This window comes from Shewanella sp. NFH-SH190041, assembly GCF_024363255.1.
Lineage (GTDB): Bacteria > Pseudomonadota > Gammaproteobacteria > Enterobacterales > Shewanellaceae > Shewanella.
Window position 1 is genome coordinate 3,572,406 of sequence record NZ_AP026070.1, and the last position, 115,343, is coordinate 3,687,748.

Annotated in this window: 93 protein-coding genes, 17 tRNA genes and 3 rRNA genes (2 of these 113 cut by a window edge); 61 read left to right on the forward strand and 52 right to left on the reverse strand. The window is 48.6% G+C overall.

What is annotated here, in order from left to right; translation table 11 throughout:
• The 8 genes from NFHSH190041_RS15895 to NFHSH190041_RS15930 form a co-directional block, all read right to left on the reverse strand.
• Positions 1–792, reverse strand: partial view of a transcriptional regulator gene (locus NFHSH190041_RS15895; RefSeq protein WP_261922721.1) — the 5' portion only. 489 nt of this gene lie to the left of the window's left edge; 792 of the gene's 1,281 nt are visible here — the first part of the coding sequence; its start codon is at positions 790–792; its stop codon lies off the left edge, out of view.
• Between the two features lie 266 nt (positions 793–1,058).
• Entirely contained in the window at positions 1,059–1,547 is a 489-nt protein-coding gene (locus tag NFHSH190041_RS15900) for a nitrous oxide reductase accessory protein NosL (RefSeq protein WP_261922722.1), read from the reverse strand.
• A 125-nt stretch (positions 1,548–1,672) separates the two neighbouring features.
• Positions 1,673–2,620, reverse strand: a complete 948-nt coding sequence (gene nrfD, locus NFHSH190041_RS15905; RefSeq protein WP_261922723.1) for an NrfD/PsrC family molybdoenzyme membrane anchor subunit — start codon at positions 2,618–2,620, stop codon at positions 1,673–1,675.
• 3 nt (positions 2,621–2,623) lie between these two features.
• Positions 2,624–3,331: a 4Fe-4S dicluster domain-containing protein gene (locus NFHSH190041_RS15910; protein WP_261922724.1), complete on the reverse strand. Its 708-nt coding sequence runs from the start codon at positions 3,329–3,331 to the stop codon at positions 2,624–2,626.
• Between the two features lie 110 nt (positions 3,332–3,441).
• On the reverse strand, positions 3,442–4,128 hold the full coding sequence (locus NFHSH190041_RS15915; RefSeq protein WP_261922725.1) for a tetratricopeptide repeat protein: 687 nt from the start codon (positions 4,126–4,128) through the stop codon (positions 3,442–3,444).
• Positions 4,129–4,151: 23 nt separating this feature from the next.
• Positions 4,152–4,913 carry an FKBP-type peptidyl-prolyl cis-trans isomerase gene (locus NFHSH190041_RS15920; RefSeq protein WP_410010882.1) on the reverse strand — a complete coding sequence of 254 codons (762 nt, stop codon included), beginning with the start codon at positions 4,911–4,913 and terminating at the stop codon, positions 4,152–4,154.
• Positions 4,914–4,995: 82 nt separating this feature from the next.
• Positions 4,996–5,427 (reverse strand): rhodanese-like domain-containing protein, encoded by a 432-nt coding sequence (locus NFHSH190041_RS15925; RefSeq protein WP_410010883.1) that lies wholly within the window; start codon positions 5,425–5,427, stop codon positions 4,996–4,998.
• A gap of 81 nt (positions 5,428–5,508) precedes the next feature.
• Entirely contained in the window at positions 5,509–7,551 is a 2,043-nt protein-coding gene (locus NFHSH190041_RS15930; protein ID WP_261925158.1) for a multiheme c-type cytochrome, read from the reverse strand.
• A 905-nt stretch (positions 7,552–8,456) separates the two neighbouring features.
• Between NFHSH190041_RS15930 and kch the strand changes: the two genes are divergently transcribed.
• Entirely contained in the window at positions 8,457–9,668 is a 1,212-nt protein-coding gene (gene kch, locus NFHSH190041_RS15935) for a voltage-gated potassium channel protein (protein ID WP_261922728.1), read from the forward strand.
• 30 nt (positions 9,669–9,698) lie between these two features.
• Here kch and NFHSH190041_RS15940 read toward each other — a convergent pair whose 3' ends face one another.
• Complete coding sequence (locus tag NFHSH190041_RS15940; protein ID WP_261922729.1) at positions 9,699–10,694, reverse strand: SGNH/GDSL hydrolase family protein; 996 nt, start codon at positions 10,692–10,694, stop codon at positions 9,699–9,701.
• Between the two features lie 512 nt (positions 10,695–11,206).
• On the opposite strand from NFHSH190041_RS15940, the gene NFHSH190041_RS15945 reads away from it, so the two are divergent.
• The 3 genes from NFHSH190041_RS15945 (at position 11,207) to NFHSH190041_RS15955 (ending at position 16,316) form a co-directional block, all read left to right on the forward strand.
• A complete protein-coding gene (locus tag NFHSH190041_RS15945; protein WP_261922730.1) occupies positions 11,207–13,078 on the forward strand; it encodes a methyl-accepting chemotaxis protein in 1,872 nt (623 codons plus the stop codon).
• A 304-nt stretch (positions 13,079–13,382) separates the two neighbouring features.
• On the forward strand, positions 13,383–15,257 hold the full coding sequence (locus NFHSH190041_RS15950; protein WP_261922731.1) for a methyl-accepting chemotaxis protein: 1,875 nt from the start codon (positions 13,383–13,385) through the stop codon (positions 15,255–15,257).
• A 147-nt stretch (positions 15,258–15,404) separates the two neighbouring features.
• A complete protein-coding gene (locus NFHSH190041_RS15955) occupies positions 15,405–16,316 on the forward strand; it encodes a lysine exporter LysO family protein (protein WP_261922732.1) in 912 nt (303 codons plus the stop codon).
• Between the two features lie 50 nt (positions 16,317–16,366).
• On the opposite strand, the gene NFHSH190041_RS15960 is transcribed toward NFHSH190041_RS15955, so the two are convergent.
• Positions 16,367–19,381: a TonB-dependent receptor domain-containing protein gene (locus tag NFHSH190041_RS15960; RefSeq protein ID WP_261922733.1), complete on the reverse strand. Its 3,015-nt coding sequence runs from the start codon at positions 19,379–19,381 to the stop codon at positions 16,367–16,369.
• A gap of 392 nt (positions 19,382–19,773) precedes the next feature.
• On the opposite strand from NFHSH190041_RS15960, the gene NFHSH190041_RS15965 reads away from it, so the two are divergent.
• From NFHSH190041_RS15965 to NFHSH190041_RS15980, 4 genes are all read left to right on the forward strand, one after another.
• Entirely contained in the window at positions 19,774–20,229 is a 456-nt protein-coding gene (locus NFHSH190041_RS15965; RefSeq protein WP_261922734.1) for a hypothetical protein, read from the forward strand.
• 66 nt (positions 20,230–20,295) lie between these two features.
• Positions 20,296–21,228, forward strand: a complete 933-nt coding sequence (locus tag NFHSH190041_RS15970; protein WP_261922735.1) for a DUF692 domain-containing protein — start codon at positions 20,296–20,298, stop codon at positions 21,226–21,228.
• The gene (locus tag NFHSH190041_RS15975) at positions 21,225–22,019 is read left to right on the forward strand and encodes a DNA-binding domain-containing protein (protein ID WP_261922736.1); all 795 of its coding nucleotides are present in this window, start codon (positions 21,225–21,227) and stop codon (positions 22,017–22,019) included. Before NFHSH190041_RS15970 ends, NFHSH190041_RS15975 begins: the two co-directional genes overlap by 4 nt.
• Positions 22,020–22,174: 155 nt before the next feature.
• Positions 22,175–22,426: a hypothetical protein gene (locus tag NFHSH190041_RS15980; protein ID WP_261922737.1), complete on the forward strand. Its 252-nt coding sequence runs from the start codon at positions 22,175–22,177 to the stop codon at positions 22,424–22,426.
• Positions 22,427–22,525: 99 nt separating this feature from the next.
• Here the strand turns inward: NFHSH190041_RS15980 and lysS are convergent, their stop codons facing one another.
• Together lysS and prfB are read right to left on the reverse strand one after the other, a co-directional pair.
• A complete protein-coding gene (lysS, locus tag NFHSH190041_RS15985) occupies positions 22,526–24,034 on the reverse strand; it encodes a lysine--tRNA ligase (RefSeq protein WP_261922738.1) in 1,509 nt (502 codons plus the stop codon).
• Between the two features lie 16 nt (positions 24,035–24,050).
• Positions 24,051–25,149, reverse strand: a protein-coding gene (gene prfB / locus NFHSH190041_RS15990) for a peptide chain release factor 2 (RefSeq protein WP_261922739.1) whose coding sequence is annotated in 2 segments (ribosomal slippage) — positions 24,051–25,073 and positions 25,075–25,149 — 1,098 coding nt in all. Because the reading frame shifts where the segments join, the coding sequence is not laid out codon by codon here.
• Positions 25,150–25,473: 324 nt separating this feature from the next.
• Between prfB and NFHSH190041_RS15995 the strand changes: the two genes are divergently transcribed.
• The 3 genes from NFHSH190041_RS15995 (at position 25,474) to fdhF (ending at position 32,056) form a co-directional block, all read left to right on the forward strand.
• The gene (locus NFHSH190041_RS15995) at positions 25,474–26,457 is read left to right on the forward strand and encodes an ion channel (protein ID WP_261922740.1); all 984 of its coding nucleotides are present in this window, start codon (positions 25,474–25,476) and stop codon (positions 26,455–26,457) included.
• 242 nt (positions 26,458–26,699) lie between these two features.
• Complete coding sequence (locus NFHSH190041_RS16000; protein ID WP_261922741.1) at positions 26,700–27,500, forward strand: hypothetical protein; 801 nt, start codon at positions 26,700–26,702, stop codon at positions 27,498–27,500.
• Between the two features lie 266 nt (positions 27,501–27,766).
• Positions 27,767–32,056: a formate dehydrogenase subunit alpha gene (fdhF, locus tag NFHSH190041_RS16005; protein ID WP_261922742.1), complete on the forward strand. Its 4,290-nt coding sequence runs from the start codon at positions 27,767–27,769 to the stop codon at positions 32,054–32,056.
• 149 nt (positions 32,057–32,205) lie between these two features.
• On the opposite strand, the gene NFHSH190041_RS16010 is transcribed toward fdhF, so the two are convergent.
• Complete coding sequence (locus NFHSH190041_RS16010) at positions 32,206–33,957, reverse strand: chloride channel protein (protein ID WP_261922743.1); 1,752 nt, start codon at positions 33,955–33,957, stop codon at positions 32,206–32,208.
• A 214-nt stretch (positions 33,958–34,171) separates the two neighbouring features.
• Entirely contained in the window at positions 34,172–35,386 is a 1,215-nt protein-coding gene (gene chrA, locus NFHSH190041_RS16015) for a chromate efflux transporter (RefSeq protein WP_261922744.1), read from the reverse strand.
• 339 nt (positions 35,387–35,725) lie between these two features.
• Between chrA and katG the strand changes: the two genes are divergently transcribed.
• From katG to NFHSH190041_RS19695, 4 genes are all read left to right on the forward strand, one after another.
• Positions 35,726–37,909 (forward strand): catalase/peroxidase HPI, encoded by a 2,184-nt coding sequence (gene katG / locus NFHSH190041_RS16020; RefSeq protein ID WP_261922745.1) that lies wholly within the window; start codon positions 35,726–35,728, stop codon positions 37,907–37,909.
• 520 nt (positions 37,910–38,429) lie between these two features.
• The gene (locus tag NFHSH190041_RS19685; RefSeq protein ID WP_315972949.1) at positions 38,430–39,017 is read left to right on the forward strand and encodes a prepilin-type N-terminal cleavage/methylation domain-containing protein; all 588 of its coding nucleotides are present in this window, start codon (positions 38,430–38,432) and stop codon (positions 39,015–39,017) included.
• A gap of 55 nt (positions 39,018–39,072) precedes the next feature.
• Entirely contained in the window at positions 39,073–39,645 is a 573-nt protein-coding gene (locus NFHSH190041_RS19690) for a prepilin-type N-terminal cleavage/methylation domain-containing protein (protein ID WP_315972950.1), read from the forward strand.
• An 82-nt stretch (positions 39,646–39,727) separates the two neighbouring features.
• Positions 39,728–40,309, forward strand: a complete 582-nt coding sequence (locus tag NFHSH190041_RS19695) for a type II secretion system protein (RefSeq protein WP_315972952.1) — start codon at positions 39,728–39,730, stop codon at positions 40,307–40,309.
• A 63-nt stretch (positions 40,310–40,372) separates the two neighbouring features.
• Here the strand turns inward: NFHSH190041_RS19695 and kdsA are convergent, their stop codons facing one another.
• The 7 genes from kdsA to hemA form a co-directional block, all read right to left on the reverse strand.
• On the reverse strand, positions 40,373–41,221 hold the full coding sequence (gene kdsA / locus NFHSH190041_RS16040) for a 3-deoxy-8-phosphooctulonate synthase (protein ID WP_261925159.1): 849 nt from the start codon (positions 41,219–41,221) through the stop codon (positions 40,373–40,375).
• A 91-nt stretch (positions 41,222–41,312) separates the two neighbouring features.
• On the reverse strand, positions 41,313–42,365 hold the full coding sequence (locus NFHSH190041_RS16045) for a DUF1176 domain-containing protein (protein WP_261922746.1): 1,053 nt from the start codon (positions 42,363–42,365) through the stop codon (positions 41,313–41,315).
• A 167-nt stretch (positions 42,366–42,532) separates the two neighbouring features.
• Complete coding sequence (locus NFHSH190041_RS16050; RefSeq protein ID WP_261922747.1) at positions 42,533–43,345, reverse strand: SirB1 family protein; 813 nt, start codon at positions 43,343–43,345, stop codon at positions 42,533–42,535.
• Entirely contained in the window at positions 43,345–43,740 is a 396-nt protein-coding gene (locus tag NFHSH190041_RS16055) for a SirB2 family protein (protein ID WP_261922748.1), read from the reverse strand. Before NFHSH190041_RS16055 ends, NFHSH190041_RS16050 begins: the two co-directional genes overlap by 1 nt.
• 350 nt (positions 43,741–44,090) lie before the next feature.
• On the reverse strand, positions 44,091–44,960 hold the full coding sequence (gene prmC, locus NFHSH190041_RS16060) for a peptide chain release factor N(5)-glutamine methyltransferase (RefSeq protein WP_261922749.1): 870 nt from the start codon (positions 44,958–44,960) through the stop codon (positions 44,091–44,093).
• Positions 44,960–46,051 carry a peptide chain release factor 1 gene (gene prfA, locus NFHSH190041_RS16065; protein ID WP_261922750.1) on the reverse strand — a complete coding sequence of 364 codons (1,092 nt, stop codon included), beginning with the start codon at positions 46,049–46,051 and terminating at the stop codon, positions 44,960–44,962. The genes prmC and prfA overlap by 1 nt, the downstream gene beginning before the upstream one ends.
• 15 nt (positions 46,052–46,066) lie before the next feature.
• Positions 46,067–47,317 (reverse strand): glutamyl-tRNA reductase, encoded by a 1,251-nt coding sequence (hemA, locus tag NFHSH190041_RS16070; RefSeq protein WP_261922751.1) that lies wholly within the window; start codon positions 47,315–47,317, stop codon positions 46,067–46,069.
• Between the two features lie 235 nt (positions 47,318–47,552).
• Between hemA and lolB the strand changes: the two genes are divergently transcribed.
• The 4 genes from lolB to gpt all read left to right on the forward strand — a co-directional run bounded on the left by lolB (position 47,553) and on the right by gpt (position 50,815).
• Positions 47,553–48,158: a lipoprotein insertase outer membrane protein LolB gene (gene lolB, locus NFHSH190041_RS16075; protein WP_261922752.1), complete on the forward strand. Its 606-nt coding sequence runs from the start codon at positions 47,553–47,555 to the stop codon at positions 48,156–48,158.
• 132 nt (positions 48,159–48,290) lie between these two features.
• Positions 48,291–49,145: a 4-(cytidine 5'-diphospho)-2-C-methyl-D-erythritol kinase gene (gene ispE / locus NFHSH190041_RS16080; protein ID WP_261922753.1), complete on the forward strand. Its 855-nt coding sequence runs from the start codon at positions 48,291–48,293 to the stop codon at positions 49,143–49,145.
• A gap of 81 nt (positions 49,146–49,226) precedes the next feature.
• Positions 49,227–50,174 carry a ribose-phosphate pyrophosphokinase gene (locus tag NFHSH190041_RS16085; RefSeq protein WP_261922754.1) on the forward strand — a complete coding sequence of 316 codons (948 nt, stop codon included), beginning with the start codon at positions 49,227–49,229 and terminating at the stop codon, positions 50,172–50,174.
• A 185-nt stretch (positions 50,175–50,359) separates the two neighbouring features.
• The gene (gene gpt, locus NFHSH190041_RS16090) at positions 50,360–50,815 is read left to right on the forward strand and encodes a xanthine phosphoribosyltransferase (protein WP_261922755.1); all 456 of its coding nucleotides are present in this window, start codon (positions 50,360–50,362) and stop codon (positions 50,813–50,815) included.
• A 95-nt stretch (positions 50,816–50,910) separates the two neighbouring features.
• Here gpt and pdxY read toward each other — a convergent pair whose 3' ends face one another.
• From pdxY to NFHSH190041_RS16140, 10 genes are all read right to left on the reverse strand, one after another.
• A complete protein-coding gene (gene pdxY, locus NFHSH190041_RS16095; protein ID WP_261922756.1) occupies positions 50,911–51,774 on the reverse strand; it encodes a pyridoxal kinase PdxY in 864 nt (287 codons plus the stop codon).
• A gap of 406 nt (positions 51,775–52,180) precedes the next feature.
• Positions 52,181–52,255, reverse strand: a tRNA-Gln gene (locus NFHSH190041_RS16100).
• 44 nt (positions 52,256–52,299) lie between these two features.
• Positions 52,300–52,376, reverse strand: a tRNA-Met gene (locus NFHSH190041_RS16105).
• Positions 52,377–52,378: 2 nt separating this feature from the next.
• Positions 52,379–52,453 (reverse strand) — tRNA-Gln (locus NFHSH190041_RS16110).
• Between the two features lie 31 nt (positions 52,454–52,484).
• Positions 52,485–52,559: transfer RNA gene (locus NFHSH190041_RS16115), tRNA-Gln, on the reverse strand.
• Positions 52,560–52,596: 37 nt separating this feature from the next.
• Positions 52,597–52,681, reverse strand: a tRNA-Leu gene (locus NFHSH190041_RS16120).
• A 29-nt stretch (positions 52,682–52,710) separates the two neighbouring features.
• Positions 52,711–52,787, reverse strand: a tRNA-Met gene (locus NFHSH190041_RS16125).
• Positions 52,788–53,340: 553 nt separating this feature from the next.
• Complete coding sequence (ychF, locus tag NFHSH190041_RS16130; RefSeq protein ID WP_261922757.1) at positions 53,341–54,432, reverse strand: redox-regulated ATPase YchF; 1,092 nt, start codon at positions 54,430–54,432, stop codon at positions 53,341–53,343.
• Positions 54,433–54,516: 84 nt separating this feature from the next.
• Positions 54,517–55,104 (reverse strand): aminoacyl-tRNA hydrolase, encoded by a 588-nt coding sequence (gene pth / locus NFHSH190041_RS16135; RefSeq protein WP_261922758.1) that lies wholly within the window; start codon positions 55,102–55,104, stop codon positions 54,517–54,519.
• Positions 55,105–55,363: 259 nt separating this feature from the next.
• Entirely contained in the window at positions 55,364–56,593 is a 1,230-nt protein-coding gene (locus NFHSH190041_RS16140; protein ID WP_261922759.1) for an FAD-dependent monooxygenase, read from the reverse strand.
• Between the two features lie 344 nt (positions 56,594–56,937).
• On the opposite strand from NFHSH190041_RS16140, the gene miaB reads away from it, so the two are divergent.
• From miaB to NFHSH190041_RS16170, 6 genes are all read left to right on the forward strand, one after another.
• Positions 56,938–58,365 (forward strand): tRNA (N6-isopentenyl adenosine(37)-C2)-methylthiotransferase MiaB, encoded by a 1,428-nt coding sequence (miaB, locus tag NFHSH190041_RS16145; protein WP_261922760.1) that lies wholly within the window; start codon positions 56,938–56,940, stop codon positions 58,363–58,365.
• Between the two features lie 113 nt (positions 58,366–58,478).
• A complete protein-coding gene (locus NFHSH190041_RS16150) occupies positions 58,479–59,519 on the forward strand; it encodes a PhoH family protein (RefSeq protein ID WP_261922761.1) in 1,041 nt (346 codons plus the stop codon).
• A complete protein-coding gene (gene ybeY / locus NFHSH190041_RS16155; RefSeq protein WP_261922762.1) occupies positions 59,509–59,970 on the forward strand; it encodes an rRNA maturation RNase YbeY in 462 nt (153 codons plus the stop codon). Before NFHSH190041_RS16150 ends, ybeY begins: the two co-directional genes overlap by 11 nt.
• A gap of 30 nt (positions 59,971–60,000) precedes the next feature.
• Complete coding sequence (gene corC, locus NFHSH190041_RS16160) at positions 60,001–60,879, forward strand: CNNM family magnesium/cobalt transport protein CorC (RefSeq protein ID WP_261925160.1); 879 nt, start codon at positions 60,001–60,003, stop codon at positions 60,877–60,879.
• A 17-nt stretch (positions 60,880–60,896) separates the two neighbouring features.
• Positions 60,897–62,444, forward strand: coding sequence for an apolipoprotein N-acyltransferase (lnt, locus tag NFHSH190041_RS16165; protein WP_261922763.1), 1,548 nt, complete (start codon positions 60,897–60,899; stop codon positions 62,442–62,444).
• 451 nt (positions 62,445–62,895) lie between these two features.
• Entirely contained in the window at positions 62,896–63,243 is a 348-nt protein-coding gene (locus tag NFHSH190041_RS16170; protein WP_261922764.1) for a DUF6482 family protein, read from the forward strand.
• Between the two features lie 33 nt (positions 63,244–63,276).
• On the opposite strand, the gene NFHSH190041_RS16175 is transcribed toward NFHSH190041_RS16170, so the two are convergent.
• Together NFHSH190041_RS16175 and NFHSH190041_RS16180 are read right to left on the reverse strand one after the other, a co-directional pair.
• Complete coding sequence (locus NFHSH190041_RS16175; protein ID WP_261922765.1) at positions 63,277–63,414, reverse strand: hypothetical protein; 138 nt, start codon at positions 63,412–63,414, stop codon at positions 63,277–63,279.
• A gap of 232 nt (positions 63,415–63,646) precedes the next feature.
• The gene (locus NFHSH190041_RS16180) at positions 63,647–64,147 is read right to left on the reverse strand and encodes a zinc ribbon-containing protein (protein WP_261922766.1); all 501 of its coding nucleotides are present in this window, start codon (positions 64,145–64,147) and stop codon (positions 63,647–63,649) included.
• A 288-nt stretch (positions 64,148–64,435) separates the two neighbouring features.
• Between NFHSH190041_RS16180 and leuS the strand changes: the two genes are divergently transcribed.
• The 12 genes from leuS (at position 64,436) to ybeD (ending at position 76,776) form a co-directional block, all read left to right on the forward strand.
• Positions 64,436–67,015, forward strand: a complete 2,580-nt coding sequence (gene leuS / locus NFHSH190041_RS16185; protein WP_261922767.1) for a leucine--tRNA ligase — start codon at positions 64,436–64,438, stop codon at positions 67,013–67,015.
• 31 nt (positions 67,016–67,046) lie between these two features.
• Positions 67,047–67,571, forward strand: coding sequence for an LPS assembly lipoprotein LptE (gene lptE, locus NFHSH190041_RS16190; RefSeq protein WP_261922768.1), 525 nt, complete (start codon positions 67,047–67,049; stop codon positions 67,569–67,571).
• Positions 67,571–68,608, forward strand: coding sequence for a DNA polymerase III subunit delta (gene holA, locus NFHSH190041_RS16195; protein WP_261922769.1), 1,038 nt, complete (start codon positions 67,571–67,573; stop codon positions 68,606–68,608). Before lptE ends, holA begins: the two co-directional genes overlap by 1 nt.
• The gene (gene nadD / locus NFHSH190041_RS16200) at positions 68,609–69,277 is read left to right on the forward strand and encodes a nicotinate (nicotinamide) nucleotide adenylyltransferase (protein WP_261922770.1); all 669 of its coding nucleotides are present in this window, start codon (positions 68,609–68,611) and stop codon (positions 69,275–69,277) included.
• Positions 69,278–69,378: 101 nt separating this feature from the next.
• Positions 69,379–69,705, forward strand: coding sequence for a ribosome silencing factor (rsfS, locus tag NFHSH190041_RS16205; RefSeq protein WP_261922771.1), 327 nt, complete (start codon positions 69,379–69,381; stop codon positions 69,703–69,705).
• Positions 69,705–70,175: a 23S rRNA (pseudouridine(1915)-N(3))-methyltransferase RlmH gene (rlmH, locus tag NFHSH190041_RS16210; RefSeq protein ID WP_261922772.1), complete on the forward strand. Its 471-nt coding sequence runs from the start codon at positions 69,705–69,707 to the stop codon at positions 70,173–70,175. The genes rsfS and rlmH overlap by 1 nt, the downstream gene beginning before the upstream one ends.
• A gap of 54 nt (positions 70,176–70,229) precedes the next feature.
• Entirely contained in the window at positions 70,230–72,089 is a 1,860-nt protein-coding gene (mrdA, locus tag NFHSH190041_RS16215) for a penicillin-binding protein 2 (protein WP_261922773.1), read from the forward strand.
• The gene (gene rodA, locus NFHSH190041_RS16220; RefSeq protein ID WP_261922774.1) at positions 72,086–73,192 is read left to right on the forward strand and encodes a rod shape-determining protein RodA; all 1,107 of its coding nucleotides are present in this window, start codon (positions 72,086–72,088) and stop codon (positions 73,190–73,192) included. Before mrdA ends, rodA begins: the two co-directional genes overlap by 4 nt.
• Before the next feature lie 99 nt (positions 73,193–73,291).
• The gene (gene mltB, locus NFHSH190041_RS16225) at positions 73,292–74,251 is read left to right on the forward strand and encodes a lytic murein transglycosylase B (RefSeq protein WP_261925161.1); all 960 of its coding nucleotides are present in this window, start codon (positions 73,292–73,294) and stop codon (positions 74,249–74,251) included.
• Complete coding sequence (locus NFHSH190041_RS16230; protein ID WP_261922775.1) at positions 74,241–75,032, forward strand: septal ring lytic transglycosylase RlpA family protein; 792 nt, start codon at positions 74,241–74,243, stop codon at positions 75,030–75,032. Before mltB ends, NFHSH190041_RS16230 begins: the two co-directional genes overlap by 11 nt.
• A 162-nt stretch (positions 75,033–75,194) precedes the next feature.
• Positions 75,195–76,373: a serine hydrolase gene (locus NFHSH190041_RS16235; protein WP_261922776.1), complete on the forward strand. Its 1,179-nt coding sequence runs from the start codon at positions 75,195–75,197 to the stop codon at positions 76,371–76,373.
• A gap of 124 nt (positions 76,374–76,497) precedes the next feature.
• Positions 76,498–76,776: a DUF493 family protein YbeD gene (ybeD, locus tag NFHSH190041_RS16240; RefSeq protein WP_261922777.1), complete on the forward strand. Its 279-nt coding sequence runs from the start codon at positions 76,498–76,500 to the stop codon at positions 76,774–76,776.
• Between the two features lie 63 nt (positions 76,777–76,839).
• On the opposite strand, the gene poxB is transcribed toward ybeD, so the two are convergent.
• Complete coding sequence (gene poxB, locus NFHSH190041_RS16245; RefSeq protein ID WP_261922778.1) at positions 76,840–78,564, reverse strand: ubiquinone-dependent pyruvate dehydrogenase; 1,725 nt, start codon at positions 78,562–78,564, stop codon at positions 76,840–76,842.
• Positions 78,565–78,856: 292 nt separating this feature from the next.
• Here poxB and lipB point away from each other — a divergent pair, with 292 nt between their 5' ends.
• Together lipB and lipA are read left to right on the forward strand one after the other, a co-directional pair.
• Complete coding sequence (gene lipB, locus NFHSH190041_RS16250; RefSeq protein WP_261922779.1) at positions 78,857–79,516, forward strand: lipoyl(octanoyl) transferase LipB; 660 nt, start codon at positions 78,857–78,859, stop codon at positions 79,514–79,516.
• The gene (gene lipA / locus NFHSH190041_RS16255; protein WP_261922780.1) at positions 79,509–80,474 is read left to right on the forward strand and encodes a lipoyl synthase; all 966 of its coding nucleotides are present in this window, start codon (positions 79,509–79,511) and stop codon (positions 80,472–80,474) included. Before lipB ends, lipA begins: the two co-directional genes overlap by 8 nt.
• 67 nt (positions 80,475–80,541) lie before the next feature.
• Here the strand turns inward: lipA and rimI are convergent, their stop codons facing one another.
• Both rimI and NFHSH190041_RS16265 read right to left on the reverse strand, forming a co-directional pair.
• The gene (rimI, locus tag NFHSH190041_RS16260; RefSeq protein WP_261922781.1) at positions 80,542–81,027 is read right to left on the reverse strand and encodes a ribosomal protein S18-alanine N-acetyltransferase; all 486 of its coding nucleotides are present in this window, start codon (positions 81,025–81,027) and stop codon (positions 80,542–80,544) included.
• Positions 80,994–81,326: a DNA polymerase III subunit psi gene (locus NFHSH190041_RS16265; protein ID WP_261922782.1), complete on the reverse strand. Its 333-nt coding sequence runs from the start codon at positions 81,324–81,326 to the stop codon at positions 80,994–80,996. The genes rimI and NFHSH190041_RS16265 overlap by 34 nt, the downstream gene beginning before the upstream one ends.
• Before the next feature lie 176 nt (positions 81,327–81,502).
• Here NFHSH190041_RS16265 and dpsA point away from each other — a divergent pair, with 176 nt between their 5' ends.
• Complete coding sequence (gene dpsA / locus NFHSH190041_RS16270; RefSeq protein ID WP_261922783.1) at positions 81,503–81,976, forward strand: DNA starvation/stationary phase protection protein DpsA; 474 nt, start codon at positions 81,503–81,505, stop codon at positions 81,974–81,976.
• A gap of 101 nt (positions 81,977–82,077) precedes the next feature.
• Here the strand turns inward: dpsA and NFHSH190041_RS16275 are convergent, their stop codons facing one another.
• Complete coding sequence (locus tag NFHSH190041_RS16275) at positions 82,078–82,971, reverse strand: LysR family transcriptional regulator (RefSeq protein WP_261922784.1); 894 nt, start codon at positions 82,969–82,971, stop codon at positions 82,078–82,080.
• Positions 82,972–83,106: 135 nt separating this feature from the next.
• Between NFHSH190041_RS16275 and NFHSH190041_RS16280 the strand changes: the two genes are divergently transcribed.
• Together NFHSH190041_RS16280 and NFHSH190041_RS16285 are read left to right on the forward strand one after the other, a co-directional pair.
• Positions 83,107–84,363, forward strand: a complete 1,257-nt coding sequence (locus NFHSH190041_RS16280; protein ID WP_261922785.1) for an adenylosuccinate synthetase — start codon at positions 83,107–83,109, stop codon at positions 84,361–84,363.
• A gap of 232 nt (positions 84,364–84,595) precedes the next feature.
• Positions 84,596–85,671, forward strand: a protein-coding gene (locus tag NFHSH190041_RS16285) for an IS3 family transposase (RefSeq protein ID WP_261921927.1) whose coding sequence is annotated in 2 segments (ribosomal slippage) — positions 84,596–84,848 and positions 84,848–85,671 — 1,077 coding nt in all. Because the reading frame shifts where the segments join, the coding sequence is not laid out codon by codon here.
• A 374-nt stretch (positions 85,672–86,045) separates the two neighbouring features.
• Here the strand turns inward: NFHSH190041_RS16285 and NFHSH190041_RS16290 are convergent.
• The 7 genes from NFHSH190041_RS16290 to NFHSH190041_RS16320 form a co-directional block, all read right to left on the reverse strand.
• Positions 86,046–86,122, reverse strand: a tRNA-Trp gene (locus NFHSH190041_RS16290).
• A 291-nt stretch (positions 86,123–86,413) separates the two neighbouring features.
• Positions 86,414–86,953, reverse strand: a complete 540-nt coding sequence (locus NFHSH190041_RS16295; RefSeq protein WP_261922786.1) for a hypothetical protein — start codon at positions 86,951–86,953, stop codon at positions 86,414–86,416.
• Between the two features lie 524 nt (positions 86,954–87,477).
• Positions 87,478–87,554, reverse strand: a tRNA-Asp gene (locus tag NFHSH190041_RS16300).
• A 12-nt stretch (positions 87,555–87,566) separates the two neighbouring features.
• Positions 87,567–87,682, reverse strand: a 5S ribosomal RNA gene (rrf, locus tag NFHSH190041_RS16305).
• 35 nt (positions 87,683–87,717) lie between these two features.
• Positions 87,718–87,793: transfer RNA gene (locus NFHSH190041_RS16310), tRNA-Val, on the reverse strand.
• A gap of 85 nt (positions 87,794–87,878) precedes the next feature.
• Positions 87,879–90,771, reverse strand: a 23S ribosomal RNA gene (locus NFHSH190041_RS16315).
• A 281-nt stretch (positions 90,772–91,052) separates the two neighbouring features.
• A 16S ribosomal RNA gene (locus tag NFHSH190041_RS16320) occupies positions 91,053–92,595 on the reverse strand.
• Together the 16S, 23S and 5S rRNA genes with 2 tRNA genes alongside form the textbook arrangement of a ribosomal RNA operon.
• 714 nt (positions 92,596–93,309) lie before the next feature.
• On the opposite strand from NFHSH190041_RS16320, the gene NFHSH190041_RS16325 reads away from it, so the two are divergent.
• On the forward strand, positions 93,310–93,801 hold the full coding sequence (locus tag NFHSH190041_RS16325) for a DUF4124 domain-containing protein (protein ID WP_261922787.1): 492 nt from the start codon (positions 93,310–93,312) through the stop codon (positions 93,799–93,801).
• Between the two features lie 45 nt (positions 93,802–93,846).
• Here the strand turns inward: NFHSH190041_RS16325 and clpB are convergent, their stop codons facing one another.
• From clpB to rluD, 3 genes are all read right to left on the reverse strand, one after another.
• On the reverse strand, positions 93,847–96,420 hold the full coding sequence (gene clpB / locus NFHSH190041_RS16330) for an ATP-dependent chaperone ClpB (protein ID WP_261922788.1): 2,574 nt from the start codon (positions 96,418–96,420) through the stop codon (positions 93,847–93,849).
• A gap of 269 nt (positions 96,421–96,689) precedes the next feature.
• Entirely contained in the window at positions 96,690–97,406 is a 717-nt protein-coding gene (gene pgeF, locus NFHSH190041_RS16335; RefSeq protein ID WP_261922789.1) for a peptidoglycan editing factor PgeF, read from the reverse strand.
• Between the two features lie 2 nt (positions 97,407–97,408).
• A complete protein-coding gene (gene rluD / locus NFHSH190041_RS16340; RefSeq protein ID WP_261922790.1) occupies positions 97,409–98,383 on the reverse strand; it encodes a 23S rRNA pseudouridine(1911/1915/1917) synthase RluD in 975 nt (324 codons plus the stop codon).
• Positions 98,384–98,508: 125 nt separating this feature from the next.
• Between rluD and NFHSH190041_RS16345 the strand changes: the two genes are divergently transcribed.
• The gene (locus NFHSH190041_RS16345; RefSeq protein WP_261922791.1) at positions 98,509–99,270 is read left to right on the forward strand and encodes an outer membrane protein assembly factor BamD; all 762 of its coding nucleotides are present in this window, start codon (positions 98,509–98,511) and stop codon (positions 99,268–99,270) included.
• 277 nt (positions 99,271–99,547) lie between these two features.
• On the opposite strand, the gene NFHSH190041_RS16350 is transcribed toward NFHSH190041_RS16345, so the two are convergent.
• Positions 99,548–101,920: an efflux RND transporter permease subunit gene (locus NFHSH190041_RS16350; RefSeq protein ID WP_261925162.1), complete on the reverse strand. Its 2,373-nt coding sequence runs from the start codon at positions 101,918–101,920 to the stop codon at positions 99,548–99,550.
• Positions 101,921–102,141: 221 nt separating this feature from the next.
• Between NFHSH190041_RS16350 and NFHSH190041_RS16355 the strand changes: the two genes are divergently transcribed.
• From NFHSH190041_RS16355 to NFHSH190041_RS16395, 9 genes are all read left to right on the forward strand, one after another.
• A tRNA-Phe gene (locus NFHSH190041_RS16355) sits at positions 102,142–102,217 on the forward strand.
• A gap of 55 nt (positions 102,218–102,272) precedes the next feature.
• Positions 102,273–102,359, forward strand: a tRNA-Leu gene (locus NFHSH190041_RS16360).
• A 37-nt stretch (positions 102,360–102,396) separates the two neighbouring features.
• Positions 102,397–102,483, forward strand: a tRNA-Leu gene (locus tag NFHSH190041_RS16365).
• A gap of 34 nt (positions 102,484–102,517) precedes the next feature.
• Positions 102,518–102,604, forward strand: a tRNA-Leu gene (locus tag NFHSH190041_RS16370).
• A 59-nt stretch (positions 102,605–102,663) separates the two neighbouring features.
• Positions 102,664–102,739 (forward strand) — tRNA-Phe (locus NFHSH190041_RS16375).
• Positions 102,740–102,798: 59 nt separating this feature from the next.
• Positions 102,799–102,885: transfer RNA gene (locus tag NFHSH190041_RS16380), tRNA-Leu, on the forward strand.
• 83 nt (positions 102,886–102,968) lie between these two features.
• Positions 102,969–103,044, forward strand: a tRNA-Phe gene (locus tag NFHSH190041_RS16385).
• 59 nt (positions 103,045–103,103) lie between these two features.
• Positions 103,104–103,190, forward strand: a tRNA-Leu gene (locus tag NFHSH190041_RS16390).
• A gap of 86 nt (positions 103,191–103,276) precedes the next feature.
• Complete coding sequence (locus NFHSH190041_RS16395) at positions 103,277–103,723, forward strand: hypothetical protein (RefSeq protein ID WP_261922792.1); 447 nt, start codon at positions 103,277–103,279, stop codon at positions 103,721–103,723.
• Between the two features lie 113 nt (positions 103,724–103,836).
• Here NFHSH190041_RS16395 and rsuA read toward each other — a convergent pair whose 3' ends face one another.
• On the reverse strand, positions 103,837–104,547 hold the full coding sequence (gene rsuA / locus NFHSH190041_RS16400) for a 16S rRNA pseudouridine(516) synthase RsuA (RefSeq protein WP_261922793.1): 711 nt from the start codon (positions 104,545–104,547) through the stop codon (positions 103,837–103,839).
• Between the two features lie 320 nt (positions 104,548–104,867).
• Here rsuA and NFHSH190041_RS16405 point away from each other — a divergent pair, with 320 nt between their 5' ends.
• The 7 genes from NFHSH190041_RS16405 to NFHSH190041_RS16435 all read left to right on the forward strand — a co-directional run bounded on the left by NFHSH190041_RS16405 (position 104,868) and on the right by NFHSH190041_RS16435 (position 112,249).
• Positions 104,868–106,955 carry a M13 family metallopeptidase gene (locus NFHSH190041_RS16405; protein ID WP_261922794.1) on the forward strand — a complete coding sequence of 696 codons (2,088 nt, stop codon included), beginning with the start codon at positions 104,868–104,870 and terminating at the stop codon, positions 106,953–106,955.
• Between the two features lie 127 nt (positions 106,956–107,082).
• The gene (locus NFHSH190041_RS16410) at positions 107,083–107,868 is read left to right on the forward strand and encodes a RelA/SpoT domain-containing protein (protein ID WP_261922795.1); all 786 of its coding nucleotides are present in this window, start codon (positions 107,083–107,085) and stop codon (positions 107,866–107,868) included.
• A gap of 122 nt (positions 107,869–107,990) precedes the next feature.
• Entirely contained in the window at positions 107,991–108,392 is a 402-nt protein-coding gene (locus tag NFHSH190041_RS16415; RefSeq protein ID WP_261922796.1) for an SMI1/KNR4 family protein, read from the forward strand.
• A gap of 10 nt (positions 108,393–108,402) precedes the next feature.
• Positions 108,403–108,903 (forward strand): DUF4447 family protein, encoded by a 501-nt coding sequence (locus NFHSH190041_RS16420; protein ID WP_261922797.1) that lies wholly within the window; start codon positions 108,403–108,405, stop codon positions 108,901–108,903.
• 102 nt (positions 108,904–109,005) lie between these two features.
• The gene (locus NFHSH190041_RS16425) at positions 109,006–109,638 is read left to right on the forward strand and encodes a glutathione S-transferase family protein (RefSeq protein WP_261922798.1); all 633 of its coding nucleotides are present in this window, start codon (positions 109,006–109,008) and stop codon (positions 109,636–109,638) included.
• Between the two features lie 204 nt (positions 109,639–109,842).
• Positions 109,843–110,304, forward strand: a complete 462-nt coding sequence (locus NFHSH190041_RS16430; RefSeq protein WP_261922799.1) for a DUF1456 family protein — start codon at positions 109,843–109,845, stop codon at positions 110,302–110,304.
• A gap of 250 nt (positions 110,305–110,554) precedes the next feature.
• Positions 110,555–112,249 carry an NAD-dependent malic enzyme gene (locus NFHSH190041_RS16435; RefSeq protein WP_261922800.1) on the forward strand — a complete coding sequence of 565 codons (1,695 nt, stop codon included), beginning with the start codon at positions 110,555–110,557 and terminating at the stop codon, positions 112,247–112,249.
• Positions 112,250–112,608: 359 nt separating this feature from the next.
• Here NFHSH190041_RS16435 and NFHSH190041_RS16445 read toward each other — a convergent pair whose 3' ends face one another.
• Positions 112,609–113,034, reverse strand: a complete 426-nt coding sequence (locus tag NFHSH190041_RS16445) for a DUF3069 domain-containing protein (protein ID WP_261922801.1) — start codon at positions 113,032–113,034, stop codon at positions 112,609–112,611.
• A gap of 36 nt (positions 113,035–113,070) precedes the next feature.
• The gene (locus tag NFHSH190041_RS16450; RefSeq protein WP_261925163.1) at positions 113,071–113,598 is read right to left on the reverse strand and encodes a phosphatase PAP2 family protein; all 528 of its coding nucleotides are present in this window, start codon (positions 113,596–113,598) and stop codon (positions 113,071–113,073) included.
• A gap of 211 nt (positions 113,599–113,809) precedes the next feature.
• Here NFHSH190041_RS16450 and queG point away from each other — a divergent pair, with 211 nt between their 5' ends.
• Complete coding sequence (gene queG, locus NFHSH190041_RS16455) at positions 113,810–115,039, forward strand: tRNA epoxyqueuosine(34) reductase QueG (RefSeq protein WP_261922802.1); 1,230 nt, start codon at positions 113,810–113,812, stop codon at positions 115,037–115,039.
• Positions 115,040–115,315: 276 nt separating this feature from the next.
• Here queG and NFHSH190041_RS16460 read toward each other — a convergent pair whose 3' ends face one another.
• Positions 115,316–115,343 carry the 3' end of a TonB-dependent receptor gene (locus NFHSH190041_RS16460; RefSeq protein ID WP_261922803.1) on the reverse strand. Its footprint extends 1,925 nt past the window's final position, so 28 of the gene's 1,953 nt are visible here — the last part of the coding sequence; its start codon lies off the right edge, out of view; it ends in the stop codon at positions 115,316–115,318.

The window sequence follows — 115,343 nt, forward strand, 5'->3', positions numbered from 1 at the left end:
GACCCGGTTTTCCATCGCCTGCATTAGCGGAAGAAACTTGGTCATATCCAGTCCGGCGGGTTTGTCATCTACCGCAACAATATTCATCAATCCCTTGCCACTGCAGTTACGGTAATCCCCCCCTGGGCACAGTGCCAAAGAATAAATGCCGTTATCAGCCATGGCATAAGCACTGAAATTGCCAAACCCTGCTATGTGATTACTTTCTGGCGCAATATGTTTCTGCCAACGCCAAGGCGCAGGCCTGTCAGTACCCAGCCGATAGATCAGTTGCGCTTGGCCTTTTTGGCCACCAATATTTAAGGGAATACTGGTTTCATGCTGCCAGCGATCAGCACTATTTAGCCAGTAATAGCCCGCTGCGATAGCCAGTAGCACTAACAACACAACGCAGGCCAGCAATATCGGTAAACGTTTCGATGAGGGCGCTTCCTCACTGGCATCCGTTTGCAGCGAAGAGGCTGTCGATGTGACCTCAAGTTCCTCTTGAGGTTCATTGATTTGCAGTTGATACCCCTGACGCGCCAAAGTATTTAATTGAATATCGTCATAGGGCTGCAACTTTTTACGCAACGTACTGACGCATTGGGTCAAGGACGTAGGGGCAACCACCCGATCCGGCCAGCCGGCAGCCAGCAAGACTTCTTTACCTAAGACTTTATCGCACTGCTGCAACAAGGCAGCCAGCACTGCCGCTTCAGAAAAGGTTAAAGGCGTTTCAGTGCCGGTTTGTAAATCAACCAGCAGATTTAAATCTTCATCAAGTTGAAGATATGACGTTAATTTTAACAATTGACTGGCCCGTAATATTATTCTGATTGAACAAATAAGGGTTATTTAACAAATCAACACCATGGTTATCTGTAATTGTAATTCTACAGATAATTAGCTGTGATTCAAATAACCCCAGAAATAAAGCCAGAATAAAAACTAAATAATTTTTAGTTTTAAAGCCATGTTCACTTAATCAATATCAATAGAGTAAAATTAATCCATTTTATTTTAAAATGTTGATATATACATAATAACTGTATTAATTAGTATCAGCACTACATCAATTAGTTTTTCTGAGATAATAAGGATAAGGTTATATCATCAAACTTCATCACCCGACCACCATACTCTGCAGCAAACTTTTCAGCAGCTTCCAGCGATGAGAAAGGGGCGACAGCAGGTCCCATTACCGCTTTTTTCTGAGGTGCATACACATAATAAGCGGTTTTAGCGTCAATAAAGGCACTGTCATCTGGCTTAGCCCAATCTGTTTTACCCGCATCATGCACATAGTAAGCCTGAATTTGCCGTTGGTTTTCTGCCTGCAAAGCAAAATTGAACATATCCCGGCTGGAACAAAACTTAGGCACTGATTCAGTATTTTTCAGGATCAGTTCACCTTTAGGCCCCGGGTATTTAGTGATCATCATGCCGCAGATATGACAACGATCATGTGCATCTATCGCCACAGGCGCATGGGACTTTTCATCAGCACTACTTTCACCACAGGCCCAGATAAACGGCAACAGCATCAGAGGCAGAAGTTTTTTCATTGTGTTTCCCTTATCTCCCGTTGGGTTCCGGCCTAGCCGGTAAGCATATAAAGGAAGACTGTATGGGCCGGTAACGGGGACAATCCAGCCCATACAGGAGTTAGCAGTTAGACTGCATATGACACTTAAATGGCGTAATGCTGCCCCGCGTACAGGATAAACAAACGCAGACACATCATGCCGCTGACAGCACAAATACCTGACAGATAGAACGCCTTGGCTGAGTGGCTGAAGGTTTTGCCGGTAGCAAAGTTCAATAGCAGCGGACCGGCAAAACCGATACCGACGACACCAACCCAGAACAAGGTGGCCCATGTGCCTTCATGGAACGCAGCAAATGCCAGTTGCCCACCAGCGTTACCCGTCATCAAGGAAACCGCAATCATAAAGATGAATAGGGCTTCAAAGAACATGATTGGCCATTCGGCGCCGTGTAGCAGCTTCATTTCTGCGCTGTGCAGATTTTCCCGGAATAACCCCACCGCCAACATCTTTGCTGCTGCACCACCGGCAGACAAACCAGAAGCCACAAACAGCGCTGGCAACACTGAAGTGTTAATCAGCGGGAAGCGGATCAGGGCGGAAATCAGGAAGCCGGTATAAGCACACACTGACAGTGCCAGTACCAGGGTTAACTGCTCAGCTGGGCGACGGAAACGGCGCAGGGCGTCGATAACCGGTACCAAGAAAGCCAGTTGCTTGATACTGCGGACTTCTTCTTCCAGCGCAAACAGGGTCACCAATGCCACCAGCGGAATGTACAGTGACAGGGCAATAACCCCGATGCTCATCACGGAATTCAGGTTGTAGAACACCAAAATTCGCCAGAAGAACAGCGGATTTGTCAGGTCAAATACCAGACAAATCATCCCCAGAGCGATGGTCACCAAAGACACCAAAGAGGCTGCCTTTAAAAATGGGGTATTTTCTGTCTGGCCCTTGAAGAAACGCAGGCACAACGCCAGGGTCAGCGCACCGCCAGAGATACCGGCGAAAAACAGATATACTGCGATAGGCCAAGGCCAGGCGACCCCTTCAGACAGGCCCATAGTGAACTCAATAGTACCGTCCATAGCTTAAACCCCCAGTTTCACGATTGGGATATAACGCAGGCTGGGTTCTGTGCCCATATGCGCTTTAATACGCACCGAGTCCTTCACGGCCAACAGGCGGCTAACAAAGGAGTTCGGGTCATTGGCATCACCAAATACCAGCGCATCATAGCGGCAGGCCTGCACACAAGCTGGCAACTCGCCTTTAGCCAATTTACCTTCCAGACAGAAATCACAGTTGTCGGCAACATCTGTCTTCGCATTGATAAAGCGCGCATTGTACGGACAAGCGCCGATGCAATATTTACATCCCGCACACTTGGAATCATCCATAGTGACAATGCCAGTTTTGGGATCTTTATGGGCCGCACCAGTTGGGCACACCGCCACACAAGGGGCGTTTTTACACTGCTGGCAAGACACACGCACGAACTTACGTTCACAGTCACACTGCATTTTGCCACAGTGCGGACAAGGCTGACCTTCCACCCGACCTGACTGCTGCTCTAACAGCACTTTAGAAACGCCTTCCGGCAAATCATTGGCCTGATTACAGGCCAGCTTACACTCGCCACAGCCCACACATTTGTTCTGATCGAACACCATTACGTAATGAGGTTTGTAACCCGCCTCACTGTCCTCTTTCACTGATGTGCAACCCAGAGGTGCCATCAGTAGAGAACAGGCGCCAACCCCTTTAAGAAACCGCCGTCTCTCTAGATTTTCACTCACAAACATCCTCCATCTATCGGCTTGGCCGATGTCTATTCTTTTTCTTGTCGCTTCAGTGTTGTCGGATAACGCCGGGGCTCTGTCGGGAAGTCCCGGGGTTCAAGCAGGCGTCAGCCCTGCGGGTTCAGTTTGTTCTGCGCTTTTAAAATCGCATTATTGATAGCCGTTCTATTTACTGGCTGCTGGCGGTTTTCTAGCAGAATTTGCCAGTGTTCAATTGCTTTGGCGTACTCTCCTTTCAGATAAGCATCTGTGGCCAGCAGCAAACGGGTCTGTAACTCTTCCCGATGCAACGCTAAGGCACGGCCAATGATGATGCCTGTCTGTGGCGCAATGGTGCGCTCATCCCGGTAATACATGGCTGTTGCCTGCATCCCCAGCAGTTCAGCATCTTCACCAGTCAACTGCAGCAGTTGCTCCAGCGTTGTCACCGCATCGGCATACATGCCACCTGCGGCATAAGATTGGGCTAAATTCAGTAATGCAATCTCATCATCTGGCGTTTGTTCTAACGCCTGACGTCCCTTGGTGATATCCGCAGCCAACAGATAATCGATATTTTCATCAACCCGGCCACTGTTCCAGTCGCTGAAACGGCCAGTCGTGCTGTATATCACCACACTCAGTACCACCACGAAGGCACTGAGCAACACAGGGATAAATTGCGGGGTGGAAGCCCTGACGGTCTGAGCGGCAGCCGTGGCCAGGCTGCGGCGCTGAAAACAACAGTGATGCCCCCACAGCAGCAGCACCACACTGCCCAACACACATGCCATTACTCCGGCCAGTTCCATCATTTCAGCTCCCACCCTGCATTCGGTTAATGTGCGGACATCATGCCGCCCATACTGCCCATGGTGGGCACTTTGTCTTTCTGCACTTCCACTTTGACCAGCTCGATATCAAACACCAAGGTAGACTCTGGTGGTACAGCGCCTGCGCCCTCTTTGCCATAGGCCAGCGCGGCAGGCACGGTAAAGCGGAATGTTGAGCCAGCCGGCATCAGCTGCAGACCTTCTTGCCAACCTTCAATCAGGGTCATCAGTGCAACACGGGCAGGCTTGTTCTGGCTGTAAGTGGATTCAAACTCAGTGCCGTCAATCAACTTACCGACGAAGTTCACTGTCACCACATCTTCCGCTTTTGGCTTGTTGCCGCTGCCCATGGTCAGTACTTCGTATTGCAAGCCAGACTCAGTTACAGTCACGCCATCTTTTAGCTTGTTTTCAATCAGGAAAGCTTCGCCAGCGACTTTATTTTCCGCTTGTTGCTTGGCCACCAACATATCGCGCTTGCCGTTCAAAAACTCCAATCGTTGATTCAGCAGGGTCACCACATCTTCTTCACTGATTTCTGACTTGTTTTTCAGCGCATCAACAAAGCCGGCCACCACATTGTCCATATTGATCTCTGCGCCCAGTTCCAGCTGGTTATAGATTTGGTTGGACATATACTTGCCCACGGACGATCCCAGGGCATAGGACTCACGGTCTTGATCCGATTTGAGTTCAACCGCCCCAACAGTGGTGCTCATCAGCAGGGCAATACCGGTAGCGAGGAAGGTTTTTTTGAACATTTTCATCAGCAAATTCTCTTTATTACAGTGGGCATAGGGTTGGCCGACGCCGCCAGGTGCAGGGAAAGGCGCGCCGACCGGGTAAAGGTTAAGGTCTTTCAAAGGGTCTGCCAGACATACGCCAGCCATAGATACCATCAGGCATCTGCATCACATGGGTGTATCCCAGCTTCATTACTTCCCGGGCGGCCACCGCACTGGCAGTACACAGACGGTTGGCACAATAGAACACCATTTCGGCGTCTTTATTCTTTGGAAGTAACTCTCTCCAATTCTGTACATTGAAAAAAACCGCTCCCGGGATATATCCCTCAGCCCAGATCTCGAGCGTATTTACGTCAAAAAAATAAACATCACCGCGCTTATAAAGCATCTCTCCTTCTGTCAAGCTGACATATTTAGGGTTGATATCGTGGCGCACTGCCGGTGACATCTCTTCACCCCCACCCGCTAATGCCGCGCCTGAACCGCTTAATAGCGCTAATGAAATTACAAACTGTGTGATTAACTTCTTCATCATCTTTCCCATGTAGCCCCGGGCAAGGCCCCGGGGCTGATGTTGAAGGACTTACCGGGATCATCCCGGCAAGTGCCTTGCGACTTACTTCTTGGCGGTCAAAGAGCCATCAATGATGGACTGAGCCTGGGTAACATAAGTCAGTGCAGCATCCAGACGCTTCTTGGTGTAGCGCGGACCATGAACACCCCAAGAGCCGTCAGCCTTCACCAGATCCAGTGCTTCCTGAGCTTTTTCAGTCAGCATGTAGACTTCGGTCTTCTGCTCAGTGGTCAGCTTGGTCACTTCCAGCAGCTGATCGATACGCTCAATCGCCTGTTCAACTTGAACGAAGGTATCTTTCACTGGCTTCTGCCACTTCTGTACTTCACCGTAGATTTCCAGCTGATCTTCATAGTGCAGACCTTTCTCCAGTTCAGACTGGAATGGGCTGTGACAGCCTTTGTTCTCTACTACGTCAGCATCAGATGGTGAGGTACGCGCACAGGTCCACATCAGGTCGAGGTAGTGGTGACCGTCTTCATCCTTCGCCACAGTCCAGCCTTTAACCGCTGCATCACGCGGCTTGCCTTCTGGTGGGTTCAGCATCTTGCGCTCTGGGTGAACATCAATCTTCCACACGTGGCTCCGGCGTACGGCATCGAAACCAGCCATATCAGGGAACTGCATACCAGTGAAGTTTTCACAAGAACCGGTGTTTGGCATGTGACAGGACTGACAAGTTTGGTCGCTGTGCGTCTTGCTATTTTCAGCAATGATTCGCTGTGGCTCGTGACAATCCTGACAGTCTTTCTTCATCGCAGGCTTGGTGAAGTTTGACTGCCAATCGTTACCGGTCACTTCGTGTGGGTCGTGACAGGTAGAACAACGCATCCCCTTGTCATAGTGTGCAGATGAGAACATCTGAGAACCTTCAGTACCGCATGATGGGCAAGAAGACTTCATCTTCACATTAAAGGCATATTCCAACTTCTGCTTACCCTGCTCGGTATCAGCTAGCTCTTCAATAAAGTTAAAGCGCTGGTGACAACGTTCACAGTTAGATGGCATGCCGCCACCGATACCGCCGTCCAAGTGACCACCGGCGCCGTGACACTCTTCGCAGGTAATACCTTTTGAGATAGTGTGCTTACGCAATTCTTCTGGGTTACCCAGTGCGGCGAAGAACTCATCTTTGGTCTTAAAGTCAAACTTGAAGGTATGGCACACCTCACAGTAAGAAGACGCAGGCTGGAACAGGAATTCTTTCTCGTATTTAGCACCGTAAGAGCTCATCCCCCACTGGTGAGAACCGGACAGACCAATCTCTTCCAAAGTCGTTGGGAAACTTGGGATCACCTTCTGAATTTCTTTAGCTTTTTCAGGGGTCAACCACTCAGCCCAACCACGGGAGAACTGGTTAGCACCCGCGACCAGAGTACCGGTACCGTCTTTGAGCAAACCATCACGTACGTGGTAAGAACCCCGTACCAGCCAGCTATCCATATAACCGTACTTGGTCCGTGGGGTACCAATGGTGGCGAAAATCGCATCAGGGGTGATACCGTCAGGTAAGATTGAGGTATCTTTGGTGTTGTACATGGTCTTTTCCAGATCATTGTCTACCTCAGGATGTTCACCTGGGAAACGGACTGTCTGGGCGTGACGGCTACGGCGCCATTTTTCATACTGAGCAGCGTGACACTCACCACATTTTTCAGGACCAACAAACTTATTAGGGAAATCCAGAATGGATTTTTCACCTAAACGGTACTGAATGGCCATTGGGCGACCGTGGTGCTTAGAGTATTTACCACTGTTACCTTCATCCAGATATTCAGCAGCACGGTCAGAGATGAGATAAGTACCCAACAGACGATTTTGCTCTTCATATTTGAAAACAGGGTGATTCTGGAACAGGAAATCGAATAGTTCTTTTTCCTGTACGATATAGTCCTGCAGCGTTTTAATACCTTTGCTTTCTTCAGTCAGATCTGGATTGGCAATCACAGCTTGAGCTGATTTGCCCATCTGATGGTTACCATAGCCTGGATCGCCAGCTTTCGGTGCCGCCCAGGAAGTTGCACTGGCTACCGTGCCAAGACAAAACAACACGCCCAGCGCCGTTTTGTTTTTCCAATGTTTCATCATTCACTCCTACATTATCTTTTCGTTGTTATGTCACTAAACCCGACAGTTCACTGAACGACATATACACTTGAGCAAGGCGTATTCTTCATATCGGGAGCAAGAAAAACGGGGAGTGCGGCGCATTCGGACTATGTTTCAAACACCTAAAAAGCTGAAAACAAAAAAACCTTTAAAATCATAATTTTGATATTTGTAAAAGCGGTTTTTTTAGTTCTATTTAAGAATTTTTTCGATCCCTAAAAAGCCGTAAGAGAGGATAAACAGGGGAAATTGCGGTAAATCTGCCATTAAGGCCGCTAAATGCAGGTTTTCACTTTTCTCTGAAACAGGAAATAATCATGGTTTCAGCGCTAGGGTCATTGACCTTTCAAGTTTGTTTTTTCAGCGATTTGAGGATCCTTTATTCCAGACAGAGGCTTTGATATGCCGTTACGCTGCCTGATGAGCCAATAACCCAGTAGGAAGGCGCCCAAAACACTGCGCCAAGGAAAAAGACAGTAAAAATTGCCCAACATCACTGCTGACTGATAAATCATGGCCATCAATGTGACGGTGTTAATGTGCTTCATCCGCCTGTGAGTTCATCTTCTATTTATCAAACTAGCCACATGTAAGCGCCCACACACTCGTTAACGTGATATTGCGCTGTAATCATGGATTAAATGAAAAAGAAAGTTATCTGTAGCAGAAGAAATCATCACAAGTTGAGGGGGACTTCTTGGATTCTCCCAACAGCAAGCCAGCTGTTATTAGTGAAGCAATAACAAGGTTAGTTATCACGCAGGTAATGAGCCGCGATTCCATCATTCCCCTGAAGAAAATCACCCAAGGACAGTACTGATTGGTGTTTCACTGGTGTTTTTCCCTATACTGTGTATCTGTTTTATTGGTGGATGCCTGTTTTGTTTTTAACATCCCGTCTCTGGCAAAAAAGCCTCAGCCTCTGGTTGGAGCTGCGCCACTGCCTAGCCGCACTAGCGGTTTTTCTTAATGGTCTGGTGATTTTTAAGACTGTCTGGGGCATGTCGGTCAACCTGCTCAGCTTATTTCATATTGACAGCTTTACCGATATGAACTGGGCCAGTATGGCCAATGGGCCTTGGTTTTTGCTTGGCCTGTTTTTGATGCTCAATGCCTTCGGGCTACTATTCCGGGCTCGTATCGCTTGGGCGGTCAGTATTGTGCTGTTGCTGATCACCTTGGTCTTTACCTGGCATTTTTACCCGCAAATGACCCACAGTATTACGCTATGTCTAACGACATTGCTGATTCTGCTACTACTGAGCAAAGACTTTAACCGCTCCAGTGCCACCGCAGGTGGTATTTTTGCCTTTATCAGTTTTACCGTATTACTGATTTATTCCACCTATGGCGCGCTGTATTTCGGCAGTGGATTTCATCCGGCCATCAATGATTTGATGACGGCATTTTATTTTTCTATCGTCACGATGACCACTGTCGGTTATGGCGACATTATTCCCATGACTGAACCTGCCAGACTATTTACTGTTTCGGTCATTGTTGCAGGCATTACTGTGTTTGCGACTTCTTTGACCACTGTCTTTGGTCCGCTTATCAGTGGTGGATTAAACAAACTTCTTAAAGGAAATCAGCAGAAGATGAACCGAAAAGATCATTTTATTATCTGCGGCACGTCTGTCATGGCATTGGGTACCATCTCCCAACTGCTGAATCGTGGCTTTCATGTCACTATTTTAACCAGCGAGCCTGAAGATAATTTTGCTCAGATCGAACAACGTGCCGGAACCACTCTGGATATCCTTTCTGGGGACTGTACTGATAATGCTTTGTTGGAGCAGGCCGGGATCAATCAATGCCGAGCCTTACTCGCGCTAACTGATGATGATGCCACCAATGCCTTTATTGTGCTGTCTGCCAAAGATCTTAGCCCCAGCACTCAAACCGTGCTCACGGTCAATGATGCAAAAAATATGAATAAGATCAGGCAGGTTAAGGCTGATGTTGTACTGTCACCCCAACTGTTTGGTAGTGAAATCCTCGCCAGTATTATGGCCGGAGAGCCGCTGGATAATGACAAACTGGTTTCCATGCTGCTGACATCCGGCCATGGCCTATTTGATAAAAACAACTAAAATTTCACCGCTTTTATCTGAATATGCTAATTATTGCTGCAGATATTGCTGATTGATAAAACCAGCCATCCGCGCAGCAATAATGCGATGCACATCAAAAGTGGGGTGCACTTTATCCCAGAATAAGTGTCCCTGACAGGTTACTGGTGAAAATGAGCTGGCAAAGTTAGCAGCAGTATCAACAGAGGCTTGGGCCAATAGCGGGTTGTTATTAATCGCATCCCGCTTAATCTGTTCCGCATTCTCAAGTACGGCGCCATAACTGGAAAATGGTTTCCACCAGTAACCACCGTCATAACAAGGTGTCGTCACATCTTGTAAACCATAATCCTGAGGCGACAGCATAATGTCATTAAATTGTGAGGCAATATCAAATACCTTCACTTTTTCAGGATTATACAAGGTAGCCACTACCTCACTGAGCCGACGATTATGATACTGCGCAATATGACTTTCCTCACGAACAATACCCGCTTCAACGGCTTGAGGCGATGTCCCTAGATCGGGGAGGTTCACTAACATAATATGGTTAACACCCTGTACTGATAATCTGGCAATCTGAGTAAATAGTGATGACATAACCTGTTCAGCATCTTTTTCACTATTCCAGCGATAGGCCAAATAGTCATTCGCTCCCATCCAAATAACGACTAGATCACTACCTGTAAAATGATTATGTTTTTCAAACTGATCAATTTCAAAACCCAAATGATTAATCACTTTATATTGAGGATGAGAACTCAGAGCATGATAATTAACAGCCGTCGCGCCCCCCTCAGCTTCATTGATCAATGGAATATTTTTTTCTAGGTTACTGCCGATTAAATCTGTCCAAACTGGACCGTTAGAAAATCGACCTTCAAAATATGGCGGGCTGGATGGTAGATAGCCCTTCATTTTATGATACATCTTGCCAGTATCAGAGAGACTATCACCAAAAACAATTATTCGATTAATTTCGGCAGCCTGTAGAGGTAAACACAAGGTCAATGCGACCCAGGCCGTCAATCTGAAAAACCATGTCATACTGCAAAACTCCAATGTTATCGGCTATTAAGCTTTATTCATGAAAAACAATATGATGTAGATGAGCAAAATAAATTTGGGAATAAATCTCATAAATGGGACTTAGACTACAACAAATGTAACGGTATGGTTTGCAAAGAAACACTATTAGATTGAAATGCTAATTAAATTAATTGCATGTAGCACAAATAATCAATGTCACTTGCTGATTTTTCTCGCAACTAAAATTCATAAAGCACAAAAAACAAGCAATGCAACCCAAGGATATGTAATTAAATATCACTTTAACAATCAGAATGTTGCCAAAAATAAATCGCTAAATATTCAATTTGTATGCATTATCCATACATATTCTATTTTCTGTTTTCAATTGAATATGCGATTATCTCGCAGGAGATACTCGACTGGGCATCAGGGAGGAAGATTGTTATTAATGGGGAAAGATTTTATCCCTGCAAACAATCCTCAGCAGTATTTTTATTTTCCTTTGAACCGAAAATGAAACACATAATATGAACTCCCTTTCGTTAAAACAAAAAATTATTGCATCAGTGCTATTGGCGCTATTTCTCGTGATTGCATTGTTATCCTGGCGTAGCTATCAGAGCCAGAAACAACAATTAATGCAAACCAGTCTGAATCAGGTACAGCGTCTGGGTAAATTGCAGGCGGAAGAAATTAGTAGTTGGCTCCATTCCCGTCGCGATGCCGTCAATGGTCTAGCAGGTGCTGTAAATACGAGCCTTCTCAATAGTCTACAACAAGCTAAAGTCTCAGGACGCTTCCAGATGGCCTTCTTCGGGGAAAATAATGGTCAAATGACCAGCTCGAACCGAGAAGTAGATTATACCGGTTATGATCCTCGTACCCGTATCTGGTACAAAGATGCGGAAAAAGCCCAAAAACAAATTATTACCAAGCCTTATATTGATATGGCTTATGGTAAGACAGTGATTACCATCGCCCAACCTATTGCTAATGGCGTGGTAGGGGCTGATTTGGCCATTGATAAGATTGTCAAAAATGTTGTTGATATGGAATTACCGGCCAATGGCTTTGCCATTCTGATCCAAAGCGATGGCACCGTAATTGCCTACCGAGATGCGAATAAAACGATGTCGCCGGTTAATGAGATCGATAATAACTTATCAAACCACCTAGTACAGGCCAGTTTAAAACGACAGACATTTTTACCATTGCATTTAGACAGTGAGCGTGCAGATAAACTCGTATGGGCCGAAGCCATTCCCGGAGAAGATTGGCAATTACTCATGGTATTGGACAAATCTACACTGGAAGCACCATTACAGCATATGCTGTTCAGCCAATTACTGATCGCGTTCCTAGCTTTATTGGTAAGTATTCCAGCGATATATTTTCTGATCAGCAAACTGTTAAAACCTCTTATTCACGTTAGCCTAGCGCTAGAAAATATCGCTGATGGCAGCGGTGATTTAACCCGTCGAATTGAAGTGGATACTCAAGATGAGGTGGGACATTTAGCTGATAGCTTTAACCGTTTTGTCAGTAGCCAACATGAATTAATCGGTCATATCCGCCAGATGGCTGGTGAACTCGATGCGGAAGCAGACCTAAGTCTGAATCGTAACCAAACATCGAGTGATGAACTGCAACGGCAACAACAGGAAGTCAATATGGTGGCAACGGCAGTTACGGAAATGACGTCAGCCACACAGGAAATTGCCCAAAATGCTGAGCAAGCAGCCACTGCAGCGGAAGAATCTTCCTTAAACAGCCAGCAAGGTAAAGCTTTAGTGGAAAAAAGCCGTCAGTCAATTACCTCTCTCGCTGATGAAGTGGAGCAAGCAACTAGTGTTATTGCCGAACTACATCAGCATGCTCAGGATATCAGTGGTGTATTAACTACCATTCAGGGCATTGCAGAACAAACCAATTTGTTAGCTCTAAATGCAGCAATTGAAGCAGCTCGAGCCGGAGAGCAAGGGCGTGGTTTTGCCGTAGTTGCAGATGAAGTACGGGTATTGTCTTATCGTACGCAGGAATCTACTAAGGAAATCCATAGCACGATTGAGACTCTGCAAAGCACTACCGCCGGAGCTGTCGAGATGATGCAAGCGAGTCAGTCGCTGGCCAAACTAAGCGTAACGGATGCTACCGCCGCAGTGGAAGCCTTGGAGGAGATCACCTCTGCCATTGCGCTAATCTCAGATATGGCTGGACAAATTGCTACTGCTGCAGAGGAGCAAACCCAAGTTACGGGTGAAATCACCCAAAATACTGTGGCCATCAAAGATGTAACTGATGAGATTTCCACGACTGCAATACAAGGACTTGAACAAGCCCGAAATCTGAAACAACGGGCTGAATTACTATCTACCCAGGTTGCGACTTTTAAACTGTAGTTTTAAATTAAGCATTTTCCCTGTAAATAAAGGTGCCTATTGGCGCCTTTATTTTTGCTGTATTTATATTGCTAAAAATAAAATAGCTTTGTTTAACAAACAATTTAATTACACTCTATTCAACAATTATTAAATATTATTTTTAATGCGCTAAAAACAAATAAAAGGGCTATGACTTTTCCACTATACCCCATTCAACCACTAGATGTTTTGTGAGACTATCTAATTGATATAAATGAATTTTCACTTAACCAATAAGAACACCATTATCAATCCCTTGTATATCTAAAAGTTGAAATAAAATATGTCCACTCTATCCCTTAAACAAAAAATATTACTCCCTGTGACATTAGCTCTATGCTTAATCATTTTATTATTGTCATGGAATGGCTATCACAGTCAAAAACAGCAATTAATTAAAAACAGCTTTAATCAAATTCAACGATTGGGAAATCTTCAAGCTCAACAGATCACTTCTTGGTTGCTCTCTCACCGAAATGTTGTCTCGGGGTTAGCAGAATCAATCTCTAATCAAAACCTACTCTCCAGCCTGAGACAAGCCAAAATCTCCGGTCAATTTCAAATGACTTATTACGGACAAAAAGATGGTCAAATAACTAACTCAAATCCAAGTGTTAAATATGCCAATTATGATCCCCGCAATCGCCCCTGGTATCAGCAAGCCGAACAACAACAAAAACAAATTGTGACCAACCCCTATATGGGAAAAAGTAACCATTGTTTGGTGATAACCATTGCTCAACCTATTACCCATGGTGTTGTCGGGGCCGATGTCGCGATTGATAGTATTATTCAAAATATTGTGAATATGAAATTACCCGCCGCAGGTTTTGCTATTTTAATGCAAAATGATGGTACCGTAATTGCGTATAAAGATGCCGCTAAAACCATGCTGCCAGTTAGTGAAATTGATAACAATTTATCTCATCACTTACTGGAAGCCAGTCGACAGCAACAGACCTTTTTATCACTGCACTTAGACAGTGAAAACGCTGACAAATTGATATGGGCAGAAGCTATTCCCGGTGAAGACTGGCAACTATTATTTGTATTGGACAAATCCGCACTAGAAATGCCACTACAGCATATGCTAGTAACAGAATTACTCATTGCTCTATCTGTACTACTATTCAGCGTTGCTGTGATTTATGTTCTGATCAGCCGCCAGTTAAAACCCCTTACCCATGTCGGCCTAGCATTGGAAAACATTGCTGATGGTAATGGCGATCTCACTCGTCGAATTGAAATTAATAATGACGATGAAGTGGGTAAACTGGCAAGTAGCTTCAATCGTTTTGTCGGCAGCCAGCACAAGCTAATCAGTCATATTCGTCAATTGTCCATTCAATTAGGTAGTGATGCAGATACCAGTTTGGAGAACAATCGTCGAACCGCTGAAGAACTGAGCAGACAGCAACAGGAAGTCAATATGGTAGCCACTGCCGTGACAGAAATGACATCCGCTACACAGGAAATCGCTCAAAATGCCGAGCAAACGGCCACTGCGGCTCAGCAGTCTTCCATCAGTAGTCAACAAGGTAAAGCACTGGTAGAACAAACCCGCAGTTCAATTACCTCGCTTGCCAATGAAGTCGAAGAAGCCACCAGCGTTATCGGTGAACTAAGTTGCCATGCTAAGGCTATCAGCGGCGTACTATCAACCATTCAGGGCATTGCCGAGCAAACCAACCTGCTTGCCCTCAACGCTGCCATTGAAGCGGCTCGGGCGGGTGAACAAGGCCGTGGTTTTGCCGTGGTTGCCGATGAAGTACGGGAACTGTCACACCGCACTCAAGAATCCACCAAAAAGATCCACGCGACTATCGAAACGTTGCAAAACACAACAGCGAATGCCGTTGAGTTAATGCAGGCCAGCCAACTGTTAGCCAAACACAGTGTCAGTGATGCTGATGCAGCCGCAGGAGCATTAGAAGAAATATCTACAGCCGTCGCGCTAATTTCTGATATGGCGGGACAAATAGCGACCGCAGCAGAAGAGCAAACTCAGGTCACTGCCGAAATTACCCAAAATACCGTAGTAATTAAAGATGTCACCGATGAAATATTTGCTGGTGCCAGCCAAGGATACGAGCAAGCCAAATTGCTGAAAAATCGCGCTGAAGAACTGGCTAATCACGTCTCAACTTTCCGACTGTAATCCCTGCAAGGGAAACACAGCTCACCATAGCGCCTATCAGGCGCTGTTTTATTTTCTGTATTGTGATTATCGCCTAATCGGGAGGATTTACTTTCATCGCCCGGCTAGCTAGAGTGGCGCCAATTGTTGTTATAGGGAAATAAATTTGTGCTAAGTGGGTTACTGTTTGTCATTGTGCCACTACTGCTGGGCTACTGCGTCAAATTACAGCAAGTAGAGAAACTACGGCTCATCGATCTCAGTTGCAGCCGTCTGGTGGTTGTGATTCTATTTCTCATGGGGCTCAGTCTGGCCAAGATGGATCAACTGGGCCATAACCTAGGCCAAATTCTTCATATTGCTGGCGTGCTGTTTATCTGCATCAGTGCCTGTAATCTTCTCGTCCTTCCCATATTGGATCGCTGCTGGCAGACAGAGGTCAACGCCCAAAAAACAGCACTGCCAATTAAAGCCATGCTGCTAGGGTCAGGTAAATTGATTTTGGCCGTGGTGCTGGGACTACTGAGTGGCCTTACGGCCAGAAGCTTTTTTCCGGGTTGTCTATTCTGGGTCGACAGTGCCAGTGAAGGTATTTTGCTGTTGCTACTGCTGTTAATCGGTATCAGTCTACGTAACAGTGCCATGCCGCTAAAACAGATCCTGCTGAATACCAAAGGTATTGTCTTAGCACTCCTTGTTGCATTGTCATCCCTGCCCGGGGGTATGTTGGCCGCTATTTGGCTTGAGATTCCACTTACCCAAGGGTTGGCAATGGCCTCAGGCTTTGGCTGGTACTCGCTCACCGGTATTTTGGTAACCGATCATTTGGGGCCTGTATTGGGAGGGGGTGCCTTTTTAAATGAACTGCTACGAGAAATGGTTGCCATTTTAATTATCCCGGCATTGATAGCTCGATTTCCTGCCACATCAGTAGGCTATGCCGGAGCCACTGCCATGGACTTTACCTTACCGGTGATCCAACAAAGTGGTGGCAACAAATTTGTTCCCATCGCCATTGTCAGTGGCTTTATTCTCAGCCTACTGGTTCCGGTACTGATCACCTTTTTCTTGACGCTATAGCGCAAAAAAGCCAGCGCAAGGCCGGCTAACTGGCAATATAGCTAATGGTGTTAAAACTGCATTCTGGCACCAAGGAACATAAAGCGTCCCATACCGCCGCCATAGGCACTGTCAAAATTTCCCTTACCGCCAAGGATAAAGGGGCCGGTCTCATCAAACAGATTATTGATACCGCCATAAATGCGTACATCAGTCTCGTCAAAGTTCATATCATATGACACTGACAAATTATGGGTTGTCACTGATGGCAATTCACTGCCCCATAGTGATTCCGGATTGGCGACACAGCTAGCCTCACCGGCAGCACAACGCTCAGTATTGGCTGCCATGGCTTTTTCCCAACTATCATGGGTTGACTGACTACGACGTACAGGACCTTTGTAACGGCTACTCCAGCGTATCCGCCAATCATCCTTGTACCAAGTCAAAGACGCTGCCCCCTTATCCTTAAAAATATCGGTAGATAGCAGCCCAGCATAACTCTCACTATATTGACCATCCGGGCCTGTCGCGGTGATGGTGTAATCAATCACATGGGTCCAGTCCAGTTTCAGCTTCAACCTACCCCACTGATTTAAGTCGTATTTATACAACATGGCAATGTCATACCCACTGGTGCGTAGCTCATCGGCATTAATTACCCGCTGCAAGACCTCCACCAGCTGTCCATCAGAGTCACGTTTAATGTCCCGGCAAAACTCATTATCAGCCCCATAAGGCATTGAAGAGTTGTAACAAAAACCAATAATGTCTTCGTTACTATAAGAGCTCATCGCATCATCTGTTGTAATGTCATAATAATCCAATGCTAGCTTCAACCCATCAATAAACTCCGGCGCCATAGATAGCCCAAGCGTAAAGGTTTTTGCTGATTCTTCTTTCAACTCCGCATTTCCGGCATTTGGTGAGTAACCATTGTTGTCGTCTTCAAATACACCATCAGCAGCAATGGTCGCCGCAATGCCAGGATCCTGACGACAGTTACTGTGCCCCGCCCCCGTGGACGTTACCGTCACACCATCACAAAGATCATTGAAAGAGTCATAATCTCCTCGCGGTGGCGAAAGCAGTTCAGTAATACTTGGCGCCCGCTGCGCAGTCGCCCAGTTCGCCCGCAGCATATACCCCGATAGCGGTTCATAAATAAAACCAGCTTTATAACTGGTCACCAGATCCGTGTTAGACCAGCTGTAATCAGCTAAACGCAGTGACATATCCAATGACAGATTTTCCACTGCGGGCAAATCCCGCAGGAGCGGCACTGATGCTTCTGCGAAAACCTCATAAACATCAACATCACCCTTAAAGGCAGGCACATAGTTAAAGGTCACCCCACCATTCGGCACATTCGTGGCAACACTTTGGCTATCCCGGCGATATTCAAAACCAAACGCGGATGCAACAGGGCCGGCAGGCAGAGTAAACAAATCCCCCGTCATATAACCCAGCACATTTACCATAGAAATATCTGTGGTGATTGAAGGGTTGGCACGAATATAGTCGGCAGCCTCTGGCGTAATAGAACCCGCCCCAAATAGGTTTAACGGCACGCAGCCATTGGCTCTGGCAGTTTCATCCCGACATTGAATGGTGCCATCGGCCAGTTGCTCAGCATCAAGCGCTTCACGAACTCTGGCGACATACAGTTCATTATGACGCTGTTGCTCTTGACGGAACTTGCCATATCCGAGGGAAATATCCCACTGCCAGTCATCCCAGATATCCCCGCGCAAACCGGCCCAAGAGCGATATGTCGTCCGGGTATTTTCATTAATAATATTGCCCACTTCAGCAAAATTACGATCCCATTTCACCCCTTTAGAGCTAGCTTTATTCCGAATTGCATCCGGCATGTAAGGATTATCTTTGGGAATTCGACCAATACAGTCAGACCCAAACTCACCTGTGCTGGGGTTACGCACAATGATGGCATCACATTCATCTTCACTTTCTGGTGATTTAGTATTAACCGACTTATTGCGGCTAAACTGCAGCTGGAAATAAGCTTGAGGCCCGGCAGCAAATTCATAATCTGTCTTCACGGCCAGCGCTAGGGTTTCATCTGGCACTTTCAACATGGTGAATTGGTTGAAATTGATACCATATCGTTCTTCATGCCAATCCGTTCTCAGAGTTTGTCCGTCATACCAGAAACCTGAGTCAGGCTTAGTACTGCTTTTTTCATCAAAGACACCACCATATAGAGAATCACTTAAACTGCGCCAGTCAGCTTGAGTGATATCACGCATACACTGATAACCTGATTCCGTCAGCATGGTGTTACACATCTGCTTAGTGTCGTATTTCCAGCTGTCCTGCTGCTGTGCTCGTTTTCTGTCATGAAAATCCAAGCCATATTCTTTTTCAAAGGAGGCAGCCATAAACAGATAACCGGCCCCCCCGGCATAACTGCCACCATAATCAGCATCAATACTAAACTCTTCGCCACCACCATCTAGCGCACCGCCACCCCGGGTATTGATGCTAAAACCATGTTGATCTTTTTTAGTAATGATATTCACCACCCCTGCGACAGCATCAGAGCCGTACGCAGCAGATGCTCCTCCGGTAATAATTTCGACTTTATCGACAAAACTCGATGGTATTGTGCTGAGGCTGACATAGTTACCAGAATAACTATTGGAAACCACACGTCGACCATCGATCAGTGTCAAAGTACGATTCACCCCGAGTTCTCGCAGATCTATGGTGGATAAGCCGGTATTTTGCACACTGGATTGGGAATTACTGTTGCTGGTACCTTCAGAAAGCTGTGGCATTTCCTCGACTAAAATTGATGCCAAAGAGCCGATACCGGCATCCTCAATGGCATCCTTATCCAAAGTTGCCAACGGCGTGGTAACCGAAAAACTATCTCGGCGGATACGTGAACCGGTGACGGTAATTTTCTCAACGTTATGCTCTGCCACCTGCTTTGGCGTTTTGGCTGTGTTCTGTGAATGACTTTTATCCGTGACTTCAATGGGATCTGCCGCCATTGCCAGACAAGGTGCACTGCCGAAGATTGCCACCTGAACCAGCTTGGTCAGTTTTTTCTTATTCATTTTATTGCCCTTTTTCTGTCCACCTGAGGTCTATTACTGCCATTAACTGCAATATGGGTACACCGCCGCACGTCTGGCCAACCCGTTTCGAGTGATGCCATTCATTTGTATTTCGTCCACAAGGGTAGAAACAAGCCTGAACAGGTCTTTTTTTTGCCTTTTACAGCTCTATTTAAAATCTATTTCTAGTAAAAACAATCACTTAAAAATTAGACTGCTGATAAAAACTTTTATGTAAGCCATTGAAAAAAATAGCAATAAGCGCTGAATCATCGACTCAATAGCCGCCATTACAGGCCGATTTGTTGGGTAGCACAAATGTAGCAATACTGTTAAGTTGAACTAACCTGATACAGGTCGTTACCGACAACACTGAGTATGAGGAGTCACAAATGAAGAAAACCCAAACAGCACTGTCCGGTGCAGCACTGGCACTGGCCATGGCTGGTATGTCCGGCTGTCAGAGCACTCAGGATGCCCCTACAGCATCATCTGCCGGACGGGCGGATTTGGTGCACTGCTATGGTGTCAATGTCTGTAAAGGACACAATGACTGCAAAGGCGCAAACAATGCTTGTGGTGGCCACGGCAGCTGTAAAGGCACAGGTTTTGTTGCCATGCCATCCAAGGCCTGCGGTGATATTGGCGGAAAAGTTAAAGATGATTGGGTCGGGCAAATTTCTCAATCAGAATTAGTTCACTGTTACGGCATTAATGTCTGCAAAGGCCATAACGACTGTAAGTCTGCCAACAATGCTTGTGCTGGCCATGGTAGTTGTAAAGGCCATGGTTTTGTCGCTGTGCCAGCCAAAGCTTGTAGTGATGCAGGCGGTAAAGTGGGATCCTAATTTAGCACGTATCAGGCCCGGCAAAATGACGGGCCTGCCATCGACTCACAACATTATGGAGCCCCTTTGCAGAGCACACTGACCCACCCTTTTCTCGGCTTTGGCCTTGGGCTTCGCACGCCACATTTTGAGCATATCTTGCAGCAACGACCAGCTATCGATTGGTTCGAAATTTTGTCAGAAAATTATATGGTTGCTGGCGGGAAACCCAGATATTACCTCGATGCAATCGCTGAGCAATACCCCTTAGTTATGCATGGCGTTTCCATGTCTATCGGCAGTACAGATCCGCTGGATATGGCTTATCTTCGCTCACTCAAACAACTGGTTAATACAGTCAATCCAGCTTGGATATCCGATCATATCTGCTGGACTGGTGTACATGGCGTTAATAGTCATGATCTATTGCCACTGCCTTACACCGAGGAAACCGTTGCCCATGTCAGCGATAGGATCCGTCAGGTACAAGATTTCCTTGGGCGGCGCATCTTACTGGAAAATGTCTCCAGCTATCTCACCTACAAAGATTCGGTAATGACTGAGTGGGAATTTATCAATCAGGTTGCTGAGCACTCAGACAGTCTAATTCTGCTGGATATCAACAATATTTATGTCAGTGCCCGCAACCATGGTTTTCAGGCAAAGCACTTTATTGATCAGATTAACCCTAAACGAGTACAGCAGTTCCACCTCGCCGGACACAGTGATTATGGCGACTATGTAATTGATACGCACGACCATGATGTCTGCGAATCTGTATGGCAATTATATCGCTATGCACTGCAACGCTTTGGCGCGGTTAGCACCATGATTGAACGAGATGCCAATATCCCCGAATTTACGGCTCTGACAGCGGAACTGGATATTGCTAGAGATATTGCCCAAGAGGTCATCGGCAACCATTATGCTCACACGCGACCAAGCGAGAACGACATAACGAATAGAATAGAAAGCAAAACGACAAATCCATCAATACCACGTTCAGGGAAAGTATCATGAGTAAGCTGGCACAAACCCAAGACATTATGATGGATTATTTGTTGACACAATCGCCGCAGCAACAACAGGCAGCAGAACAGTTGCTGCAACAGGGCGGCGCAATTGCTCCAGCGATACGACTACAAATCTACGCCAATGCTTATCGGATCCGGTTGCAGGAAACCATTGAGACAGATCATGAACAATTATGCCTTTACCTTGGTGATGAATTGTTTGCTCAAATGCTCGATGGCTACCTAAGTGCTTATCCATCTCGGCATCGCTCATTACGACAGTTTTGTGATAATTTGCCACAATTTCTACGACAAGATGCTTTTTTTAGCCAATACCCATTACTTGCTGAATTGGCACAGTTTGAACGCCTGCTACTCACAGCTTACGATGCCGCAGATGCACCTAGAGAAGCATTTACCACACTGCAACAACTCCCTGCCGCGCTGTGGCCAGCGACCAGCCTGAGATTACACCCCAGTGTGCAATTATTTACGTGCCAAACCCCAGCAGTGGAGTGCTGGCAGGCGCTAAAACAACAACAATCGCCACCAAACCCTGACAGTATTTATCCACGCTGCTGGCTTTTATGGCGGGGTAATAGCCGGGTAACCGAGTTTATCTCACTGCAACCTTACCAGCAGGCGTTGCTTGAAGGGGTACTAAATGGGCAAGACTTTGCAGCCCTCTGTGAAAATATGCTGATATTTAGTGAGCCGCAACAAGCACCTGCATTGGTGCTGCAATCTTTTCAAGCGTGGTTTGATATGGGGCTTATCCGTCAGGTGGTAAGCCCATAAGACTGGCTCATCCCTCACCGCAATGACACAAATCCCCCGACATCACTGAACCAAACAAAAACAAAGTTAACTGGCTACTCTATTAAGCATCCCCTTGATGACGCGCATCCTGTTAGAATGCCCTTAAATTGAGACGTTATAAGAGGAACAGGATCATGAAAACCTGTTGTTTCAGCCTGATCACCGATACACCACTGGTTGAGATGGAAGATTTTGAGCAAATCTGTGTACAGTTAGAAGAAGCTGAATGCGATGATGCCAGAATCCATTCTGTTAATGACAAATTAGTACTGGATTTTGAACGCCAAGCTGAATCTATGGCGGCAGCAATTGTAGCTGTGCGCCAAGCTCTGGCCCAAACACCGGGGATCCAGATTGTCGATACAGTGATGGTTAGCGAAGCATAACAGCAAGAATTATATTACGCGCACTATGGGTGTAACCTAATAACTGTCAGAAAACAAAAAGCCGGCTAATGCCGGCTTTTTTACACTTTTCTTAAATGATTATGCTTCTGGGCGCAGAGCCGGGAACAGAATCACGTCACGAATAGTGTGAGTGTTGGTAAACAGCATTACCAGACGGTCGATACCAATACCTTGACCGGCAGTTGGTGGCAGACCGTGTTCCAGAGCACGTACATAGTCGGCATCATAGAACATGGCTTCATCGTCACCAGCATCTTTTGCTGCAACCTGAGCCTTGAAGCGAGCATCTTGGTCTTCAGCATCGTTCAACTCACTGAAGCCGTTAGCCACTTCACGACCACCGATGAAGAATTCAAAACGGTCAGTCAGGAAGTCATTGTCATCGCTACGGCGAGCCAGTGGAGAAATATCCGCTGGGTAACCAGTGATGAAGGTAGGTTGCATCAGTTTAGGCTCAGCAGTTTCACCGAAGATCTCTTCCAGCAGCTGACCACAGGTCCAGAAAGTTTCTACTTCCATGCCCAGGCTCTTAGCCAGATTACGCATGAATTCCAGATCTTTCACCTGATCATAAGTCATCGCCTGAATGGTGGCATTGTCTGGGTTATGGTGCTGAATTGCTTCCAGCATGCTCATACGGCAGAACTTACCACCAAAGTTTACAGTGTGCTCACCGTAAGGCAGCAATGGGCTGCCCAGCAGATCAGTGGCAACAGAGCACAGCAGCTCTTCAGTCAGATCCATCAGGTCATGGTAATCAGCATACGCCATATAGAATTCCATCATGGTGAATTCTGGGTTATGACGAGGAGAAATACCTTCATTACGGAAGTTACGGTTGATTTCGAATACGCGCTCAAAACCACCGACAACCAGACGCTTCAGATACAGCTCAGGGGCAATACGCAGGTACATATCGATGTCCAGCGCATTGTGGTGAGTGATAAATGGACGAGCAGACGCACCACCTGGGATGACGTGCATCATTGGTGTTTCAACTTCCATGAACTCTTTTTTGATCATGAAGCTACGGATTGCGGCAACAACCTTAGAACGCATGATGAAAGCATTGCGAGATTCTTCGTTAACAATCAGGTCAACATAACGCTGACGATAACGGGTTTCTTGGTCAGCCAGACCGTAGAAGTCAGATGGCAGAGGGCGCAGTGCTTTGGTCAGCAGCTGGTATTCTTCCATGTTGACATACAGATCGCCTTTACCTGACAGATGCAAAGTACCTGTAATACCGATGATGTCACCGATATCCAAACCTTGGTATTTGTCTTTCAGAACAGCTTGAACATCTTTATCTGCATAAGCCTGGATACGGCCAGATACATCCTGGATCACTAAAAATGGGCCACGCTTAGCCATAATACGGCCGGCGATGCTGGTGCGGAAATTTTCGGCTTCCAATTCTTCTTTGGATTTACCGGCAAATTTGGCCAGCAGCTCAGCTGCCTTATGGGTACGACGGAAGGTGTTTGGATGGCCATTTGCTGGGCTGTCTTTGCGGATGTGAGCCAGTTTGGCACGACGCTCTGCAATCAACTTGTTTTCATCTTGAATTTGAACTTGTTCAGTCATTTTCCGCTCTTCTCACTTATAGCCCGGATTTTAGGCTTGCTTCAATAAACTTATCCAGATCGCCGTCCAGTACGGCCTGGGTATTGCGGTTTTCAACGCCGGTGCGCAAATCTTTAATACGAGCATCATCCAACACGTAAGAACGGATCTGACTACCCCAGCCAATATCAGACTTAGCATCCTCTGCGGCCTGCTTTTCAGCGTTATGCTTGAGCATCTCCAGCTCGTACAGTTTCGCCTTCAACTGCTTCATGGCTGTATCCCGGTTTTTATGCTGGGAACGGTCATTCTGACACTGTACTACTGTATTTGTCGGTAAGTGCGTGATACGGATCGCAGATTCGGTCCGGTTTACGTGCTGACCACCCGCTCCTGATGCCCGATAGGTATCAACTCGCAAATCTGCCGGGTTAATATCGATTTCAATCGAGTCATCAATTTCTGGATAGACAAATACAGAACAAAACGATGTATGGCGACGACCACTGGAGTCAAAGGGTGATTTACGCACCAGACGGTGAACGCCAGTTTCAGTGCGCAACCAACCATAAGCATATTCGCCGCCGAAACGGATGGTGGCACTCTTGATACCAGCAACATCCCCATCTGAGACTTCCATCAGCTCAGGTTTAAAACCGTGATCTTCACCCCAGCGCAGATACATGCGCAGCACCATATTGGCCCAGTCTTGCGCCTCAGTACCACCTGAGCCGGATTGAATATCCAGATAGCAGTTGAGCTGATCGTTATCCCCGGAGAACATACGGCGGAATTCCAATTCAGCCAAGCGGGTTTCCAGATCATCAAGCTCAGCTTTCACATCATTGAAAGTGTCTTCATCATCTTCTTCAACCGCCAGCTCCAGCAGGCCTTCCACATCTTCCAGGCCAGAGTCCATGGTATCAATGGTTTCCACCACGGCTTCCAGGCTTGACCGCTCTTTTCCCAGTGCTTGGGCACGGTCAGGTTCATTCCACACATCGGAGCTTTCCAGCTCCCGGGTGACTTCTTCTAGACGCTCTTTTTTGGCGTCATAGTCAAAGATACCCCCTAAGGAGCATAGTGCGGTCAGCAAGCTCCTTAATCTTAAATTTCACCGGATTTACTTCAAACATGGACTTTTCAACTATCGGTTAGGTAATACACAAATGAACAGATACAAATAAACCCTGTATTTTACCTTAACGGCGCGTTAATACCAATCACCTATACAAGCGTGCACCCTTGTCTATAATCAGACAAAATCATTAACACATCCTGACAAACTGTAACCAAGCTTCCCCTAACCAACTGATTTAAATAGCCATATATATATTTGTAGTAATTTTCGCCGTTAACCTCACCATACTAAGTTATGCATGAAGCTGATTTCGTTGCTAGATTAACAAATAATTAGTTTTGTCACCGTGAGGTTATAAAGGAAGCCTATACTCATTGCCATGGATGAAACTCGTACTGCCTGCTGCTATCAAGAAATCGAAGGTCATTGCTGTAATGAGCCTGCCGGTCCCTCCGGATTATGCTATTGGCATGATCCTGCGATAATTAAGAATCACCCAGACGACAGGGAAAAATTTGAACAATTTGCCCGCAATGGCGGCATGCTGCGGGGTGTCAGCCTGCGCCGGGCCAATTTCGAAGGTATCGATCTGGTCAAACACCACAGCAAAACCAGTTTTGATATGAGCCATGCCGATCTTTATCGCGCCAATCTTTCCGGTGCCCATATGTTTAACCTGCGTCTAGCCCAAGCCAATCTGATGAAAGCGGATTTGCGCGATGCCAATCTTCATCGCGCCGGTTTACACAGTGCCAATCTGTTAGGGATTAAATGGAATGGCGCAAAAATTGAAAATATCCAGGTCGGCCATGAACTGAAACAGGAACAAATGGCCCATGAAGCTGAGCGGTTAGGTGAAACCGAAATTGCCCGAGATTACTTTGAACAAGCAGAAGAGATTTACCGAGATTTAAGAAAAGCCGCCGAGCGGGAAGGATTATTCGGTATGTCTGGCCAGTATATCCGCCATGAACTCACCATGCGCCGCCGCCAAATGCCAAGATTTTCTATCGCCAGAGGCGTCTCAAAACTGATCGATCTGTTCTGTGGCTATGGTGAAGCGCCACTGCGTGTAATTGGCTTTTCCGGCGTCCTTATTCTTATTTGCGCCGTGTGTTACTGCTTTACTGGGCTCAATTACGATGGCCAATTACTGGTATTTGAACCGACTAATTCTCCGGCCGAGAATCTTTCATTATTTTTTAATTGCTTGTACTACTCAGTGGTCACTTTCACCACATTAGGATATGGCGATTTCACGCCAGTGGGGATTTCCAGAGCCATCGCCGCACTTGAAGCCTTTAGCGGTAGCTTCACTATCGCTTTATTTGTGGTGGTTTTTGTCAAAAAAATGACCCGTTAGCCACAATCAAGGTCGCGATTAAACACAAACTTATCCGTATAAAATAGCAAGCTGAGTAAACTACAACCCTCATTACAACAGGTTATCTGGTTTATCCATTGAAATATTATCTCTGTCTGGCTGGACTATTAATCAGCCAACAACTTCTGGCTGCGTCGTCGCCTTACCAATATTCCAACAACCACATTATATTCACAGATGATGAAATCCATCATTCATTCAAGTTCTCACCAGAGAACGGAATGAACAACACCTTGGCATTCACAGACTATCTAGACCAACCAGCAATCTACTACAGTAGCGATTCAATGCGAGTTATCGAATATTACGCCACCTTTACTTACCAAGCTGATGGTTTTTATCTCGATTGTCTACACCTTACATTTGACAGCCAACTAAATGGCCTTGGTAGTCGCCTTTCTCTGTGTGGGTTACATCACCCTATGGCATCAGATTTTGCCAAGACCCAGACATGGATAGACGCGCAACTGGAGCCCATCATGGCTCTTACCGAGCAAGATAACAGTCGCGAACTACTTGAGGGGAGTGCGGCTTATCTCACTTTCACCCTATGGCGGGATCGACATACAAGCTACCACCAAATCTACCGAAGTAAATCAGCATTGTTAGCGCAACAATTCAGCATGATGACTCTTAATGATAAACAGCAGTGTTATCTCTACAGCGGCAATCCACGCTTACTTCAGCAGCAAACCAGTAACCATATTACGCTGGTAGCAGAAAATAATGCTCAATTACCTTTAACCGGCATTCCTATCGACTGCAGCCGTTATCCGTCTTACTCAATCAATCGTCCGCGGGCATACTTTTATCGTCAAGATATGCCGCACAAAGTCAGACGACAGCAAAAAGCATATTTAATAAAAGGTGATAACGTGAATTTTAATTATGTAAATAACGACCATCAGTTCTGTAATGTCACCTTTTTCAACCCCCGTGGTGGTAGATATAACGGGGATATTGATTGCAACGCTCTCAATCCAGCCCCCACCATTACAGATAACAACAAAACATCTAACTAAACCGCCAACCAATACTGCACAGTTCGGCGACAAAATAATAAAATATCAGCTAAAACGTGATCTCAATCACCATTTTGCGACAAATTTTATCTGGCCAGACCGTTGCCGGGAAGCGGCTTGAGTATACTTGCCCCGCTTGCCGGCTACATGCGCTTTGACTTCCCCCAAGCCGCTGGCACAAATAATGTCAGCCGCCTGTCAGCGCCACCGGTAAACCGGTTACTCCAACTTTATTTACATAAGTGAAATCACGTAAGGTCAAGTCCATGATAGAACTGATGATCGACGGTCAATCTGTTGTCGCCCAAGATGGAGACACTATTCTCAGCTGTGCCACCCGGGCCGGTATTGATATCCCCCACCTGTGTCATCAGTTCGACGCTGACCCAGCCAGTCAGGCATTTGACAGCCAAAAACAGCACTGCAACCTGTGTATGGTGGAAGTTGCTGGCAATGACAACTGTCAACGGGCCTGTGAAATGAAAGCCGATAGTGGCATGGTGATTACTACTCAATCCGCCCAGCTAAGTACCCTGCGCCAACAGGCACTGCAAAGTATTTTGTCTGATCACTTTGCCGACTGCGAAGCGCCTTGCCAACGAGCCTGCCCTGCTGGGGTGGACGTGCAGCAATATCTTTATCATATTGCCCAAGGCAACCATACCGAAGCGGTTAAAGTCATAAAACAGACCTTGCCACTGCCGCTGAGTATTGGCCGGGTTTGCCCAGCATTTTGTGAAGCCGAATGCCGCCGCGGCCTGATTGATGAGCCACTGGCTATCCGCCAACTTAAGCGCCACGCCGCCGATCTGGATTTACATGATGAGCAGCCTTGGATGCCAGAGCGCGCCCCAGACAGTGGCAAAAAAGTGGCTATTGTCGGTGCCGGCCCGGCCGGTTTGGCTGCCGGTTATTTCCTCTCTAATCAAGGCCATACTGTTACTGTGTTTGATGCCATGCCTAAAGCTGGCGGCTGGCTGAGATACGGTATCCCGGAATATCGCTTGCCTAAAGCCATATTGGATAAAGAAATTGCCCTATTGTGCCGCAATGGCATGGATATTCAGACCGACACCAAACTGGGGCAAGATATCCAGCTTAATCAACTGGTCAGCAATTATGACGCCGTCTGCTTAGCCATCGGCGCCCAAAAAGCCGTCCCGATGAATTATCCCGGCAGTGATTTAGCGGGCTGTTATCTCGGGGTCGATTATCTAAAAGATTACTGCACTGACAAAACCCTGAGCACAGGCAAAAAAGTGGCAGTAATTGGTGGTGGAAATACCGCGATTGACTGTGCCCGTACCGCGCTGCGGGATGGGGCGGATGTCACCCTGATTTACCGCCGCACCCGGGAAGAAATGCCCGCCGAGCCCTATGAAATCCATGAAGCGGAAACCGAAGGGGTTAAATTCCATTTTCTGACCAATCCGCTGGAAAACCACAGTGATGACAAGGGTCGAGTCAACGCCGTGACCTTTGACAAAATGGCGCTGGGTGAGCCCGATGCCTCGGGTCGCCGCGCCCCGGTTGCCACAGGTGAAACCTTTACTGAAGCCTTTGATACCGTGATTGCGGCGGTATCTCAAAAGCCAGATATGGCCTTTCTAGACTTGCCCGGCAGTCAGTTGGCCAACGGCACTATTGCCCTGAGCCGATGGAATACTTTTATTGGCTGTGATCACACCATGTCCGCTGGGGTGGAAAAACTCTTTGTTGTGGGTGACTCCCGTCGTGGCCCAGCAACGGCTGTTGCCGCGATTGGGGATGGCCGCCGCGCCGCTGAAGCGATCCATAAGCAACTGTCTACCGGTTTAGTATGTGAACTGGTGCCTGAGCCTTTTAATGCTGCAAAAGCCCGTAAAACGAAACAGCTCGATGCCAGTCTTTATCCTCAGGTGCAAGTTCAGGGGCGGGCAAAAATGCCTGAGCTAAGCCCATCTGAGCGGGAGCACAATTTTGCTGAAGTAGAACTCGGCTTTGGTGATGATGCTGCGCTCAGTGAGGCGGCCCGCTGTCTGGAATGCGCTTGTCAGGCCAATAAACAGTGCGATTTGCGCGACTACGCTACCCAATACCGGGTTGATGCCAACGCCATCGCCGCCAGTGCACCGGAACAAGCCCGCCGCTTTGCCCTTGATACCAGCACGCCTTTTATCACCTTTGATGCCAACCGCTGTATCAGCTGCGGCGCCTGTGTTGATATGTGTCAGCAGCAAGCTGGTCATCAGGCTATCTGCTTTGAACAAGGCAGTTTTTCCGCCCTGCCAACAGGCAGTAATCCAGCGTTAAATCAAGACGCACAAAGGCGTGCTCCTAGAGCCGGATTTAGTGTTTCCATGGCCGATTCCAACTGCGTGCAGTGCGGTAACTGTGTGCAGGTTTGTCCTACCGGCGCACTGGTTGATTCCCGGGATAAATCCCAAGCCAGAGCGGCAGATACGCTGGAAAAAGTCTCCACTATTTGTACTTACTGTGGTGTGGGCTGCCGGGTCGAGATGCATGTGGATCGCAGTCAAAACCGTATTATGCGCGTCACTGGGGATGTAGAGTCCGAAGTGAATCAGGGCATGCTGTGTGTCAAAGGCCGCTTCGGGTTTGATTTTGTCGGCAGCAAAGAGCGCCTGACGCAACCTATGATCCGTAAAAATGGCCAACTGGAGCCGGTTAGCTGGTCTGAAGCAGTTACTTATGTGGCCGAGCGCCTGACGGATATCAAAGCCCGTCATGGCAGTGATGCGATTGCCACTCTGGCATCAGCCAAAGCCACTAATGAAGAAAACTTCCTGTTACAGAAATTTACCCGCGCCATACTGGGTACCAATAATATCGACCACTGCGCCCGCCTGTGTCACGCCTCTACCGTAAGTGCCTTGTATGACACCTTAGGTAGTGGCGCGATGACTAATGATATCCCAGGCATTGCTAACTCAGATCTGATCTTTATTCTCGGCTCAGATACCACCTGTGCTCACCCGATTATCGCCTCTCGCATTCAACAGGTTGTGCGCAGTGGCAAAGCGCGTCTGGTGGTGGCCGATCCTAAACGGGTTGGCATTGCCGATAGCGCTGAATTTTATCTGGCCCATCGGCCCGGCACCGATGTGATGTTGCTTAATGCTGTGATGCAGCAAATTCTGCTCAATGATTGGCAGGATGATGCTTATATCGCCAGTCGCACAGAGGATTTTACAGCCCTGCGCGATGAAGTGATGAAGAGTGATTACAGCTTGGACAATGCCGCGATTATCACAGGTGTACCGGCTAAAGATATTGCCAAGCTGGCCCGCATGCTGGGAAGTGCGGAAAAAACCGCCGTGTATTACGCCATGGGGATTACCCAACACACCTCGGGCCATGACAATGTTACCGCGATTTCCAACCTGCAATTAATGCTGGGGAACTTGGGGATCAGCGGCGCGGGGATCAACCCGCTGCGTGGTCAGAGTAACGTACAGGGCAGTTGTGATATGGGGGCATTACCTAACTATCTGCCCGGCTACTTGCCCGTCACTGAAGCGCAATACCGCCAAACATTGGAACAGGCATGGCAGTGCGCACCATTACCCGCCAGCATTGGCATTGCCGCAACCCATATGATGAAAGAAATGGCCCATGGCAAACTTAAGGCCATGTATATCATGGGGGAAAACCCGGTACTGAGCGATCCAGATCAAGCCCACGTGCTCAAGGGGCTGGCCGCGGCGGAATTTTTGGTGGTGCAGGATATTTTCCTGACCGAAACTGCCGAGCTGGCTGATGTGGTATTACCCGCTGCGGCCTTTGCGGAAAAACGCGGTCACTTCACCAATACCGAGCGCCGGGTACAGCAACTGCAAGCCGCTGTTACACCACCGGGCCAAGCCCTTGCGGACTGGCAAATTGTCCAGCAAGTTGCCAATGCCATGGGAGCTGACTGGCATTATCACAGTGAAGAGCAGATTTGGGCAGAAGTGAATCAACTGACACCTCAATATCGCGGCATCAGTTGGCAGCGGGTTGCCCCAACCTCAATCAAAGGCAAGCAAGGGCTGCAATGGCCTTGTGCAGATGAAACAGCGCCTGGTACTGTGGTGATGCACAGTAAACAATTTACCCGAGGCAAGGGGCGCTTTATTCCGGTGCATTACCGCCTGCCGGCAGAAATGCCTTGTGAAGAATATCCGCTGATCCTCTCGACCGGGCGTTTGCTGGAGCAGTTCCATACCGGTACCTTGACCCGCAAAACCAAAGGGCTGGATGTACTGGCCAGTCCCAAGGTGATGATTTCCGTCTATGATGCGGACAAGCTTGGTGTGAGTAATGGCGATATGCTGAAACTGACCACCCGCCGCGGTGAAATTGAAATTCGCGCTTTTGTCACCCGCAGAGCGCAGGCTGGAGTACTCTTCCTGCCATTCCATTTTGTTGAGGCGGCAGCCAATAAGCTGACCATCAATGCGCTGGACCCGGTCGCCCTGATCCCAGAATATAAATTCTGTGCTGTGCGAGCAGATAACCTCGGCGCCATGCCAGATGCCCATGGCACGCTGGAAACAACTGAGGTGACGGCGTAAACAGCACGCGTTTTTAAGCCGGTTAGATTTATACCGTCATTGATAAAAAAAGCCCTGCATAGCTGATATGCGGGGCTTTTTTATTGTATTGATTAAGAGGCTGTAGACCTTTCAAACTTGTTTTGGCGGCAATGTGAGTAGCACGAGCTTTATAGCCGGCAAAGATGAATCTCCTCTTCTAATTGCTGCCAACTGATAACGCCCAAAATATTGTCTTCATCTTCATGGTAGATATATACCTGCCCCCGATGCTGTAATTTCAACACTTGGTATGCATCATTCAAACTGGCGGTATCGCATAACCCAATCATGGGTTCTAGGGAATATTGCTGCTCAGGGTGCGGCGATAGATGAACAAGATTGTACTGGCCAACCTGCGTCTCAGCCGCAAGCGCCTCTGGCAGATTCGGTAACTGTTCTTCCAGGGACTGTGCGGCGACTGAAGCCGTATTTTTTACCAGTAAATAACTGTGTTTGGGTACCCTATTGTTGGCTAAATCCATCGCCGTCATTACCGCAAAGTCCTTATTCAGCAACGCTCTTACGCCTAAGGTCTGCAAGCCTTTATTAATCATCGGATTGTGATACCCCAACCCCATTAAATCCAACTGCCGTAGAAAAATCGACTCACTATTCAATAGCCGGTAAGCAATAAAAAAAGCCACGGTAGTCACAAACATACTGGGCAAAATAATGGCTGCATTATTGGTCAGCTCCAGCAACGCCACCAAAGCAGCCATGGGGGCACTGAGACATACCCCCATCATGGCCGTCATACCAATCACGGTATACAGCCCGATATACGGGCTTAAATCAGGGAAGAGTTCAACACTGAGTAAGGCCATAATGGTGCCTATCAGCGCCCCGATACCGTAAAGCGGCCCAATTAACCCTCCGGGGATCCCAAGGCCAATGGCCGCTACCGTCGCCATCACTTTCGCCAGCAGTAACACAACCAAAAAGTTGATACTTGGTTGGCTGTGGATAGCCAAATCAATAGCCCGCTCTCCGGTGCCCAATGCTTGGGGGAAATAAAGCCCAATCGCAGCGGTAATCACCCCAGCCAACAATATTTTGCTGGTGAGTGGTACCTTAGCGGCAAGGGCCGTTACATGAATAAGCAAGGTATTAAAGCCCGCCGCACACACACCCAAAACAATGGCCACCAGCGTCAGTAGTGGGTATTGATCTACCGGCATATGGACTGCTTGGATTTGGCCGAACTCATGCACATTGCCAAACACCAGTTGGCTGGAAATTGCGCCACAAATAGCCGCCAGCATAACAGGGATAAAATAGTGAATACGGTAGTCACGAATAATGACTTCGAAAACAAAAATCACCGCCGCAAAAGGAGAATTAAATACAGCGGCAATACCCGCAGCTATGCCGCTAGCACACATAATACGGATACTGTTGTTGGGCAGGTTACAGCGCTGGGCTAATGCACTGGCCGTAGCCGCCCCTAAATGAATGGCTGGTCCTTCTCGACCAACAGAGAAGTTACAGGCCAGCGCGAACAGGGCTTGGAAAAATTGCGCGGGGACAGTCACTAAGGGCAACTTGCCATAATTGGTGTTGAATTTGTGGATGACATAGGCAATGCCCATTCGCTTATAGCGCTGCGAGCCCACGGCAATGGTCAGACGGATTAAGACGGCACCGATAATCGGCAGCAAGATGCGCCAGTCAGTAATCAAGCCGCTAAAATCCATCACACTGATATGGGTGATGCTATCCAGCCAGTCGATACACAGGCGTAACAGAATAATCACAGCTGACGCCGCACAGGCAAACAATAATGCTAGTGCACAAAGCGGCACACTGGTTTTAGCCTGAGAGAGTTGCTCCCGTAGTTCTTCCTGCCAAAAGTGACGGAGTTTTGCCAAGATTATTAGCATGCTAATGTCGCAACCCACATCAGATTATTCAATTAATAACAATAGTTAAGGGGTTATATGTGTCAAGTCACCCTCTCAGTCTCAATCCCGGTATCCCAAGTCCCACCACAATAAAGACACGCAAGAAGTCACGGATAAATAAGATATATGGTTGTATCAGATGCGCTACAGAGAGGAGGCCGCAAGAGAGTAACAAAAGTGCCTATTGATGGTTTTACAGACCCACCAGCATCATCCCTACCACTGCAAACCCTGCCACCAGCAACACAATATGAACCCGCCTTAGCTTTAATAGCCCAAACCCAAGCAGTACCAGTGCCATATCGGTAGCAGTTAACACGCCGGAGAGAAAAACCGGCTGATAAAGTGCGGCCAACAGCAGCCCAACCACAGCAGCATTAATCCCGGCAACTATCGCTGCAATATTGGGTCGTTGTGCAAGGCTGTGCCAAGCCTGCATAAAGGCTAGTAAGAGTAAAAATCCGGGCAGGAAAATCGCCAAGGTTGCCACAATGGCACCCAACAGTGGGTAACTGAGCCACATTTCCGCGCCAAGAAACGTCGCCAAAGTAAACATGGGGCCTGGCACTGCTTGCGCCAAAGCATACCCGAGCATAAATCGGTCGGCACTGAGCTCCCCCGCCACGGCTGTCTGCAATAATGGCAAGACCACATGTCCACCGCCAAAGACTAAAGCGCCCGTCTGATAAAACTGCCCAAACAGCCCCGCGAGGGAATCGGAATACGCGGTTGTCAGCGCAAACAGCAGCAGTAGCGTAAATATCAGCACATATCCCCAGCGGACAGGCACAGAGGCTGAAACGCCCTCACTAGTATCATAAGAAGTTTCATACATAGGCTCAGCAGCCACATTCCGAGCTACATGCACGCCACGGCCCATGCGGTCGCCAAGCAGCCACCATCCTAGCAGCGCGCCGCCAATCAGGATGAATAACTGCACTGCCATCACAGGCCATAGCAAGATCACCACGGCGGCACCTAGCATAATGCCCCGCGCTTCTGCCCGTTGACAAAACTGCTGGAACATCGCAGTAACCGCATCCGCTACCACCACAACCGCTAATAGCTTTAACCCATGTACCGCGCCTTGAAATAAACTGCTTTCTAACCAGATACTGCTGGTCACAGCCATCAAATACAGCAATAAAAAAGATGGCAGGGTAAAACCTAAAAAAGCGGCGATAGCACCAGTAATCCTTCCGCGGTGATACCCGATTGCAAAGCCGATCTGACTGGATGAAGGACCGGGTAAGAATTGGCTCAAAGCGACAATACTGGCGTAATGACGATCATCCAGCCAATTCAGCTCAGAGACAAAAGTTCGACGAAAGTAACCAATATGCGCAGCCGGGCCACCAAAACTGACCCAGCCCAGCACAAAAAAACGGGTGAAAATCTGCCAAATCATCCTGATAACTCCATATTTTGCCCATCATGTAACGCCCAAACGCTGTTGATGCCGCTTTAGCTCAGTCGAGCGACTCCTGCTTACCCTTCTCCACTTCAATCAAATGACCAATCTCGTTGCTATCGGATAACACATTCAATAAACACAGCATTACCGGGCAATGTTCGAGTACAAAGCACAGCATTCTCTCGCCAATATTACTCACCCGGCAAAGCAACATTTATTTAACCGTTAAAACCCATTATTGCTACCGGTTTTATTAATTAGACTCTCATGTAACTTCCCCGCACTATGCTTATTGCTGTATTTACCGTTTGCCTTCCCCACAGGAGACATACCATGAGTGATATGAGCAAGTGTCCATTTAGCGGTCAACCACTACATACCGCCGGACAAAGTACCAACAATAAAGATTGGTGGCCCAATCAGCTAAATCTGCACATCCTCCACCAGCACAATGTCACAGCTAACCCCATGGGGGCTGATTTTGATTATGCCAAAGCTTTTAACCGTCTGGACTATCAAGCCCTAAAACAGGATTTGACTCAACTGATGACCGATTCCCAGCCTTGGTGGCCGGCAGATTACGGTCACTATGGCCCACTGTTTATTCGCATGGCTTGGCACAGTGCCGGCACTTACCGCACCGCAGATGGTCGCGGAGGTGGTAGCACAGGTAATCAACGCTTCGCCCCGCTGAATTCTTGGCCTGATAACGTCAATTTAGATAAAGCCCGTCGCTTGTTATGGCCAATTAAACAAAAATATGGTGACAGCATCTCTTGGGCAGATTTGATGATCCTGACCGGTAATGTTGCACTTGAATCCATGGGGCTGAAAACCTTCGGCTTTGCCGGTGGACGGGAGGATATCTGGGAACCAGAAGAAGATGTCTATTGGGGTACCGAGCAGACTTGGCTGGGGGATAATCGCTATTCTGGAGAGCGAGAACTCGAAAATCCCTTAGCTGCGGTACAAATGGGGCTGATCTACGTCAACCCGGAAGGACCTAATGGCAACCCAGATCCTGTTGCATCCGGGCGGGATATTCGCGATACCTTTGCCAGAATGGCAATGAATGATGAAGAAACCGTAGCACTGGTTGCCGGTGGACACACCTTTGGCAAATGCCATGGAGCAGGGGATGCCGCGTTAGTCGGCCCAGAGCCAGAAGCAGCCACCATTGAACAACAAGGCATGGGCTGGGATAGCCGCTTTGGTAGCGGCTTGGGCGGCGATACCATCAGTAGCGGTATTGAAGGCGCATGGACCACTAACCCCATCAAATGGGATAACGGTTATTTTGATGTACTGTTTGGTTATGAATGGCAACTGATTAAAAGCCCCGCAGGGGCGCACCAATGGATACCGACAGATCCCGCAGCAGCCAGTACCGTGCCAGATGCTGCCGATGCCAGTAAGCATCACGCACCTATTATGACTACGGCGGATATGGCATTGCGGATGGATCCCATTTATGAGCCTATTTCCCGCCACTTCCATCAAAATCCAGCCGCTTTTGCCGATGCCTTTGCCAGAGCTTGGTTCAAACTTACCCACAGGGATATGGGCCCCAAAGCCCGCTATCTCGGCCCGGAAGTCCCCACCGAAGAGCTGATTTGGCAAGACCCAGTACCAGCAAACAAACATGCACCACTGACCGAGGCCGATATCAGCCAACTCAAAGCCGCGCTGTTAAATGCCGGCCTGACACCTGCGCAACTGGTCAGTACCGCATGGGCATCAGCGTCAACGTTTCGTGGTTCAGATAAACGCGGCGGCGCTAATGGTGGTCGGCTCCGCCTGGCACCACAGCGTGATTGGGCGGTCAATCAACCGACTCAGCTCAATCACATCCTCAGTACCTTAGAAGGCATTGCCAATGATTTCAGTCAATCGGGAAAAACCATTTCGATGGCAGATCTGATTGTATTAGGTGGCAGCGCAGGAGTTGAACAAGCCGCGCGGCAAGCTGGTTTCAATCTTGAAGTGCCTTTCACTGCTGGACGAACGGATGCGACTGAAGCCCAAACGGATGCAGAATCTTTTCAAGTACTGGAGCCCGTGGCAGATGGGTTCAGAAATTATGAGTCCAAACGTTTCACTGTACCTGCAGAAGAACTTCTGGTCGATAAAGCGCAACTGCTAACCCTGAGCGCGCCGGAGATGACGGTACTCGTTGGTGGTCTCAGAGCCATGGGGATCCACTGGGATAACCAAAGTACTGGCATACTGACAACCACACCAGGGCAACTGAATAATGCCTTTTTTGTAAACTTGCTAGATATGGATACAGTTTGGACCCCAACATCCGATGATAGGACATTATTCCACGGCAAAGATCGCAGTAGCGGAGCATCCAAATGGACTGCCAGTCGGGTCGATCTTATTTTTGGCTCAGATGCCAGATTACGTGCTATTGCTGAAGTTTATGGCAGTGCAGATAATCAGCAGAAATTCCTGCAGGATTTTGCTGCCGCCTGGCAAAAAGTAATGGAGTTGGACCGATTTGATTTAGTCTGACACTTGCTTTAGTTCAATCAGGGGGCGGACGTTAAGCCTGCCCCTGTAACATCACTGGGCAGCGCACTCATCAAGCATAACAAAATAGCCCCCCACTTTATGGTGTATTTGATTTAAGCCAGCTAGCCAATCAAACTGTGAGTCACGGCGGCCGAAAAGCAAGCTGTGTAACCCGTTTTAATATCGGCTTATGTTGCAGCTTATACTTGGGGTATTTCCCCATTCCTTGGCTTGATTGATCAATCGGCCCACCAGATTTCATCTCTTTTGTTTAGGTCATATTGGTTTCGAGCTTGACCGTCAAAACCGAGGAAGAAAAAAGCAATTCGTAACATCACGTTTTATTTAGCTATTTTCTCTTTGTATCAAAGATGGATACAGAAGTCATTTTTCAGCATAAATAACCGCACATTTAGATTTTACAATTAATTATCACTATCCTAACATTAGTTGTCAGAGACTTAATTCACCCCAGCATTGCCTGATGCTCTGCATATAACGGCCATACCGGAGATAACCGATGAACATTGTGCGACATAAGATGAAGAAAAACCGAGGTTTTACCCTGATTGAACTGGTTGTAGTCATTATTATTCTTGGCATTCTGGCCGTCACGGCCGTGCCAAAATTTCTCAACTTCAAAGAAGATGCCATCGCTGCAACCTATTCAGGTTATATGGCCGCATTAAAGGATGGTATGAAACTGGCTAAATCCCGCTGGTATCTAGATGGCAAACAAAGCCCAGTAGAAATCAATGGCGTACAGATGTATTTCACCAGTAAAGGCGTACCTAAAGCTGTTGGGACAAATACGACAGGTGATACGACCAATGCAGCTAACTGCGCAGCTATTTGGAATGCTGTTGTTAAAAGCTCCCAACGTATGAAGCTATACGGCACGGCAGGTTGTGTCGAAAATGGTTTCACCCAATGTGATATGTACTCCATTGGTGCCGATCAGGTGGATGGCGGCCCAAATGCTGCCTGTCGCTTTCGGGTAGTGAAAGAGGATGGTTCTGTTGCTCGTATTGAAGATATCGTTTATCGCATCAGTGATGGCATTGTTCGCTGTCATAATTCCGCATCAAACACCCCCTGCTTCCAATAGTTCTGTTTCAAACTAACAGACGTAGCACTAATTAATAGATCAAAGAGGTTCACCAATGCACACAAGTAAGCCTAAGGGGTTCACCCTGATTGAACTGGTTGTCGTCATTATTATCCTCGGTATTTTAGCTGTTACTGCGGTGCCTAAGTTTCTTAATTTTAAAGAAGATGCCATTGCAGCTACTTACTCTGGTTATATGGCCGCACTAAAAGATGGTATGAAATTAGCCAAATCCCGCTGGTATTTGGATGGGAAGCAAAGCCCTGTGGAAGTCAATGGCGTACAAATGTATTTCACCAGTAAAGGCGTCCCTAAAGCCGTAGGCACAGATACGACTGGTGATACAACTAATTTGACTAACTGTGCCGCGATTTGGAATGCACTCGTTAAAAGCTCTCAAATCATGCGCCCGTATGGTACCGCCGGATGCCAAGATGGCAACCTATCTCAATGTGACATGTATACCATCGGCGCGGATGCAGTTGATGGTGGCCCTAATGCAGCCTGCCGTTTCAGAGTCGTTAAAGAAGATAAATCAGGAGCAAGAATTGAAGATATTGTTTATCGTCTCAGTAATGGTTTAGTCCTCTGCCATAACTCAGCGTCTACCACCCCTTGCTTCCAATAATGCCACACCAGCCATCATGGCAGTTCGAACGATCTGCCTTAGCTTTTTTCAGCCCCAAGTATCTGCCACAAAAGGAGTCCTCATGACAGGAAAATCGCGCAAGCAATCATCAGGCTTTACTCTAATTGAATTGGTGGTTGTTATTATCATTCTTGGTATTTTAGCTGTCACCGCGGTTCCCAAATTTCTTAACTTTAAAGAAGATGCTATTGCCGCAACCTACTCTGGTTATATGGCCGTACTAAAAGATGGTATGAAATTAGCCAAATCTCGCTGGTATTTAGATGGCAAACAAAGTCCAGTTGAAGTCAATGGCGTACAGATGTATTTCACCAGTAAGGGTGTACCTAAAGCCGTAGGCACAAATACCACTGGCGATACCACCAACGCCGCGAATTGCGCCGCGATTTGGAATGCACTCGTTAAAAGTTCTCAAGTGATGAAAAATTATAATTCCACCGGTTGCGCTATAGGAAATTTCTCCCAATGTGATATGTATACCATAGGTGCGGATGCAGTTGATGGTGGCCCCAATGCAGCCTGCCGTTTCCGAGTGGTTAAAGAAGATAAATCTGAAGCCAGACTAGAAGATATTGTCTACCGCATTAATGACGGCATTGTTCGCTGTCATTTGGCGGCAACTACTACACCGTGTTTCCAATAATCAACCGAATAATGACATAAAAAAACGGAAGCGATTAGCTTCCGTTTTTTTGTGCCGCAAATATTATTTACTGGTATCAATCGGCGCAAATGATTTCACTAACGAGTCAATTGCTTTCATCTGGCTCAGATAGGCTTCTAGCTGGTGCAATGGCAATGCGCATGGACCATCACACTTAGCATTATCTGGATCAGGATGCGCTTCAATAAACAGACCAGCCAATCCTAATGCCATACCACTGCGAGCGAGTTCAGTAGCTTGGGCACGACGACCACCAGCAGACTCTTCACGACCACCAGGGCGCTGTAAAGCATGGGTCGCATCAAAGATCACCGGATAACCACTCTGTTTCATTTCATCCATACCCAGCATATCGACAACCAGGTTGTTATAACCAAAACAGCTACCGCGCTCACACAGCATGATTTCATCATTACCGGCTTCATTAAATTTCTTAATGATGTGACGCATTTCGTGGGGGGCTAAAAACTGTGGCTTTTTCACATTAATAATGGCCCCGGTTTTTGCCATAGCCACCACTAAATCAGTCTGACGAGCCAAGAATGCAGGAAGTTGGATAACATCAACCACTTCAGCAACTGGAGCACATTGATGCGGTTCATGCACATCTGTGATCAGCGGAATATTGAAAGTGGATTTAATCTCAGCAAAAATCTTTAACCCTTCTTCCATACCCGGACCCCGGTAAGAGTTTACTGATGAGCGATTTGCCTTATCAAAAGATGCCTTAAATACATAAGGAATACCCAGCTTCTGGGTCACTTCCACATAGTGCTCAGCAATACGCATCGCCATATCACGGGATTCAAGTACGTTCATGCCGCCAAACAGCACAAACGGCTTATCATTGGCAATATCGATATTACCCAGTTTGATGGTTTTATTGCTCATCATTATTTTCTCTTCTCAGCCGGCCGCAATCTGCACCGGTACCATAGGTTAAGGCGGAATTATAACCCCAATACTATAGTTAAAGTTAGACCTAAGACTTTTCCTTTGCCTCAACAACTTGAGTAACCCAATCCGGCATAGGATCTACCCCACCCGGGATACCACGGCACTCCCCAGTTGAAAATGAACCACTTCGCTGAAATCCTTTACCATCAAATACCCAGGAATCGCGACTCCAACAATCACCAAGGCCTCGGGCTTTAAAGTCATTTTGCAACACGCCATCACGAAAATCCGTTGCCTCAACGTTCTGAAATATTGCTTTGTCAGGGTGCGCAGGTTCAATCAACCAAACAGCTAAACCATAGTTATATGCCGCCATCCAGCAAAGTGTTGTGACCAATTCAGTACCATTAGCTAAAGTAACAGTCGAAATTTCTTGCTGCTCGTCAGATACACTATCGCAGCCAGAATCATCATTATCCCCATTTGCATCATCATTTCTTTGTAATATCTGTAATAACTGCTTATAACGAAGAGAGCCTTCAGCAACCTGAGTTAATTTACCTCGTCCCCCATAATTAATTATTTGGGGAGGCAATGCTGCTGGCGGTACCGTCATTTCATCTCGATGACCTTTAACAATGATGGCGGATGGCGTCTGTAATCTTCCCTGAAATTCATCCATTTTGCGAAATACGGCGCTGGAACCAGCAGCTGAAATTGACCACTGTCTCTGAGCATCCCCCACGGTAATACGCGCCTTATGCGCCATCACTGCCAATAGGGCGTTAACCTGTTTATCAGTCAAAACTGAGTTAGGAGTATTACTAAGAGCACCGAAATTTTTACCATTAATATATAAAGAAAAACTTGTTGGGGAGGGATCATCTCCGAATGTCATTCCAAGATAAATTTTTCCCGTAACCCGAGTATCAGGCCCCGCAGCTCGGGTCAACATCACAGCCACCGGATGTTCACTGTCCTCCTGAGCATAACCGACAGCACGGCAAGTCCCTGTATTGTCACAAACTAACAGCCAATCTTTGTGATTAAAACTCATCCCTTCAAATGCTTGCGCTGCATCTGTGATTACAACAGACACAAACCCAATCAATACCGCCAACCAATGACACCGCCTCACAATATTTCCTCATGCCTTTAAAATACAGATAGTTATCTGTTAGTGACGACCTGCTTAACGGGGAAATCAAATTGAAACCAAATAAAAGGTAAGAAAAATAAAAAGCGCTCTTAATAGAGCGCCTTATAACCATAAGTACCGAACCTAAAACTTAGAAGATCGATCTATTAATGAAACACTTCTGATTGACCATTTAATTCCCGTAATTGAATTTTCACTAATTCAATCAACGGATCATGCGGGCTCTGCTCAATAAAAAACGCGAGATCAGATGCTGCCAGCGTAATGCATCCCAATTGCTGGGCAATAAATGCCCGTTCACGATGCAAGTGAACATCATCCGGATGCCAATTGAGCAACAAGTTACAGCAAGCCATTGCTACCTCAAAACGCTTGCTAACAATACAGCCTGCTTTCATTTCATGTAGCATTCGGGTCAACAGCCGATCATTACCCACAGGTTTAAGATAAGCAGGCTTAAATGGAGCGCAGTCGCCTAACTCTCCACGTACCAATGCATGCATATAATGGCGGCTGACGGCTTTTCCTGTCAGAGGATCAAGGTAGCTCAATTCATTATTTATGCGGCATAACAGCAAGGTATGACCCGGGAGTAATACCGGCTCAAGGGGTAAGTCGAGCTGTTTTGCCAGTTGCATTAATACCACGGCCAATGTGGTACTGTTGCCCTGACGCGAGGTCAGACAATGGCCTAAATCTGCCGCTTCAACACTGAAATAATCTTCCCGGGCACAGAATCCCAGATCTTGATAAAACCAGTGCAATAGTGCTGCGAAACGCTGCTGCTGATCGACCAGATAATGGCTCAGCACAGAGCCGGCCAATTCATACCAGGCCCAACTGGCAGCCTGCAAATTAGAAAGCCCCAACTGAGCTGAAATCTCGAGGGCGGTTTCCGGCAGGGTTATCGCCTGACGGTCCAATTCAAATTTAGTATCAGCAAAAGAAATACTAGACATTAACCAATCAATACCGCTTGTTTAAAATGAGCCAATTTGGCGGCGTACATCAACCAACCTAATGCACCGACAAAAGCAAAAATACGGAACAGCTTGCCCCGATCCTGTTGCATCGCCATCACGCCTAGCAGGATATAGGCAGCCACAGCACCAATTTTTTCGGTCAACCAAGGATCCACAAACGGATATTGATTGATCATAAAACACAGTAAGACACCAGACAGCAGCAAAAATGTGTCAATCACATGGGGAGCGACTTTAAGAAACTTCTTTTCCATCACTGCGGAGCGACGCATCTGCAACACAAAGCGCACAATAAAAAACAGCACACTGACTGCAATCAGTAATAAATGAGTGTGTTTAACTGCCGGGTAAAGACTGTAAAAAGTGTCCATATTGGTCCATCGGTGCCGAAACGGGTCAAACAGTGTACCCGATTGCACCTGCGATACCAATCACATGGCGGCGATAAGCCTTATCGCTTAAGCGACATTATCCCACAGCAGATATCGCATCTAAATCTACCGAGTGCTACTGAGAACAAAAAATACACTCCAGAATACATGTATCCTGCTAACGCTTAGTTAAGATGGGGGCGCATAGCTTTTTTTCAACTCCCCAGCCAATTACACAGCGCTTTATTTTCTTCACTAAACCCTATTTCAAACATCAAAATGACAATAAAAATGCCCCACTAAAATAAGCGGGGCATAAAAGGAAACTATCAATGTGTTATACGGTTAGCTTACTGAGTGCTTACCTTATGCGCGCCAGGCCAACGGCCTAAAGTGCAACGTTCATTACTGCTAAAATCCCGCACAGTCGCAACGGACTCATAACCCAACGCTGTCAGTTGTTCACGCAACTGCACCGCCTGCTGATAACCATGCTCAAGCAACAAGTAACCACCGGGAGTTAAATAATCCCGCGCTGTGCGAGCAATATAAAACAGATCGGCAAACCCTTCATCAGGGGCCGTCAGTGCCGAAAGCGGCTCAAAACGCACATCTCCCTGCGACAAATGCTCATCCTGCTCATCGATATAAGGCGGATTGGAGATCACTAGCTCAAACTGACGTCCTTGCACCGCACTAAACCAATCGCTTTGCAGTATATTTACCGCACCGAGGGACAAACGTTCCCGATTGAGTTTTGCCAGCGCAACCGCATCAGCTACTTTATCCACCGCGGTAATTTGCCAGTGGGGCTTTTCAGATGCCAAAGATAGGGCTATCGCCCCGGTGCCGGTGCCCAAATCCAACACTCGACTGGTTTGTATCAATGGTAGATTCAGCGCAGTTTCCACCAGCATTTCTGTATCAGGCCGAGGGATTAGCGTTGTGTCATTAACCAGAAAAGATAAAGACCAGAACTCCCGCTCACCAACAATATGCGCCACAGGATGCCCTTGCGCTCGCCGGTTAACCATCGCCATATACGCCAGCCATTTCTCCTCTCCAATTGGCCGCTCCGGCCAAGTATAGAGATAAGTGCGCGACTGGTTTAACAGGTGCAACAGCATAACTTCAGCATCCAGCGCCGGTGACTCAGATATCCGCTCCAACTGTACGCTGGCCCATTTCAGGGCCTGCTCAATACTGGTATTAACCGGCATTAGCCTTGCTCATCTGCCAGAGCAGCCAACAGATCGGCTTGGTGTTCCTGCATAATCGGATCGAGTACCGCATTCAAATCCCCTTCCATCACCTCATTAAGGCGATACAAGGTCAGGTTGATACGGTGATCGCTCACCCGACCCTGAGGGAAGTTATATGTACGGATACGCTCGGAGCGATCACCACTGGCCACCAACGAGCGACGAGTCGATTCTTCTTCCTTACGGCGTTTTTCATCTTCAGCGGCCTGCAAGCGCGCCGCCAACACACTCATCGCCTGAGCACGGTTTTTATGCTGAGAACGCTGATCCTGACATTCCACTACGGTACCCGTTGGAATGTGGGTGATCCGAATCGCAGAGTCTGTTTTGTTCACGTGCTGACCACCGGCACCAGAGGAGCGGAAGGTATCGACTTTCAAATCGGCAGGATTGATATGAATCGCTTCAGCTTCAGGTACCTCTGGCATGACCACCACGGTACAAGCTGAGGTGTGAACCCGGCCTTGTGATTCCGTTTCTGGCACCCGCTGCACCCGGTGACCACCGGACTCAAACTTCAGCTTGCCATACACTTCATCACCGCTGAATTTGGCAATCACCTCTTTGAAACCACCGTGTTCACCTTCGTTGGCACTCATGATCTCAACCTGCCAGCGGTTTGCTTCGGCATAACGGCTGTACATGCGGAATAAATCACCGGCAAAAATCGCCGCCTCATCACCACCGGCACCGGCGCGAATTTCCACAAAGGCACTGCGGTCATCATTAGGATCTTTAGGCAGCAGCAGGATCTGCAACTCATCTTCCAGTCGCACTAAGCTCTCTTTCGCTTGGGCAATCTCTTCTTCGGCCATCTCCTGCATATCAGGATCATCTTCCGCCAACATCTCTTTCGCTGATGTTAAATCAGCCTGAGCCTGCTGATAGGCTTTAAAGCCGGCGACCACATCTTCCAGCTGGGCATACTCTTTAGACAGCGCCCGAAAACGGTCCTGATCTGAGATAATACCGGCATCGCTGAGTAGCGCCTGCAGCTCTTCATAGCGTTCAAGCAAGCCTTCAAGCTTGCGGATTACGGATTCCTTCATGATTCCTGACTAACCTTACTTTTTATCCAAACCGAGCGCGGCCCGCAGTTGTCCCAGGGTATTAAGATCGCCATGACGACTCGCCGCCGTCAGCGCCTGGGTCGGCGCATGGATTAACCGGTTGGTCAGTTTATTGGCCAACTCAAGCAAAACCTGTTCATGATCGGCCCCCTGAGTCAGCTTATTCAGTGCCCGGGCGACCAATTCGTCTTTAATTGCCATGCTTTGATTGCGGTATTCGCGGATACAGTCCACTGAATCCAATGAGCGGATCCAGTCCATAAACAGGTGAGCCTGTTCATCGGCAATCACTTCTGCCTGCTCGGCAGCCTCTTTACGGGAGGCCATATTCTGTTCAATGATGCTTTGCAGATCGTCAACGGTGTACAGAAAAGCGTCATCCAAATCGGCGACTTCTGATTCAATATCCCTGGGAACCGCTATATCAACCAGTAACATAGGCTGATGACGACGCTGTTTCAGCGCTTTTTCTACCATGCCTTTGCCTAAAATAGGCAGCGGACTGGCGGTAGAGGATATCACGATATCCGCCTGGGAGAGAAAATCCGGAATATCTGGCAAGGTAATGGCCGTTGCGCCGAACTCTTCACACATGGCCTGAGCCCGCTCCAGTGTCCGGTTCGCTACGACCATGGCAGCCACACCGTTATCTTTCAGATGCCGGGCCACCAGTTCAATGGTTTCCCCCGCCCCGATCAACAATACCTTGGTGTGGCTCAAGGATGAGAAAATATGTTTTGCCATCGACACAGCAGCGAATGCCACAGACACAGCTGCCGCACCAATTTCTGTCTCAGTCCGTACCCTTTTTGCTACCGAAAAGGTATTTTGAAATAGCCTGTCCATTGTCACAGCCACTGTGCCGGCTTCTTTTGCCTTGGCAAAAGACTGCTTAACCTGCCCCAGAATTTGCGGCTCACCTAACACTAAGGAGTCTAACCCGGATGCCACGCGCATTAAGTGCCGAACTGCAGTCTGGCCTTCATACTGGTACAAGCAAGGAGCCACATCCTCATGGCTTAGCCCATGGTAATGCTCCAACCAAGCGACCACATCGTCTTTGGCAGCATTATTACAATAGAGTTCGGTCCGGTTACAGGTGGACACAATGACGGCTTCGCCCGTTTTAGTGGTACAAGCCAGGCTTTTCATGGCGTCATGAATTTTATCTGGGGAGAAGGCGACTTTTTCCCGCAAATCTACCGTGGCCGTTTTATGGTTAATCCCGATTGCTACAAGGCTCATCTGACTCTTTTCTGGATACTGGGCGTTTATAATGAGAGTAAGCAGGCCATTCTACTGAATTGACCTAAGTAAAAATAGAATATGCTTAACAAAACCGACTAAAGGTAATCAAGCCAATCAATTTTTTAATAATTGTGAAAAGCGAATCGGTTAAAGCAACCAGATCCGGGACTTGGTATTGTGACAAGCCGACCGTATCATAGGCACTTTACCCCATCAGTTATAGACGAATATTTTGAAACGCCTCACAAAAACCGCCTTCGCCCTGTTGCTGATGGCTGCTGCCCTACTCGGCGGTTGCGCCACTCGGCCACAACTCCCTTTGGTCGCCGCTAACGAAAGCAACCCAGCTAATGCCTATGCTTGGGATTTGTCTGGTAAAATTCTGATTAAAACGCCGCAGGATAAAGCCAGCACCAACCTTTATTGGCTACATAGCCCCAAGCTGGAGCAGTTACAACTGACCTCCATGCTTGGTACCAGTGTTTTATCCATGACCATCACCCCACAGCTAACCCGCATTGAAACCGGCGGCCATACCTATCAGGCCAAACAGCCCGGTCCATTACTCCAGCAATTAACAGGCTGGAATATTCCGCTGCAATTACTGCCATTGTGGGTTACCGGCCAATTTGAACAGACAACAGTGATCCGCCGGGATGCCCACCAACGCCCAGCGGAACTTATCAGTACGGATAACTGGCCATGGCATATTAAGGTAGGAAGTTGGCAACAAGATAACCCGCGACTACCTAGAACTTTATTGTTACGCCGTGGCGATCTCAGCCTAAAAATTCAAATAAATCGCTGGCAGGCGCTGGCACCTGATACCAAGGCATAAGCCAGTGAGGTGAGGTAAGTTCGGCACTATGCCTTACGGCCTATCTCACCACTTAGCCACTGCTGGCCGGTGATATACCGCCAGCAGCATTTATGCCACACTTTGCTCCGTTAACCCCTGTCGGATATTGCTATGAACCACCCGATTTCCCGCCACTGGCCCGCGCCAGCCAAACTCAACCTGTTTTTACATGTTAATGGTCGCCGCGCTGATGGCTATCACGAACTGCAAACCCTGTTTCAATTTATTGACTGCTGTGATCAGCTGGACTTTCAACCAACAGAGAGCCCTGAGCTGGTGCTGCATTCCACTCTCAGTGAAGAAGTGGCCGATAAAGACAACTTGATTATCCGTGCGGCCCAAGCGCTAAAACAGGCCACAGGTTATCATGGTGGCGCACATATCTGGCTCGAGAAAAACCTGCCTATGGGCGGCGGACTTGGCGGCGGTTCATCGGATGCAGCGACCACCTTGGTGGCACTCAACGCCCTGTGGCAAACCGGACTGACGCCAGCGCAGTTAGGTGACATCGGGCTGACGTTAGGCGCAGATGTGCCCATATTTATTCACGGCCATGCCGCTTTTGCCGAAGGTGTTGGTGAAAAGCTGCAACCGGCAGATCCGACTGAGCCTTGGTATTTGGTGATCACGCCCAAGGTGCATGTTTGCACTGCGACTGTATTCAAAGACCCTGATTTACCCAGAAATACCGCCAAACTCACATTTGATACCCTGATGCTTAATCCATGGCGAAATGACTGCGAAAAACTGGTGTGCCGCCGCTACCCTCAAGTTGCCAATGCCTTGGCGTGGCTGATAGAATATGCGCCGTCCAGAATGACCGGAACCGGTGCCTGCGTGTTCGGGGAGTTCAAAGAACAGCAACAAGCCCTTGCTGCGCTGAGCAATCTGCCGGCAGATATGGACGGTTTTGTTGCCAAAGGGATGAATATATCACCGTTAGAGTTACGCCTGCGTCAACTCTGACAATCATCTGGCAGGTCAATATCCTGTGCCAATTATTGACCGCCAGCCACAGAAATAAAGCATACGCCTGAGGTTCTTACAGTGCCCGACATCAAGCTCTTTGCTGGGAATGCCACACCCAGTTTAGCTAAGAAGATTGCTGACCGTCTATTTTGCAAACTTGGCGACGCCGAGGTTGGTCGATTCAGCGATGGTGAAATCAGTGTTCAAATCAACGAAAATGTACGTGGTGCTGATGTGTTCATCATTCAGTCTACCTGTGCACCAACCAATGATAACCTGATGGAACTGATCGTTATGGTTGATGCGCTGCGTCGTGCATCTGCCGGCCGTATCACCGCTGTTATTCCATACTTTGGTTATGCCCGCCAAGACCGTCGTGTCCGCAGTGCCCGGGTACCTATTACCGCGAAAGTGGTTGCAGACTTCCTGTCCAGTGTTGGCGTTGACCGCGTATTGACCTGTGACCTGCATGCTGAGCAGATCCAAGGCTTCTTTGATGTACCGGTAGACAACGTATTCGGTAGCCCTGTGCTGCTGGAAGACATGCTGGAAAAGAAACTGGAAAACCCAGTTGTGGTTTCTCCAGATATCGGCGGTGTTGTTCGCGCCCGCGCCATTGCCAAGTTGCTGGATGATTCCGATCTGGCAATCATCGATAAGCGCCGTCCACAAGCTAACGTTGCTCAGGTAATGCACATTATCGGTGATGTTCAAGGCCGTGACTGCATTATTGTTGACGATATGATCGATACTGGCGGCACCCTGTGCAAAGCGGCTGAAGCCCTGAAAGAGCACGGCGCTAACCGGGTATTCGCTTACGCCACACACCCGATCTTCTCTGGTAACGCACCACAGAATATCGCCAACTCAGTGATTGACGAAGTGATCGTAACCGACACAGTCCCACTGTCTGAAGAGATGAAGAAAAACGGCAAAGTCAGCCAGCTGACCATGTCTGCCGTACTGGCTGAGGCTATCCGCCGCGTCAGTAACGAAGAATCTATCTCTGCCATGTTCAAGCACTGATTTTCAGTCTGAACCGGCTATTAACGCGCCTAAGTGGCGCGTTTTTTATTTCTATCCAGCTCACAAAATCCCTGCTCCAAGGTTTGTTCCCCCTACACCACTGAGTCACAATACCGCGCAACCTTTTATACCCTCATCTGACAGCCACACTGTCAGACATCATATTGCTTTGGATAAGGTTGTATATGACCAAGAAATTTTTAATTACCTGGGATCAAATGCAGGGCTATAGCCGTGAACTGGCGGCCCGGTTAATGCCTGCGACACAATGGCATGGCATTATTGCTGTTAGCCGTGGTGGATTAGTACCTGCTGCAATTTTGGCGCGGGAGCTTGGTCTGCGTCATATTGATACCATCTGCATTGCCAGCTATGAGCATGATCGTAAAGGGGATGCCAATATCCTCAAACACGCCCCAGGTGACGGTGAAGGCTTTATCGTGGTGGATGATTTAGTCGATACCGGCTCTACCGCCCGCATTATCCGTGAAATCTACCCCAAAGCCCGTTTTGTCACCGTCTGCGCTAAACCGGCCGGGGCAGCATTAGTAGATGACTATATCGTCGATATTCCTCAGGATACTTGGATTGAACAACCTTGGGATACCGGTATTCACTTCCAGCCACCGCTGCATGGTTAACGCCACATAAAAAACCGGCCTTCCATAGCAAACAGCCCGGCCATCATCACTGACAACCGGGCTGCTTTGCAAATCATGCCATTACCGGCAACACCTTATTTTACCTGCTTGGCATGCTCATAAATCACCGGAGAGGCGATAGATTCTTGCGCACGGATCAATTGCAGTTCATAAGCTTGCTGTTTAAAGGTTTCCGCCAGAACAGCATCCACTGCCGCATTGGTGCGCTCAAAAGCTTCTACCGCGGTAAAACCGGCCAGCAGATTGGCCAGCATTAAGCCGCTGATCAGATCACCAACCCCTACCGGCTGTTTTTCAAATTCATATAGAGGGCGGGCAATCAAGTAACAACCTTGCTCAGTCGCCAGCAACATCTCAAATCGCTCGCTTGATGTGGCAGCGCGGGCCAGATGCTTCACCACAACCATTTTTACACCCTGGCGCAATAGCTGTTCGCAGGCGGCAATGGCTTCATCCAGATTATGGATTTCAGTGTCGGTCAGGGTTTCCAGCTCCAGCAGGTTAGGCGTCATCACATCCGCTGCGGCTAAGGCTTTAGTTTTCAAAAATTCCGCCACGCCAGGGGCCACAATACAGCCTTTTTCCGGGTGCCCCATCACAGGATCACAGCAATAAATGGCCGCCGGATTACTCGCTTTGAGTTTTTCTACCGCAGCAACAATCTCACCACCTTGCTCGGCACTGCCCAAATAACCGCTCAATACCGCATCAACACTGGCCAATACGCCAATATTATTCAACCCTTCCACTAGCTCGGTGATCTGTCCGGCTGGCATCACCATACCTTTCCAGCCTTCGGCATACTGGGTATGGTTGGAAAATTGTACCGTGTTAATCGGCAGCACATCCATGCCGCTGCGGCGCATAGGGAATACGGCGCTGCTGTTTCCGGCGCAGCCGTATACTACGTGGGACTGGATAGAGATGATCCGCTTCATGGGTAAACCTTTATTTCGCTGAATATAAAAATAACCGTTGTGATACCAAGAACATCAGTTAATTGCAATGTAGGGGCAATGTTTCCCCCGCTGACGCAAGCAAGCGCCATCACATCATATGGCGATGCCATATTACCCGTGAGACTTAACCGGGCTTATGCCAGCATCTAGCTGATATCACTCAATAACCTGAGGTCATATAACTTAATGTCTTTGATATTGTAATCCGGTACGTCGATGTCTGTACCGTTGAAACAGAATTATACCATTGTAAATAAAACGGTAATCCAGAGTTTATTCGGGGTGTGAGATATCACGGCAGAATTAATGCCGAATTCATACTGAGGCAAGAATAACAACAGGCAGATAACAAAAAAGCCCGTCATTTTGACGGGCTTTCATGTTATGGCTGGGGTACCAGGATTCGAACCTGGGGATGCCGGGATCAAAACCCGGTGCCTTACCGCTTGGCGATACCCCAAAAGGGTTTTCAGAACAAAGTAATCACTTCAACCTGAATAAATATGGTGGCTATGGCGGGATTTGAACCTGCGACCCCAGCATTATGAGTGCTGTGCTCTAACCAACTGAGCTACATAGCCGATGGCTGGGGTACCAGGATTCGAACCTGGGAATGCCGGGATCAAAACCCGGTGCCTTACCGCTTGGCGATACCCCAAATGGGCGGAAACATCACTGTAAACAAAAGATGGCTGGGGTACCAGGATTCGAACCTGGGAATGCCGGGATCAAAACCCGGTGCCTTACCGCTTGGCGATACCCCATCAGCGTTTACGTACCGTTGTCACTGCAACGGTTAAATGGTACGGGAGGAGAGACTTGAACTCTCACACCTTGCGGCACCAGAACCTAAATCTGGCGTGTCTACCAATTTCACCACTCCCGCAACGTCTTTAGTTTTACATCTTAAGAAGATGGTGGCTATAGCGGGACTTGAACCTGCGACCCCAGCATTATGAGTGCTGTGCTCTAACCAGCTGAGCTACATAGCCACTTTGTTTCCTGCGTCCCTCTCGGCGAGGAACGGGGCGTATTATGCTTATTCGCCCCATACAGGTCAACCGCTTTTTTTCATAAAAACGCACTAAATGCATCAACAGGCGATTAACTCGCCAAGCCGTTCATTATGGCAGCAAAAAAACAGAAAAAACCGCCTTTAGTGGCAAAATTCAGGATTAAACTGGCAAAAAAACAATTGTGCCACCTATCAATCCCAGCAATAAGCTGCATGGAACAAAGCTGAAGTTAGAAACTTCACCACCATAACGTCTCTAAAAGCAGAATTTAAAGCACAACAGCCATTCAAAACTGTGTGGAACTATCTATATTGGTTGCCATCCCCAACAAATATCGACAGTTAACTAAAAGCGCGAGCACTCACGATAGCAATGTGTGTTAACTGCCAAACAAAAAGGGGAAGCTTAATGCTTCCCCTTGATATCACCGCCATAGCGTTAATGTCATGCTGTCGCTGGCAGGCTTACTCAAGACAAAGACACTAAGCCAAAGCGCCGCCAGCGGCAATACGATTATCTGTAAGCTTTATTACACGTTAAACAGGAAGTGCATCACATCACCGTCCTGCACTGTGTAAGTCTTACCTTCTACTCGCAGCTTACCGGCTTCTTTACAGCCAGCTTCACCCTTGTACTGTACGAAATCATCGTAAGACATTACTTGGGCACGAATAAAGCCACGCTCAAAGTCAGTGTGGATCACACCAGCGGCCTGTGGTGCAGTCGCACCGACTGGCACAGTCCAAGCCCGCACTTCTTTAACCCCAGCGGTAAAGTAGGTTTGCAGGTTCAGTAGGGTGTAACCGGCACGGATAACCCGGTCCAGACCGGGCTCTTCCAGACCCAGATCAGCCATAAACTCAGCTCGGTCTTCATCATCCATTTCTGCCAGCTCAGACTCAATGGCTGCGCACACAGGCACAACCACGGCATTTTCATTCGCGGCAATAGCACGCACTACGTCCAGATGCGGATTATTTTCAAAGCCGTCTTCAGACACGTTGGCAATGTACATGGTTGGCTTTAAAGTCAGCAGATTCAGATAACCCACCGCTTCCAGCTCTTCCTTAGACAGTGCTAAAGAGCGCAGCATGTTGCCTTCGTCCAGTACTGGACGCATTTTTTCCAGCACTTCAACTTCGAACTTGGCATCTTTGTCGCCACCCTTGGCACGCTTTTGCTGACGGGTGATGGCGCGCTCAACGCTATCCAGATCCGCCAACGCCAGTTCAGTGTTGATGACTTCGATATCACCGGCAGGATCAACTCGGTTAGCCACGTGCACAATGTTGTCATTTTCAAAACAACGCACAACATGACCAATCGCATCGGTTTCACGGATGTTGGCCAGGAATTTATTGCCCAGACCTTCACCTTTAGAGGCACCAGCAACCAGACCGGCAATATCCACAAATTCCATCGTGGTTGGCAGTACACGCTCAGGTTTCACAATTTCTGCCAGCGCATCCATACGAGGATCCGGCACAGGCACCACGCCGGTGTTTGGCTCAATGGTACAGAAAGGGAAGTTTGCTGCTTCAATTCCCGCTTTAGTGAGCGCATTAAACAGAGTTGACTTACCGACGTTTGGCAAACCAACGATGCCGCATTTAAAACCCATATACTTACCTTTATTTCTCAATGTATCGCCGGGCAGACACACTGCCGGCCGGGAAAAATCTATTGTACCGCGCTGCGATACGGTTTATTCAGCCTTAAAGCTATGCAGCCGGGTCTGCGCTTTGGTCATGCCATCCTTAAACAGGATTTCCGTTGACCGTACCGCTTCATCTACTGCTGCCAGCATTTTTTCCTGATCCGCCTGCGGGGCTTTATTCAGCACATAACCGGCAACTTTATTTTTGTCACCAGGATGACCGATGCCGATCCGCAAACGGTAAAAGTTTTTGTTATTGCCAAGCTTGGCAATAATATCCTTCAGGCCATTGTGACCACCGTGACCGCCGCCAAGCTTAAATTTCGCCACTCCAGGTGGCATATCCAGCTCATCATGGGCCACTAAAATCTGCTCAGGCTCAATACGAAAAAAATTCGCCAGTGCTGCTACAGACTTACCGCTTAAATTCATAAACGTGGTTGGGATCAGCAAGCGTACATCACGGCCATGCAATTGCATTCTGGCTGTCAGGCCAAAATATTTGCTGTCAGGTGCCAGTGTCACGCCGCCTATCCGGGCAAGTTCCTGCACATACCAAGCGCCGGCATTGTGGCGAGTCTGGGCATATTCAGCCCCGGGATTGGCCAACCCGACAATCAGTTTTATTTCACTCATCTTTTTCTTAATGACTGTAAATCAGTTCAATGCATGGGGAATTTAAAAAAACGCGCCATTTTAACACTCATTGCGACTGCTCAACAAATTTCCACCAGCATCCGTTGTCGACCGCCGCCGAAAACGGCGCGCCGGCCGCCAAAATGGCCGTCGAAAACAGGCCAAGCGCTTTTCCTTCATCTTCTTTCGTGCAGCGCTTCACACCGAAGATCGCTTTTGACTGTTAAAAACAACCAATAGGACGAAGAGATGGCGGCCGTTATTTCAGCCCCATGGCATATTTCAACACCTGCTGTTTCAGGACTCCGGCATTATCCGCCAGCTTCAGTGCGCCGTTGCGCAGGATTTTCAGCGGCAGCAGATCATTACTAAAGCCAAGATAAAAGGCATCCATCGCCGTCATCATAAGCAGGTTATCCCGGTAGCGTGCCTGTTGATACGGCTGCAATAATTGCCGCTGTAGCACATCAGCTTGCCACCAAGGTGCAACACTGGCTTGTGTGGGTTTATCAGTCTGTTCAGCGCTGGGCTGGGCAAATTGGGCACAACGCAATAACGCCGCCACATCTTTAAAACCCAGATTAACGCCCTGCCCGGCCAACGGATTAATGGTGTGAGCCGCATCGCCTAACAGCAATAAGCGACTACCGGTATAACATTGGGCATGACGCCGCGTCAGCGGAAAACTTCCCCGAGCCTGCACGATAAAATCGTCTCCCAATTCATCTGTTAGGCGCGCAGGAAAATGCTCACGCACTTGTTGCGCTAGCGCTGGCAGCGACAATTGCATCAATTGGGCAATACGACCAGGGCTGTCATACCAAACTAAGGACACATGATCCCCCGGCAAAGGCAGCAAGGCACGGGGGCCGCTGGGGGTAAACTGCTGCCAAGTAATCGATTGCTGACTGGGGCTATTAACATTGATCAGCATAGCGCTTTGGCTGTATTGCCAGCCACTGAGGCCAATACCGGCCCAGTCCCGCACTTTCGAATCAGCACCATCGGCACCAATCAACAATCGACATTGTAATTGTTGCCCGCAGTCCAACTGCACACTAATGCTATCAGCGTCAGGCCGACTAAATTCACTCACGGTTGCCGGGCAATAAAGCTCGACATTTTTTAATGTCCGTAATTGTTGCCACAGCGCCAATTGGATCAGGCGATTTTCCACAATATGACCAAGGTGCGAGGCATTGACGTCACTGGCATGAAAACGGGTGATAAAGCCAGCTAACTCCCAGGTTTCCAACCCCAGATAAGGTGCGCTTCGCATTGATTGCACTGTAGGCCAAGCGCCCAATTGGGTAAGCAGTTGCTCAGACGCCACACTGACCGCAGACACCCGTAAATCCAGCGCCTGCTCCGGGGCAAATGCCTGAGGCTCACAGGCATCCACCACAGCCACCTTAAAGCCAAGCTGCCCCAGCCCCACTGCCGCCGCCGCGCCAACCATACCGCCACCAATAACCACCATATCCAGCATTTACAGCATCCTTTGTTTGCCCGGCGCACACTCTGCCCCTTGCCTGTGATGGCAGAAATTATGCCGTAAATTTATTCAGTGGCAAACGCCAGATAAACAGAGAAACGTAACCTTGATACCGCTGCAACGAAATCTGTTTAATTTAAGATAAAAACAAAACAGCACAGCAAATAACGCTTATTCAGCTTTTACTCGTTGATGTCTGCCGACCATAAATTACGCCGTGGCAACTGGGCTGTAGCGTTAATTCGAATCGACTTAAGGACAAAAGCTGGTCAGCGTGTCCCTTAACAGGTAAAATATTGCGCTATTTTTTACCGTGGTTCGAAGAGCGATGCATACTGATGAGTAAAAAACTCCATATCAAAACCTGGGGCTGTCAGATGAATGAGTACGACTCATCCAAGATGGCTGATCTGTTGGGCGAAGCTCAGGGCTATACCCTGACCGAAGAGGCAGAGGATGCAGATATCCTGCTGCTCAATACCTGCTCGATTCGCGAAAAAGCCCAGGAAAAAGTATTCCATCAGCTGGGCCGCTGGAAAACCCTGAAAGACAAAAAGCCCGAGCTGATCATCGGCGTGGGCGGCTGCGTTGCCTCGCAAGAAGGCAAGGCCATTAGAGAGCGCGCCCAATGCGTGGATATTATTTTTGGGCCACAGACACTGCACCGTCTGCCAGAGATGATTGAGCAAGTTCGCCGTGGCGAAAAAGCCGTGATTGACGTGTCATTCCCAGAAGTGGAAAAGTTTGACCGTCTGCCAGAGCCTCGTGCTGAAGGGCCAACCGCCTTTGTTTCCATTATGGAAGGCTGCAGCAAATACTGTACCTATTGCGTGGTGCCATACACCCGTGGTGAAGAGGTCAGCCGCCCGCTGGATGACGTCATCTTAGAAATTGCTCAGCTGGCTGAGCAAGGCGTGCGGGAAGTGAACCTGCTGGGACAAAACGTGAATGCCTACCGCGGCCCGACCCATGATGATGAGATCTGCTCTTTTGCTGAGCTGCTGCGCTATGTTGCCGCCATTGACGGTATCGATCGTATCCGTTTTACCACCAGCCACCCGATTGAATTCACCCAGGACATTATCGACGTTTACGAAGATACCCCTGAGCTGGTGAGCTTCTTGCACCTGCCAGTGCAGTCAGGCTCTGACCGTATCCTGACCCAGATGAAGCGCGGCCATATGGCCATTGAGTACAAGTCCATTATCCGCCGACTGCGTAAAGCTCGTCCGGATATTCAGATAAGCTCTGACTTTATCGTTGGTTTCCCCGGCGAAACCAAGCAGGACTTCGCCGACACCATGAAGCTGATTGAAGAAGTAAACTTCGACCACAGCTTTAGCTTTATCTTCAGTGCGCGTCCGGGTACCCCGGCAGCCGATATGCCAGATGATGTCGATTTGGAAGAGAAAAAGCAGCGCCTGGCGATTTTGCAAGACCGCATTACCCAGCAGGCAATGCGCTACAGCCGCCAAATGCTCGGCACAGTACAGCGCATTTTGGTGGAAGGTCCATCCATTAAAAATCCAATGGAGCTGCGCGGCCGTACGGAAAACAACCGCGTGGTTAACTTTGAAGGCGACCCACGCCATATCGGCAGCTTTGTCGATGTGAAGATTGTTGATGTGTTCCCTAACTCACTGCGCGGCGAATTTATCTGCGGCGAAGATGAGATGGACTTGCGTCGGGATCTGCACCCATCAGCCATTTTGGCCAAGCATAAGCAAGATGATGATCTGGGCGTTAGCCAATTCGTCCCGGAATAATCCCATTATGCAGCATCAAGGGCGACCCTATGGTCGCCCTTGATATTTTTTGAGAGTAATATAACGTCATTGTTACTGGCTTTATATGCTGACTATCAGCAAGGGAGTAATCGTTGTCCAGCAAACTTACCGCGATGAATCTGTACCTCGAACCCGCCGATAATCGCCGTCTGGCATCACTGTGCGGCCCATTCGATGACAACATCAAACAACTGGAACGCCGCATCGGCGTGGAAATCAGTTACCGTAACAACCAATTTAAAATTGTCGGTTTGCCAAGAAACTGTCTGACCGCAAATAACCTGCTAAAGCAGCTCTATATTGACACCCAGCCGGTGAAAGGCAGCACCCCGGATTTAGAGCCGGAAAAAGTGCATATCGCCATTCAGGAAGCTATCGCCCTAGAAGTGGACGACAACGGGGATGATAAAGAGCTGTATATCAAAACCCGCCGCGGCGTAATCAAGCCCCGTAACCCCAACCAAAGCCAATATGTGGCCAATATTGTTCGCCATGACATCACCTTTGGTATTGGCCCTGCCGGGACAGGGAAAACCTACTTAGCCGTTGCAGCGGCCGTGGATGCATTGGAGCGTCAAGAAGTCCGGCGCATTTTGCTGACCCGCCCCGCAGTTGAAGCCGGGGAAAAACTGGGCTTTTTACCCGGGGATTTAAGCCAGAAGGTCGACCCGTATCTGCGCCCTTTGTATGACGCCCTGTTTGAAATGCTGGGCTTTGAGAAGGTCGAGCGCCTGATTGAGCGCAACGTGATTGAAGTCGCGCCGCTGGCTTATATGCGTGGCCGCACCTTAAATGACGCCTTTATTATTCTGGATGAAAGCCAGAACACCACAGTGGAACAGATGAAAATGTTCCTCACCCGGATTGGCTTTAATTCCAAGGCGGTAATTACCGGTGATATCACTCAGATAGACTTGCCCCGCAATGCCAAATCAGGCTTGCGCCATGCTATTGAAGTGCTCGGCAATGTGGATGAGATTAGCTTTAACTTTTTCCAGGCTAAAGATGTGGTGCGTCACCCTGTGGTTGCCCGCATTGTTGAAGCCTACGAAACCCATGAACAACAACGTCAGGCAGCCAAAGGCAATGCCGACAGCCAATACCGATTAGAGGATGCGTCACATGAGTCTTGATTTAGCCCTGGATCTGCAGGTTGCCACTGAAGGGCATACCCTGCCGGATGCCGCCCAGTTTGATACTTGGGTGCGCACCGCACTGGGCAACACCATGGAGCAGGCTGAGTTAACCATACGGATTGTGGATGCAGAAGAGAGCCAAACCCTGAACCGGGATTACCGTGGCAAGGACAGACCAACTAATGTATTGTCCTTTCCCTTTGAGGCACCTCCGGGAATTGAACTCCCGCTGCTTGGGGATCTTGTTATTTGCGCGTCAGTCGTTGAAAATGAAGCCGCGGATCAACACAAGCCGTTAGCAGCACACTGGGCCCACATGGTGGTGCATGGTTGTCTGCATCTGCTGGGCTATGATCACATTGAAGATGCTGAGGCTGAAGAGATGGAAGCACTGGAAACCCAGTTAATCCAGAGCCTTGGTTTTGAAGACCCTTACAAGGAGCAATAGTTGGCTTTGAATAAAGCTGAGAATCACATTATGAGCGACGACATTCCCCCGAGTACAAACGCCCACAAGAAAAACTGGTTTGAACGAGTCAGTAATTTTTTTCAGGGCGAACCTCAAAATCGCGAAGAGTTGGTTGATGTTATTCACGATGCCGAGCAACGTGAACTGATCACCGAAGACACCCGCGAAATGATTAAAGGTGTATTGGAGGTTTCCGATCTGCGCGTGCGGGATATTATGATCCCAAGGGCCCAGATAGTCACAGTCCAAATCAGCAACACAGTGGAAGAACTGCTCTCCACCGTTATTACGTCAGCCCACTCCCGCTTTCCTGTGGTCAATGAAGATAAAGACCATATCGAAGGCATTCTGCTGGCCAAAGATCTGCTGAAATACGGCTTCAATAACAGTGATGAACCCTTCTCGCTAGCCAAGGTGATCCGCCCTGCTGTGGTGGTACCGGAAAGCAAGCGGGTGGATGTATTGCTCAAAGAGTTCCGCTCCCAACGTTACCATATGGCCATTGTGGTGGATGAATATGGCGGGGTATCCGGTCTGGTGACCATTGAGGATATTCTGGAAGAAATCGTTGGTGATATTGAAGATGAATTCGACCACGACAGCGCGGAAGAAACAGAAATTCGCAAAGTCGCCAATCGGGTGTATATGGTGAAAGCCCTGACGCCGGTGGAAGATTTCAACGAAAAATTCAACACACAATTCAGTGATGAAGAATTTGATACAGTGGGCGGTCTGGTGTCCCATGCCTTCGGTCATCTGCCGGAGCGCAATGAGAAAATCCTGATCGACGGTATCGAATTCAAGGTCATCAACGCTGACACCCGTCGCCTGATCCAGCTAAGAGTCAAACTGCCGGATCCTGAGGTGGATGAAGCCGCTGAAGATTAACTGACAGAAGATTACCTGTGCTGAAATCAATCCGGGACACTTTCCTGTCCCGCTCTTTCGGCGTACTGCTGTTGGCCTACCTGGCCGGTGGCAGTACCGCCCTTGCATTTGCTCCCTATAATTTGTGGCCGATTTATCCGCTGGCACTGGCATTCACGCTCTGGTTGATGCCCCACCGCAGCACCCGCGCCGCATTTAGCCATTGGCTCAGTTTCGGTTTCGGTGCGTTCAGCATCGGGATCAGTTGGGTCCATGTCAGCATGGATCAGTATGGCGGGATCCCGCTGGTAGGCTCCTTGGCCCTGATGCTGCTGTTGGCGCTGTATTTGGCGCTGTACCCAGCCATCGCAGGGGCTTTGCTGTACCGCCTCGCCCCCAAGCCTGGCTATTGGCGGGAGCTGGCACTGTTTCCAGCGCTCTGGACATTGACTGAATGGGCCAGAGGCTGGGTACTGACCGGCTTCCCTTGGCTCTGGGCCGGTTACACACAAACGGATGGACCGCTGCGACCATTGGCGTCGATTATCGGCACACTGGGACTTAGCTTTGTGCTGGCACTGCTGGCGGGGGCGTTATTGCTAAGTCTTCGCCGCCGCTGGCAACCACTGGCAATTGCGCTGCCGGTGCTGGCACTGCTGGTGTATCTGGTGCCCAGTTTTAACCATCTCGAACCTCGGGGAAAGTCAGTCAAGGTGGCCTTGGTACAGGGCAATATCCCGCAAAGTTTGAAGTGGGAGCCAGAGCATCTGTGGCCAACCATGGTGAAATACATGGATCTGACCCGGCCGGTGCTGGACTCAGACATTGTCATTTGGCCAGAAGCGGCAGTACCTGCGCCGGATTATATGGTGAAGGACTACCTGGATAATGCCAATAAGGTGGCCAACCTCAACCATGCGGCCATTGTGACCGGTATTATCAGCTACCGCCACCAGCAGTTTTACAACTCGCTGATTGTGCTGGGCAATGAGTTTGCCAAACAAGAGCCGGCCGGCGACTTTAACCACGATGGTAAAAACCAGTTCTTCAAACACCATTTACTGCCCATTGGTGAATTTGTACCATTTGAAGATCTATTGCGTCCCATTGCACCGCTGTTTAATCTGCCGATGTCATCCTTTGCCCGTGGCCCGTATTTGCAGCCAAACCTCAGCGCGTTAGGCTACCATCTGGCCCCGGCTATCTGCTATGAAATAGCCTTTCCTGAGCAGGTTCGTGACAGTGTCCACAACAGTACGGATATGTTGCTGACAGTGTCCAATGACGCTTGGTTCGGTGCCTCAAATGGCCCGTTGCAACATATGGAAATCGCCCGTATGCGCGCAGTTGAATTAGGCAGACCGCTGCTGCGTTCAACCAATAATGGCGTAACGGCGGTGGTGGATTATCAGGGCAATATCATTGCTTCCCTGCCACAATTTGAGGCTGGGGTATTAACCGCAAAAGTGCCGTTAGTGCGCGGCATGACCTGGTTTAACCGCCTGGGTGAATGGCCCATACTGATGTTCAGTGTTTGTCTGTTAATACTGACTCTGGCCAGAAGACTGCAATTGCGCCGGCGCTAAGCTTATACCCTGACTAAGGCGCTTAATCATTAAAGCCTCTAAGCATTAAAGTACTTCGCTTAAGCACAAGGTTGAAATGCTTCGCTGTCGACTTAGCCTAAATAACAAATCTGCCCTCTGTGGCGGATTTTTTTATCTCTGCTAGCCCCAAGCATGCTCTGTCATACTAACTATAGTGACTATATGCGCCCCGATATGGCAGGAGAAAAATCCGATCTTGTCACTAACGTGCCGCGTACTGACTAAGACTGGCTACATCTGAATGTTAAACCGCCGCAAAAGGAGCAGCTTCATCGCCGATAAATCACTATGTATCAGCAGCTTGGTGTTGTCGGCGAAACGTCAACTGTGTGGTATCTGTCTTTAAGTCGCCATATCGAGCAGTTGATACAACATATCCAGTACTTCCAGCCTCGCATTGGCCGCCATGAAAACGAACAGGAGTCCGCCTATGTTAGCAGCAGAACTGAAACAGCAGATTATCTATCAGCAAGGCCACCCGATAATTATTAGCTATGCCGACAGTAATCATTACCTGGCCGGGCTGGAGGATAAAAAAGGGCGTTTTCACAGTCTCAGTCAACCTGATGGTCGCATCACCACGTTTAATTCCCTTTCTGATGCTGAACATGCCTTAGCCCAATTGGGGGCTGACTCGGTCATTGTACAAATGCAAACCGCCTATGATGAAATGGTTGGCAGCGACACCACAGATGCCTGCCGCCTGACCGTGCCGCTGAAAGCCCGGGAACAAGTACAGGCGGAAAGCCACACCGGGCATTTTATCCCGCGGATCTAAACCTCGCCAAAAGTCCCGATTCCAAGCTCAGCATTATGCCCAACCCTTACGCCGAAATGCGATAAGGGTTTGGCAGAATGTCAGCATCTCATCTGGCCGTCCTAATGATAAACGATTCCAGCCATCGGTATGGTTAAAGCTACGGCCAACTAAAATCCCAGCCTCAGCCATTCGTTGTTGGTGACTTAGCTTTAACTTGAACTCAGAATAAGAATTTGGGGAATTAAAAGTTGGATATTAAACAGCGATATTAAAGATTAAGTGCAACGTAGCAGGAAGAAACCCAGGTAAAACCAGATGAATTCGGTAAGATAAACCACAAGTAAATAAGCAGCATTATGAGGAGCTGCCGATGAATAACAGCTCCAGATGATATTTAGGCTTTACGATTAGCCGCTGCCGATTAAGGCTCCAATGGCTCACGGGTGAAATCGCCATTATCACACTCAGGGCAATCAGGGATCACACCGGGGAACTCGATATCCATACTGTTACCGCATTTGGTGCAAATAAGTCGCCCCTGACTGACAATTTCACCACTGTGATACTGCCCCTGATTGTGCAGATCCCGGTTCAGCTCATGCCACTCAACTTGGCTACGATCAGTGATTTCATTAAGCCAGTGCCACAAGGTATTTTCAGCAGTGATCACACTGGGGCTAAAGCTTAAATCGTTGGCATTGCGTTCAGATAAAAAGGTGACAATATCGCGTTTAAGGAAATGCTCCACCAGCGCCATTTCTTCAGCGCCTGCGGCTTGTTTGAGTTTAATGTATTCACCACAATTGGTGACCGATTTGAGCAAATCTTTGGTGGTCAGGGAATGGTCTTGTTCGTACTGGGCTTTCACCCGGTCAATCAGCGCCTGATACAGCGTCAGTAACTTCGCACTTTTGTCACTCATAATAATTACTCCCTTAAAGAAAGGAACATTTTTACTATACCAATAGCTGTTACACCATGGGCCGCAACCAGTATTAATTGTACGTTAACCTCAGCGGTTATGTCCCTTGGCAAACAGCGGCAAAACTGTAACAAAGCCCAATCCGGTCGTTGACAATTATGTGCCAACCCCCTAACTCATCCCCGGAAGTTACTTGGGGATACTGCGCTCTTGGTTTATTCTATGCAGATCCAACCGCGCGGTAACAGCGCAAGATCAAAAAAACAGGCGGCTAGGCCGGAAAGATCGATGCAAGAGCAATATAATCCTTCAGCAATCGAGCCCCAGGTGCAACAGCACTGGGCCGAGAAAAAAACCTTCGAAGTCACCGAAGACGCTAACAAAGAGAAGTTTTACTGCCTCTCTATGTTCCCTTATCCATCCGGCCGTCTGCATATGGGCCACGTGCGTAACTACACCATTGGTGACGTGGTATCCCGCTTCCAGCGTCTGCAGGGCAAAAATGTGATGCAGCCTATCGGCTGGGACTCTTTTGGTCTACCAGCAGAAAACGCAGCCATCAACAATAAAACTGCGCCAGCGCCATGGACTTATGAAAATATTGAGTACATGAAAGGCCAGCTGAAAATGCTGGGCTTTGGCTATGACTGGAGCCGTGAAATTGCCACCTGTACCCCAGAGTACTATCGCTGGGAACAGTGGTTCTTCACTAAGTTGTATGAAAAGGGCTTGGTCTACAAGAAAACCTCGTCTGTCAACTGGTGTCCAAACGATCAGACCGTACTGGCCAACGAACAGGTTATCGATGGCTGCTGCTGGCGCTGTGACTCCCAAGTAGAGCAGAAAGAAATTCCACAGTGGTTTATCAAAATCACTGATTATGCCGAAGAGCTGCTGAATGATCTGGATACGCTGGATGGCTGGCCTGAGCAGGTTAAAACCATGCAGCGTAACTGGATTGGTCGCAGCGAAGGCATCGAGATGACCTTCAAGGTTGAAGATTCAGAAGATACTTTTGCTATCTACACCACCCGCCCAGACACTGTCATGGGCGTCACTTACGTCGCGATTGCTGCAGCTCACCCTCTGGCAGAAAAAGCCGCTGCGGGCAATGCTGAGCTGCAAGCCTTTATCGACGAGTGTAAAAATGCCAACTCCACCGAAGCTGAACTGGCGACCATGGAGAAAAAAGGCGTGGATACTGGCCTGAAAGCCATCCACCCGCTGACTGGCGAAGCCGTACCTGTGTTTGCGGCCAACTTCGTGCTGATGAACTATGGCACAGGCGCTGTGATGTCTGTACCTGCGCACGATCAGCGTGATTATGAATTTGCCAAGAAATATGGCCTGAACCTGAAAGCCGTTATCAAGCCTGCTGATGGTGACGTTGATATTTCTGAAGCAGCTTACACCGAAAAAGGCGTACTGTTTAACTCTGCTGAGTTTGACGGTCTGGACTTCCAGCAAGCCTTTGATGCCATTGATGCCAAGCTATCCGCAGAAGGCAAAGGTAAGCGTCAGGTGAACTATCGTCTGCGTGACTGGGGGGTATCCCGTCAACGTTACTGGGGCGCGCCAATTCCTATGGTGACCCTGGAAGACGGCACTGTGATGCCAACACCAGCAGATCAACTGCCAGTTATTCTGCCAGAAGATGTGGTGATGGATGGTGTTCAAAGCCCAATCAAAGCCGACAAAGAGTGGGCCAAGACCACAGTCAATGGTCAGCCAGCGCTACGTGAAACTGACACCTTCGACACCTTTATGGAGTCGTCTTGGTATTATGCCCGTTACTGTAGCCCTCAGGCTGATGAAATGCTGGACCCAAGCAAGGCCAACTACTGGCTGCCAGTTGACCAGTATATCGGTGGTATCGAACACGCCTGTATGCACTTGCTGTACTTCCGCTTCTTCCACAAGCTGCTGCGTGATGCCGGCATGGTGAACTCTAATGAGCCAGCCAAGCAACTGCTGACTCAGGGTATGGTACTGGCAGATGCCTTCTACTACACCAACGAGAAAGGCGCCCGTGTGTGGGTTTCGCCACTGGATGTCAACGTTGAAGAGCGTGACGACAAAGGCCGCATTACCAAGTGTACTGACAGCCAAGGCCATGAGCTGGTTTATACCGGCATGAGCAAGATGTCCAAGTCCAAGAACAACGGCATTGACCCTCAGGTAATGGTAGAAAAATACGGTGCTGATACCGTACGTCTGTTTATGATGTTCGCAGCACCACCAGAGCTGACGCTGGAATGGCAAGAGTCTGGCGTAGAAGGCGCGCACCGCTTTATTAAGCGTTTGTGGAAACTGGCTCATGACCATATCGCCGCAGGCCCAACTGTTGCGTTGGATGTTGCTGCGCTGAACGCAGATCAAAAGAATCTGCGTCGTGAACTGCACAAGACCATCGCGAAAGTGTCCGATGATATCGGCCGTCGTCAGATGTTCAACACTGCCGTCGCTGCTGTGATGGAACTGATGAACCACCTGCAAAAAGCAGCAACCGAGTCTGAGCAAGACAGAGCCCTGATGGGCGAAGCTTTATCTGCTGTGGTGCGTCTGTTGTACCCAATCACCCCACACCTGAGTTTCAGCCTGTGGAATGAGCTGGGCAACGAAGGCAACATCGAAGACACTCGCTGGCCAGAAGTTGACGAAAAAGCCCTGGTGGAAGACTCTAAGCTGATCGTGGTGCAGGTTAACGGTAAGCTGCGTGCCAAAATCACCGTTGCTGCCGATGCCAGCAAAGAAGAGGTTGAAGCACTGGGCATGAGCGATGAGCAAGTACAGAAGCACACCGAAGGCAAAACTGTCCGTAAGGTCATTTATGTGCCAGGTAAGCTGTTGAACATTGTGGCTAACTGATCCTGCCCGATAAAAGGAATATCCCAAGCTTATGCTGAAAAAATGTCTGACATTACGCAGTTTTTCACCTAAAGCACTGGGTTCTGCACTGCTGGCACTGGTTATTCTGACCAGTGCCGGTTGTGGTTTTCATCTCCAGGGGAATTATTTTATTCCCCCGGCGTTGACGACCCTTCACCTGAGCAGTCAGGACCAGTACAGCGAACTGACGCAACTGGTTCGTGAGCGTCTGCGGCTAAGCAGTGTCAAACTGGTGGACGCTGAGGCCAAAGTCGCTAATTTGCGACTTATCCGTGACAAGCTGGAACGGGCCACCCTGTCCCTGTATCCCACCGGCAACGTTGCCGAGTATGAATTGATTTATAAGGTAGAGTTTTCTGTTGCTCTGCCAGGTAAAGATGCGGGCTTCTACCATGTTGAGATCCGCCGCGATTATCTTGATGACCCCCGTACCGCACTGGCAAAAAGCCGGGAAATGGAGCTGTTAACCCGGGAAATGCGCGCTCAGGCCGCTGACCGTATTGTGCAGACTCTGGCCTCTATCGAGGTAAACTGATGCGGGTATACCCAGATCAACTGCACCGTCAACTCGGTCGGCTGCACCCTGTCTATTTGATTTTTGGTGATGACCCTTGGCTCAGTGACGCTTGTAAAAGCCAGATTATTACCGCGGCCCGCCAGCAAGGTTTTGATGAACGTATCACGCTCAACAGCCAAGATACCGGTTTTGCTTGGCAGCAATTAGAGCAGGAATTTCAGGCCATGAGCCTGTTTGCTGCCCGGCGAATTATCGAGCTGCAACTGCCAAATGCTAAGCCAGGCCCGGAAGGCTCCGCCATGTTGCAATCACTGCTGGCTCAAGCTAATCCCGATACCATACTGCTATTGATAGGGCCAAAACTCACTGCAGAACAGACCAAAGCCAAATGGTTTAAAGTGCTGGATGAGCAAGGCATTTATCTGCCTTGTGCTACCCCCGAAGGCATGCAGTTTCAGCGCTGGCTCGATGGCCGCATCCAACATTTTGCCCTGCAATTGAACCGGGATGCCAAAATCATGTTGGCCAATCTGTATGAAGGCAATTTATTGGCGGCGGATCAGGCCTTGAAATTACTGCAACTACTGGCACCTAATCAGGCCGTTACTGTGCAGGATCTCAGCCATTATTTTGAAGATCAGTCCCGTTTCAGCGTGTTTCAGCTCAGTGATGCCCTATTGCAGAATCAACAGGCTAAAGCACTACATATGCTGGCACAGCTCAATGCCGAAGGGACGGCATTACCGATTGTACTGTGGGCTATGTTTAAGGAATTGACCGTGCTGTTGCAATTAAAAGCAGCTCAGAGTCGTGGCGACAACCTCAACAGCCTATGGGGAAAACTGCGGATTTGGGATAAACGCAAACCCTTATATCAGGGCTGCCTGTCTCGCCTCAGTCTTGAACAACTTGAAAGCATGCTGTCACTGGCCTCCCGCTTGGAGATAAAACTCAAGCAACAGGGTGTAGAGGATTGGGTCGGGCTCAGCCACCTGTGTATCTTGTTTGATCCCAGTGCCCATAGCCGACTGGCCCATATTACATTGGCGCCATAAATGTCCACGCCGCAACACAGCCTACCCATTGCGCGTCCCCGTCAGCTTGTCGGGCTACTGGGCGGTACCTTTGATCCGATCCATTTCGGCCATATCCGCCCAGCACTCGCCGCTGCAGCAGTGTTGGGGCTGGAACAGATATGGCTGATGCCCAATGCTATCCCGCCCCATAAAAATGGAGCTATCACCGCCACCGAGCACAGGATGGCCATGGCAAAGCAAGTATGTCATGAGTTTCCCCTGTTTAAATTGTGTGACCTTGAAGTCGCCCTCGCGGCCAGTGGTAAGCCCAGTTACTCGGTGAATACTCTGACAGAGCTAAATCGGCGTTATCCAAATTTAAACTTTGTTTTTCTGATGGGGATGGACAGCTTAATCACTCTGCCCCAATGGCATCAGTGGCAAACCTTACTAACGCTGTGTAATTTTGCTGTCTGTCGCCGTCCGGGATGGCCATTGCCAGAGTGTCTTCCAGACACCATTTGCCAGCGCATTACTGACCATCTGTCCCCAGATAAACATGGACAAATTGTGCTACTTAATGTAGATGAGCAAGCGATTTCCTCCACAGATATCCGTACCATGCTGCGTAGCGGGAACTTCCCTGAGAATCTGATGCCAAAGGCTGTAAATCACTATATCCGCAGCCATGGGCTGTATCTGGGCTAGGTGAATTTATCCGTCTTTGTACCTATGCCTGAACGTATATTCCCCGCTTGTGGGCTGGTATACTAGTGGGCTGTCTTAAAATATTCATGAGGAAAACTTACGTGCAGAGCGCGGAGTTAAAAGCATTTGTAGTCGATAAAATTGACGACCTGAAAGCCAAAGATATTGTTACTTTTGACGTATCTAACCAATCCACCATCACAGATTACATGGTGATCTGCTCCGGTACTTCTAGCACCCATGTGCGCGCAATGGCTGAATATGCCGTTAAAGAAGCCAAGCAGGCCAATATTGAAATCCTCGGCGTTGAAGGCCGTGATGGTAGTGAGTGGGTTTTGGTGGACTTTGGCGGTGTTATTCTGCATGTCATGCAGGAGCAAACCCGTGATTTCTATCAACTGGAAAAACTCTGGGCTGAAAACGCCTAATGAAACTGCAACTCATCGCTGTCGGTACCAAAATGCCTGACTGGGTTACCCGGGGCTTTGAAGAGTACCAACGTCGTTTCCCCCGGGATATGGCACTGGAATTAACTGAAATTCCAGCCGGGAAACGGGGTAAAAATGCGGATATCGCCCGTATTTTGCAAAAAGAAGGTGAGTTGATGCTGGCCGCAATCCCCAAAGGCAACCATATTGTCACATTGGATTTGCCCGGCAAGCACTGGACTACGCCACAGCTGGCAACGCAGCTGAGTAAATGGCAGCATGACGGCCGGGATGTCAGTCTGCTAATCGGTGGTCCAGAGGGGCTAGCCCCAGCCTGTAAACAAGCCGCAGCGCAAAGCTGGTGCTTGTCGACACTGACCCTGCCCCACCCAATGGTACGCATTGTGGTAGCAGAGAGTCTGTACCGGGCTTGGAGCATTAACAACAACCACCCCTATCACAGAGAATAATAACCCCGGAGAACCCGCCTAGTTTGGCGCGGTTCTCTGCTGGAGAACGCATCAGTGTCGCCAAACAAGCGAATTACCATGCATGATCACGCTGCGGAGGCGTCGCTATTCAAGCGCCGCGCGCTGTTCACTTTTGTTTGTGTGATTGGTTTGCTGTCCATTTTGCTGGGCAATCTGTACCACCTGCAAATCACCTCTTATAAAGATTATGCCACCCGCTCCAATGATAACCGGATCAGAATTGTGCCGCTGCCACCGAGCCGGGGCTTGATCTATGACCGCCATGGCGTCCTGCTAGCGGAAAACCAACCATTCTACTCCTTGGATGTGGTGCCGGAAAAAGTCAAAAACCTGCAGGCCACCTTGGATGATCTCGCCAAAGTTATTCCTATCAGTAAAGAAGAACGGGAAGATTTTACTAAAGCACTAAAACATCACCGGCGCTTTAACCCACTGACGTTAATCAATCGCCTGACCGAGCAGGAAGTGGCAGAGTTCAGTGTTAACCAATACCGTTTCCCCGGCATTACTGTCGAGGCAGGTTTAAAACGTTACTATCCCTATGGTGATGTGCTGACCCACGCCCTTGGCTATGTTGGCCGGATTAACTCCCGTGACCGAGAAACGCTCGAGCGCACAGATCAATGGCATGAATATGCCGGAACTAAATTTATCGGTAAGCAGGGGATTGAACGTTATTACGAGCCGGTATTACATGGTAAACCGGGTCACCTGGAAGAAGAGGTCAATAACCGTGGCCGAACAATCCGCACCCTGGAAGTGACCCAACCCACACCGGGCAAAGATATTTATCTCACGCTGGATTTGGAACTCCAGCAAAAAGCCATGGAACTGCTCGCGGGTCGCCGCGGCAGCGTGGTAGCCATTGACCCTCGCAATGGCGGTATTCTGGCTTTGGTTTCCAGCCCCAGCTATGACCCCAATCAGTTTGTCCATGGCATCAGTGGCAAAGACTATAGTGAGCTACTTAATAATAAATCTCGCCCGCTAATTAACCGTGCGACACAAGGTCAGTATGCTCCGGCATCGACGGTTAAACCGATTCTGGCGCTGTTGGGATTGGAAGAAAAAGCGGTAACCGAAAAAACCCGTATCTGGGATCCCGGTTTTTGGCAAATTCCCGGGGTTGAGCATAAATATCGCGATTGGAAACGCTGGGGACACGGTTGGGTAGATGTTTATCACTCCATTATCGATTCCTGCGATACCTTCTTTTATGAAATGGCCTACAAGCTGGGAATTGATAAGATCTCCCACTTTATGAATAAATTTGGGTTTGGTGAAAGCTCAGGTGTCGATATTTATGAAGAAGCCTCCGGTATGATGCCATCACGGGAGTGGAAACAGCATAAATACCGTCAACCTTGGTATATCGGCGATACCATTTCTGTTGGGATTGGACAGGGGTACTGGACCACGACGCCACTGCAGTTAGCTGCCGCCATTACTATTTTAGCGAATAAAGGCCGACGCTTTACACCGCACCTGCTCAAATCCATCAAAAATGAGGATGGTAGTTTAAATACTCCCGTGGATGAAAAATCACCTATTGTCCTTAAAAATCCAAAAAACTGGATCATTATCAATGAAGCGATGCGGCTCACAGCTCATAAATCACGCTTCACGGATGCCAAATACACAGCGGCAATGAAAACCGGTACTGCTCAGGTGTTTTCGGTGGCCCAAGGGGAAAAATACGATCATGATAATGTGGCCGAACGGCTACGAGATAACGCCTTGATTGTTGCTTATGCCCCCTATGAACATCCACGCATTGTATTGGCGGTTGTTCTGGAAAACGCTGGCTGGGGCGGCGCCAATGCAGGCCCGGTGGCCCGGGCATTGTTAGATGAATATATTTTGCGAGATAACAAAGGGAAAAGTGCCAAATGAATTCCCATCAAAGTCAACAAACCCTGTGGCAACGGCTGCATATTGATCTGCCGCTGCTATTGGGCCTGCTGATGCTATTCTGCTTCGGACTGTTTGTGATCTATTCCGCCAGTGGCGGTGACTTAGCCATGATGGATCGGCAATTAATCCGCATGGCACTGTCATTGGTGATCATGTTTGCCGTGGCGCAAATTAATCCGGAAATATTACGACGCTGGGCATTGCCCATTTATATCCTTGGGGTGGTGCTGCTATTAGCCGTGCATTTCTTTGGTGAAATTAACAAGGGCGCACAGCGTTGGCTGAATCTTGGTTTTATGGAGTTTCAGCCCTCAGAGCTAATGAAATTGGCTTTCCCTATCACCATGGCTTGGTATATCAGTAAATTTCCGCTGCCGCCAAAAAAGCGTTATCTGCTTGGCGGTATCGGGATCTTACTGGTGCCAACCCTACTGATTGCCAGTCAGCCAGACTTAGGAACCTCTATTTTAGTGGCCGCCTCTGGGGTGTTTGTGCTGTTTCTGTCAGGCATGAGTTGGGCCATTGTCGGCGCGGTTGTAGCGGCGGTATTAGCATTTTTGCCGATCCTGTGGTTCTTTTTGATGCATGACTATCAACGCACCCGGGTACTGACGCTACTGAATCCCGAAAAAGATCCCCTCGGCGCCGGTTACCATATTATCCAGTCCAAAATTGCTATTGGTTCCGGTGGTTTCTGGGGCAAAGGCTGGCTACAGGGCACGCAGTCTCAGTTGGAGTTTTTACCAGAGCGCCATACCGACTTTATCTTTGCCGTGATCGGCGAAGAGTTTGGCATGATTGGTAGCATGTTCCTGCTGGCCATGTATGTCTATGTTATCGGCCGGGGGCTGGTGATCGCTTCGAGAGCGCAAACTAGCTTCGCCCGATTGCTATCCGGCTCCATCACCCTGACATTCTTTGTATATGTCTTTGTAAATATTGGTATGGTATCCGGTATTCTGCCTGTGGTAGGGGTGCCACTACCGCTGATCAGCTATGGGGGTACGTCCATGCTGACCTTGATGATCGGCTTCGGTATTTTAATGAGCATTCACACTCACAGGCGCTTTGTCGACCGCTGACACCTAGCAGCGGTAATGGAGAGACAAACTAAAATGAAAAAATTATCTGCCTTTACCCGTATTACCCTGCCCCTGCTGCTGACACTCAGCAGCGGGGCAATGGCGGCTGAAGTTGCCGCACAATCCTCCACTATCAGCAGTGAAACACTTGCCCAGCAGCAAGATTCCTTTATCGTCCAACAACAAAAGGCTGGATTTAGTGCAGCGCAAACCCGGGCATTTTTAGCTGATGCTAAGCTCAATCAAGATGTGCTCAATGCCATTTCACGCCCTTGGGAAGCCAAACCTTGGTATCAATACTATCCACTGTTTCTGACTGAAAAACGGCTACAGGCCGGGTTAGATTTTTGGCGTGCCCATGAGCAGACTATCAAACGAGCAGCTTGGACTTATCAAGTCGACCCACAGATCATTGTCGCCATTATTGGTATCGAAACTTTTTATGGCCAGTTTATGGGCAACTATCCTGTTCTTGATGCCCTCTATACGCTAGGGTTTTATTATCCACCCCGAGCGGATTTCTTCCGCTCAGAGCTGGGGCAATTACAGCAGTTAATCACCGAAGAACATCTGCCATTAAGCGAACTAAAAGGATCCTATGCCGGGGCCATGGGTTACGGCCAATTTATCTCTTCTAGCTACCGTCATTATGCGGTGGACTTCAATGGTGATGGTCAGCGAGATCTCATTAATAATATTGATGACGCTATTGGTTCGGTCGCTAATTACTTTCACCAGCATGGTTGGCAATATCATCAACCGGTGGCGTTGGAGTTAAAAGCACAAGCGCCAATCGATACAACATTTTTATGGGATACCAAGCCGCTACACTTTACTGCGGCCGATATTCTTAACCCAGAACTGAGCCTAAAACGCAGTGGCGATCTGGATATCAGTCAGCCCGCAATGTTGATTGAACTTGAGCAGCTAAGCAGTACCGAGTACTGGCTCGGGCTGAATAATTTCTATGTCATTACCCGCTATAACCGCAGTCCATTGTATGCAATGGCGGTTTATCAATTCAGTGAGCAGTTGAAAAAGGCCCACGATGTCCACTAAATCCCTGATACAAATCCTACCGCTAGCCGCCGCCCTATTATTAGGCGGCTGCGCGGGAGGCGATAGATACAGTATGTCCAGCGATAAAGCACCGGCCAATGCGCCGGACGTATCCAAATTGGAAAATGCCCACCCCAGATATGAGCCTTACAGCCGACAGGGCAATAAGCGTTATACCGTGCTGGGCAAAACCTATAATGTGATGCCTTCCGGCCAAGGCTTTACCCAACAGGGATTGGCCAGTTGGTATGGGGCTAAATTTCACGGCCATCTGACATCCAATGGCGAAACCTATGATATGTATTCCATGTCAGCGGCCCATAAGACATTGCCATTACCCAGTTATGTCAAAGTGACCAATTTGGACAACCAACGCCAGGTGATCGTCCGGGTCAATGACCGCGGCCCATTCCATGATGGCAGGATTATTGATCTGTCCTATGCGGCAGCTGCAAAACTAGATATGCTCAAAACCGGCACGGCATCGGTCAAAATTGAAGCGTTAACCTTTGCACCACCGACAACAGATTCTGTTATCGGGCTGGGGGATAAACAACAGTTCATCCAAATTGCGGCGGCCAAAGACCGGCAGCGTTTAATCGCATTAAGCAAAGAGCTATCAGCCAAATACCAGCTGGAAAGTCGTCTGTTACAACAGGGCGAACTGTATAAACTGCAACTTGGGCCAATCGGTTATCCCCGGCTGGCGCAAGAATTATTGGAAACAATCCGTGCCAATGGCTATCCGGAAAGTTACCTAATTTTACCGGCCGCCGGGTAACTCAAATTCGGCTTGCCGGTAGATAATTGATTAACAAAACGTAACAATGGGAACCTTGGATAAACTCCACTGTCCACTAGTGATATAATTGCGGCGGTAAAACACCGTATCAGTGGCTGACTACGCCAGTGTTCCAACACAACCAATAGATGTGCTGAATTGATGATGAATTTTGTGAAAGGTCCCTTAAAAGCTTTACTCCTGGTTACAGGCATTTCCTGTGCAGCCGCCAGCGTTGCCGCTCCCATGGTTATTCCGGATGCACCGGATGTGGCAGCCAAAGCTTATGTGCTGATGGATTATCAGACAGGTAAAGTGATTGCCGAAAAAAATGCCCACGAAAGCCTAAACCCAGCTAGTTTGACTAAGATGATGACCAGTTATGTGATTGGTCAGGAACTGAAAAACGGCAACATCTCCCCTGATGATGAAGTAACAGTATCCAAAAATGCTTGGGCAAAAAATTTCCCTGACTCATCTAAAATGTTCATTGAAGTTGGTTCCAAGGTGAAAGTGTCACAGCTGAACCAAGGTATTATTGTTCAGTCTGGTAATGATGCCTGTGTGGCAATGGCTGAGCACATTGCTGGCACTGAAGGCGCATTTGTTGATCTGATGAACTCTTGGGCTAAGCAACTGGGCCTGCACGGTACCCATTTTGAAAATGCCCACGGCTTGAATGCCAAAAATCACAAAAGTACCGCCTATGATATGGCGCTGCTAGGTGCGGCATTAATCCGCGATGTACCCAATGAGTACCATATTTACAGCGAAAAGTCCTTTACCTATAACGGTATTAAACAGTACAACCGTAACGGTCTGCTGTGGGATAAATCCATGCATGTTGACGGTATCAAAACCGGTCATACCTCTGCTGCCGGTTATAACTTGGTAAGCTCTGCCACAAAAGATGGCATGCGTCTGATCTCCGTGGTCATGGGCACCAAGAGTGAACAAGCGCGTAAGGCTGAAAGCAAGAAGCTGCTGAATTATGGTTTCCGCTTCTTTGAAACCGTAACCCCTTACAAAGCAGGCGATACTTTCACTACCGCTCGCGTATGGTATGGCGATAAGCCTGAAGTCAAGCTGGGTGTGCTGACTGATACCCCTATCACCATCTACCGTGGCCAAGCGAAAAACCTGAAAGCCAATTTTGAGCTGACCAAAGAGCTGAAAGCCCCGCTGGCTAAAGGCGAAACTGTTGGTCGTATCTACTTCCAACTGGACGGTAAAGATGTTGCCCAGTTCCCACTGGTGACCTTAGAGCCTATCCATGAAGGCAGCTGGTTCAGCAAGCTGATGGATTACTTCAAGCAACTGTTTGCCAGCTGGTTTAATTAACCAATTGAGTTAAATAAAAAAGCCACCTTAAGGTGGCTTTTTTATTGTCTTGTTACTGCTCTGACGCTTGAATCCGCTAAAATCACCACCATATAAAGATAATTACTGAATTAGAGATAAGACCATGACAAATACAGATCTAAATACCCGCTTTGAAGACTTGATGGAATTTCCAGCATCATTTCCTTTCAAAGTTGTCGGCACCGCTGATGAACAACTGGCTGATAAAGTCGTGGCTGTGGTTCAGCGCCATGTACCAGGTGATTACTCTCCTGCGACCAAAATATCCAGCAAAGGCACTTATTACTCAGTGACTATTCGCGTCACAGTACAGAGTAAAGAAGAGATTGAAACCCTGTATACCGAACTGGCAGCGATTGAAGGGGTAAAACGGGTACTCTAACTCCGCTTGGCATAATAAAAAGCCTGCCTCACCCGGGCAGGCTTTTTAGTTGCTATCACGCAATTAGCGGAATAAATTGCTCTGGGTCAGTTGGATCAAATCATTCCCCTTACCATTATAAATTGCCCGTAGCATATACAGGCCAAAACCTTTCCCTTGGGCAAAAGAGATTTTTGGCGGCATGCTCAACTCAAATTTATTCGACATCACTTCTAACAGCGCGGGTCCATCCACGGCCAATAACTCATCAATTGCGGCCGATAACTGATGCGGATCACTGACTTTTATGCCAGTAATGCCGCAAGCTGTGGCGATATCGGCAAAACTGGGGTTACTCAGATTAGTGGCATCAGAAATAAAACCATCAGCCTCCATTTCCATCGCCACAAAGGCCAATGAGCTGTTATTTAACACCACGACTTTGACCGGCAATTGATAAGGTTTAAGGGTTAATAAATCCCCCATTAACATGGAAAATCCCCCATCCCCACACATGGCAATCACCTGACGATTTTTATCCACTGCCTGCGCACCAATTGCCTGCGCCAAGGCATTCGCCATCGAGCCATGGTTAAAGGAGCCAATCAAACGCCGTTGCCCATTCATCTGCAGATAACGAGCGGCCCACAGGGTTGGTGTGCCAACATCACAGGTAAAAATCGCATCGGCATCCGCTTTGTCACTGATCAGGGCGTTAAGGGTTTGAGGATGGATTAAACGACTGTCAGGGGTGATATCGGCCAAAGCATCCAATCCAGCGCGCGCTTTACGGAAATGCGCAGTACATTTTCGTAAAAAGGCATCATCGGATTTTGCAGTTAATTGCGGCAACAGTGCCTGTATGAAAGTCTGAACATCACTGACTACACCAATATCCAACTGCACATGACGGCCTAGCGCATCAGGCTGATTATCAACCTGGATCACTTTCGCACCCTTAGGATAAAACAGCCGAAATGGGAAGCCGGTACCTAACAGAATAACGGCATCGGCACTATCCATGGCGTAATAGCCAGAAGAAAAACCAATAAGCCCAGTCATCCCGATATCATAGGGGTTATCATACTCAATATGCTCTTTACCCCGTAGAGCATGCACTATCGGTGCCTTTAATTTTTCCGCCAATGCAATAACATCTTTATGCGCGCCGGCACAGCCTGCACCACACAAAATTACGCACTTGCGCTCACGACTAAGCAAGTTGGCACAGTCCTGCACCACACTTGCATCTGGCTGCACAACGGGCAATACCGGCGCCTGCCATTTGATCGGAATATTAGCGGGCATTGATGCCAAAGCCACATCGCCAGGCAGCACCAACACGCTGACGCCTCGTTTCAAAATGGCTTGCCGTATTGCCGCCTCCAGCAACTCAGGCATCTGCTCTGGGTGGCTTAACACCTGGCAAAAAACACTGCATTCCTGAAATAGCGCTTTAGGATCAGTTTCCTGGAAATAATGGCTCCCCACTTCAGAAGAAGGGATATCTGATGCAATCGCTAGCACAGGCACCCGATTACGGTAACAGTTATACAAACCATTGATCAGATGCATATTCCCCGGACCACAGGAGCCTGCGCACACAGCTAATTGCCCTGTGACTTCAGCTTCAGCCCCTGCGGCAAAGGCTGCCACTTCTTCATGCCGGGTTCCCAGCCACTGTATGTTACCCTGTGCCTGAAGGCTGTCATTGATACCATTAAGGGAGTCACCAGTGACCCCCCAGATTCGACGAACCCCGGCCTGATATAACAGCTGGGTAATATAGGCAGCAATTGTCTGTTTCATAGGCTTGTTACACTCATCCATTGGGAAGACTGAACAACATTTCTACGCCTATCACCACCGCGGGGTCAATATCAGTAAAAGTTAAATAAAATTAATAAGTTAACCCTTAAATAAGCCAATATCCATATGGTAGCTGGATGTTAAATCATATGCTCCTCCGACGAGGAAACAATTATTCCGTTACATTTTGTGACATTCGTCAGATAACGCAGCGATAAAACTGTGATCTATATACCATTTACCTGAGCTAACGTATAATAGGGCCACCAACATTCGAGGGGAGAGTTTGCCCTTGCAAATCAATACATTACATGTTCGCCATCTGGGGATGATGGATTATGAAACTGTGTGGCACGCCATGCAGCATTACACTGATACCCGCACCCAGGACAGCCCAGATGAACTCTGGCTCGTCGAGCATCCTCCGGTTTTTACTCAAGGTCAGGCAGGTAAAGCAGAACACCTGCTGGCAACGGGTGATATTCCAGTGATCCAAGTCGATCGCGGCGGACAAGTGACTTACCACGGGCCAGGCCAACTGGTTGCCTATCCTTTGCTGGATATCCGCCGTCGCAAACTTGGCGTACGCCAACTGGTCACGAAAATCGAACAAAGTTTGGTTGATTTGCTGCGGCCATACCAGATTAATGCCTATGCCAAAGCCGATGCCCCTGGGGTATATGTGCATGAAGGGAAAATCGCCTCCCTTGGCCTGCGGATCCGCAAAGGCTGTTCTTTCCATGGATTGGCACTGAACGTGGATATGGATCTCACCCCATTTTTACGCATTAATCCCTGTGGCTATGCCGGACTGGAAATGCTCCAATGCAAAGCCTTGGGTGGCCCCCAGACCGTCGCTGACGCCGGCGCTCAACTGGCAGAGATTTTCTGCCACCGGTTGGGCTATGACCAAGTGATTCACCATGAAGGATTAGACAGACAGTATGAGTAGACCTGAGAGATTACAGCCCGGCGTCAAACTACGCGATGCCGACAAAGTTGCCCGAATCCCCGTTAAAGTGGTGCCGTCTGAACGTGATACCATGCTGCGCAAACCCGACTGGCTTCGCATCAAGATGCCAGCGTCCAATCAGCGTATTACCGATATCAAACAGGCGCTGCGCAGCCATGGACTACATTCCGTGTGTGAAGAGGCTTCCTGCCCCAATCTAGCAGAATGTTTTAACCATGGTACCGCCACCTTTATGATCCTTGGCGCGATCTGTACCCGCCGTTGTCCATTCTGCGATGTTGCCCATGGTCGGCCACTAAAACCTGATCCGGATGAGCCGAAAAAACTGGCCCAAACGATCGCGGATATGAAGCTGAAATATGTCGTCATTACCTCGGTTGACCGGGATGATCTACGCGATGGCGGCGCGCAGCATTTTGCAGACTGTATCCGGGAGATCCGAGCGCTTAACCCAGAAATCAAAATTGAAATTCTGGTACCGGACTTCCGCGGTCGTATTGATGCGGCACTGGATATTCTTGCTACCGAGCCACCGGATGTTTTCAACCATAACTTGGAAACTGCGCCAGCGCATTACCGTAAAGCCCGCCCCGGTGCTAACTATCAGTGGTCACTGGATCTCCTGAAACGTTTCAAAGAGCGGCATCCCGAGATCCCAACCAAATCCGGCATTATGCTGGGACTGGGGGAAAGTAATGAAGAAATTGCCCAAGTACTGCGGGATCTACGCAGCCACAATGTCAATATGCTGACCCTAGGGCAATATCTGCAACCATCAAAATTCCATTTACCGGTTATGCGTTACGTCACCCCACAGGAATTTGATGACTTCCATGATCTGGCCATAGAGCTGGGCTTTACCCATGCGGCATGTGGCCCATTGGTACGCTCCAGCTACCATGCAGATCTGCAAGCCAAAGGGGTTGAGGTAAAATAACACCTTGCCAGCTCTTTCATAAAAAAACAGCGCAATGATGCGCTGTTTTTTATAACCAATCCCAACGTTATTGCGCTGATAACAGCAAATTCAACTGCATTAAAATCGCATCTTCTGTGCCATGCTCGGTCCGATAATATCCTTGGCGACAACCGGTTTCGATAAAACCCAAATTAAGATACAGCGCAATCGCAGCAACATTGCTGCGCCGCACTTCCAACAGTAGTTGTTCCGCCTCTGTGTTCGCCAGCCATGACAGTGCACTTTGCATCAACTGCCGCCCCATTCCCTGCCCCTGATAGTCAGGCAGCAGGCAAATATCCATCACAGTGGCATCTTCAAACAACTGATGCAAAATGATAAAGCCACATAATTGCTGGTCGACAAACACGCCCAGAACATAATAAAAACGGCCAAAACAGCTGGTAATCGTCTGCTCACTCATGGGATGAGTGTGCGCTTTAGCAGCAATCTGTGCCATTAAGTTCGCATCATCTGGCTGTAATTCGCGGATCTCTATCACTGTGCCTCCCGCTGCCAAATTTGCTGCCATAACGCGCGCTTTGCCTCACTGCCACTGCGTAGTTGCGGTAATGGCGCTGAGTATAAAATACCAGGCTTATGGGGGCGGTTCATCAGACGCAAATCCCATATGACTTGCTCATGCGCCACGACCCGATTTGCAAACCGGCACTGCTCAGCGGTTATCCCTAATAGGTGCAATACTTCATTAACCAATGGCTCACCAGCCAAGCTTGTAGGGTCATCGCACAACACCACGGGCTGGGGGGCTGCATCACGGGAGCGCCAGCGTGAAATCCCCATGGCATCAAGGTAAGTCTGTCTATTCATAACATTCCTGACGGCTGAATTGGCCATAGGATACCAGTTTGTCCGGCCAGTGCGAGCGGTTGTGATCTTTCCGCTAAATTAATTTGCAAATACGATTAAGGATATCGCGTTTAACCGCTTAAAATGCCGATTTTAACAGCGTATGATTTGCTCATTAAAACATAAGGAGCGTAAAAATGAGCAAAATAAATATTGGTATTAAAGAACAGGATCGCGAAGCCATTGCTGAAGGCCTAAACCAACTGTTGGCCGATACTTACAGCCTGTATTTGAAAACCCACAGCTTCCATTGGAATGTCACAGGCCCTATGTTCAATACCCTGCATTTGATGTTTGAACAGCAGTACACAGAGCTGGCACTGGCTGTTGATGTGATAGCAGAACGAGTTCGAGCCTTGGGAGCCCGGGCACTTGGATCTTATAGTGCTTATGCCAAACTGACTGAGATTACTGAAGATAATGGTGTTTCTTCTGCCCGTACCATGATTGAAGAATTGCTAGAAGGCCAAGAAATCGTTATCCGTAAAGCCCGCTCACTGTATCCATTGGTTAACGGTGCCGATGATGAGGCCACCAATGATTTGCTGACTCAACGTATTCAAACCCACGAAAAAACAGCTTGGATGCTGCGCAGCATGCTAGAAGAATAATCGACTAAAACCCAAACGGACAGACAACCGTCTGTTTGGGTTTTACCCAACCTCCCTGTTTCATCTCATCTTTCCTGCATCTCGTCATACTGTCACCGGGTTTAGTTACCGGTATCGGGTAAGTTTACCTGCTGATCTTTTAAGGTATCTTCAATCCATTTTAATAACTGCTTCATCGCCTTGGATAACACCTGATTTTTACGTACCACATAGCCAAGACTGTTACTGGGAAATTGAGTTAACAAGGTCACATTGGTTTTCAACTGCCGCTTAGTTGCCAAAGCAAAATCCGGCACAATAGCAATACCAAATCCCGCCTCAGCCCAATCAATTTGTGCATCGACACTGCCCACCTCCATCACCCGATAAGCATCTAATTGCAAAGAGGGAATCGCACTGTCTAGCAATTCACGCGTACGAGTATCATGCCCGAGTAAAATCAGGGTCGGCGCTTCATTACCACCTTGGTGTTGCCAGGCACTGAGGTTATCTCCCAAGGCATACCAGCGGATCTGATGTAGCGGCGTAAAGTACAGTGGCAAGGTGTCTTTTTGGGCCATCACAAAGCCCAAATCGGCTTTAGCACTTTGCACCAATTCGGCCGCTTGGCTGGATGTGGTATTAAGCAGGCTTAAATCAATCCCCGGGTATTTCTCTTTAAACTGTTGTAATGGACGGATCAATAATAACCGGGAAATGATGTCACTGACCGCGATGGTCAGTGTCCCCTGAGACAAATCATTCATCGCATTTAAATCGGCCTGGCAGATCAGCATTTCTTGCTGAACATGCTGAGCGGTATGTAGCAAACGCTCCCCCGCCGCAGTTAGACAAAAGGGGTTACGCTCCAATAGCTTGGCCCGCACCTCTTGCTCCAATAACCGTATCTGCAAACTCACATTGGGTTGCGTCATATGCAGCTTTTCCGCCGCGCGGCCAAAATGCCGCGTTTCAGCCAAGGTGGTAAAGGTCTGTAGCCATTTTAATTCAATCATGTGATGCCCTAATTATGTGTCAAAGCCATATTACATTCTTATCAATGTGATAAGAATAATTAATTTTCCTTATCAAGCTGAAGTGCTTAACATGAGCACTTCTTTGTTGAAACAGCAAAATTTAAGGAATTCACTATGTCTGCTACTGTGGTAGTTGGAGCCAACTGGGGTGATGAAGGAAAGGGCCGTATCGTGGATTATCTGGCAGGTGAAGCTGCAGCCAGTATCCGTTATCAGGGCGGCAACAATGCCGGTCACACCGTGGTAAACGAATTTGGTACATTCAAACTGCACCAGTTACCCAGCGGGGTATTTAACCCACAGTGTCTGCCTGTTTTAGGCCCAGGCATGGTGATCAGCCCAGAGCCACTGAGCCGTGAAATTGCTGAAGTGGAAGCTGCTGGCATTAAAGTAAATATGGTGATCTCTGATCGCGCTACGCTATGCCTGCCACTGCATGCTCTGGAAGATGCATTGGAAGAGCAGCGCCTGGGCAGCAAATCATACGGTTCGACTAAACAAGGTATCGCACCTTGTTATGGTGATCGGGTAATGAAAAAGGGCATTTTGGTTGGTTGGTTAAAGCAACCTGAAGTCCTGCTGGAGCGAATCCAATTCTGGCTGGACTGGAAACTGCCACAGTTAAAAGCTCTGTATCCAAGCTTTGAGTTTTCTCAAACCGCAGAAGAAATGACGGCCTGGCTGTTAGAAGTCACTAAGCCTTGGCAAGATTTTATCTGCAATGTCTCTGTACCCTTAAAAGCCCTACAGGCTGAAAACAAAAATTTATTACTAGAGGCACAACTGGGCGCAGGACGCGACCTGGTATACGGTGAATACCCATGGACAACATCATCCAACGTTATCTCAGCCTATGCCGGTATCGGTTGTGGTCTGCCAGCGTTGCGTCCTGAGCGGGTGATTGCCGTGGCCAAAGCTTTCAGTTCTTCTGTTGGCACTGGCACCCTGATCACAGCAATGGAAGAGCAGGATGCCTTCCGTGAAATGGCCGGGGAATTTGGTGCGGTGACTGGCCGTCCTCGTGATATGGGATATTTCGATGCTGTTGCAACTCGTAATGGTGTGGATCTGCAGGCCGCCACTGAAGTTGCGCTGACCAAGATTGACTGTCTGACCGGCATGAAAGATCTGAAAATCTGCGTTGCTTATGATGGTGAGCACAGCGAAAACCCTATCTGGCCTCAGACTGCACAATTGGCTCCTGTGTACGAAACCATGCCAAGCTGGGATGAAGACATTACCGGCTGCCGTACTTTCGACAGTCTGCCAGCAGCAGCTCAACAATATGTACTGCGTATTGAAGAGTTGATGGGTGTACCGGTTAAGATGATTTCTGTTGGCCCAGAGCGCGATCAGATGATCAATCGCTAAATCGGATAACCCCAAGCAAAACGGACAGCTCAGGCTGTCCGTTTTTGTTTTAAGTACAATAACTTTCTCATCCTTGTACTTTTACGCACTGATGTTGTTTTCTAATCGTCTCAATCAGCCAATTTAAACACGATACCAAGCTAAATGAGCGATAAGCCCAGGTAGTCCCCCCGAAAAATAACAGCAGCCAAAAGTAGAATTTTCTCGTAAGGTAAAACGTAGGAGATTCGACATGAAAACATCGCGATACACAGACAGTCAGATAATTAACATCCTCAAGCAAGCTGAAGCAGGAACGCCCGTTCCAGAGCTTTGTCGTGAGCATGGCATGAGCAGTGCGACCTTTTACAAATGGCGTGCAAAATATGGTGGCATGGATGCGTCACTCATGGCACGCATGAAAGAGCTTGAGGACGAAAACCGGCGGCTCAAGAAAATGTATGCAGAAGAACGCCTCAAAGCCGAAATCATTCAGGAAGCCATGGCAAAAAAGTGGTGAAGCCCAGTGAGCGGCGAGTGCTTGCTCAGCAGTCTGTGGCGGCTTCAGACATCAGTATTCGAATGGCGTGTCGCATTTTCAGTGTCAGTGAAAGTTGCTACCGCTACCAATCAGTCCTTCGAGATGAAAATGCGGATATTGCCGATTGGCTTATCCAGCTGACGACAGATGAAAATGACTGGGGCTTTGGTCTGTGCTTTGATTACCTGCGCAATGTGAAAGGCAAACTCTGGAACCACAAACGCGTATATCGTATTTATTGCGAGTTGGCGTTAAACCTGCGTATTCGCCCCAAACGACGGCTAAAACGCCATGCCCCAGAGCCTCTAAAAGAACCCGTGCGGCCGAATCAAGTTTGGTCTGTAGATTTCATGCATGATCAATTAGCCGATGGCCGACGCTACCGCTTATTCAACGTTATCGATGATTATCATCGTGAAGGTTTGGCGATTGAAGCGGGATTGTCATTGCCAGCATTACGAGTTATTAGGACGCTAAATCAACTCTTGGAGCAGCGGCCAAAGCCTTCAATTATCCGTTGTGATAATGGGCCTGAGTTCATTAGCGGTGAGTTTGTCAATTGGGCTAAGCGACACAACATTCGGATTGAATATATTCAGCCAGGTAAGCCCCAGCAGAACGCTTACATAGAAAGGCACAACAAAACAATTCGATACAGTTGGGTCAGCAAGCATCTTTTCGACTCAATAGACGAGGTACAAGACTACGCAACAAAGTGGCTTTGGTTTTACAATCATGAACGACCACACAAAGCAAACAATGGCAGGCCACCACTGATGGCTGCTTAGCCTCTACTTTAAACTGCGGTTAAAAAAGGGAGGACTACCCCCATACAAACACGCTAACAACCCCCCACCAAAAGCTTACAGCCAAGTCTATTCATGACTTTATCGCAAATTGTGGCTTCTAGCAGCCGATCCCCATCAATAACCATGTAACAAACTGCTTAGCAGTATCAGGATGCCGCTGAATATCAATAGCGCTGCGACTTTGGCGCGGCGCCAATATGGAGCCATAACAACAATACAGAGTTAAGCGTATAAGCAGTAAATAAGAGAGAATGAAACCAATCTTGGGATAGCACTAAAAAAATGCACTTGAGATAGCGAGGTAAATAGCAGAAAAGCAAAAGGCCGCTCATAAGAGCGGCCTTTCTGGAATGTGGCAGGGGTGGCAGGACTCGAACCCGCAACCATCGGTTTTGGAGACCGCTGTTCTACCAATTGGAACTACACCCCTGTTGACGCGGTGCATTATGCAAAAAGCCCTGCTAAAGGTAAAGCACTTTTTCCTTAAAAACTGCATGACTGCAGCTTTTTCGGACAATGTGCGCAATAAACAGTAAAACTGCTGGTTTTAGCAACTTTATCGCGCAACCTAACAACAACGTCCGTCTGCTATTAGGCTTTAACTTCTCGCTTAAAATAGAAAAAATCGTGCACTCACAAAAGATTCATCGCGTAAATAACATCAAAAACAACAACCAAGTAGCATGTGTTTTTGACTTAGTATCACTACATGATGAAAAGCTTACTGCTGCAACTCAAGCCGGGTTTCACGTTTCAGTTTATAATCGCAACTCGTCCCCTGAACTTGGCAAGCCAACTCTTTACTCAACATGCGACTGCCCTGACGTTCCCATTCCAACTTTAATTTGGCAGGCTGACCATTATTCTGCCCATTCCGGCTATAAACTAACTTCCAATGGCTAGCATCTTTAAAGTCCACTGAGTCCACTTTATATTGATGTAGCGAGCCATTACCGCGACGAAAATAAGATTCGATCAGGGCATTAGTTTCTGGATGCCAAGTCATCAAGCTCATCGCATAAGCACGCTGTCCCGCTTCCGCATAAGTCAGATAACGGATAACAGTAGCCTTGTCAGGGGTGGTTTCTGTATTCACCCGCAAATCCACAGTTTTAGCTGGATTACCAGCATAACGTACCTGACCAACCCACTGCCCAGCGGACCCCAACACGGCCCTCCAAGCATCATTACCCGCAGCAACAGCGGGTAATGTCATCACGCTCAAACACACTGCTGCAGCCCATGTTTTCATGCTACTCATTTATATACTCCTGAAATGTGACTCTGAAAATCAAAATAAGGCATGACATACCGGCAATATCCACCTAACGCGGAGAAGATAAAAGTGCCAGATATGCGAAAACAGATTGTATCAGGCGTTGATACAGTTATCACAGTGATAATCACAGCAAATGACAAGCCGACGCTTTACAAATACAAAGCCTAACTAACGGAACGTTTGAGCCAATTACACATATAAAAGCCTTGTTATTTCAGACGGGGCTTTGATGTCAGTGGCGGACGAATGTGGCAATCGCCACAAGCCTATGAGCGCGAAGCTTTAGCGTAACTGGGGCGGACGGGACTCGACCCCGAGTGCCGTCGGCACGCGTGACAGGGTGAAATGACGCAGTCATGCTATGAACGAGAGGCAGGGACGCCGAACTGGCTTTGTACAGGATGTATTCTGACTTCTCTAAACAAAAAGTCTTACTAACTGAACTGTACAAGTTAAATTCTAAATACAAAAAAGCCCCGTCATTTCTGACGAGGCTTCGATGTAAGTGGCGGAGCGGACGGGACTCGAACCCGCGACCCCCGGCGTGACAGGCCGGTATTCTAACCAACTGAACTACCGCTCCACTAAATTAGGCGCTTGGCGATGACCTACTCTCACATGGGGAAACCCCACACTACCATCGGCGCGACTGCGTTTCACTTCTGAGTTCGGAATGGGATCAGGTGGGACCACAGTGCTATTGTCACCAAGCAAATTCGTTAATTCGGAAAGCTGTACAAAAAATATGGTGGTCGCTACTGGGCTCGAACCAGTGACCCCCTCCTTGTAAGGGAGGTGCTCTCCCAGCTGAGCTAAGCGACCTGGGATTCTTTTCGCTTTGAGTTCAAAACTTCAATCAAGTCTTGATTATTCTATCAAGGTTTCCAACAAAACCCTTTTGGGTTGTATGGTTAAGCCTCTCGGGTCATTAGTACAGGTTAGCTCAACGCCTCACAACGCTTACACACCCTGCCTATCAACGTCCTAGTCTCGGACGGCCCTTCAGTAGACTCTAGGTCTAAGGGATGACTCATCTTGGGGCTCGCTTCCCGCTTAGATGCTTTCAGCGGTTATCGATTCCGAACGTAGCTACCGGGCAATGCCATTGGCATGACAACCCGAACACCAGCGGTTCGTCCACTCCGGTCCTCTCGTACTAGGAGCAGCTCCCCTCAATCATCCAACGCCCACGGCAGATAGGGACCGAACTGTCTCACGACGTTCTGAACCCAGCTCGCGTACCACTTTAAATGGCGAACAGCCATACCCTTGGGACCGACTTCAGCCCCAGGATGTGATGAGCCGACATCGAGGTGCCAAACACCGCCGTCGATATGAACTCTTGGGCGGTATCAGCCTGTTATCCCCGGAGTACCTTTTATCCGTTGAGCGATGGCCCTTCCATTCAGAACCACCGGATCACTATGACCTACTTTCGTACCTGCTCGACGTGTCTGTCTCGCAGTTAAGCTGGCTTATGCCATTGCACTAACCGTACGATGTCCGACCGTACTTAGCCAACCTTCGTGCTCCTCCGTTACTCTTTGGGAGGAGACCGCCCCAGTCAAACTACCCACCAGGCACTGTCCTCAACCCCGATTCAGGGGCCAGAGTTAGAACATCAACACTACAAGGGTGGTATTTCAAGGTTGACTCCACGATGACTGGCGTCACCGCTTCAAAGTCTCCCACCTATCCTACACATGTAGGGTCAATGTTCAGTGCCAAGCTATAGTAAAGGTTCACGGGGTCTTTCCGTCTAGCCGCGGGTATACGGCATCTTCACCGCAATTTCAACTTCACTGAGTCTCGGCTGGAGACAGCGTGGCCATCATTACGCCATTCGTGCAGGTCGGAACTTACCCGACAAGGAATTTCGCTACCTTAGGACCGTTATAGTTACGGCCGCCGTTTACCGGGGCTTCGATCATGAGCTTCTCCGAAGATAACCCAATCAATTAACCTTCCGGCACCGGGCAGGCGTCACACCGTATACTTCCTCTTGCGAGTTCGCACAGTGCTGTGTTTTTGATAAACAGTTGCAGCCACCTGGTATCTGCGACTCCCGTCAGCTTAGAGAGCAAGTCTCATCACCAACAGGAGCGTACCTTCTCCCGAAGTTACGGTACCATTTTGCCTAGTTCCTTCAGCCGAGTTCTCTCAAGCGCCTTGGTATTCTCTACCCGACCACCTGTGTCGGTTTGGGGTACGATTCCTACTAACCTGAAGCTTAGAAGATTTTCCTGGAAGCATGGCATCAACCACTTCAGTGCCGTAGCACCTCGTCATCAATTCTCAGCATTATGTGTCCGGATTTGCCTAAACACACTGCCTACCATCTTAAACACGGACAACCAACGCCGTGCTGGCCTAGCCTTCTCCGTCTCTCCATCGCAGTTAGCAGAAGTACGGGAATATTAACCCGTTTCCCATCGACTACGCCTTTCGGCCTCGCCTTAGGGGTCGACTCACCCTGCCCCGATTAACGTTGGACAGGAACCCTTGGTCTTTCGGCGAGGGAGTTTTTCACTCCCTTTATCGTTACTCATGTCAGCATTCGCACTTCTGATACGTCCACGGTGCCTTACGGCTTCCGCTTCAACCGCTTACAGAACGCTCCTCTACCGCACTAGCACAAGTGCTAGTACCCATAGCTTCGGTGTATTGCTTAGCCCCGTTACATCTTCCGCGCAGGCCGACTCGACTAGTGAGCTATTACGCTTTCTTTAAATGATGGCTGCTTCTAAGCCAACATCCTAGCTGTCTAAGCCTTCCCACATCGTTTCCCACTTAGCAATAACTTTGGGACCTTAGCTGATGGTCTGGGTTGTTTCCCTTTTGACAACGGACGTTAGCACCCGCTGTCTGTCTCCCGCATAGTACTCATTGGTATTCGGAGTTTGCAAAGGGTTGGTAAGTCGGGATGACCCCCTAGCCTTAACAGTGCTCTACCCCCAATGGTATTCGTGCGAGGCGCTACCTAAATAGCTTTCGAGGAGAACCAGATATCTCCCGGTTTGATTGGCCTTTCACCCCCAGCCACAAGTCATCCGCTAATTTTTCAACATTAGTCGGTTCGGTCCTCCAGTTGATGTTACTCAACCTTCAACCTGCCCATGGCTAGATCACCGGGTTTCGGGTCTACACCTAGCAACTAAACGCGCAGTTAACACTCGGTTTCCCTACGGCTCCGCTATTCGCTTAACCTCGCTACTAAATGTAAGTCGCTGACCCATTATACAAAAGGTACGCAGTCACGGTCTCAAGAACCGCTCCCACTGCTTGTACGTATACGGTTTCAGGTTCTATTTCACTCCCCTCACAGGGGTTCTTTTCGCCTTTCCCTCACGGTACTGGTTCACTATCGGTCAGTCAGGAGTATTTAGCCTTGGAGGATGGTCCCCCCATGTTCAGACAACATATCACGTGTGCCGCCTTACTCGATTTCATCTTCAGTTAGTTTTCGTGTACGGGACTATCACCCTGTACCGTTAAGCTTTCCAACTTATTCCACTAACACCCTGAAGACTTAAGGGCTGGTCCCCGTTCGCTCGCCGCTACTTGGGGAATCTCGGTTGATTTCTTTTCCTAAGGGTACTTAGATGTTTCAGTTCCCCTCGTTCGCCTCATATACCTATGTATTCAGTATATGATGACACCTTATGGTGCCGGGTTTCCCCATTCGGACATCTGTGCCTCAAGTGCCTTTTATCGGCTAAGCACAGCTTTTCGCAGATTAACACGTCCTTCATCGCCTCTGACTGCCAAGGCATCCACCGTATACGCTTAGTCGCTTAACCATACAACCCAAATGAGTTTCATTCAGGTTGCATTGCAACTTGCTGGTTTGATAATTGTAATTCTTTCGAATCACAACGCCTTGATTAGAATACTCAATTTACTTGATTAAAGTGTTTGAGAACTCAATTTTGTATTAACAAAGCCTTTCTTAAAAAGAGAGGTTTGTTTCTACTATCAGCTTTCCAAATTGTTAAAGAACGTCATCAACTCAACTAAGGAGTCAATGTTGCCAGACAAGGCAATCTGTGTGAACACTCAACAGCGTAATGTGTCGCTTAGGTAAGGAGGTGATCCAGCCCCAGGTTCCCCTAGGGCTACCTTGTTACGACTTCACCCCAGTCATGAACCACACCGTGGTAAACGCCCTCCCGAAGGTTAAGCTATCTACTTCTGGTGCAGCCCACTCCCATGGTGTGACGGGCGGTGTGTACAAGGCCCGGGAACGTATTCACCGTGGCATTCTGATCCACGATTACTAGCGATTCCGACTTCACGGAGTCGAGTTGCAGACTCCGATCCGGACTACGACCGGCTTTCTGGGATTAGCTCCACCTCGCGGCTTGGCAACCCTCTGTACCGACCATTGTAGCACGTGTGTAGCCCTACTCGTAAGGGCCATGATGACTTGACGTCGTCCCCACCTTCCTCCGGTTTATCACCGGCAGTCTCCCTAAAGTTCCCGGCATGACCCGCTGGCAAGTAAGGATAAGGGTTGCGCTCGTTGCGGGACTTAACCCAACATTTCACAACACGAGCTGACGACAGCCATGCAGCACCTGTCTCAGAGTTCCCGAAGGCACTAAGCTATCTCTAGCGAATTCTCTGGATGTCAAGAGTAGGTAAGGTTCTTCGCGTTGCATCGAATTAAACCACATGCTCCACCGCTTGTGCGGGCCCCCGTCAATTCATTTGAGTTTTAACCTTGCGGCCGTACTCCCCAGGCGGTCTACTTAATGCGTTAGCTTGAGAGCCCAGTGCTCAAGGCACCAAACTCCGAGTAGACATCGTTTACGGCGTGGACTACCAGGGTATCTAATCCTGTTTGCTCCCCACGCTTTCGTGCATGAGCGTCAGTCTTTGTCCAGGGGGCCGCCTTCGCCACTGGTATTCCTCCAGATCTCTACGCATTTCACCGCTACACCTGGAATTCTACCCCCCTCTACAAGACTCTAGTTCGCCAGTTCGAAATGCGGTTCCCAGGTTGAGCCCGGGGCTTTCACATCTCGCTTAACAAACCGCCTGCGCACGCTTTACGCCCAGTAATTCCGATTAACGCTCGGACCCTCCGTATTACCGCGGCTGCTGGCACGGAGTTAGCCGGTCCTTCTTCTGCGAGTAACGTCACAGCTACTGGATATTAGCCAGTAACCTTTCCTCCTCGCTGAAAGTGCTTTACAACCCGAAGGCCTTCTTCACACACGCGGCATGGCTGCATCAGGGTTTCCCCCATTGTGCAATATTCCCCACTGCTGCCTCCCGTAGGAGTCTGGGCCGTGTCTCAGTCCCAGTGTGGCTGATCATCCTCTCAGAACAGCTAGGGATCGTCGCCTAGGTGAGCCTTTACCTCACCTACTAGCTAATCCCACCTGGGCTAATCAAGATGCGCAAGGCCCGAAAGTCCCCTGCTTTGACCCGTAGGTATTATGCGGTATTAGCAGTCGTTTCCAACTGTTATCCCCCTCATCTCGGCATATTCCCAGGCATTACTCACCCGTCCGCCGCTCGTCAGCAAAGTAGCAAGCTACTTCCTGTTACCGCTCGACTTGCATGTGTTAGGCCTGCCGCCAGCGTTCAATCTGAGCCATGATCAAACTCTTCAATTAAAAGTTTTGGTTGAACCCGAAGGTTCTGCTCAATGAATTCTGTCTTTGCATCATTACCCATTAAGGCAATGACTGCATTTGCATGCTGCGCGAACTTCGTTCATTGATAAAAGTCTTTGTCGACCTCATCAACATCTGCGAATGTCCACACAGATTTGCTTGTCTGTTTATATTGTTAAAGAGCAACCGATGCTGTTTCTCACCGGGTCAGGGCTGCGTATTCTACGCTTTCCTGTTGTCGCGTCAAGCATTTTTTCAAATGTTTTTTCGCGTCACTCATTGCCTTAGCAAGTGAGTGAATCTTCACTTCAACAACCTCTGGAAGCGCGTTGTGCCGTGTCGATGGAGGCGCATTATAGGCAGCTTATTTTTTTGCGCAAGGGCTTTTTTACCAAACCACAAACGGACGCACAGTTTTTAAACAAATCATCCATTTTTGCGTAAATATTGCCCATTTTGCATAATTTTAGGTTGGAAAATGCTATATCTGTTGCGACCCATCACCTTACGGCGTCTTTATACCGTAGTAGCTATACCAAACCAGCTCCGTTGAGATGGTCTTTAAGCAAGGCGATATCACAACGCTATGCTAAACGTTTTTGTTTTTTGCCAAGCCACTATTACTAAAAGGCAAAGGCGCAGTAATGTTGGCAACAGAGTATGCTTATACATATATATGGCTAAACAGCTCACTGTTTTATGCAAGGATGCCTGATGTCGTTATTATCATACCCAATGCCGCTGGAGCGTTACTGCCGCCTATTACCGCTACTGATAGGGGGCATATTGTTATCCAGCTACGCTACTACTGTTATAGCTGGCGATAAGATTTATTCTTGGACTGATGCGCAAGGGGTGACCCACTTCAGTCAACAACCACCTGCAGAACAAGGAGAGGTTGTCACATTATCCACTCAGCAATTATCTCCAGCGAAGATTGGGACGGTTACCCCTAAACGCTATAGTACGACGCAAGCTGACGCTGCAACTTATAGTGCTTTATCCAAACAAACCCAAGCAGATAAACAGCAAGCTGAACTGATCTGCAAAAATGCCCGCCACAGTTTGAGTATGCTGAATACTCATCCACGCTTGGCACACAAAGATCCGCAAACCGGCCATCAAATAATACTCAGTGATGCCCAACGCCAAGAAGCTATTAAGCAAGCCAAGTCCCGCATCGCGCAATTTTGTCAGCCGCAATAAAAAGAGCACCCTTAGGTGCTCTTGAATAGGCTTTACCTGACAATGTTACTGCCGGAAGGTCAACACATCATCTACCACATCAACATGAATAGGTTTACCTGGCAGCAGATCGCCCCGCAGTAAACGCTGTGATAATGGGTTTTCAATTTCCTGTTGCAGCGCCCGTTTCAGCGGCCGCGCACCAAATACAGGGTCAAACCCGGCTTCAGCAATCATAGCCAGTGCAGCATCGGATATTTCCAAATCAAACTCTTTCTCAGCTAACCGCTTACGCAGAGAGTTAATTTGAATATCAGCAATGCGCTTGATGTTTTCAGCATCCAGTGGGTGGAATACCACTGTCTCGTCAATCCGGTTTAAAAACTCCGGCCGGAAATAACGATGCACGACTTCCATGACATCCGTTTTCATATCGGCATAACTGAAATGGCCAAATTTTTCCTGAATGATGTCAGAGCCCAAGTTGGAGGTCATAATCACCACTGTATTACGGAAATCCACTGTCCGCCCTTGGCCATCCGTCAAACGCCCATCATCCAATACCTGCAAGAGGATATTGAAAACATCAGGATGCGCTTTTTCCACCTCATCCAGCAGGATCACTGAATAAGGTTTACGGCGAACAGTCTCGGTCAGGTATCCGCCCTCTTCGTAACCGACATATCCCGGAGGTGCACCGACCAAACGGGACACGGTATGTTTCTCCATAAACTCCGACATATCGATCCGCACTAATGCAGACTCAGTATCGAACAAGAACTTCGCCAGTGTTTTACACAGCTCAGTTTTACCCACCCCGGTGGGGCCTAAAAACAGGAATGAACCAATTGGGCGATTTGGATCTGCCAGACCGGCACGGCTACGACGGATGGCGTTAGCAACGGCATCAACCGCTTCATTTTGACCGATAACCCGCTCATGCAGGGCATCTTCCATTTGCAGCAGTTTTTCCCGCTCACCTTCCAGCATTTTTGCCACAGGGATCCCAGTCGCTTTAGACAGCACTTCGGCAATTTCCACATCTGTGACTTTATTGCGCAGCAGTGTCATATCCTGCATTTCTGCTTGGGAAGCAAGATCCAGCTGTTTTTCCAACTCAGGAATACGACCGTATTGCAGCTCAGACATCCGGGTTAGATCCCCCGCCCGTCGAGCCACATCCATATCCATCCGCGCCTGTTCCAAATCCGCTTTGATTTGCTGAGTACCAGCCAACGCCGCTTTCTCGGCATACCAGATTTCGTTCAGTTCAGCAGATTTTGCTTCTATCTCACCCAGTTCATTGCGCAGAATTTCCAGCCGTTTGCGGCTGGCTTCATCGCTTTCTTTAATCAGCGCCTGCTCTTCCAGTTTTAACTGGATACCGCGGCGTTCCAGCTTATCCAGCGGCTCCGGTTTAGAGTCAATCTGCATGCGGATACTGGAAGCGGCCTCATCAATTAAGTCGATGGCTTTATCTGGCAGCATACGGTCTGAGATATATCTGTGTGACATACTGGCCGCCGCAACAATAGCGGGATCGGTGATCTCCACATGGTGGTGCAGCTCATAACGCTCTTTCAGACCACGCAAGATAGCGATGGTGTCTTCCACGCTAGGTTCATCAACCAGTACTTTTTGGAAGCGGCGCTCAAGGGCGGCATCTTTTTCAATATACTGACGATACTCATCCAGTGTCGTTGCCCCAACGCAGTGTAACTCACCCCGAGCTAATGCCGGTTTGAGCATATTACCTGCGTCCATGGCACCATCACCTTTACCGGCGCCAACCATGGTATGCAGCTCATCGATAAACAGGATCACCTGTCCTTCTTCCTGCGCCAGTTCGTTGAGCACACTTTTCAGACGCTCTTCAAACTCACCACGATATTTAGCCCCAGCGATCAGAGCCCCCATATCCAGCGACAACACGCGTTTATTGCGGATGCCTTCAGGCACTTCACCATTCACAATCCGCTGGGCCAACCCTTCAACGATGGCGGTTTTACCCACCCCGGGTTCACCAATTAATACTGGATTATTTTTGCTACGACGCTGTAACACCTGAATGGTGCGCCGGATCTCATCATCACGACCAATCACAGGGTCTAATTTGCCCTGCTCAGCCCGCTCAGTCAGATCCACAGTAAATTTTTTCAACGCCTGACGTTGATCCTCAGCATTGGGATCATCCACATTGTGGCCAGCGCGAATATCATTAATGGTTTTTTCCAGTGCAGCTTTCGTTGCTCCGGCTTCCGTCAGCAGTTTTGCCAACGGGTCTTTACTTTCCAGCGCGGCCAGAATAAACAGCTCACTGGAGATATATTTGTCCTTACGCTTCTGTGCCAGCTTGTCACACAGATTCAGCATACGGATAAGTGATTGGGAAAGTTGAACATCCCCACCTGTGCCTTCCACCTGAGGCAACCGTTCAAGCTCCTGACTCAATAGTGAGCGCAGGTTGCTGACCCGGATTCCGGATTGTGTCAGCAGAGGATGGATTGAACCGCCTTCCTGATTGAGCAGTGCCATCATCAGGTGGACAGGTTCAATAAACTGATGGTCCCGACCTAGTGCGAGGGACTGAGCATCAGAAATGGCAAGCTGAAATTTGTTGGTCATACGATCAAGTCGCATACAGCCTCCTATTGCCCCTTAATTGTTAACGAAAAATTACCAATTCCACAAATATCCGGTTGTTAACGGGACGTCAGCTTAGAGAGCAAGTATTTTTTGCCGCCAATACTGCACTGGATAACCAGTGACATCAGCTTAAACGGCGAGTTTTCCCATTGCTATAACCATAGCAATGGCAACCCGGCAACTTGCTGGGTAAGCGCATTTGTATCGATATGAATCGGTATAGAGACTAAATGGAGGCTAGCTGAAAAATTTCAAGGGATAGATCAGGATTTCAACCAGATAAAAGATGCAAAACGTCCAGTAACAGGGCTTTTGCGGTAAGAAAAATATTTATCGGACAACGTGTAAGTACACAGTGAGGTACAGTGAATATCCGTTACCCCGGCATGATTGAGCCGCTGCACCGCCAACTGCTCCAAATTGGCCATATATTTACCCGGCGCGGCGGGGATAAAAGCTTGAGCCGCAGCGGGACTATAAGCCATAAAGGCCTCACGCACCTCTGGACCGACTTCAAACGCTGTCGGGCCAATAGCAGGTCCTGTCAGCGCCATTATCTCCTCAGCAGGCGCTGAGAAATGCCCTAGTGTATTTTCAATAATACCCTGACACAAACCGCGCCATCCGGCATGGATGGCAGCGACTTCAGTCCCCTGCCGGTTACACAGTAACACGGGCAGGCAATCGGCTGTCATCACCACACATACCTGACCGGCACACCGCGTATAACTGGCATCAGCCTGACAAGAGGCGGTCAGTGGTAGCTGTACCACCTTAGTGCTGTGAACCTGATCCAGCCAGCTAGGCGCAGCTGGCATAGCAAAATGGTGCTGTACCCGGCGGCGATTTTCTCTCACCGCCTCAGGATTATCATCCACATGCAGCCCCAAGTTCAGGCTATCAAATGGAGGTAAACTCACGCCACCTTCGCGGTTGGACACCGCAAAACCAACGTTATCGGGTACAGCCCAAGTGATCATCCTTATATGTACTCCATCGGATGTTCTTCAGTATCTTTACGTAGTGCTTTGGTCAGTTGCACCATGTCATCAGGTACTGGCGCATACCAAGTCATCACTTCACAAGTAAAGGGATGCGCTAACTCCAAACGAACTGCATGTAGCGCCTGACGCTTGAAGCCCTTGAGTACTTCAGTGAATTCAGCACTCGCTGCTTTGGGCGGACGCGGACGACCACCATACACAGGGTCGCCAACCAGAACGTGGCCGATATGCGCCATATGGACACGGATCTGGTGGGTCCGGCCTGTTTCTAGTCGCAGACGCAAACGGGTATGGGCGCGGAATTTCTCAGCCACACGATAATGGGTCACAGAGGGACGGCCACCGTGCTGAACTGACATCAAAGTTCGCTTAGTTGGATGACGATCAATCGGGGCATCCACTGTGCCACCTGCTGTCATGGTGCCAATACAGATGGCTTCATATTCACGGGTGATCTCACGCGCTTGCAGCGCAGCAACCAGATGAGTTTGAGCTTCAACGGTTTTTGCCACGACCATTAAGCCTGTAGTGTCTTTGTCCAGTCGGTGCACAATACCGGCACGGGGGACATGTTCAATAGCAGGACAATGATGCAACAAGGCATTCATCAACGTACCATCAGTATTACCCGCACCAGGGTGAACCACTAAACCCGCCTGCTTATTGATCACAATAATATGGTCATCTTCATAGACAATATTCAGATCAATAGCCTGAGCTTCGGCATGCACCTCTTCTTCTAAGGTGGCTTCAATTTCAATTTGCTGGGATTCCAGAACTTTTTCCCGCGGTATGCTAACCATTACCCCATCAACATACACGGCACCGGATAAAATCCATTCCTTGATGCGGGTACGAGAGTAGTCCGGGAATAATTCAGCCAATGCCTGATCTAATCTCAGCCCGGTTTGGGTTGCTGAAATCTCGCTTTTTAGATTAATCTCTTTAGCCATAAGGAACCGTGCCCCAAGATTTGGGGTCCAATAAAAAGTGCTATCTGTTACAATCGGATTGTTTCTATTTTATCTCGAAATGGAAAAATTCTTAACTACAACTTATAAAAGAATTGAATTCTCCTATGCCTAAATTTTCCAAGTGTGCCGCCGTTGCCCTGTTATCTTTTGCGATTTCAGCCTGTAGCAGTCACAGCGAGGTAGATGAAACCCTCAGTAAACAATCACCCGAGGCTCTTTATAGTCAAGCTCGAACCTCGATGGAGTTGGGCAACTATTCCAAAGCGGTGCGGACACTGGAAGCTCTGGACTCTCGCTATCCTTTTGGCCCCCATAAAACCCAGGTACAGCTGGACTTAATCTTTGCTTACTACAAATTAGATGATCCGGCATCGGGTATCGCCAATATTGACCGTTTTATCCGCTTAAACCCGACCAGCCCAGATATTGATTATGTTTATTACATGCGCGGCCTGGTCAATATGCAGTCTGATACGTATCTGTTCCACGATATGCTTGGTATCGACCGTACTGACCGAGATCCGAAACATGCCCAGCAGGCATTTAAAGATTTTGAGCGACTGATCAAAATCTACCCCAACAGTAAATATGCCGCGGATGCCCGCAAGCGGATGCAGTATCTTAAAGACCGGTTAGCCAAGTATGACATTGATGTAGCGCAGTATTATATGAAGATGAATGCATGGACAGCCGCTGCCGCTCGGGCGCAAGCTGTGGTGGAAACCTATCCCGGCTCATCTGCTACGGAACAAGCTTTGGAGATCATGGCCAAAGCCTATGGCAAATTGGGGCAAAAAAATCTTAAGGCCCATGTATTAGAAGTGATGAAAGCCAATTATCCCGATAACGAACTGGTCAAAGGTTAATTAACGACATAGCCTCCACCAGTAACAACAGCCCGCTATCGCGGGCTGTTTTGTTGTCGGCACCATTATTACATCCATCACGCTGCATTATATTGCCAGAGTCATTTTGTCTGAATCACCTTGCTTGAGTTACCCCAACGCTCCGCAGCCTACACGACATATATCATATTTAATCAACAACCTAACTGTTTTTCGGCACACAACATCGTGCATCACCTGCTTTATTTAATGCCTGCTTTACTCTTATCTCAGTTTCATTCCCATCTTAGTCATATTGTCAAAATGGTGAATCTTTCGAAGTAAAACCGCTTACGCCCTGCCATTGATGATTAGCGGCCCAGTACAATAATCTTGGCAACAGCAACAAATCAAAGCACCAAGCCGAAGCAATAATCAAAGCGGATAACAGGCTTAACTCATGGATAGGACCGAAATCAGATAGACAACCTAAGGCAAATCCAGCCACTAATGTCAGACTCGTCAAGGTAATCGCGGGCGTAATACCGGTTAGCCGGCGCAGGTAGCATAATTGACTCACAGGCCTATCGAGCGGTAAGCGTAGTAATAGATGCAAGGTATCATCAACAATAATACCTAATATCATGCCAACGACGACCACACTGCCCAAACTCAGCCCGCCACCAATATAATGCCAAAAGCCAAATACCCAGATTAACGGCAGCAAATTAGCCAACAACGCCAATAGAGCCAGTGTCAACGAACGGCGCAGCCAATATACCAGTAAGCTGAGTAATAGCAGCGCCAACAAAAACGATAGCAACATACTGTGGGCATTATCCCGGCTTAACTCCGCATATAACATCTGGGGCCCAAGGCCGGGGCTTACCTGTAACGTCAATGATTGCTCTGTCAGCCAATGGGTTATGCGCTGTTCCAATGCCAGCATGGTGGCCGTATCGACAGACTTTAGCTGAATGCCGACAACGCTTTGCTGTAGATCTTCACTAAGCTCCCGCCCCAAGCCAACCTCTATAGGTGACATGCGGCTAAACGCTGTCGCTAAACGATTAGGCCCCATACCGGATGCCCGCAGCCAGTCCACCAAGCTATCAACTCGCAACACTTCAGGTTGTGCCCGGATAAACCGACTCAGCCGGTTAAGTTCAGCCACTGCATCAGCTGAAACCATGCTCTGTGGATGGCTGACCAGTAATGAAAAACTATGACTGGAGGTAAAATGTTGCTGCATCTGGCTTGCGCCTTGGCTTAACGGATTATCTGGCGGGAAATAGCCCAAGGGATCATCACGAAATTGGATCTGATACACCCCACCTAACATGAAAAATGTCAGCACCACTGCCATTAGCGCCGGAAAACCTGGAAACATAAAGCACCACCAAGCCAAGCGCTGAGCCACACCTAATCGAACTTTAGTGGTTAGATTTGTTCTGATATCTGTGCTGAAACCTGCACTGCTGTCGGCCTTGGTATTTTCACTGCTATTGACTTGAACCTTTTCTCTAACATCAGCCCCAGCTGGTAAATGCGTATTTAAGCCAGCAGCTAGTGTGCTGGGTACCATCGACGAAAGCACAGATGACGTCCCAACTTGCCGACTAAAACCGGCCAATGCTGGCAACCAAGTCAGTAACAGCAGCAAATTGACCACTACGGCAAAACTGACTAACAAGCCAAAAGCAGCAACCGGTGGCGAAGGGCTGAATAGCAACAGCAAAAATCCTCCAGCGGTAGTGACAGCCCCCCAGAACAATGGTGGCAAATGGTTGCTCACAGTATGCAACATCGCCTGTGAAGGAGATGCCCCCCGCTGTACAAGCCACTGCCAACCGGTATAAAGGTGCAATCCACCGGCCAAGGATAACGTCATCACGATCACCGGAATAAAGGCACTGATTGCCGCTAGCGGTAACTGCAAGGCTCCGGCCAAAGCCAAGGTCAGCCATACGCCCAATAATGCAGAGCTGCCAATTGCCACACTCCAATAACGACAGCGAATCCGCCACGCTAACATCAATGCCACCAGTAATAACAGCCCGGGGGCAAACCAACGTAAATCCTGCTTCAACACCTGGGCATACTGACAATTTAACGCCAGTGGCCCATAGTAAAAATGTTGTATCTGGGCAGATTCAAGCTCAGTTTTTAGTGTGGTATCAATAGTCGAAATCAACTGCGCCAATGCTGGCGGGGTGACATAAGCGGGATCAAGTACCAACTCAAGTAATATCGCCTGCCCATCGGCAGACTGAACTAAATCTGCCCTTGGATGAGGTTTATAAGGTAACAACAATTGATTGCTAGCGGAGTGATATAAATCTGCATAGCCACCAATATGTTGCAAGCCCGGCGTATCGCGCAACCCACGGATGATGCGCTCAAACGTTGAGGATTGCGCTGTCCACTGCCAAGTTGGCAAACCTGACAGCATTAGCCACAAACTATCCGGTCGATTAAATTGCTCAACAATGACTTTACTCACCTGATAGCGGGGATTTGCCTCAGCAAAATAAGCATCATATTGACTATTTATCTTGACCTGCATCACCCACGGCGAGACGAGACATACCAACAGCAGCCAAGCAAATAACACCCGCCAAGGATAGCGCCAGCAAACCGCCAGGCGCTCTAGCTTATGATTTAGCAGTGTTCTAGCCAGCTTTACCTGCATCACAGTCTGTTAACCATCAATCTGTCCTCAACCTGCCAATAAGATCCTCTCATACAAGGATAAATTTCATTCTGACATAAGAAAAAACCCGTTAAGGATGTTTAAAACCTCAGCAATAGCGCGGGCTACAGCGTAATTCTTATGCAAACTCGCGGATTTTTGGTTTTTTACAGAGAAAAGTGTTGACTCAAAACCGCAAAAGCTTTTTAATGCACGCCGTCGCCCGAATAGCTCAGTTGGTAGAGCAGAGGATTGAAAATCCTCGTGTCCCTGGTTCGATTCCGGGTTCGGGCACCACTCTTTAATTTTGGTGCCTTTCAGGTTACATTAGAGAGTAGCAAGATAGTACAGTGCAGGTGTGGTGGAATTGGTAGACACGCTAGCTTCAGGTGCTAGTGCCCTTACGGGCGTGGAAGTTCAAGTCTTCTCACCTGTACCAATCTTGCGAAAAAGTTATTGATCACACGGTCGTCAGTGCAGGTGTGGTGGAATTGGTAGACACGCTAGCTTCAGGTGCTAGTGCCCTTACGGGCGTGGAAGTTCAAGTCTTCTCACCTGTACCAATTTCTGATGATTGACCAATAACAAAAAATCTATGCAGGTGTGGTGGAATTGGTAGACACGCTAGCTTCAGGTGCTAGTGCCCTTACGGGCGTGGAAGTTCAAGTCTTCTCACCTGTACCAATTTTAAAGCCTCGATGGTATCGAGGTTTTTTTTGTGGAAAACAGTAGTTTTCGACAATGCCCGAATAGCTCAGTTGGTAGAGCAGAGGATTGAAAATCCTCGTGTCCCTGGTTCGATTCCGGGTTCGGGCACCACTCTTTACTCTGACGTTTAACGTCTGCTACCAAAAGTAAAGAGAACAAACAGTTTCAATGCAGGTGTGGTGGAATTGGTAGACACGCTAGCTTCAGGTGCTAGTGCCCTTACGGGCGTGGAAGTTCAAGTCTTCTCACCTGTACCAAATTTGTTTTTGGTACGCCAAAACAGATAAAACACTCCGTTAATGAGTCGTTTTATCCCGCTGAGTGACATATCAGCGTATATGCCCGAATAGCTCAGTTGGTAGAGCAGAGGATTGAAAATCCTCGTGTCCCTGGTTCGATTCCGGGTTCGGGCACCACTCTTTACTCTGACGTTTAACGTCTACTACCAAAGGTAAAGAGAACAAACAGTTTCAATGCAGGTGTGGTGGAATTGGTAGACACGCTAGCTTCAGGTGCTAGTGCCCTTACGGGCGTGGAAGTTCAAGTCTTCTCACCTGTACCAAATTTTCTTGAAGCAATATGCTTTTAGATACGAATAGGCCTCGCTATCAGCGGGGCTTTTTTGTATCTGTTTTTCACTGAATATAGATGTTAATGATGACCTACTGCGTAGAAAAAATAGAAAATATTTTAGAAAAAAAGCTCATTGATATAGCCAATGATTTTGGTGACAAAGAATTAAAGGCAATTGATATCGGTGTATTCCCTTGGCATGAGACGATCGAATTATCCTTACTTTTTTCTGAGGATAATGTTGAAATAAATGATATTGCAGCATGGCCTTACTTCAATTATTCGGAAATGAATGAAGGTGGCTGGGATGAAGCAAAAGAGTTAGCCAATAATATCGCCGAAATCTGGGAGCAGAATAAAGATGTGTTTCCAATTTTATTAGATTTCGCTACTGCAGCTACGGCTGAAAAAGTCACTCAAGCAATTGGCCAGTTTAACCGTTCACCTGATTTTTTTATTCAAGTTTTGAATCCTGATGACCATGAGAGTCAAAATTTTTGCGACTTCATAAGTAACTATTAAATAAATCTTAGCGCAAATCTATTTTTGATTTTTATAACATCAATGTATTAAAAGAAACCATTCCTTTTCAAATTAAAATGGTTTCTTTATGACTAAACTTAATTAACAGTGATTTATTTACTGGCTTTTTCGGCTGCAACTGACGCCACTTCCGCATCGGTTAAATAACGCCACTCGCCTGCTTCCAAATCAGCATCCAGTTCAATGGCACCAACGGACTCACGATGCAGTGCTGTCACCTTATTGCCCACGGCGGCAAACATACGTTTCACCTGATGATACTTACCTTCCACTATGGTCAGCAGAGCTTCATGGGCCGACAGAATTTCCAGCTCTGCCGGACGGGTTAAGCCATCTTCACCGTTAAGCTGCACACCCTCAGCAAATTGCGCAACCAAATCAGCTGACAGAGGATCGGCTACAGTCACCCGATACCGCTTACCACAGGTTTTCTTTGGCGAGGTAATTTGATGGGACCACTGGCCATCATCCGTGATCAATACCAGCCCTGTGGTATCCACATCCAACCGCCCGGCAATATGCAGAATATCAGGCTTTTCAATATCCAGCAGACTCAGTACACACTGATACTCTTCATCCTGAGTAGAGCAAATAATGCCATCTGGCTTATGCAGCATAATGTACCGCTGCCCCAGCAGACCGATTTCATTGCCATCTAGGGTCACTGTCATACCGTCCCGGACTTTAAAGCCGGAATCTTTAATCACTTCCCCATCACAGCACACCTCACCTCTATGCAGGGCCTTCTTGGCCAAACTGCGGGTCAGAGAGGTGCTTTCGCAAATATATTTATCCAGGCGCACGCTTCATACTCGGTTATGAATTCAGAAACGGCATTATACCTCTGCCATCGCCACAGTGCAGATGTCATTGTGCTAGACACACTGACAGCCCTTAGTCCCTCGCCTTGCCCGTACTTAAGAGACAGAAAGCGTTACACTTTTCAGCGATTACATCCGGAATATGCGGCGAAGAGGTTGTTTACATTTTCAGCACATGTTTTAGCATGTCAATTCCACAGCATGTCACTTAAGGTGACACAGCAGGCAAGTGGCACAACAAGGAACCGCCCGCACACAGGTCAAGCATCCTTTGTCGTCAGCGGGGAAAATAGGGAAATAACATGAAAAACACCATGATGGTCCTGCTAGGACTGTGTTCAGCCGTGGCGCTGAGCGGCTGTAATGACAGCAAAACCGACACGTCTAACCCGCAAATAGCCGAGACAACACCTGTCGCCCAAGCGGTCAGCGCCCAATTAGGCTCAGGGGTTGAATTTAATCACTTTGACCACACTATCCGCCCCCAAGATGATTTTTACAGCTATGTCAATGGCGCTTGGTTAAAAGAAAATGCGATTCCTGCCGACCGCACATCAATCGGTGCCTTTTATGATCTGCGAGAACGCGCTAAACAGGATGTTAAAGCCATTATTGAAACCCTGGCTGACGCCAAGGCGTTACCGCCTGGCAGTGATGAACAGAAAGTGGCGGATTTATACCGCGCCTTTATGGATACCGACACACTGAATAAATTGGGTATTCAGCCATTACAGCCGGAGCTGGAACGCATTGCCGCGCTGAAAAATAAAGCTGAACTGGCCACCTATTTTGGCTATAGTCAAATCATCGGAGGTGGTACTCCGATGGCATTTTATATCAGTGTCGATGCCAAAAATTCCAGCCGCTATGCCCCGCATATCTGGCAATACGGATTGAGCTTGCCGGAGAAGGATTATTACTTTAATGAGGACAAACGCTTTGCCGATATCCGCGCCGCCTATCAGGCCCATATCAGCAAGATGTTTGCTCTAGCCGGTTTTGCTAAACCGGAGCAAAGCGCTAAAACGGTGTTGGCGCTGGAAACCGCTATCGCCCAACATCATTGGGATGTGGTCGAGACCCGGGATTCGACTAAACGCTATAACCTCTACCCCATTAGTGAGCTCAACACCTTGGCACCTGACTTTAACTGGGCTGGCTATCTCAAAGCATTAGGGGTTGAACAAGCGGCCGACATTATTATCAACCAGCCCAGCTATATCACCGGCTTAGCCAAACTGGTGCAAGACACCCCACTGGCACAGTGGCAAACCTATCTGCGCTGGCAATTACTAACCCAATATGCAGGCCTTATGGGGGATGAACTGGATCAGGAAAACTTCCACTTCTTTGCCAAAACCCTAAACGGACAACAGCAGCAACAGCCCCGCTGGAAACGCGGTGTATCCTCAGTCAATGCAACCCTCGGGGAGGTTGTGGGTAAGGTTTATGTCAAACAGCATTTTGCTCCTCAAGCGAAAACCCGGATGCAGCAGTTGGTTGAGAACCTGCGCAAAGCCTATGGTGAAAGCATTAATGAACTGGACTGGATGAGCCCGGATACGAAGGCCAAAGCCCAGCAAAAACTGGCTAAGTTCACCCCGAAAATTGGTTACCCGGATCAGTGGAAAGATTATGACGCTCTGACCATTAAAGCTGATGAGTTGATTGGCAATAAGATGCGCGCCGCCCAACTGGAACACCAACGGGATCTGGCCAAACTTAATGGCCCAATCCAGAAGTGGGAATGGTTTATGACACCGCAAACGGTCAATGCCTACTACAACCCCACGATGAATGAAATTGTGTTCCCAGCCGCCATCTTACAGCCGCCATTTTTCAATATGGCCGCTGATGATGCGGTTAACTATGGCGGCATAGGTGCTGTTATCGGGCATGAAATGGGCCATGGTTTTGATGATCAGGGCGCAAAATATGATGGCGATGGCAACCTGACTAACTGGTGGACTGAGCAAGATCTAAAAGAATTCACTCAGCGGGGCAAAGCGCTTATCAATCAATATGCCGGGTATCAGGTATTTGAAGATCTGCCCATTAATGGCGAGCTAACTTTAGGCGAGAACATCGGTGATCTGTCAGGCGTCACTATTGCTTACCGGGCTTATAAAATGTCCCTTAACGGCAAAGAAGCCCCAGTGATTGATGGGCTGAGCGGTGATGAGCGTTTCTTTATTGGCTTTACCCAGATCTGGCGCGCCAAAATTAAAGAAGAATCTATGCGCAACCGGGTGGCCACCGATCCTCACTCACCGGCAAAATTCCGCGCTATCGGCTCACTGTCGAATATGCCGGAATTTTATCAAACCTTTGATGTCAAAGAGGGAGACGCCATGTATCTCCCACCTGAGCAACGGGTGAAAATCTGGTAAATCGTTAGACTTTCCCAAAGGCGCCCTATGGCGCCTTTTTCACATTTACATAGTGAGGCCAGAAGAAATTCAGCTTGGATTCAGGCAGGTTAGGAGATAATAAAGCCGTTAAAAATAAAGGAGAAATATGAACAAGCTACTGCGAAGTTTTCTTATTCTGCTTTTACTGCTCAGCGCCAAAACCGGTTTCGCTGCTCCGGTTGGCATTACCCTGACAACCTTGCTCAGCCTACCGGCCCAGCAACTGACCCAACGCCAGCAGCATCGTCATGACAGAGTAGGACTGACTGCCCTGGATCAAACGCTTTCCGCCCCGGCACTACAGCCAACCGATAACCTCAGCCAACTGTATCAGCTGGCCCCCGTTGCCCAAATGGAACTGAGCCAATTGCTCAGCCAAGCAGCCGTCGCCAGCCAAACCGAGATGCATCTGGCAGACATTAAAACCCGTAGCCGAGCCAGCCAAAAAATCAGTGGCAAACTGGCCGGAGATACCCGTCAGCTGACAGACTTGGTGCGCGGTACCTTGGTAGCCGACTCTATCAGTGACTTGATGCAGAGTTATGATTTTCTCCAGCAGCAGGGCGAAATCCTGCAGCTGAAAAACCGCTTTGCCAGCCCGAAACATTCTGGCTACCGGGATTTGAACCTGCTGGTGCGGCTGCCACAATCCGGTATGGTTGCTGAAATCCAGCTGCACCTGAGAAAAATTGCTGATATCAAAAGTGGCGTAGAACACCAGGTTTACCAGCAAGTTCAAGCGATTGAGTTCGGCGCTCGCCGCGCCAGCCGGGAGCTGACAGAACTGGAACGGGCCCGGATCATTCGCCTGCAGCAAGACTCCCATAAGCAGTACCACAAAGCGTGGCTTTACTATAAGCGCCTGGATGACAGCATGCAGCAGGCCGCCTAATACCGGCACGCCTCCCCCACCCTTGATGCCGGGCTGCTAGTCCGGCGATTCATCCGCCAAACTGTATCTTGACCGGCTGGGAGTATATACTCCCGCCATTAATCTCAAGGTGTCTGACATCCATGCATGAAGTAATAGAAAAGCTGCAGGAACTGAGTGAACAGATCCCTGTACCTTTGGAATTACCTGACTTTGACCAACTGGTTGAAGTAGAAGAACAAATCCTGATCCCGCTGCCAGGTGAACTGAAAGAATATCTGCTGTATGCCAGTGATGTGGTCTACGGCAGTATCGAACCGGTTACCGCCGCTGATCCCGGCAGCCATACCTATCTGCCAGAAGTAGCAGCCTATGCCTGGTCCATCGGGCTGGAACGGGAGTTTATCCCCATCTGTCAGGTGGGTGATGACTTTTACTGTATCGACCAGCAGGGCGAAGTCTTACTGTGGCAAGACGGTGAGCTGAGCGAAGACAGCTGGGAATCATTCTGGGACTGGGCGCAGGACGTCTGGTTAAATCAATAAGGAGTCGGTTATGGCAAAAAATGTTGGCCTGAACGCCATTGAAATGCAGTATCTGCGCCTGTCACTGGGTCTGAACCAGGCACAGGTTGCAACCCTGACCAAACACACTGAAGCAGAAGTGGCAGCATGGGAAGCAGGTGAGCAGCCGGTTCCTGAACTGGCGCAAAAAAAACTGCTGGAAATTGACGATACCATCGAAATGCAAGTATTGAACACTTGTGATGGTATTGAAGCCCTATTTAAGAAAGAACCTAAGCGCCATCTGGCCTTCGTGGTTTATCCAACCCAGGCACTGTATCAACAGTACAACCCTGAGTTTCTGTCCAGCCTGCCACTGACTGAGCTGTATAACACCGCCGCTTGGCGCATCAAAAAAGAGTGCAAACTGGTATTGGAAGTGGATGTCAGCCTGATCGCGCTGGATGTGGAAGCTTACAAAGCTTACCGGGAACAAAACGGTATGAGCGAAAGCCGCGACAGCCGTGCCAAGTGGGCAGTAACCCAGTTGTAATAGAGACTTTGTTTCTTCTGTCTCATACTAAGGCGGTCTAACACAGGCCGCTTTTTTTATGCTTATACCAATACGCAATAATTGGGAAAGGAAGACTCAGAGATGATCACATTATACGGAATGCCCCGCAGCCGCTCACTACGAGTATCTTGGTTGCTAGAAGAGCTAGAGTTGGACTGGCACTACCATTTTATTGATGCCGCTAAAGGTGAGCATCGCAGCGATGCCTATCTGGCGATTAACCCCTGTGGCAAAGTGCCCGCACTGACCGATGATGAATTAGTACTGACCGAATCTGCCGCCATTATGCTGTATCTGGCCAGAAAGTACGGCAATGGCGATCTGCTGCCTGCGCCCGGTACGCCAGAATCAGCCAAACAACTCCAATGGGTCAGTTTTATTATCACCGAGTTGGAACAACCACTATGGACCATAGGCAAACATAAATTTGCCCTGCCCGCTGAACTGCGGTGCAGCGACATGATCAATGTGGCCCAATATGAGTTTGAACAGGCTGCCGCGATTGCAGAAAACTGGCTGCCCCAAAGTCCATTCTTACTGGGGGATGAACTCAGTGTCGCCGATCTGCTTCTGGCCCATACCCTGCTGTGGGGCACCCGCTTTAACCAAACCATTTCTCCGGCATTGGCTCAATATCGGGATCGCTTGGCCGCTCGCCCAGCACTGGCTCGGGCATTGAATAAAGAGCTTACCGCCGCCGGTCAAACCGATTAAATAAACTCCGCCAGTTTGTATCACCATACACCGGTAGTACCTGCCGGTGTATTAAGCTATTTTGCTCAGATTACCCATCCCGTATTTGGACTAATCTTTATCACCCGTCGGGTGCCTGTGGTAGAATCAGCGCCAGTTTTTTCTGCCCGGCTAACAGCCCGGGTAGTTTACCCTCAGCTTTATGCTTTATCCTTCAGGAACACTATGACTAACAACGATATTCTGCGCCGCTTGCGGTTTGTATTTGATCTGAGCAATGGCAAGATGATCCGCCTGTTCGCCAAAGTAAAATTTGAGATGCCTGAGGACGAACTGCTAAGCATGATGAAAAAAGATGATGAGCCGGGATTCCGTCCCTGCACTGATGTGCTGTTGTGCCGTTTTCTCGATGGTCTGATCATTGAAAAACGCGGCCTGCAGCCCGGCGCGGAAATTCCTAAGCCAACCAAGCTAAATAACAATCTTATTCTGCGTAAACTGCGTATTGCTTTGGAGATGCGTGAGGAAGATATGATTGAAACATTGGCCCTAGCCGATTTCAAAATTTCCAAAGCAGAAATCAGCGCGCTGTTTCGCAAGCCGGAGCATAAGCATTTTAAAACCTGTGGTGACCAAATTCTGCGTAACTTTATTAAAGGGCTGTCGCTAAAATACCGCGGTAAATAAGCCAATACGCACTCTAAATACACAGGGTAGCGTTCCGGCGCTGCCCTGTGACGTTTTCTAAAATCGCAGGCTTCTTTTACGCTTCTTGCTCCCCGCCACGTTAACGTCTTTGTCTTACAGACATTCCCCCTAGTCCTGAGTAACATCCAGATTCATAACAGGAATACTCTGGTTGTTTTCTCTTCAGCCATCATTTCATGTTACCCTCAGCAACTAACCATTAAGCACCCTATGCAGTCTGAAGGTACCCATGGAAGATACTAAACGCCCGCTGTATTTACCCTTTGCCGGCCCGGCAATTTTGGAAGCTCCGTTGATCAATAAAGGCAGCGCCTTTACCGAAGAGGAGCGGGTCTATTTCAATCTAGAAGGGCTTATTCCCCACGCCATTGAAACCATCGAAGAGCAGGCATCCCGCGCTTACGATCAGTTTAAAGCCTTTAACAGTGATCTGGAAAAACACATTTATTTGCGCAATATCCAGGACACCAATGAAACCCTCTATTATCGCTTGATCCAAGATCATATCACCGAGATGATGCCCATCATCTATACCCCAACGGTTGGGCAGGCCTGTGAACGTTTTTCCCGGGATTACCGCCGCAACCGGGGCCTGTTTATCTCTTATCCCAATAAAGACAGGATTGATGATCTGCTTAATAACTCCACCCGCCATAAGGTGAAAGTCATTGTGGTCACTGATGGCGAGCGCATTCTTGGTCTTGGCGATCAGGGTATCGGCGGCATGGGCATCCCCATAGGTAAACTGGCGCTGTATACCAGTTGTGGCGGCATCAGCCCGGCTTATACCCTGCCTATCACACTGGATGTGGGCACAGATAACCCCCATCTGCTGGAAGACCCTATGTATATGGGCTGGCGCCATCCCCGTATCGGCGGGGATGAATATCCCGACTTTATTGAAGCCTTTATGGAGGCGGTTTCCCGCCGCTGGCCTGATGCACTGATCCAGTTTGAGGACTTTGCGCAAAAAAATGCCATGCCACTACTTGAGCGCTATAAAGATAAATACTGCTGTTTCAATGATGATATCCAAGGAACGGCCGCCGTCACGGTTGCTTCTCTGTTGGCAGCCTGTCAGGCGGCAAATACCCGACTCAGTGAGCAGACGATAACCTTCCTTGGTGCCGGCAGTGCAGGTTGCGGTATTGCAGAAGCCATCATCGCCCAGATGATTGACGAAGGGCTAACGGAGGGTGAGGCGCGGGGACGGATCTTTATGGTCGACCGCTGGGGCCTACTGCAAGACAATATGCCCAATCTGCTGCCTTTTCAGCAAAAATTAGCCCAGCAAGCGGAGGCCACAACATCCTGGCAGACCCAGTCAATCAATGACAATATTTCCCTGTTGGATGTGGTCAATAATGCCAAGCCCACGGTACTGATTGGCGTATCCGGCGCGCCGGGGCTATTTAGTGAGGATATTGTCCGCGCCATGCATGCCCACTGCAGCCGGCCAATTATTTTCCCACTGTCCAATCCCACCAGCCGGGTTGAAGCCACACCTAAAGATATTATCCATTGGACCAATGGACAGGCACTGGTCGCCACCGGTAGTCCGTTTGAACCTGTGGTATATGAAGATCAAACCTTTGATATTGCCCAGTGCAATAACAGCTTTATTTTCCCAGGGATTGGCCTCGGGGTATTAGCCACGCGGGCAGATAGGGTCAGTGATGCCATGTTGATGGCAGCCAGCCGCGCATTGGCGGAATGCTCGCCACTGGCACAGCAAGGTGAAGGCGGGTTACTGCCTAAGTTGGAAGATATCCATCACGTCAGTAAGCATATCGCTATTGCCGTGGGCCGAGCGGCTATTGATGCAGGTCTGGCGCTGCCCAAAACCGATGAATTGCTGACACTGGCGATTGAGAAAAACTTCTGGCAGCCTGAGTACCGCCATTACAAACGTACTTCCTTCTAGGGCGTGTTGACGTTTCGAGTTTGTTTTTGCAGCGATTTGAGGCTTCTTTATACAAGGCAGAGGCTTTGATAGGTAGTTGCGCTACCTGATAAGCCGATAACGCAGTAGAAAGGAGCCTCAAACGCTGCCCGCAGGGTTCGGCTAAAAGCGTTTTACTCTTTGTTGAGCGATTCTTGCTTAGAATAACTAGGCGACAAACCTCTCGCCGCGATTAAAACGCTTTTATCTCGAACAAAATTTAATCACGAAACGTCAACACGCCCTAGCAGTAGCAACAAAAAAGCCCGGTGAATACCGGGCTTTTTCAGCAGTAAAGCTTGCATGATGTTGTCATGCTGCGCGCAACATAAGCATCAGGCTTAGTCAGCCATCACTTGCTTAAAGCTATTGAGCAACGAGCGGTCAGTACGGGCTTTTTTCAGCTTTTTCATGCTGTCTTTCAGCGCGTCATCGATCAGCTGAGCAAAAATGCCCTGATACTCTTTTTCCGCAATAGCGTCATCGGTATCGGCCAGCTCAGCCAACTGTTGACCGGCCATGCTCAGCTTCAGCCAAGATTGAGCAATAAAGAAACCATGGAATTGCGCTTTATCCATCAGCTTGCGGGCACTGGCAGGCAGTGCATCCCAATGGTGGCTGAATCCTTCCATGCCTTCAGTCAGCAACTGATTGGTCAGATCGGCATAAGCCTCTTTCAGGTTGTCCGGCATTTGTGCCAATGGCATTACTTTAGCAGCCACATTGTTGGCTACAGTCCGGGCAATTTGTTCGTATTCAGCAGTCATGGTTATTTCCGATTTAAAAATGCAGGGCGATTATAACTAAAAACGGCCGCTGACCAAGAGCCCATACTGGTTATGACCCGCCACCGGCGTGATTGTCACTTTATTACTGTATGGCGTAGTGAAATACCATGCCGCCAAACTGCCCAATGCTGCCCCGGCCAACACATCTGTCACATGGTGGCGGTCACTGGCAATGCGGGTATAACCCACATAGGATGCCACCGCATAGGCTGGTAAGCCATATTGCCAACCATAACGCTGGTTGATAAAGGTTGCCGCCATAAAAGTGTCGGCGCTGTGGCCAGAAGGGAAAGAATCATTACCACTGTGATCCGGCCGGGTACGATGCACGGCTAACTTCAGCGCTTCTGTGGCCACCCGGGACGCCACAGCAGACTTAATCAGCTGCCAACTACCACTGTCACCCTCTTCATACCAAAGCGTGGTACCCAATGCTGCGGCTGGCAGTAATAGATGTAACACATCACCTGACGTTTCCAGCCCATCTTTGGCCTGCACAGAGCAGCTCAGCAATAGCGTCAGCGCCACAAGAATATTTTTTATCACCTTTACTCCCGACATTATTTGCCTTTCGATACGGACATCCGTTACCTATCAGCGGAGCGCCATTCTATAGCAAAACAGAAACGATTGATGCTTTAAACAGCCAATAAAACCATCGGTTTATAAGCTCACCTGTGAGCAGAACTGTATCTTTGCGACCGGCCTGCTATGATCAGATGCTATTTTCATTTATCCCATCAGAGTCAGTACTATGCCCCACGCCACTGTGTCATCTTGTCCCGATAATGCTGCACTTGCCCAGCTGGCCCGGCACATTAAATGCTGGGGAAAAGAGCTGGGCTTTGCCCAAGTGGGGATTTGTGACACAGACTTAAGTGCTGAAGAGGCTGGGCTAAAAAATTGGCTGGAACAGGGCTATCACGGTGAGATGGGCTATATGGCCAGTCACGGTATGATGCGCGCCAGACCGACGGAACTGCACCCGGGTTGCTGCCGGGTGATCTGTGCCAGAATGGACTACCTCCCCCCCGATGCGGGATTTGCCACAAATCTGAACGACCCCATGCGAGGCTATATTTCCCGCTATGCCGGGGGCCGAGATTACCATAAGCTGATCCGTAAACGAATGAGGCAGTTAGGTGATCGGATTAACGACTATCTGACAGCACAGGGTTACAGTGCGGCCGACTGCCGACCATTTGTTGACTCAGCACCGATTATGGAGCGGCCGCTGGCCACCAAAGCAGGCCTAGGCTGGACGGGCAAACATACCTTGCTGCTAAACGCTGAAGCAGGTAGTTGGTTTTTTCTTGCCGAATTGGTGATCAATCTGCCATTGCCGGTGGATATCCCCCTTGAGCAAGATTGTGGCAGCTGCGTGGCCTGCATCAAAACCTGCCCCACGGGTGCAATTGTTGCCCCCTATGTGATTGACAGTCGGCGCTGCATCTCATACCTGACCATTGAACTGGATGGTGCTATCCCCGAGCCACTACGTCCTTTACTGGGCAACAGAATTTACGGTTGTGATGATTGTCAGCTGATCTGCCCGGTCAATGCGGCAGCGCCATTAACCCAAGAAACTGATTTTCATATCCGCCACCCATTGCAGCAGCCAGAATTACTGACCTTATTTCGTTGGAGTGAAAGTGAGTTTTTGCGTTACACGGAAGGTAGTGCCATCCGCCGAATTGGCCACCAGCGCTGGCTACGTAATATTGCCGTGGCACTTGGCAATGCCCCGACATCGATGCAAATTATCTCAGCCCTGAAACAACGCTTGGATGATGCGGATATTTCAGCCCTAGTACAGGAGCATATCCATTGGGCCCTGGTGCAACAACAGCAAAAAAGTGATGAGCAACAAATAGCCCCGCAGACAGCGCCACAAAACGCGCACAGCACAACAGAGTATAAACTGCAGCGCAAACAGCAACGCTTGGTGCGCAGCATTGAAAAAGGCTTACCCAGAGATGCCTGATTTACTCTTGAGGCGATAATAAAAATAAAAACAACTGTTGATGTTTAAAACGATCAGCGATTTGCACCACGGTGCATTCACTTCGTTCATTGCACTAAAAACACGAAGATACCGGCGAAATTTTTTGCTTTTCTTCGTGTCCTTCGTGATTAATCATCTTTGATAATATTTGCAAAGACAAAAGTGACTTACTGCAATAAAGACATTCCCGGTGCCAGCCATCAAAACAGCAGTACTATCAACTCATGGCCCGGCGCCGGAAACTGGGGACTGTTATCAGAAGTTATAAGCAGCAGTCAGGAAC

Bases quoted from the DNA above. Each gene is read 5' to 3' on its own strand.
- NFHSH190041_RS15900 (WP_261922722.1), bottom strand. From the start codon at position 1,547: ATGAAAAAACTTCTGCCTCTGATGCTGTTGCCGTTTATCTGGGCCTGT.
- nrfD (WP_261922723.1), bottom strand. From the start codon at position 2,620: ATGGACGGTACTATTGAGTTCACTATGGGCCTGTCTGAAGGGGTCGCC.
- NFHSH190041_RS15915 (WP_261922725.1), bottom strand. From the start codon at position 4,128: ATGATGGAACTGGCCGGAGTAATGGCATGTGTGTTGGGCAGTGTGGTG.
- NFHSH190041_RS15920 (WP_410010882.1), bottom strand. From the start codon at position 4,913: ATGAAAATGTTCAAAAAAACCTTCCTCGCTACCGGTATTGCCCTGCTG.
- NFHSH190041_RS15925 (WP_410010883.1), bottom strand. From the start codon at position 5,427: ATGATGAAGAAGTTAATCACACAGTTTGTAATTTCATTAGCGCTATTA.
- NFHSH190041_RS15930 (WP_261925158.1), bottom strand. From the start codon at position 7,551: ATGAAACATTGGAAAAACAAAACGGCGCTGGGCGTGTTGTTTTGTCTT.
- NFHSH190041_RS15940 (WP_261922729.1), bottom strand. From the start codon at position 10,694: ATGACATGGTTTTTCAGATTGACGGCCTGGGTCGCATTGACCTTGTGT.
- NFHSH190041_RS15945 (WP_261922730.1), top strand. From the start codon at position 11,207: ATGAACTCCCTTTCGTTAAAACAAAAAATTATTGCATCAGTGCTATTG.
- NFHSH190041_RS15950 (WP_261922731.1), top strand. From the start codon at position 13,383: ATGTCCACTCTATCCCTTAAACAAAAAATATTACTCCCTGTGACATTA.
- NFHSH190041_RS15960 (WP_261922733.1), bottom strand. From the start codon at position 19,381: ATGAATAAGAAAAAACTGACCAAGCTGGTTCAGGTGGCAATCTTCGGC.
- NFHSH190041_RS15965 (WP_261922734.1), top strand. From the start codon at position 19,774: ATGAAGAAAACCCAAACAGCACTGTCCGGTGCAGCACTGGCACTGGCC.
- NFHSH190041_RS15975 (WP_261922736.1), top strand. From the start codon at position 21,225: ATGAGTAAGCTGGCACAAACCCAAGACATTATGATGGATTATTTGTTG.
- NFHSH190041_RS15980 (WP_261922737.1), top strand. From the start codon at position 22,175: ATGAAAACCTGTTGTTTCAGCCTGATCACCGATACACCACTGGTTGAG.
- lysS (WP_261922738.1), bottom strand. From the start codon at position 24,034: ATGACTGAACAAGTTCAAATTCAAGATGAAAACAAGTTGATTGCAGAG.
- NFHSH190041_RS15995 (WP_261922740.1), top strand. From the start codon at position 25,474: ATGGATGAAACTCGTACTGCCTGCTGCTATCAAGAAATCGAAGGTCAT.
- NFHSH190041_RS16000 (WP_261922741.1), top strand. From the start codon at position 26,700: ATGAACAACACCTTGGCATTCACAGACTATCTAGACCAACCAGCAATC.
- fdhF (WP_261922742.1), top strand. From the start codon at position 27,767: ATGATAGAACTGATGATCGACGGTCAATCTGTTGTCGCCCAAGATGGA.
- NFHSH190041_RS16010 (WP_261922743.1), bottom strand. From the start codon at position 33,957: ATGCTAATAATCTTGGCAAAACTCCGTCACTTTTGGCAGGAAGAACTA.
- chrA (WP_261922744.1), bottom strand. From the start codon at position 35,386: ATGATTTGGCAGATTTTCACCCGTTTTTTTGTGCTGGGCTGGGTCAGT.
- katG (WP_261922745.1), top strand. From the start codon at position 35,726: ATGAGTGATATGAGCAAGTGTCCATTTAGCGGTCAACCACTACATACC.
- NFHSH190041_RS19685 (WP_315972949.1), top strand. From the start codon at position 38,430: ATGAACATTGTGCGACATAAGATGAAGAAAAACCGAGGTTTTACCCTG.
- NFHSH190041_RS19690 (WP_315972950.1), top strand. From the start codon at position 39,073: ATGCACACAAGTAAGCCTAAGGGGTTCACCCTGATTGAACTGGTTGTC.
- NFHSH190041_RS19695 (WP_315972952.1), top strand. From the start codon at position 39,728: ATGACAGGAAAATCGCGCAAGCAATCATCAGGCTTTACTCTAATTGAA.
- kdsA (WP_261925159.1), bottom strand. From the start codon at position 41,221: ATGAGCAATAAAACCATCAAACTGGGTAATATCGATATTGCCAATGAT.
- NFHSH190041_RS16050 (WP_261922747.1), bottom strand. From the start codon at position 43,345: ATGTCTAGTATTTCTTTTGCTGATACTAAATTTGAATTGGACCGTCAG.
- NFHSH190041_RS16055 (WP_261922748.1), bottom strand. From the start codon at position 43,740: ATGGACACTTTTTACAGTCTTTACCCGGCAGTTAAACACACTCATTTA.
- prmC (WP_261922749.1), bottom strand. From the start codon at position 44,960: ATGCCGGTTAATACCAGTATTGAGCAGGCCCTGAAATGGGCCAGCGTA.
- prfA (WP_261922750.1), bottom strand. From the start codon at position 46,051: ATGAAGGAATCCGTAATCCGCAAGCTTGAAGGCTTGCTTGAACGCTAT.
- hemA (WP_261922751.1), bottom strand. From the start codon at position 47,317: ATGAGCCTTGTAGCAATCGGGATTAACCATAAAACGGCCACGGTAGAT.
- ispE (WP_261922753.1), top strand. From the start codon at position 48,291: ATGAACCACCCGATTTCCCGCCACTGGCCCGCGCCAGCCAAACTCAAC.
- gpt (WP_261922755.1), top strand. From the start codon at position 50,360: ATGACCAAGAAATTTTTAATTACCTGGGATCAAATGCAGGGCTATAGC.
- pdxY (WP_261922756.1), bottom strand. From the start codon at position 51,774: ATGAAGCGGATCATCTCTATCCAGTCCCACGTAGTATACGGCTGCGCC.
- ychF (WP_261922757.1), bottom strand. From the start codon at position 54,432: ATGGGTTTTAAATGCGGCATCGTTGGTTTGCCAAACGTCGGTAAGTCA.
- pth (WP_261922758.1), bottom strand. From the start codon at position 55,104: ATGAGTGAAATAAAACTGATTGTCGGGTTGGCCAATCCCGGGGCTGAA.
- NFHSH190041_RS16140 (WP_261922759.1), bottom strand. From the start codon at position 56,593: ATGCTGGATATGGTGGTTATTGGTGGCGGTATGGTTGGCGCGGCGGCG.
- miaB (WP_261922760.1), top strand. From the start codon at position 56,938: ATGAGTAAAAAACTCCATATCAAAACCTGGGGCTGTCAGATGAATGAG.
- ybeY (WP_261922762.1), top strand. From the start codon at position 59,509: ATGAGTCTTGATTTAGCCCTGGATCTGCAGGTTGCCACTGAAGGGCAT.
- corC (WP_261925160.1), top strand. From the start codon at position 60,001: ATGAGCGACGACATTCCCCCGAGTACAAACGCCCACAAGAAAAACTGG.
- NFHSH190041_RS16170 (WP_261922764.1), top strand. From the start codon at position 62,896: ATGTTAGCAGCAGAACTGAAACAGCAGATTATCTATCAGCAAGGCCAC.
- NFHSH190041_RS16175 (WP_261922765.1), bottom strand. From the start codon at position 63,414: ATGGCTGAGGCTGGGATTTTAGTTGGCCGTAGCTTTAACCATACCGAT.
- NFHSH190041_RS16180 (WP_261922766.1), bottom strand. From the start codon at position 64,147: ATGAGTGACAAAAGTGCGAAGTTACTGACGCTGTATCAGGCGCTGATT.
- leuS (WP_261922767.1), top strand. From the start codon at position 64,436: ATGCAAGAGCAATATAATCCTTCAGCAATCGAGCCCCAGGTGCAACAG.
- lptE (WP_261922768.1), top strand. From the start codon at position 67,047: ATGCTGAAAAAATGTCTGACATTACGCAGTTTTTCACCTAAAGCACTG.
- holA (WP_261922769.1), top strand. From the start codon at position 67,571: ATGCGGGTATACCCAGATCAACTGCACCGTCAACTCGGTCGGCTGCAC.
- nadD (WP_261922770.1), top strand. From the start codon at position 68,609: ATGTCCACGCCGCAACACAGCCTACCCATTGCGCGTCCCCGTCAGCTT.
- rlmH (WP_261922772.1), top strand. From the start codon at position 69,705: ATGAAACTGCAACTCATCGCTGTCGGTACCAAAATGCCTGACTGGGTT.
- rodA (WP_261922774.1), top strand. From the start codon at position 72,086: ATGAATTCCCATCAAAGTCAACAAACCCTGTGGCAACGGCTGCATATT.
- mltB (WP_261925161.1), top strand. From the start codon at position 73,292: ATGGCGGCTGAAGTTGCCGCACAATCCTCCACTATCAGCAGTGAAACA.
- NFHSH190041_RS16230 (WP_261922775.1), top strand. From the start codon at position 74,241: ATGTCCACTAAATCCCTGATACAAATCCTACCGCTAGCCGCCGCCCTA.
- NFHSH190041_RS16235 (WP_261922776.1), top strand. From the start codon at position 75,195: ATGATGAATTTTGTGAAAGGTCCCTTAAAAGCTTTACTCCTGGTTACA.
- ybeD (WP_261922777.1), top strand. From the start codon at position 76,498: ATGACAAATACAGATCTAAATACCCGCTTTGAAGACTTGATGGAATTT.
- poxB (WP_261922778.1), bottom strand. From the start codon at position 78,564: ATGAAACAGACAATTGCTGCCTATATTACCCAGCTGTTATATCAGGCC.
- lipA (WP_261922780.1), top strand. From the start codon at position 79,509: ATGAGTAGACCTGAGAGATTACAGCCCGGCGTCAAACTACGCGATGCC.
- rimI (WP_261922781.1), bottom strand. From the start codon at position 81,027: ATGGCAGCAAATTTGGCAGCGGGAGGCACAGTGATAGAGATCCGCGAA.
- NFHSH190041_RS16265 (WP_261922782.1), bottom strand. From the start codon at position 81,326: ATGAATAGACAGACTTACCTTGATGCCATGGGGATTTCACGCTGGCGC.
- dpsA (WP_261922783.1), top strand. From the start codon at position 81,503: ATGAGCAAAATAAATATTGGTATTAAAGAACAGGATCGCGAAGCCATT.
- NFHSH190041_RS16275 (WP_261922784.1), bottom strand. From the start codon at position 82,971: ATGATTGAATTAAAATGGCTACAGACCTTTACCACCTTGGCTGAAACG.
- NFHSH190041_RS16280 (WP_261922785.1), top strand. From the start codon at position 83,107: ATGTCTGCTACTGTGGTAGTTGGAGCCAACTGGGGTGATGAAGGAAAG.
- NFHSH190041_RS16295 (WP_261922786.1), bottom strand. From the start codon at position 86,953: ATGAGTAGCATGAAAACATGGGCTGCAGCAGTGTGTTTGAGCGTGATG.
- NFHSH190041_RS16325 (WP_261922787.1), top strand. From the start codon at position 93,310: ATGTCGTTATTATCATACCCAATGCCGCTGGAGCGTTACTGCCGCCTA.
- clpB (WP_261922788.1), bottom strand. From the start codon at position 96,420: ATGCGACTTGATCGTATGACCAACAAATTTCAGCTTGCCATTTCTGAT.
- pgeF (WP_261922789.1), bottom strand. From the start codon at position 97,406: ATGATCACTTGGGCTGTACCCGATAACGTTGGTTTTGCGGTGTCCAAC.
- rluD (WP_261922790.1), bottom strand. From the start codon at position 98,383: ATGGCTAAAGAGATTAATCTAAAAAGCGAGATTTCAGCAACCCAAACC.
- NFHSH190041_RS16345 (WP_261922791.1), top strand. From the start codon at position 98,509: ATGCCTAAATTTTCCAAGTGTGCCGCCGTTGCCCTGTTATCTTTTGCG.
- NFHSH190041_RS16350 (WP_261925162.1), bottom strand. From the start codon at position 101,920: ATGCAGGTAAAGCTGGCTAGAACACTGCTAAATCATAAGCTAGAGCGC.
- NFHSH190041_RS16395 (WP_261922792.1), top strand. From the start codon at position 103,277: ATGTTAATGATGACCTACTGCGTAGAAAAAATAGAAAATATTTTAGAA.
- NFHSH190041_RS16405 (WP_261922794.1), top strand. From the start codon at position 104,868: ATGAAAAACACCATGATGGTCCTGCTAGGACTGTGTTCAGCCGTGGCG.
- NFHSH190041_RS16410 (WP_261922795.1), top strand. From the start codon at position 107,083: ATGAACAAGCTACTGCGAAGTTTTCTTATTCTGCTTTTACTGCTCAGC.
- NFHSH190041_RS16415 (WP_261922796.1), top strand. From the start codon at position 107,991: ATGCATGAAGTAATAGAAAAGCTGCAGGAACTGAGTGAACAGATCCCT.
- NFHSH190041_RS16420 (WP_261922797.1), top strand. From the start codon at position 108,403: ATGGCAAAAAATGTTGGCCTGAACGCCATTGAAATGCAGTATCTGCGC.
- NFHSH190041_RS16425 (WP_261922798.1), top strand. From the start codon at position 109,006: ATGATCACATTATACGGAATGCCCCGCAGCCGCTCACTACGAGTATCT.
- NFHSH190041_RS16430 (WP_261922799.1), top strand. From the start codon at position 109,843: ATGACTAACAACGATATTCTGCGCCGCTTGCGGTTTGTATTTGATCTG.
- NFHSH190041_RS16435 (WP_261922800.1), top strand. From the start codon at position 110,555: ATGGAAGATACTAAACGCCCGCTGTATTTACCCTTTGCCGGCCCGGCA.
- NFHSH190041_RS16445 (WP_261922801.1), bottom strand. From the start codon at position 113,034: ATGACTGCTGAATACGAACAAATTGCCCGGACTGTAGCCAACAATGTG.
- queG (WP_261922802.1), top strand. From the start codon at position 113,810: ATGCCCCACGCCACTGTGTCATCTTGTCCCGATAATGCTGCACTTGCC.